Annotated in this window: 83 protein-coding genes and 1 pseudogene; 31 read left to right on the top strand and 53 right to left on the bottom strand. The window is 69.8% G+C overall.

Annotated elements, in window-relative coordinates; translation table 11 throughout:
• Nucleotides 1-94: 94 nt before the first annotated feature.
• Nucleotides 95-415 (top strand): discoidin domain-containing protein, encoded by a 321-nt coding sequence (locus JAO81_RS08975; protein ID WP_307813250.1) that lies wholly within the window; start codon nucleotides 95-97, stop codon nucleotides 413-415.
• A 217-nt stretch (nucleotides 416-632) separates the two neighbouring features.
• On the opposite strand, the gene JAO81_RS08970 is transcribed toward JAO81_RS08975, so the two are convergent.
• The 5 genes from JAO81_RS08970 to JAO81_RS08950 form a co-directional block, all read right to left on the bottom strand.
• Nucleotides 633-1,055, bottom strand: coding sequence for a hypothetical protein (locus JAO81_RS08970; protein ID WP_233415105.1), 423 nt, complete (start codon nucleotides 1,053-1,055; stop codon nucleotides 633-635).
• Nucleotides 1,052-1,678 (bottom strand): hypothetical protein, encoded by a 627-nt coding sequence (locus tag JAO81_RS08965; RefSeq protein WP_199547266.1) that lies wholly within the window; start codon nucleotides 1,676-1,678, stop codon nucleotides 1,052-1,054. The genes JAO81_RS08970 and JAO81_RS08965 overlap by 4 nt, the downstream gene beginning before the upstream one ends.
• 92 nt (nucleotides 1,679-1,770) lie before the next feature.
• Nucleotides 1,771-1,944, bottom strand: coding sequence for a CsbD family protein (locus tag JAO81_RS08960; protein WP_199547265.1), 174 nt, complete (start codon nucleotides 1,942-1,944; stop codon nucleotides 1,771-1,773).
• A 46-nt stretch (nucleotides 1,945-1,990) separates the two neighbouring features.
• Nucleotides 1,991-2,182 carry a hydrophobic protein gene (locus tag JAO81_RS08955; RefSeq protein WP_199547264.1) on the bottom strand — a complete coding sequence of 64 codons (192 nt, stop codon included), beginning with the start codon at nucleotides 2,180-2,182 and terminating at the stop codon, nucleotides 1,991-1,993.
• A gap of 141 nt (nucleotides 2,183-2,323) precedes the next feature.
• Complete coding sequence (locus JAO81_RS08950; protein ID WP_199547263.1) at nucleotides 2,324-3,739, bottom strand: lipase family protein; 1,416 nt, start codon at nucleotides 3,737-3,739, stop codon at nucleotides 2,324-2,326.
• Nucleotides 3,740-3,969: 230 nt separating this feature from the next.
• Between JAO81_RS08950 and JAO81_RS08945 the strand changes: the two genes are divergently transcribed.
• From JAO81_RS08945 to JAO81_RS08935, 3 genes are read left to right on the top strand one after another with little or no spacing between them, the layout of a single operon-like run.
• Nucleotides 3,970-4,434: a hypothetical protein gene (locus JAO81_RS08945; protein ID WP_233415104.1), complete on the top strand. Its 465-nt coding sequence runs from the start codon at nucleotides 3,970-3,972 to the stop codon at nucleotides 4,432-4,434.
• 13 nt (nucleotides 4,435-4,447) lie between these two features.
• Nucleotides 4,448-5,836, top strand: coding sequence for a hypothetical protein (locus tag JAO81_RS08940; protein WP_199547262.1), 1,389 nt, complete (start codon nucleotides 4,448-4,450; stop codon nucleotides 5,834-5,836).
• A complete protein-coding gene (locus JAO81_RS08935; RefSeq protein WP_199547261.1) occupies nucleotides 5,833-6,150 on the top strand; it encodes a hypothetical protein in 318 nt (105 codons plus the stop codon). The genes JAO81_RS08940 and JAO81_RS08935 overlap by 4 nt, the downstream gene beginning before the upstream one ends.
• A 53-nt stretch (nucleotides 6,151-6,203) precedes the next feature.
• On the opposite strand, the gene JAO81_RS08930 is transcribed toward JAO81_RS08935, so the two are convergent.
• Entirely contained in the window at nucleotides 6,204-6,710 is a 507-nt protein-coding gene (locus JAO81_RS08930) for a hemerythrin domain-containing protein (protein ID WP_307813248.1), read from the bottom strand.
• Nucleotides 6,711-6,954: 244 nt separating this feature from the next.
• On the bottom strand, nucleotides 6,955-8,421 hold the full coding sequence (locus JAO81_RS08925) for a helix-turn-helix domain-containing protein (protein ID WP_307813247.1): 1,467 nt from the start codon (nucleotides 8,419-8,421) through the stop codon (nucleotides 6,955-6,957).
• Nucleotides 8,422-8,656: 235 nt separating this feature from the next.
• On the opposite strand from JAO81_RS08925, the gene JAO81_RS08920 reads away from it, so the two are divergent.
• Nucleotides 8,657-9,280: a hypothetical protein gene (locus JAO81_RS08920; RefSeq protein WP_199547260.1), complete on the top strand. Its 624-nt coding sequence runs from the start codon at nucleotides 8,657-8,659 to the stop codon at nucleotides 9,278-9,280.
• Between the two features lie 324 nt (nucleotides 9,281-9,604).
• Here the strand turns inward: JAO81_RS08920 and JAO81_RS08915 are convergent, their stop codons facing one another.
• From JAO81_RS08915 to JAO81_RS08900, 4 genes are all read right to left on the bottom strand, one after another.
• Nucleotides 9,605-10,825, bottom strand: a complete 1,221-nt coding sequence (locus JAO81_RS08915; protein ID WP_199547259.1) for a cation:proton antiporter — start codon at nucleotides 10,823-10,825, stop codon at nucleotides 9,605-9,607.
• A gap of 272 nt (nucleotides 10,826-11,097) precedes the next feature.
• A complete protein-coding gene (locus tag JAO81_RS08910; RefSeq protein WP_199547258.1) occupies nucleotides 11,098-11,253 on the bottom strand; it encodes a hypothetical protein in 156 nt (51 codons plus the stop codon).
• Between the two features lie 290 nt (nucleotides 11,254-11,543).
• Nucleotides 11,544-12,557, bottom strand: coding sequence for a hypothetical protein (locus JAO81_RS08905; RefSeq protein WP_199547257.1), 1,014 nt, complete (start codon nucleotides 12,555-12,557; stop codon nucleotides 11,544-11,546).
• Between the two features lies 1 nt (nucleotide 12,558).
• The gene (locus JAO81_RS08900; protein ID WP_233415103.1) at nucleotides 12,559-14,829 is read right to left on the bottom strand and encodes a hypothetical protein; all 2,271 of its coding nucleotides are present in this window, start codon (nucleotides 14,827-14,829) and stop codon (nucleotides 12,559-12,561) included.
• A gap of 43 nt (nucleotides 14,830-14,872) precedes the next feature.
• On the opposite strand from JAO81_RS08900, the pseudogene JAO81_RS08895 reads away from it, so the two are divergent.
• Nucleotides 14,873-15,292 (top strand): annotated as a pseudogene (locus JAO81_RS08895) (PP2C family protein-serine/threonine phosphatase); the annotation flags it as partial.
• 335 nt (nucleotides 15,293-15,627) lie between these two features.
• On the opposite strand, the gene JAO81_RS08890 reads toward JAO81_RS08895, so the two are convergent.
• The 24 genes from JAO81_RS08890 to JAO81_RS08780 form a co-directional block, all read right to left on the bottom strand.
• Nucleotides 15,628-16,668, bottom strand: a complete 1,041-nt coding sequence (locus tag JAO81_RS08890; RefSeq protein WP_199547254.1) for a zinc-dependent alcohol dehydrogenase family protein — start codon at nucleotides 16,666-16,668, stop codon at nucleotides 15,628-15,630.
• Nucleotides 16,669-16,974: 306 nt separating this feature from the next.
• Nucleotides 16,975-17,979, bottom strand: a complete 1,005-nt coding sequence (gene gap / locus JAO81_RS08885; protein WP_199547253.1) for a type I glyceraldehyde-3-phosphate dehydrogenase — start codon at nucleotides 17,977-17,979, stop codon at nucleotides 16,975-16,977.
• Between the two features lie 35 nt (nucleotides 17,980-18,014).
• Entirely contained in the window at nucleotides 18,015-18,923 is a 909-nt protein-coding gene (locus tag JAO81_RS08880; RefSeq protein WP_199547252.1) for a universal stress protein, read from the bottom strand.
• 146 nt (nucleotides 18,924-19,069) lie between these two features.
• Complete coding sequence (locus tag JAO81_RS08875; RefSeq protein ID WP_199547251.1) at nucleotides 19,070-19,699, bottom strand: DoxX family membrane protein; 630 nt, start codon at nucleotides 19,697-19,699, stop codon at nucleotides 19,070-19,072.
• Between the two features lie 254 nt (nucleotides 19,700-19,953).
• A complete protein-coding gene (locus tag JAO81_RS08870; RefSeq protein ID WP_199547250.1) occupies nucleotides 19,954-20,823 on the bottom strand; it encodes a universal stress protein in 870 nt (289 codons plus the stop codon).
• 196 nt (nucleotides 20,824-21,019) lie between these two features.
• Nucleotides 21,020-22,744 carry a GAF domain-containing protein gene (locus JAO81_RS08865; RefSeq protein ID WP_199547249.1) on the bottom strand — a complete coding sequence of 575 codons (1,725 nt, stop codon included), beginning with the start codon at nucleotides 22,742-22,744 and terminating at the stop codon, nucleotides 21,020-21,022.
• Nucleotides 22,745-22,846: 102 nt separating this feature from the next.
• Nucleotides 22,847-23,536 (bottom strand): response regulator transcription factor, encoded by a 690-nt coding sequence (locus JAO81_RS08860; protein WP_199547248.1) that lies wholly within the window; start codon nucleotides 23,534-23,536, stop codon nucleotides 22,847-22,849.
• Nucleotides 23,537-23,668: 132 nt separating this feature from the next.
• Nucleotides 23,669-24,703 (bottom strand): hydrogenase expression/formation protein HypE, encoded by a 1,035-nt coding sequence (gene hypE / locus JAO81_RS08855; protein ID WP_199547303.1) that lies wholly within the window; start codon nucleotides 24,701-24,703, stop codon nucleotides 23,669-23,671.
• A 5-nt stretch (nucleotides 24,704-24,708) separates the two neighbouring features.
• Entirely contained in the window at nucleotides 24,709-25,845 is a 1,137-nt protein-coding gene (gene hypD / locus JAO81_RS08850; RefSeq protein ID WP_199547247.1) for a hydrogenase formation protein HypD, read from the bottom strand.
• Between the two features lie 10 nt (nucleotides 25,846-25,855).
• Nucleotides 25,856-26,515 (bottom strand): CBS domain-containing protein, encoded by a 660-nt coding sequence (locus JAO81_RS08845; protein WP_199547246.1) that lies wholly within the window; start codon nucleotides 26,513-26,515, stop codon nucleotides 25,856-25,858.
• Nucleotides 26,508-27,878, bottom strand: a complete 1,371-nt coding sequence (locus JAO81_RS08840) for a Ni/Fe hydrogenase subunit alpha (RefSeq protein WP_199547245.1) — start codon at nucleotides 27,876-27,878, stop codon at nucleotides 26,508-26,510. Before JAO81_RS08840 ends, JAO81_RS08845 begins: the two co-directional genes overlap by 8 nt.
• Complete coding sequence (locus JAO81_RS08835; RefSeq protein ID WP_199547244.1) at nucleotides 27,875-28,651, bottom strand: oxidoreductase; 777 nt, start codon at nucleotides 28,649-28,651, stop codon at nucleotides 27,875-27,877. The genes JAO81_RS08840 and JAO81_RS08835 overlap by 4 nt, the downstream gene beginning before the upstream one ends.
• Before the next feature lie 12 nt (nucleotides 28,652-28,663).
• Nucleotides 28,664-29,482 (bottom strand): FAD/NAD(P)-binding protein, encoded by an 819-nt coding sequence (locus JAO81_RS08830; protein ID WP_199547302.1) that lies wholly within the window; start codon nucleotides 29,480-29,482, stop codon nucleotides 28,664-28,666.
• A 29-nt stretch (nucleotides 29,483-29,511) separates the two neighbouring features.
• Nucleotides 29,512-29,976: a Crp/Fnr family transcriptional regulator gene (locus JAO81_RS08825; protein ID WP_199547243.1), complete on the bottom strand. Its 465-nt coding sequence runs from the start codon at nucleotides 29,974-29,976 to the stop codon at nucleotides 29,512-29,514.
• Nucleotides 29,973-30,536, bottom strand: coding sequence for a 4Fe-4S dicluster domain-containing protein (locus JAO81_RS43930; RefSeq protein WP_374194273.1), 564 nt, complete (start codon nucleotides 30,534-30,536; stop codon nucleotides 29,973-29,975). Before JAO81_RS43930 ends, JAO81_RS08825 begins: the two co-directional genes overlap by 4 nt.
• 35 nt (nucleotides 30,537-30,571) lie before the next feature.
• Nucleotides 30,572-31,132, bottom strand: coding sequence for a hypothetical protein (locus tag JAO81_RS43925; RefSeq protein ID WP_374194272.1), 561 nt, complete (start codon nucleotides 31,130-31,132; stop codon nucleotides 30,572-30,574).
• A gap of 91 nt (nucleotides 31,133-31,223) precedes the next feature.
• Complete coding sequence (locus tag JAO81_RS08815) at nucleotides 31,224-31,805, bottom strand: hypothetical protein (RefSeq protein ID WP_199547242.1); 582 nt, start codon at nucleotides 31,803-31,805, stop codon at nucleotides 31,224-31,226.
• On the bottom strand, nucleotides 31,802-32,317 hold the full coding sequence (locus JAO81_RS08810; RefSeq protein ID WP_199547241.1) for a flavodoxin domain-containing protein: 516 nt from the start codon (nucleotides 32,315-32,317) through the stop codon (nucleotides 31,802-31,804). The genes JAO81_RS08815 and JAO81_RS08810 overlap by 4 nt, the downstream gene beginning before the upstream one ends.
• Nucleotides 32,318-32,327: 10 nt before the next feature.
• Nucleotides 32,328-33,059: a CBS domain-containing protein gene (locus JAO81_RS08805; RefSeq protein ID WP_199547240.1), complete on the bottom strand. Its 732-nt coding sequence runs from the start codon at nucleotides 33,057-33,059 to the stop codon at nucleotides 32,328-32,330.
• 27 nt (nucleotides 33,060-33,086) lie between these two features.
• A complete protein-coding gene (locus JAO81_RS08800) occupies nucleotides 33,087-35,810 on the bottom strand; it encodes a bifunctional GNAT family N-acetyltransferase/acetate--CoA ligase family protein (RefSeq protein ID WP_199547239.1) in 2,724 nt (907 codons plus the stop codon).
• A 139-nt stretch (nucleotides 35,811-35,949) separates the two neighbouring features.
• Nucleotides 35,950-36,207, bottom strand: a complete 258-nt coding sequence (locus tag JAO81_RS08795) for a HypC/HybG/HupF family hydrogenase formation chaperone (protein ID WP_199547301.1) — start codon at nucleotides 36,205-36,207, stop codon at nucleotides 35,950-35,952.
• Between the two features lie 5 nt (nucleotides 36,208-36,212).
• Nucleotides 36,213-38,549 carry a carbamoyltransferase HypF gene (gene hypF / locus JAO81_RS08790; protein ID WP_199547238.1) on the bottom strand — a complete coding sequence of 779 codons (2,337 nt, stop codon included), beginning with the start codon at nucleotides 38,547-38,549 and terminating at the stop codon, nucleotides 36,213-36,215.
• Between the two features lie 4 nt (nucleotides 38,550-38,553).
• The gene (locus JAO81_RS08785) at nucleotides 38,554-39,054 is read right to left on the bottom strand and encodes a hydrogenase maturation protease (RefSeq protein WP_199547237.1); all 501 of its coding nucleotides are present in this window, start codon (nucleotides 39,052-39,054) and stop codon (nucleotides 38,554-38,556) included.
• 11 nt (nucleotides 39,055-39,065) lie between these two features.
• Nucleotides 39,066-40,160: a hypothetical protein gene (locus JAO81_RS08780; protein WP_199547236.1), complete on the bottom strand. Its 1,095-nt coding sequence runs from the start codon at nucleotides 40,158-40,160 to the stop codon at nucleotides 39,066-39,068.
• 268 nt (nucleotides 40,161-40,428) lie between these two features.
• Between JAO81_RS08780 and JAO81_RS08775 the strand changes: the two genes are divergently transcribed.
• From JAO81_RS08775 to JAO81_RS08745, 7 genes are all read left to right on the top strand, one after another.
• Nucleotides 40,429-40,890 carry an OsmC family protein gene (locus JAO81_RS08775; protein WP_199547235.1) on the top strand — a complete coding sequence of 154 codons (462 nt, stop codon included), beginning with the start codon at nucleotides 40,429-40,431 and terminating at the stop codon, nucleotides 40,888-40,890.
• Between the two features lie 28 nt (nucleotides 40,891-40,918).
• Nucleotides 40,919-41,419, top strand: coding sequence for a universal stress protein (locus tag JAO81_RS08770; protein ID WP_199547234.1), 501 nt, complete (start codon nucleotides 40,919-40,921; stop codon nucleotides 41,417-41,419).
• Between the two features lie 98 nt (nucleotides 41,420-41,517).
• On the top strand, nucleotides 41,518-42,414 hold the full coding sequence (locus tag JAO81_RS08765) for a universal stress protein (RefSeq protein ID WP_199547233.1): 897 nt from the start codon (nucleotides 41,518-41,520) through the stop codon (nucleotides 42,412-42,414).
• Between the two features lie 69 nt (nucleotides 42,415-42,483).
• On the top strand, nucleotides 42,484-43,002 hold the full coding sequence (locus tag JAO81_RS08760; RefSeq protein WP_199547232.1) for a flavodoxin domain-containing protein: 519 nt from the start codon (nucleotides 42,484-42,486) through the stop codon (nucleotides 43,000-43,002).
• A gap of 48 nt (nucleotides 43,003-43,050) precedes the next feature.
• Nucleotides 43,051-43,923, top strand: a complete 873-nt coding sequence (locus tag JAO81_RS08755) for a universal stress protein (RefSeq protein ID WP_199547231.1) — start codon at nucleotides 43,051-43,053, stop codon at nucleotides 43,921-43,923.
• A 121-nt stretch (nucleotides 43,924-44,044) separates the two neighbouring features.
• A complete protein-coding gene (locus JAO81_RS08750; RefSeq protein WP_199547230.1) occupies nucleotides 44,045-44,950 on the top strand; it encodes a universal stress protein in 906 nt (301 codons plus the stop codon).
• A 110-nt stretch (nucleotides 44,951-45,060) separates the two neighbouring features.
• Nucleotides 45,061-45,486, top strand: coding sequence for an Hsp20/alpha crystallin family protein (locus JAO81_RS08745; protein WP_199547229.1), 426 nt, complete (start codon nucleotides 45,061-45,063; stop codon nucleotides 45,484-45,486).
• A gap of 79 nt (nucleotides 45,487-45,565) precedes the next feature.
• Here JAO81_RS08745 and JAO81_RS08740 read toward each other — a convergent pair whose 3' ends face one another.
• The 4 genes from JAO81_RS08740 to JAO81_RS08725 all read right to left on the bottom strand — a co-directional run bounded on the left by JAO81_RS08740 (nucleotide 45,566) and on the right by JAO81_RS08725 (nucleotide 50,684).
• On the bottom strand, nucleotides 45,566-47,953 hold the full coding sequence (locus JAO81_RS08740) for a glycoside hydrolase family 65 protein (RefSeq protein WP_199547228.1): 2,388 nt from the start codon (nucleotides 47,951-47,953) through the stop codon (nucleotides 45,566-45,568).
• Nucleotides 47,950-48,681, bottom strand: coding sequence for an HAD family phosphatase (locus JAO81_RS08735; RefSeq protein WP_199547300.1), 732 nt, complete (start codon nucleotides 48,679-48,681; stop codon nucleotides 47,950-47,952). The genes JAO81_RS08740 and JAO81_RS08735 overlap by 4 nt, the downstream gene beginning before the upstream one ends.
• Before the next feature lie 38 nt (nucleotides 48,682-48,719).
• Nucleotides 48,720-49,718 carry a nitroreductase family protein gene (locus JAO81_RS08730; protein ID WP_199547227.1) on the bottom strand — a complete coding sequence of 333 codons (999 nt, stop codon included), beginning with the start codon at nucleotides 49,716-49,718 and terminating at the stop codon, nucleotides 48,720-48,722.
• A 732-nt stretch (nucleotides 49,719-50,450) separates the two neighbouring features.
• Complete coding sequence (locus JAO81_RS08725; RefSeq protein WP_199547226.1) at nucleotides 50,451-50,684, bottom strand: DUF2180 family protein; 234 nt, start codon at nucleotides 50,682-50,684, stop codon at nucleotides 50,451-50,453.
• Nucleotides 50,685-51,006: 322 nt separating this feature from the next.
• Between JAO81_RS08725 and JAO81_RS08720 the strand changes: the two genes are divergently transcribed.
• The 6 genes from JAO81_RS08720 to JAO81_RS08695 all read left to right on the top strand — a co-directional run bounded on the left by JAO81_RS08720 (nucleotide 51,007) and on the right by JAO81_RS08695 (nucleotide 56,951).
• Complete coding sequence (locus tag JAO81_RS08720; RefSeq protein ID WP_199547225.1) at nucleotides 51,007-51,276, top strand: SHOCT domain-containing protein; 270 nt, start codon at nucleotides 51,007-51,009, stop codon at nucleotides 51,274-51,276.
• 61 nt (nucleotides 51,277-51,337) lie between these two features.
• The gene (gene acsA / locus JAO81_RS08715) at nucleotides 51,338-53,140 is read left to right on the top strand and encodes an acetate--CoA ligase (RefSeq protein ID WP_199547224.1); all 1,803 of its coding nucleotides are present in this window, start codon (nucleotides 51,338-51,340) and stop codon (nucleotides 53,138-53,140) included.
• Nucleotides 53,137-54,195, top strand: coding sequence for a pyruvate dehydrogenase (acetyl-transferring) E1 component subunit alpha (gene pdhA, locus JAO81_RS08710; RefSeq protein WP_199547223.1), 1,059 nt, complete (start codon nucleotides 53,137-53,139; stop codon nucleotides 54,193-54,195). Before acsA ends, pdhA begins: the two co-directional genes overlap by 4 nt.
• Entirely contained in the window at nucleotides 54,192-55,226 is a 1,035-nt protein-coding gene (locus tag JAO81_RS08705) for an alpha-ketoacid dehydrogenase subunit beta (RefSeq protein ID WP_199547222.1), read from the top strand. The genes pdhA and JAO81_RS08705 overlap by 4 nt, the downstream gene beginning before the upstream one ends.
• Complete coding sequence (locus tag JAO81_RS08700) at nucleotides 55,219-56,709, top strand: dihydrolipoamide acetyltransferase family protein (protein ID WP_199547221.1); 1,491 nt, start codon at nucleotides 55,219-55,221, stop codon at nucleotides 56,707-56,709. The genes JAO81_RS08705 and JAO81_RS08700 overlap by 8 nt, the downstream gene beginning before the upstream one ends.
• Nucleotides 56,706-56,951: an acyl carrier protein gene (locus JAO81_RS08695; protein ID WP_199547220.1), complete on the top strand. Its 246-nt coding sequence runs from the start codon at nucleotides 56,706-56,708 to the stop codon at nucleotides 56,949-56,951. Before JAO81_RS08700 ends, JAO81_RS08695 begins: the two co-directional genes overlap by 4 nt.
• 68 nt (nucleotides 56,952-57,019) lie before the next feature.
• On the opposite strand, the gene JAO81_RS08690 is transcribed toward JAO81_RS08695, so the two are convergent.
• The 6 genes from JAO81_RS08690 to JAO81_RS08665 all read right to left on the bottom strand — a co-directional run bounded on the left by JAO81_RS08690 (nucleotide 57,020) and on the right by JAO81_RS08665 (nucleotide 60,933).
• Nucleotides 57,020-58,024: a GerMN domain-containing protein gene (locus tag JAO81_RS08690; protein WP_199547219.1), complete on the bottom strand. Its 1,005-nt coding sequence runs from the start codon at nucleotides 58,022-58,024 to the stop codon at nucleotides 57,020-57,022.
• Between the two features lie 156 nt (nucleotides 58,025-58,180).
• Nucleotides 58,181-58,567 carry a hypothetical protein gene (locus JAO81_RS08685; protein WP_199547218.1) on the bottom strand — a complete coding sequence of 129 codons (387 nt, stop codon included), beginning with the start codon at nucleotides 58,565-58,567 and terminating at the stop codon, nucleotides 58,181-58,183.
• Complete coding sequence (locus tag JAO81_RS08680; RefSeq protein WP_199547217.1) at nucleotides 58,564-59,262, bottom strand: DUF4389 domain-containing protein; 699 nt, start codon at nucleotides 59,260-59,262, stop codon at nucleotides 58,564-58,566. Before JAO81_RS08680 ends, JAO81_RS08685 begins: the two co-directional genes overlap by 4 nt.
• A gap of 38 nt (nucleotides 59,263-59,300) precedes the next feature.
• Nucleotides 59,301-59,447, bottom strand: a complete 147-nt coding sequence (locus JAO81_RS08675; RefSeq protein WP_199547216.1) for a hypothetical protein — start codon at nucleotides 59,445-59,447, stop codon at nucleotides 59,301-59,303.
• Between the two features lie 182 nt (nucleotides 59,448-59,629).
• The gene (locus JAO81_RS08670) at nucleotides 59,630-59,872 is read right to left on the bottom strand and encodes a hypothetical protein (protein ID WP_199547215.1); all 243 of its coding nucleotides are present in this window, start codon (nucleotides 59,870-59,872) and stop codon (nucleotides 59,630-59,632) included.
• Nucleotides 59,873-60,039: 167 nt separating this feature from the next.
• Nucleotides 60,040-60,933: a universal stress protein gene (locus JAO81_RS08665; RefSeq protein ID WP_199547214.1), complete on the bottom strand. Its 894-nt coding sequence runs from the start codon at nucleotides 60,931-60,933 to the stop codon at nucleotides 60,040-60,042.
• 219 nt (nucleotides 60,934-61,152) lie between these two features.
• Here JAO81_RS08665 and ppdK point away from each other — a divergent pair, with 219 nt between their 5' ends.
• Together ppdK and ppk2 are read left to right on the top strand one after the other, a co-directional pair.
• Nucleotides 61,153-63,819: a pyruvate, phosphate dikinase gene (ppdK, locus tag JAO81_RS08660; protein ID WP_199547213.1), complete on the top strand. Its 2,667-nt coding sequence runs from the start codon at nucleotides 61,153-61,155 to the stop codon at nucleotides 63,817-63,819.
• A 135-nt stretch (nucleotides 63,820-63,954) separates the two neighbouring features.
• Entirely contained in the window at nucleotides 63,955-64,779 is an 825-nt protein-coding gene (gene ppk2 / locus JAO81_RS08655; RefSeq protein ID WP_199547212.1) for a polyphosphate kinase 2, read from the top strand.
• A gap of 84 nt (nucleotides 64,780-64,863) precedes the next feature.
• On the opposite strand, the gene JAO81_RS08650 is transcribed toward ppk2, so the two are convergent.
• The 5 genes from JAO81_RS08650 to JAO81_RS08630 all read right to left on the bottom strand — a co-directional run bounded on the left by JAO81_RS08650 (nucleotide 64,864) and on the right by JAO81_RS08630 (nucleotide 67,890).
• Complete coding sequence (locus tag JAO81_RS08650) at nucleotides 64,864-65,448, bottom strand: hypothetical protein (RefSeq protein ID WP_199547211.1); 585 nt, start codon at nucleotides 65,446-65,448, stop codon at nucleotides 64,864-64,866.
• Nucleotides 65,449-65,705: 257 nt separating this feature from the next.
• Nucleotides 65,706-65,999 (bottom strand): hypothetical protein, encoded by a 294-nt coding sequence (locus JAO81_RS08645; RefSeq protein WP_307813253.1) that lies wholly within the window; start codon nucleotides 65,997-65,999, stop codon nucleotides 65,706-65,708.
• Between the two features lie 148 nt (nucleotides 66,000-66,147).
• Nucleotides 66,148-66,729, bottom strand: a complete 582-nt coding sequence (locus tag JAO81_RS08640) for a hypothetical protein (RefSeq protein ID WP_199547210.1) — start codon at nucleotides 66,727-66,729, stop codon at nucleotides 66,148-66,150.
• Nucleotides 66,730-66,872: 143 nt separating this feature from the next.
• On the bottom strand, nucleotides 66,873-67,604 hold the full coding sequence (locus JAO81_RS08635; protein WP_199547209.1) for a CBS domain-containing protein: 732 nt from the start codon (nucleotides 67,602-67,604) through the stop codon (nucleotides 66,873-66,875).
• A gap of 55 nt (nucleotides 67,605-67,659) precedes the next feature.
• Complete coding sequence (locus tag JAO81_RS08630) at nucleotides 67,660-67,890, bottom strand: hypothetical protein (protein WP_199547208.1); 231 nt, start codon at nucleotides 67,888-67,890, stop codon at nucleotides 67,660-67,662.
• 262 nt (nucleotides 67,891-68,152) lie between these two features.
• Between JAO81_RS08630 and JAO81_RS08625 the strand changes: the two genes are divergently transcribed.
• The 5 genes from JAO81_RS08625 (at nucleotide 68,153) to JAO81_RS08605 (ending at nucleotide 73,707) form a co-directional block, all read left to right on the top strand.
• Nucleotides 68,153-68,593, top strand: coding sequence for a pyridoxamine 5'-phosphate oxidase family protein (locus JAO81_RS08625; RefSeq protein WP_199547207.1), 441 nt, complete (start codon nucleotides 68,153-68,155; stop codon nucleotides 68,591-68,593).
• 246 nt (nucleotides 68,594-68,839) lie between these two features.
• On the top strand, nucleotides 68,840-69,670 hold the full coding sequence (locus JAO81_RS08620) for a universal stress protein (protein ID WP_199547206.1): 831 nt from the start codon (nucleotides 68,840-68,842) through the stop codon (nucleotides 69,668-69,670).
• A gap of 125 nt (nucleotides 69,671-69,795) precedes the next feature.
• On the top strand, nucleotides 69,796-72,177 hold the full coding sequence (locus JAO81_RS08615; RefSeq protein ID WP_199547205.1) for a phosphoketolase: 2,382 nt from the start codon (nucleotides 69,796-69,798) through the stop codon (nucleotides 72,175-72,177).
• Nucleotides 72,178-72,659: 482 nt separating this feature from the next.
• Nucleotides 72,660-73,007: a hypothetical protein gene (locus JAO81_RS08610; RefSeq protein ID WP_199547204.1), complete on the top strand. Its 348-nt coding sequence runs from the start codon at nucleotides 72,660-72,662 to the stop codon at nucleotides 73,005-73,007.
• A gap of 109 nt (nucleotides 73,008-73,116) precedes the next feature.
• Nucleotides 73,117-73,707, top strand: a complete 591-nt coding sequence (locus JAO81_RS08605; RefSeq protein ID WP_199547203.1) for a hypothetical protein — start codon at nucleotides 73,117-73,119, stop codon at nucleotides 73,705-73,707.
• Nucleotides 73,708-73,893: 186 nt separating this feature from the next.
• Here the strand turns inward: JAO81_RS08605 and JAO81_RS08600 are convergent, their stop codons facing one another.
• Nucleotides 73,894-74,301, bottom strand: a complete 408-nt coding sequence (locus tag JAO81_RS08600) for a CoA-binding protein (RefSeq protein ID WP_199547202.1) — start codon at nucleotides 74,299-74,301, stop codon at nucleotides 73,894-73,896.
• 135 nt (nucleotides 74,302-74,436) lie between these two features.
• Between JAO81_RS08600 and JAO81_RS43350 the strand changes: the two genes are divergently transcribed.
• Nucleotides 74,437-74,568 carry a hypothetical protein gene (locus JAO81_RS43350; protein ID WP_267912994.1) on the top strand — a complete coding sequence of 44 codons (132 nt, stop codon included), beginning with the start codon at nucleotides 74,437-74,439 and terminating at the stop codon, nucleotides 74,566-74,568.
• A gap of 301 nt (nucleotides 74,569-74,869) precedes the next feature.
• Nucleotides 74,870-76,621, top strand: coding sequence for a serine/threonine-protein kinase (locus tag JAO81_RS08595; protein ID WP_199547201.1), 1,752 nt, complete (start codon nucleotides 74,870-74,872; stop codon nucleotides 76,619-76,621).
• Between the two features lie 81 nt (nucleotides 76,622-76,702).
• On the opposite strand, the gene JAO81_RS08590 is transcribed toward JAO81_RS08595, so the two are convergent.
• On the bottom strand, nucleotides 76,703-77,629 hold the full coding sequence (locus JAO81_RS08590) for an ABC transporter substrate-binding protein (RefSeq protein ID WP_199547200.1): 927 nt from the start codon (nucleotides 77,627-77,629) through the stop codon (nucleotides 76,703-76,705).
• Between the two features lie 151 nt (nucleotides 77,630-77,780).
• Here JAO81_RS08590 and JAO81_RS08585 point away from each other — a divergent pair, with 151 nt between their 5' ends.
• A complete protein-coding gene (locus tag JAO81_RS08585) occupies nucleotides 77,781-78,407 on the top strand; it encodes a YigZ family protein (protein WP_199547199.1) in 627 nt (208 codons plus the stop codon).
• A gap of 34 nt (nucleotides 78,408-78,441) precedes the next feature.
• Here JAO81_RS08585 and JAO81_RS08580 read toward each other — a convergent pair whose 3' ends face one another.
• The gene (locus JAO81_RS08580; protein ID WP_199547198.1) at nucleotides 78,442-80,061 is read right to left on the bottom strand and encodes a serine/threonine-protein kinase; all 1,620 of its coding nucleotides are present in this window, start codon (nucleotides 80,059-80,061) and stop codon (nucleotides 78,442-78,444) included.
• Nucleotides 80,062-80,399: 338 nt separating this feature from the next.
• On the opposite strand from JAO81_RS08580, the gene JAO81_RS08575 reads away from it, so the two are divergent.
• Nucleotides 80,400-83,069: a hypothetical protein gene (locus JAO81_RS08575; RefSeq protein ID WP_199547197.1), complete on the top strand. Its 2,670-nt coding sequence runs from the start codon at nucleotides 80,400-80,402 to the stop codon at nucleotides 83,067-83,069.
• Nucleotides 83,070-83,207: 138 nt separating this feature from the next.
• Nucleotides 83,208-84,225 (top strand): AAA family ATPase (locus tag JAO81_RS08570; RefSeq protein WP_199547196.1); only part of this gene is annotated, 1,018 nt, incomplete at its 3' end.

The following is an 84,225-nucleotide window of genomic DNA, read 5'->3' as shown; positions in this document are numbered from 1 at the left end:
GGGGGGGGGGGGGGGGGGGGGGCCCCGGGCGCGGGGGGGCGCCCCGCGGCCGCCCGGCGGCCCCGGGGCGGCCCCCCCCCGCCCCGGCCATGCGGTGGACGGCGACCCGGACACGGCGTGGACGTCGCCCGAGCCGTCCAAGGGCACACTCACGCTGGACCTCGGCCGGGAGCAGGCGGTCGACCGGATCCGGCTCGCCGAGGACATCCGCCACGGCCAGCAGGTCGAATCGGCGGTCGTCGAGGCACGCACGGCCGAGGGCTGGCAGCACGTGGCGACAGTCGGCACGATCGGTGCCTCCCGGATCCTCGCCCTGCCCGCCGTGGTGACGGCCCGTCAGTGGCGGCTGCGCATCGTCGCATCCCGCCAGGCGGCCTCGATCGCCGGCTTCGAGCTCCACCGCTCGCGCGTGTGACGAGGGTGCGCGTGTGACGAGAGTGTGCGACGCGGCAGGGGCCCTGGTCACCTTTGTGACGCTCGCTCCTGCCGGCGTCGGCCGCACTGTCCTTGACGGGCGGTCGCTGTTCTGGGCGGGCGGCCACTGTCCTTGACGGCGATACATCGGAGGAATGGGCTGGGGCTCGAGCCGTAGCTCGGGCCCCAGTCGGGTCATTCGCCGGCGGAGTGTGCGTTCAGATGCGAAGCAGCCGCTCCATGCTTTCGCGGTAACCCCGCAGCGCCAGCCGCAGCTCTTCCGTCTGCGGCTCTGTGCCGTCCCGTCCCTGCCAGTGTGCCCGGAGGGTGCGGCGCCGCTCCGCGAGGGCGTCCGCGAGCTGGGTGGCAGCTGTGTCGAAGGCGTGATCGGCCTCCTCCACTGCCTGCCGAGGGCTCTCCACGAAGGTGCTGAGAGCCTGCTGGAGAAGCGTGGTCAGCTTGTCCCGGTCGCCGGGTGAGAACAGCTCCGAGCCGGGAGTGCGGTGGGCGTCGTCGCCGCTGACGGTCGGCTCGCCCGGAGCTCGGCCGGGTTCGGTGAACGCCGCTTGTGAGATGTGCTGTTCGGTGGAGTCCGGGTTCGGGTCCTGGGGGTGCTGGATGTGCTCGGGGTCGTACGTCATGATGCGCTGCCTTCGGTGGTGTGCGGGCCGCGGATTCTCGGCGGACGGCTGCCACCGTCGACACCCTGCCCGCGACTTCGGCCCGAGTCGGCCGGATGGTCCGTGACGAGTGCGTCGAAGAGGCCGCGCGCTTCGACCAAGGCTTCGCGCACCTCTTCGGTGCTGTTCTGAGCACGTGCTGCCGTGTGGACCCGGTGGTAGCCGTGGATGTGTGCGGGGTGATGGACGGAGAGCGCGGCGATCTGCTCCTCGAACTGCGCGCCGCCCGGGAACCCTCGGTCGCCGGCCAGTTGCGCCAGCAGCGAGTCGGCCTCGATGGCTGCCTTGCGCGGCGAGTCGACGAACTGGGTCTGCAGTGCGTCCCATCGGGCCTCGTACTGCCTGCGCCTCTCGTCCGTCAACGGCTGCGGCCGGAGGGAGCCGTACCGCTTCACGCGCTCGCCGAGTTCCTGTTCGGCGGCCGTGACGTCGCCGTTGTGCAGGGCGAGGGCGCGCTCGTACTCGGGGCCGAAGCGACGCTTCAGCCCTCGTCCGCCACGGTTCTTGACGACTGCGCGGCCACGCCCGGCGAAGAGGCCGGCCAGGATGAGGACGACCACGATGATGATCACGACGGTGGACATGGGTGCCTTCTTCGGCTTACTGCTTCGTTGTGCCCTGTGGTGCCTGCCGGGCGGTGTCCAGGTGTTGTGGGCACCGCCCGGGGCGCTCGTGGTCAGCGACGGAAGGCCCGCCTGGCCTTGTCGCCGGACTGCTTCAGGCCTCCGGACGTCCGGTCGACCCGGCCTTCGCGCTGCAGCCGCCTGTTCCGGGTGGACCGGCCGATGCGCTCGGTGATCCTGCCCTTGAGGACCTGCACTTTGTTCCGGTACGTGTTTCCAGCACTCATGGCTGTCCCTCGTCCCTCATCGGTCCTGGGCGCACACGGCGCCGTGTCACCTGCGACTTCGGCTGCGACCGCGGCTGTACCGACGTCCGCCACCGCCGCGACCGCCGCGACCGCGCATGGCGAAGCCGACGATCCAGACGACCAGCAGGATGAGGGCGGCCCACCACAGGGCCTGCATGGTGAAGCCGAATCCGAAGAGAACGAGGATCACCAGGAAGAGGAGAATCCAGAGCAGCATGGCGGGCCTCCGCGGTCGCAGTGATGGTTCCTGCGTTCCGCGGGGTCCTGACGAAACGGAAGGTGGAAGGCCGGGCTCGAGAGTTCAGGAGCGTATGGCCCCCACGCCTACTTGGCAGTCAACGCCTGTGGGCGCCCCCTGTCAACGCCCCTGTGTCGTTGGGTAGTTGTGGGGGATGCGCAGGGGCTGCTGAGGCGAATGGAGCACGGGCTGCTCCGGTGCCAGGGAGTTGCCCGGGGCGATCCTGCCGCAGTCGGACGGTGCCGCCTTGCCCGCGAAACGGTCGTCGAGCCAACGCAGCGCGGTGGGTGCCCAGGGCAGGGGTGTGGCGACATGGCTGAGCGCGTTGTACTGCTGGTACTTGATCGCCGCGCTGCCCGTGGCGCAGTACTGCCGGGCCAGCGCTCGTACGTCGCCGGCGACCATGACGCCGTCACCCGTTCCGATGCCCGGCGGGTTGTTGAAGGTCCCTTCCGCGACACCGCCGTTGCCCTGGGCGATATAGCCGGGGACGTCCGGGGTGGGTGCCGAGCCGAGGTTGATCCTGTTGACCGCCTCGACGAACTCGGGCACGGAGTTCGGGTCGGCGAACTCCGGCTTCGCCATCTTCTTCCAGGTCAGGCCGGGGTAGCGGCCCAATGTGTCGGCGATGGAAGCGTGTTCGACCTTGTCGTAGACGGACTTGCCGTAGTCGCTCATGTACTGCTTCAGGTCGATGTCGTAGGCCCGGGCGACTCCGATGACGGCCATCGGAATGACACCGGACCACACCAGGCTGCCGTCGACGTACTCGAGGTTGTGCGAAGGCTTCACGAGCAGTCCGCCCTCCGCATATCCGACCAGATGCCGGTTGACGTCCGGCGCGTAGTCCGGTGCGAGTGCGGCGGCCCAGTTCGTCGCGATCGCGCCGCCGGAGTAGCCGATGAGGCCGAAGCGGGCGTCGGGTCTGATGCCGGTCTGCGCGGCGGAACTCCGCGCGGCGCGGATCGAGTCGAGCGTGTTGTACCCGTATTCAGGGCCGGCCGCGAAGTTGGCGGTCTGCCCCTCGGTGTCCGGGATGATCACGTCGTAGCCCGCCAGGAGCAACGGGACGATGAAGACGGTCTCCGCGTTCGCGATCGCACCGCCGAGACTCACATCTCCCGCGATCGCACGGGACGGCCCGTGCTCGGGGTTCAGCGAGTCGTAGAACGACTGGTACGAGACGGCCTTGCTGCCGTCGCTCGTCGCGGAGCGCACCACGGTGGTGACACCGGCGGACGGGCGGTTCTGTGCGTCGGTGGTACGGAAGAGCAGTTGGACCGCCTCGACCGCGGTCGGGATGCCGAGGACGTGGTACTTCAACGTCCGCTTCTTCAGCACGTCCCCGGGCTTGAAGGAAGAGGGCGGCTGGCTCCCGACGTACGTGAAGAGCGCGGCGCCCGCGGCGGCTGCCGGGGAGGCGCCTGCCGACGACGGTGCGTCGGCCGACGGTGCCGCGACAGCGATGCCGGGCGCGGCGGTCAGGACGAGAGCGGTGACACTTGCGGTGGCGATGCGCCGGACTGATTTCTGCATGACTCCCTCGACTCGCGAAAGCGGCTGACAGGGACGGCTGCTGAACCCGCCACAGGCGTTACCGGCGGGTAAGGTCCGGCGAAACTTACCAGCGAGTAAGGAAGTTGCCCATGGGTGCGGCAGAGGTTTGTGCGCGGCCGAGTCGGTTCACTGTGCTGCCTCGGCGCCTCATCGCCGATCAAGTACCCTTGATCGCTTGAGAGTTCGACAGAGGGCAACGGGGGCTCGCTTTGGCGTGGGAAGAGTGGGAGCAGTTGAAGGCGGCCGCGGCCGAGCGGCACGCGGCCGCCGCGGCGTCCGGAATGCGGCTGAACCAGGTGGCGCCGGAGCCGGGCGGCGGCGGGTCCGGTGGCTCCGGTCCCGGCGACGGCTTCCGTGTGAAGCACCAGTCGCTCGACGGCAGTTCGCATCTGCTGATCGAGCTGGCCGGTCTGCTCTACGAGGGGCGTCCGGACGGGGAGTTGTGCACGACGGCGCGCGCACCCCGCTCGCATCCGGATGTGGCCGAGAAGGTGGATCGGTTCGCGCGCTTCGCGGACGACCAGTATCAGGATCTGACGTCACTGCTCGCCGCGCTGTCGACGCGGCTGCGGGACACCAAGAGCAACTACGTGTCGTACGACGGCGACGTGGCGGGCGGAATGATGAACGCCCTGCTGGAAACGGGTGTGTACGTGCCGCCCGAGAAGCGGTGAGAGCGGAATACCCGTGGCCTATACCTACCGTGCCGATGTGGAGTTCCTCGAAGGGTGCAATGCGGCGCTCGTCGAGCGGAACGCCGATGAATTCCGGCGGTTGCGCGATCTGTTGCTGAGCATCGAGCCGTCGGCGTCCAAGGCGGCGAAGAAGACGGACTGGGTGAGTGAGAACCGCAAGCCGTACGACGACCGGCTGCGCGAGGCGAACGAGCTTGTCACGCATCTGTCCGACGGCTACGACAAGGCGCAGAGCGCGCTGCTGCACTACGCGCGTGCACTGGAGATAGCCAAGTCGCACTACTCGGACGGGCTGCGCGCGGAGTCGACCCTGAAGGGCCTGGTCGCTCAGGTGGGGGAGGCGGTCACGGACACGGCGCAGCGCGCCGAGCCGATGCGGCAGTGGGAAGACCTGCGCGGCACCACGGGCTTCCTGGACTGGATGGCCGAAGTGACCGTCGACATCGACGACATCAAGGACGAGGCGAACCGCGCGCACGACGACGCGAGCGCCGCGTTCGGCCGGGCGAAGAGCGTCGAGAAGGAGGCCAGGGACAGCTGTACGGCTTCGCTGGACGCCGCGTACAAGGCGCTGCCCGACTTCCGTGGCGGAGGTTTCGGGGACGCCAAGGATCTGCTCTCCTCGATACCGGCGCTGCGGGCCGAGGCGGCGCAGGCCAAGGACGACCCGCTGGCGAAGCTGGCGGGCAGCGGGCCGAAGGCCGGGTTCACGCAACCGGTGGGCAAGGAAGACGAGTCGGCTGCGCTGCGGGACATCCGGATGCGGCTCACGCAGCTGCCTCAGGCCGAGGACGCGTACTGGTCGACGCCGTCCGACGGCCAGGACCGGCGCGAGTGGATCGCCGCGAACAAGGAGATCATCAAGGCGGCCGCCGAGCGTTCCGGACTTCCGGCGGACATGGTCGCGGGCATCGCGTATCAGGAAATCGGCGGACAGTGGGGGTGGATGGACGACGGCGTCGACACGATCCGGGAGATCTCGGACGGCGGCTGGCTTCCCTGGACGCCGGAGAACCTGCCGATCGACCGCCTCGCCAGCCCGCCCGACGAGACATCCTTCGGTCCGATCGCGATTCAGGTGCGCCGTGGCGCGGAGGTGCTCGGCTACGACCCCGAGAACCTGACCGATGGGCAGCGCGACACCATCGAGGCCGCCCTCCAGGACCCGGGCCAGAACATGTTCATCGCCAGCGAGTATCTGAAGATGCTCAAGGAGGAGAGCGGGTTCGCGGACGTACCGGCCGAGGAGATGACCCGCGAACAGCGCCAGGAACTGGCCGCCCGCTACAACGGCGGGCCGTATTGGCAGAATGACCAGGCCCAGGCCTATGGCCGGGGCTTCGACCGGAACCTGGACGACGCGAGGGGCGCCATCAAGTGAGCGGGGCAGGACGTGTGACCGGTGCGGCGCGCGGATCGTGGACGGCCGTACTCGTACTGGCGAATCTGCTCGGCTGCTATGTCGGCTACGGGGCCCTGTTCATCCGGCCCGAAGGTGCCTGGGATTCGGCCGCGATCGACGGGATCGCCGCGGCCGCCGTCATCCTCTGCGTCCTCGGCACGCTCACCCTTCTCCTCTCGTACGTGCCGGTACGGCGCGGCACCCTCGCCCGCTGGTGGCTGCTGGTGCCGGCGGTGTTCCTGCTGGTCGGCGTCGCGCGTCTGATCCATATCGAGTACGCGTATCCGGTCTGACCGGGGGCCGGCCTTACGGGTCGGCGGCAGGGCGCAGGACCCGCCGTGGCGGATCAGGCGTCCGGGCCGTCGGCCACGATGCGCCGTACGTTGTCGGCATCGCCGCTGCCGGCGTCCAGATGCCGCTGCCGAGCCCGGAGGAAGGACGCGCCGAGTTCGACAAGGCGTTCCTTCGGGACGTTCTCCCGGGCCCCGTTGAGGATGGTGCGCTCCTCCTCGTCGAGGTGGTGCGTGATCGCCTCGGAGAGCTTCTCCAGCTTCTCGTCCCACTCCTTCGAACCCACCACCGGCACCTCGAGCAGCGCCAGAAGCGCTTCGTTGCCCTCGGCGTGCTCCTTCACTCCGTGCTGGACTTCTTCGTTGTCGATGTCGCGGAAGCGTTTGAGCGCGGGGTAGACCTCTTCCTCCTCGGCCTCACCGTGCGCGATCAGCAGATCGGAGAATTCGCCGAGCGCCTTGCCGCGGTCCTCGTCGACGTTGCGCATGCGGCGGAGCAGCTCCTCCATCCGCCGGTGGTCGTCGAGAATCAGCTCCACGGCGCCTTGCCTGTCATTGGTCACAGGGTCTCCTCATGTTCTGTGCGTGCCGGTGCGGCATCGGGCTCCGGGTCGCTCGCTCACTCATGTATGGCCGCAACCATGCCGAGGGCGGGCTGACTGATGCCTCATTTGCCCCGATGTCGCCGGTGCACACAGAGATTCCCGCAAGGAGGGGCATCCCGTCCGAGCAATGAGGAGCTCCGCCCGTCCGGCGGAACGAGGCGCCGCTCCCGTCCGGCCGAACCCGCCGCGACGTGCGCTGTCCTCAGCTGTAGGAGCCCCACTGGCGTCCCAGGGTGTCGTACATGTACCGGGGCAGGCCGTCGATGGCGCTGGTGCGGAACGGGCGGCCGTCGTCGTCGATGCGGACGGTGCCCCTGCTGCCCTGGGAGGACCAGTCCAGCTCCAGGTACCAGCGGCAGTCGCACGAGGTGGTCCCGGCCGTGACCAGGAGTACCTCGGGGTCCTTCGCCGAGACGCGGTAGGGCATCCGTACGGCCGGGATCGGCGTGCCGGAGTCGCTCCCGGCGACCGCGCGGGCGATGGGGCGGTCCTTGTCCAGGTCCACCGCGAAGTACCGGGGAGTGAGCGCCCCGCCGCAACCCTGGTTCATGGCGTAGGCGTTGCCCTCGGCCGGCTCCGTACGGCCGACCACGCGCACGCGCAGCGCCTCCAGCACGACTGCCGTGTCGCTGCGTCCCTGGACCGACAGCTGGACGAGCGTCTCGCCGCCGTGCACCGCGCTCTGTGCCGCCGCCCAGGGCGCCGCGTCCTGCGGGGCCGGGGGCGGCGGAACCTGGCTCGGCGGCTTGGCGATGACGTAGTCGTGACCGCAACCGAGCTCCCACGCCTGGGAGTTGACGGACCAGGTGAGCGGCAGTCCGGCGGGCTGTTCGCCGCGGGGCGGGGCGGATGTCGCGCCGGGCGGGCGGGAGGTGCCCGGCTTCGCCTTCGCGGTGGGGGACCCGGAAGGCGGCTCGGTGCTGGGGGTGTCGCTCGGGCCGGGTGAGGCGCCCGGCTGCTCCGGAGCCGTGGCCCGCGCCGTATCGGCGACCCGGCCAAGGCCGTCGGCGGAGGCCCGCCGTCCGTCCGGCAGCGTGGAGAAGGACCCGAGTGTCGCCAGTACGGCGCAGACGGCGGCGAGTCCGACTGCGAGACGTCTACGGCGGTACCAGGGACGGGACGGGTGCGAGGGCGCGCCGGGCGGTCGGGGCGCGGATTCCGTTTCGGCGACCGGGCTGCTGCCGTTGGCCTGCGGCGCTGCTTCCGGTGTGGCGGCCGGGGCGTCGCCCGCCTTGAGCTGTACGGCCGGTGTGGCGATCGGGCCGTCCTCGGCCCTGAGCTGTACGGCCGGTGCGGCGTTGCCCGCCGCGGCGGTGTCCGGCCCTTCCACTCCGTCGTTTCCGGCTTGCGGCGCCCTGGCATCGGACGCGCTGTGCGCTGCCCCTGCCGAGGGAGGCCGACGGCGGGCTGCGACCGCCTGGAGCCAACGGCGGTGAAGTTCCAGGCGTTGGTCCGAGGTGGCCCCGCACAGGGACGCGAAGCGTTCCACGGGAGCGAAGTCGAGAGGCACCGTATCGCCCGCGCAATAGCGGTGCAGGGTCGAGGTGTTCATGCCCAGACGGCGGGCCAGCGAGCCGTAGCTGCGGTCCGTGCGCTCCTTCAACGCTCGCAGCAGCGCCGCGAACTCGGCCACCTCGTCGATGCCGTCGCCCTCGCCCTGTGCCGACACGGGTCCCCCTGTCCTCGTACGACCTCGCCTGGTGCCTGGGACGGCATCCCAGGCGCCCGTATACCTGCACGTCAGATGGGCTGGGATGGTTCCACCGTGCTCGATCGGCTGTCGGCTGTTGCGCCGGGGCGCTGTGAAAGCTGATGCTCTTGGTGTCGCACCGGCCAGGCCCGGGCCGACCAGCCGGCCTCGCCGCGGCACTCATGTCCACGCACTCATGCACGGGGGAACATCCATGTCCATGCGCATCCGAACCAGCGCTTCCGCAGCCCTCACCGTCGCCGCACTCGCCGCGGGCACGGTCCTCACGGCCCCGGTCGCAGGCGCCGCCTCGAAGGCGGCCGCGCCCAAGTTCCTGTCGGCCTCCCAGCTGCCGCCGCACCCGTCGTCGTCCTGGACCGCCGGTCCGGTCACCGAAGGGTTCCCGGAGGAACTCGGCTTCTGCGTGAGCACGGAGGGCGTGCTCGACTACGACTACCGCTACCGGCAGTTCCGGACCGACCTGGACGCGGGCGCCGTGCAGTTGACCGTGGTGACGGACTCCGCCGCCCATGCGAAAGCCCTGGCGAAGCACTACGACGACCTGATCCGCACGTGCGCCGCACGGATCGAGCAGTCCTCGCCCGACGTCGAGGCCGAGGGCCGCGACTACGGCAAGTTGCCGGTCGAGGAGGGCGCACGCGTCCGTGGCCTGCACACCGAGACGTCCTGGGGCGCCACCGACATCGCCCTGTTGTCGGTCGGGCGGGACGGCCGGACCGTCACCGTCGTGCAGTGGGGACAGATGGGGGGCTTCAAGGACGCACCGGTGGCGGCCTTCAAGAAGACCACGACCACGGCCGTCAACAAGCTCTACTGACCGACCGGCCACCTCAAGGGGAGGCCGCGGGGCCGTCCTGCCGCCACGGGGGAGCGGAAGGACGGCCCCATCGCGGTGCGCCGGTGCGTGTGCGGGTATGAGTGGACGCCAGGCCTATCCGGCCAGAGCGGCCTGCGCGCCGAGCTTGCGGCGGCAGACCAGCTCTTCGCGGGTCAATCGGCGGCCGGTTGCACCGGCCCGGATGAGGACGTCCTTGTAGTAGTCGAGTAGGTGCCGGGGACGTGGGCATGGCCATCTCGACTCCTTGGTCAGGTTGTTGGTCTCAGAGTCTCTGCGTACTGGCGCGCCGTGGGGGAGGGGCGGTCAGGCGATGGGCACCGCTTCGGCTTCGGCTCGGTCGGCTTGCACGGCGGGTACCTGCATCGCCGGGGCAGCGGGGCGGGTGAGACGTCGGGCCAGGGGCTCGGTGAAGCGGGCGGCGAGCGGGCCGACTACGACCAGGATGAGGACGTACGCGGTGGCCAGCGGCCCGATGCGAGGTTCGGTGCCGACGGCGAGTCCGGCGATCACGATGGAGAACTCCCCGCGGGCCACGAGCGCGCCCGCCGCCCGCCAGCGGCCCGCCTTGCCGATCCCTGCGCGGCGTGCCGCGTACCAGCCCGTGGCGATCTTCGTGCAGGCGGTGACGGCGGCAAGGAGCAGGGCCGGGAGGAGAACCGGCGGGATGGCCGCGGGGTCGGTCGACAGGCCGAAGAAGACGAAGAACACGGCGGCGAACAGGTCACGCAGCGGCGTGAGCAGGGTGCCTGCACCCTCGGCGGTCTTGCCGGACAGGGCGATGCCCACGAGGAACGCGCCCACGGCGGCGGACACTTGGAGCTGCTGGGCGAATCCGGCGACCAGCAGCGTCAGGCCGAGGACGACCAGGAGCAGCAGCTCGGGGTTGTCGGAGGAGACCGCACGGCTGAGCAGCCGGCCGTGCCGCAGGGCGACGTAGAGCACGGTGCCGACGGTGCCCAGCGAGATCAGCAGGGTCAGGCCGGCCCCGGACAGACTCGCGCCGGCGAGCAGGGCGGTGAGGATCGGCAGGTAGAGGGCCATGGCAAGGTCCTCGATGACCAGGACGCCGAGGATGACGGGGGTCTCCCGGTTGCCGAGGCGGCCCAGGTCGCCCAGCACCTTTGCGATGACCCCGGAGGAGGAGATCCAGGTGACGCCCGCCAGGGCGACCGCGGCGACGGGGCCCCAGCCCAGGATCAGTGCCGCTGCGGCTCCGGGCAGCGCGTTCAGGGTGAAGTCCACTGCGCCGGAGGGGAATTGGGTCTTGAGGTTGGAGACGAGTTCGCCGGCGGTGTACTCGAGGCCGAGCAGGAGCAGCAGCAGGATGACGCCGATCTCGGCGCCGGTGGCGACGAATTCCTCACTGGCTCCCAGCGGCAAGAGGCCGCCGTGTCCGAAGGCGAGTCCGGCCAGCAGGTAGAGCGGGATGGGGGAGAAGCCCGCCCGTCCGGCGAGGCGGCCCAGCAGGCCCAGGCCGAGAATGATGGCCCCGAGCTCGATGAGCAGGGCGGTGGTGTGGTGCACGGGCGTCTCCTCCGGGTTGATTCGGCGATGGCGTCAGTGCCCCTTCGAGCGTCGGCCTTTACGGGCCGGGCGCGACGGCGCGGATAACAGGTGGCTGGCACGCGTATGAGGCGTGCGCGATGGCGGCGGCAGGGTGTCGGAGAATGAAGGCGCAGAAGTGCCTTATCAGCCAAGGGTGTTCGCGGTGATGTCAGCAGGGTGCTGCTCGGGTCGTCGCTGGGTGGGACGGCGGAATCCGATGCGGCAGCAGAGCGGGAGCTGGTTCCCTGACGTCAGTGGCGCGAGATGATCGCGGCGATGCTGCCGGTATCAGGGACACTGTCGCGCGCCGAGTTGTCGACGCGTGCTGCCCTGAGCGTGCCCGCTGCGCGGGGGCCGTAGAAGAAGTCGGTGGTGCACAGACGGGTGGCGCGGGTGCTGCGATCCATGCCTACCCCCGTCAGTTCTGCGCTCAGCGACGTTCTACGCCCAATTGAAGACTGAGCAATACACCGCTCAACAGAGCGTTGCGCTCGATCGTTAGCTTAGCGCACGACATTTAGGGTGATCAGCGTGAACCTCCTATACCGGTCAAGCCGGTTGGCGGGACTTGCTGGGCTGTGGGCAACGTCGACCTGTTGGGGGGCGCAGTTCACGGCCGTCCTGTGGGCACATCAGGGTGGCCGTGCTCGCTTGGCGGAAGGCAGCGTAAATACCCGCAGTCGGCCGCGTCCAGGGCCTACCGCGAAGCGCAGTTGAACCGTTTGCCGACCACGTCGACGAAATTCTCGAACAGCTCCTTTACGCGCGGAGTGCCGGGCTGCCCCATCGCGTCGTGGTAGTCCTGTCCGACCTGCAGGGAGAAGTAGGTAGGCGTTCCCGAACAATCGGCGACCACGTGCTGGGGGTCGAATCCCGACACCTTGTGCCCTGCCACCTCCGGCTGTGTCTCGTACGTGGGTGAGGCTTGGATTCCCGCAACGACGTGAGGCTCCTGCGTCACGCTGAACACGGCATATCCCTCGACCTCGCACGACCACGTGTGCTTGGCGCGATCCTGGACCCGCTGAACGCTCTTCGGCTGCCCCTTCGGTCCAGGGAATTGCAGGCCTTCAAGTCCGCACACTGTGTCGCCCGTCACCTGTTGTGCTTTCGGGGCCGAAACGAGACCGTCAGGGCCGGTGAGTTCTTTCCGGCCCACGCAATTCGCCTGTTTGGCCGCCCTGTTGGCGACCTCCGTCAGTAGCCGGGCGACTTTCGCCGGATCCGAGCCTTCAGGGGCGTACGCCTCGACGACGGCGGGTCCGTCCTGCGTCGTGCAGGAATCGGGCAGTAGGACCCATCCGTGGTCCGATCCCACTGCCCCCGTGGCGCCGTCGGCAAAGTAGGACATCCGAGCCGGGCTCGGCCAGCGACCGTCCTCCGAGAATGCGAAGTCGCCGCGTTCGCGGCTCCCCGAGATTCTCACGGACTCGGTTTTTGAGCCGGGAAGGAAGGACGAACTGTCCACCGTGCAAGTGAAATCAAGCCGGTCAGCCGACGCGACATCCAAAGCCACTCCTTCGGTGACGCGGCCGGACGTGCTGAAGACAGAGTCTGCCGAGTCGGTGGGCACCAGCCCCCCGCACACACTCTCCTTGCTCATGAGATTGGTGTTCAACCAGAGGTGCGCGCCCACGGCCACGATGACGACCGCCAGGACCGCGGCAATGATCTTTGGTCCGAGACGCGGTCGGCCGCTGCTGTTCGTCATGTCATTTCCTCGTACGCAGTGCAGTGAAGGCGTCCTCGCGCCCGGTGATGAAACTTTGTTTCGCCTCGCCCATGGCGTGCTTATGAGCCTCGGTATCGCCGATGCCGTGCGTGCTGCCCCAACCCTGAAGCAGCGCATTCGTGCCGCCGATGCCGGCCGACGAGGCGGTGCTGTCCTGGGACCTGGCGGCGTCCTCGGCTGCTGCTGCTACGTCCTTGGAGTACTCGTACGTCGCCGCGTCGACCATGCGCTGGATCGGGTCGCCCACGACAGGGATCTGAGTGAACAGTCCACCCACGCCGTGGTAGGTGTAGCGCATGTCGTCATTGAGCTTGCCGATCTTGGCGTCACGGTCGTCCAGGATCATGTCGGCCCCGATGGCAGTCATCGAGCCATAGACCTCTCCGACGTGGCGAGCCTTGTTGTCCCAGTCGCCGACCACGTTGTTCTGCTGGTCGGCCGGCGCCTGTCGGGCGGTGTCCAGGTATTCGGCGGAGTAGAGCTTCTGGTTCTCGTACAGAAGGTCGTGGACGAGGACGGGATCACCCTCGGGGGTCGTGCCGTACTCCGCATCCGATACGCCACGCATGACACGAAGCAAACTGGCCTTGCTGTTGGTGATGCTCGAGTCGTCGCCGTTGTCGTTGATTCCGCTCAGCCCTTCAGGGCTGCTCTTCTCGGTGCCGCTGAGGATTGCGTGGGTGTCGACGGTGTAGTCGGCGAGTGCCCGTCCGAGCGGCACCTTCATGTTCTCCGGAACCGTGTCACCCTTCCCGTCCTGATCCAGGAGGGCGATGGTGTCCTGCATGACCCGGGCCTGCGCCTCCGTGTGATGGCCGAACTCTGCTCCAGGAGCGTTGGGTTCGCGTCCGGTGCTCGCAGCTTCGAGCGCCAGGCCCAAGCCCTTCTGGCTGTCCGTGATGGCGGTGTCCCTGGAGTCGACACCCTCGTACTCGATGTTTCCTCCAGGACCTCCCCACGTGCTGTTGTTGATGAAGTCGCTGTCGCGGTCCAGTAGATAGCGCAGGCGGTCGTTGCTCCTGTGCTCGGCGTCCTCTCCCGAAGCTCCAGGGTCGAGGTAGGCAGTGGCTGTTGCCGGGGCCTTACTCATGATGCCGAGGGCACCGTCGACGGGGTCATGCGCGAACCAGCTCGTCTCCTTGCCGCTGAAGTCGCCATACAGGTCCCAGACGTTCGGGTCCTTCTTCTCGGCGGAGATCATGTCGTCGGTGACATCGCTCAGGAACTGCGTGGAGTATCCATCGCCGTGCTCCATCATCGTCACAAGGGCTTGATATCCGCGGATTTGCTGGTCGTGGCCCTTGCGGCCGTCGTCCATGTGCTCCCCGACGGCCTTCAAGTCGTATTTCTCGAGCCCGGCCTTCTTCAGATCGGCCCGGAAGTCCTTGTAGAACTTGGAGTCGGGGTTCTTCGTCGCGGTCGCCAGCGTAGTGGCAAGGCCCTTCTGCAGGCCCAGGTAGTCGCTCTTGCGGTCCTTGTCATCGAAGTACGCCAAGTCGTTGAGCTTGTTGGTGAACTTCACCGTGCCCGAGGCGCCGAGGCTGTTGAGGAGGGTCTGGGAGAACTTGGGGTCGTCGGAGTTGTCGCGGAAGGTCCGCTTGAGCTCGGCCATCTCCGCTGCGGAGACCTTCTCACCGCCGTTGATGCGGGTGGCAATGTCCGCTGCGTGGTCGGCCTCGTACTTCTCGATGTCCGACTTGGCCTCGTGGTTGAAGCCGTTGAACGTTCCGTCGAGGGCGTCTCGGTCGACTACCACCGCTTCCAGGGCGAGCTTCACGCCCGCGTCGGCGTCGGTGATGGCCTTGACCGCTGCCGTGATGGCCTCGTTCCACTCACCCACTGCCTTGCGGACCGAGGCCTGGTAGTCGGGGTCGTGGTGGTAGGCGTTACGGGTCGCCGCATCGAGGCTCGCGGTGTCGAAGGTGACATATCCCTGCTCGGAAACCGTCATGCCGGCCTTGATGGCGTCGGCGCGTACGGACTTGAGCTTGCCGCGCAATTCGGTGAACTGGTTGTGGGCATCCCGCAGGAGCGCTGCGATGGCCTTGGCTTCCTTCTGGGCGCCCTGGTACTCACGGAGCGTGATCTTGAAGCGGTCATTGGCGGCGTTGGCGGCCAAACCCTGCCAAGTCTGGCCCATCAATATCTTCGAGACGTCCCGTTCGTAGGCGGTCTCGAGCTTCTTGAACTCGCCCGCCATGTCGTCCCACTTGTCCGCTGCAGTGGTCAGCGTGGACAGGTCGGTGGTCATCGCCTCGTGGTACGTCGGCACTTCGTCTTCCCCCGTGGAAGTCGTCAGCGGGGAGAAGTTCGTGACCGCGATCCTTGCCGAGGTCACCGACGCGCACACCATCACGCTGCTCAACTATGGTCACCCCGCACCGATGATCGTGCGCCCTGACGGGGCCACAGCTTTCCCGGAACCACCGCGCTACGCCTTGCCGTTGGGACTCGGCCTGCACGGAGTCAAAGGCCCTCTGCCGTATGAGACGGACTTCACCCCGGGCGACCAAGTGCTCCTCTACACCGACGGTGTCACCGAAACCCGCGACCGCACCGGCGCCTTCTATCCGATCGGTGACCACGCCATCCTGCTGGAGGAACGAGACCCGCAGGCAGCGTTGGACGCGCTGCGTGCCGACCTCGTCGAGCACTCGGACGGCCCGCTGCACGATGACGCGGCCATGTTGCTGCTGCGCTATCAGCGGCCCTGACGAACAAGTGCTCACGGGGAAGTCGCTACGGGGAAGGCCCCTGCTCGGGTGGCGAGCGGGGGACTCCCGATTGGTGTCAGTGAGCCACCGTAGGTTTTGTGAGCCACTCCGCCCTGCCGGCCGAACTTCACTGATCAGGACGGCCGTTCGGATGTGCGCAGACCTTCAGCCCGACAACACAGGCTGAAGGTCCATGTTTGCCCGAACACCCCCGCTGATCAGTGAAGTCCAGCGCGAGGGTGGCATGGCGCCCGAGGTCCGCCGTCGCCGGGCGGTCGCAGCGATCGTCGGCAGCAGGGCCAGGGAGTGAGCCTGGATTGTGCGCCAGGTAAGGATCAGTTGGCTGAGAGTGCGACCTTGAGTGCTCCGGTCTCCGAGGGCCGTTCGAAGACGTCGTACGCCTTCTGCATGTCCTGCAGTTCGAAGCGGTGCGTGGCAAAGCTGCTCACGTCGAGTTGGCCGGCTGCGAGCATGCGCAGCAGGGTCGGTGTGGAGTGGGTATCGACCAGGCCCGTGGTGATGGTGATGTTCTTGATCCAGAGGTCTTCGAGGTGCAGCGTGGCGGGGCTGCCGTGGACGCCGACGTTGGCGACGCGGCCGCCGGGTCGGACGATGCGCGTGCACATTTCGAAGGTGGCAGGGATGCCGACCGCCTCGATCGCGACGTCCGCGCCGAGGCCGTCGGTGAGTTCGGTGATGCGGGCCGTGATGTCCTCGCCGGGGTCCAGTGCCAGGTGGGCGCCGTGCTGCAGGGCGGCTTCGCGGCGGGCCGGTGCCGGGTCGACGGCGATGATCCGACTGGGGCTGAAGAGGCGGGCGGTGAGGATCGCGGCGAGGCCGATGGGGCCTGCGCCGATGACTGCCACGACGTCACCTGGCGTGACACGGCTGTTGAGGATCCCGACCTCGTAGGAGGTGGGCAGGATGTCGGCGAGCATCAGTGCCTGCTCGTTGGTCACCTGGTCGGGCAGGGGGTGCGTGGAGGTGTCGGCGAACGGGACGCGGACGTATTCGGCCTGGACGCCGTCGATGCGGTGGCCGAGTATCCAGCCGCCGCCTCCCAGGCACTGGCCGTAGGCAGCTTCGCGGCAGAAGCGGCAGCGTCCGCAGGCGGTGATGCAGGAGATCAGGACGCGGTCGCCGGGGCGGACGGTGGTGACGGACGGGCCGGTTTCCTGGATCGTGCCGACGGCTTCGTGGCCGAGGATGCGGCCGGGTTCGACGGTGGGCACGTCGCCTTTGAGGATGTGCAGGTCGGTGCCGCAGATCGTGACGGCGTCGACGCGGATGACCGCGTCGCCGGGGTCCTGGATCTTGGGGTCGGGGACCTCGTCCCAGGAGCGTTTGCCGGGGCCGTGGTAGACGAGCGCCTTCATGAGGGCCTCACTTAAAGCAAGTCGCGGGAGATCGGTGCGGGCTGCCTGTGCGGCCGGCTCCCCGGGCGGCCGCACAGGCGGTGTACGAGGTGGGCGCAGCGGGAGTCGCGCCCGGCATCTCGTACGTTCCAAGGTCTTGCGCCTGAGGTAAGCCCGCGAGGGGCCGATAGGGCAGTGCTGAGGGCCGAGTGGCCCTGTCGGGCGGCGTGCCCGGACAAGGGGCTGCGCTGCCGATGTGGAAGGCGGGGGCCCCTGGGCGTGTGGCGAGCTCGGCCCACGCAGAGGCATGGGAGCGCCCATACACGGCTACATCTGGGCGGCGACGTACCCGGTCAGATCCAGGAGTCGGTTTGCGTAGCCCCATTCGTTGTCGTACCAGCCGAACACCTTGGCCAGGTTCCCGTGCGCCTGCGTGAGAGCTGGGTCGAAGACGCAGGAGGACGCGTCGCCGATGACGTCGCGAGAGACGATCGGTGCCTTGGCGATGCTCAGGATGCCGTCGAGACGACCTCCGGCAGCCGCGTGGAATGCGGCGTTGATTTCCTGAGCGGTCGCTTCCCTGTTCAGGACCACGGTCAGGTCGGTCAGGGACCCGTCCTCCACCGGCACCCTCACGGCCGACCCGTCGAGCACGCCGTCGAGTTCGGGCACGACAAGGCCGACGGCGCGTGCCGCGCCGGTGCTGGTCGGGATGATGCTGACTGCTGCCGCGCGGGCCCGGCGCAGGTCCTTGTGCGGGCCGTCGAGCAGGGCCTGGTCGTTGGTGTAGCCGTGGATGGTGGTCATCAGACCGCGCTCGATGCCGAAGCGCTCGTGCAGCACCTTCACCATGGGCACCACGCAGTTGGTCGTGCAGGAAGCTGCCGAGATGACGTGGTGTCGACCGGGGTCGTACGTGTCCTCGTTGACGCCCATGACCACGGTCGCGTCCACGCCCTTGCCGGGTGAGGAGAGCAGTACCTTGCGCGCTCCGGCCTTGATGTGCAGCTCGGCGGCGTCCCGGTCGCGGAAGCGGCCCGTGGACTCGATGACCAGGTCGACTTGGTGGCCCGCCCAGTCCAGCGCCGCCGGATCGCGCTCACAGGCCACGGCGATGCGGTGTCCGTCGACGGTGAGCGAGGAGTCGTCGTGCGTCACCTCGCGCCTGAGCCGGCCGTATGTCGAGTCGTACGCGAGGAGATGCGCAAGGGTGGCCGGCGGGACCATGTCGTTGACGGCCACGACCTGAGTTCCGAGGCCGCGTTCGAGAGCTGCGCGCAGATAGACGCGGCCGATCCGGCCGAAGCCGTTGATGCCTATGCGGAGTGACATGAGCAACTCGCCTTTCTGTGAAGGGATGTGCGTGTCTATGCGTGGGCTATGACGGCGACGGGCGCGGTCGCATGGTGCAGCACGGCATGGGTGACGGGGCCGATATGGGCGCCGAGCGGGTTGCGGCGGATGCGACGGCCCACGACCACGAGGGATGCCTCCCGGGAGGCGTCGACGAGAGGGATGGCCGCCTGGCCGAATCGGGATTCCTCGACGACCTCGATGGTGGGGAACTTCTTGCGCCACGGCCTGAGGACATCCGCCATGGCGGCAGCGTGGTGGCGGGCGAGCTCGGCGTGGAACTCCAGGTCTGCGGTGAGGCCGTAGGCGTAGTAGGACGGCGGGTTCCAGCCGTGCAGGACGCGCAGCGAGGTCTGTCGGCGCAGGGCCGCGTCGAAGGCGAACCCGATGACCGAATCGTCGGGGTGCTCCGTGTCCAGGCCGAGAACGACGGGCTTGAACGGGCCGGCGGCGGACGGAATGCCCGCAGGGTCCATCTCGTGTTCATCGGTGGCCTGTTCGCCTGCGCGGACCAGGACCACGGGCAGCGTGGTGCGGGCCACGACAGCCGAACCGACGGAGCCGACCAGGTAGCCGCCGATTCCGCTCAGGCCACGGGAGCCCAGAACGAGGAGCTCGGTGTCCCGCGCCGGCAGCCCCAGCAGGATCTCGCCGGGACGGCCCGAGACCTGCTGTGTGGTCACCTCGATTCCGGGGTGGCGCAGACGCAGCCCTTCGGCTGCTTCGCGTGGGATGCGTTCGCTCCAGTGCTGCTGCGTCTCGCGGCCGAGCAGCGGGGCCTGCGCGATGGGAGCCGGCGCCGGCTGCCAGACATGCACCACCTTCAAGGGCAGTTGACGAAGTGCGGACTCTCGCGCAGCCCATTCGGCTGCGGCCTGGCTCTCGGGTGAGCCGTCGAGGCCCACGGTGATGGTGCGGGGCATGAACTCCACCTCCAGGATCGGGAGACCCGATTCCAGCTTCGATTCGACGGGTGCGAGGCGCGGGGGCCGATCGGTCCCGGCACACGGGATGTCTGCGGACGCATGGGGCGGCGGAGCCCTTCAGGGTCCCGCCACCCCTCCCGCGGTCAGCGCAGCCAGCCGTTACGGCTGACGAACGGGAGCTTGGCCCATGTCTTGCCGAGGCCCCAGGTGTTGCCGGCGGCAGCAGCGGCCAGGGCGATCAGGACGACGGCGTAGATGACGTGGTACTCGACGAGCGGGTTGGTGGACATGCTCGGGGAGCCGTCGGACAGGTGCTTGGCGGGCGGCCATTCGGCGATCCACATCAGCGTCATCATCACGGTCCCGGCCAGTGCGGCGAACCGCAGCGCCACCCCGGCGATCAGCGCGATGCCGATGCCGAGCAGGCCGAGCATGAACAGCCAGTTCGCCCAGCCGGCGCCGGCCCAGTCGTGGAAGGTGGACTCCATCGGTCCGGCGGATACGCCGCTGAGGAAGCCCAGGGTGGGCGAGCCACCGTCGATCCAGCCCTTGCCGGACGGGGTGGCGTAACCGAATCCGAAGGTCTTGTCGAGGAACGCCCACAGGAAGGTGAACCCGGTGATCAGGCGCAGGCTCGCGAAGGCGTAGGCCCGAGCGGTGTGCGTGTCGGTGTCGGCCGACACAGCGGACTCGGATGTGGTGGCGGTCCGGGTCCTGCGCAGCGAGGGCAGGTGGAAGCCCGGGCGACGGTGCGGGTGCTCGTGCACGGCCATGATGGTGATCCCTTCAGGGATGTTCCGGCGGTCTCTGACACCACTCACTCTGGTCGGCTTGCGGGAGCGGCGCCGGATGCCGATGGGGCACGCCCATGGGGCCGAACGGCCCAACTTCGAAGGAAAGTTGGGCCGAGGGCCCGTCGGGTGCCCTGGCGCCCCGGGCGGCGCCCGCCCGAGGCCCCCAACGGGGAGAGGTGCCGCCGCAGGTGGACGGCCACCCCGACCGGCCCGCCCCCCCGCGGCGACGCTGTTCAGCTGTGCGGTACGACGGCGACCGGGCAGGCCGCGTGGTGCAGTACGGCATGGTTCACCGGGCCGAGCTGCATGCCCACGTGCCCCTTGCGGCGGCGGGCACCGACCACGAGCAGGTCGGCACTCTTCGCGGCATCGAGGAGTGCGGTGCGCGGCCGACCCTCGACGACCTCGCGGTGCACTGTGAGGTCACTGTGCACCCGTAGCTGCCCCCGCAGTGCCTGGGCCAATTCGGCCTCGGCCAGGTCGCGATGCATGTCTGTGGCGTCTTCTGCGCGCGGGTAGTCGGGCAGGTCGTGCGCCGGGCAGCGCCAGGCGTGCACAGCATGGACCGCGGCGTCACGGCGCTGGGCGGCGCGGAAGGCGAACTCCAGGGCGGGCGCAGCATCTTTGGCGGTGTCGACTGCGACCGCTACGCGCCTGAAGCCGCCGGTCAGGTTCCGCTCTTCTCCCCGTACTACGATCACGGGGCACTCTGCCTGTGCGGCTACCACCAGGCTCACCGAGCCGAGGAGGAGTCCGGTCAGTTCGCTTCGTCCCCGATTGCCGACGATCACCGCACTGGCCTCGCGGCTCTCGTGGATCAGCGCGGCTGCCGGATCGGCCGGCAGGACCTGACCCACTACCTTCACTGCGGACGTGCGGTTCTGGGCCCGCTCCACCGCCTGGGCCGCGATGTGGTCCGCATACGTCCGAACCGACGTGCGGTTGATCGCGAAGGACGGCTCGTGCCCCTCGTACCACTCCCAGCTCGACCCATGCACGATGTGCAGCTCGCAGCCGCGCCGCAGTGCCTCGTCCACGGCCCAGTCCAACGCACGGAGACTGGAGTCCGACCCGTCCACTCCCACTACCAGCGCGCGCTCCATTGTCTTCAGCTCCCTTCGGGCACTGCCGGAAGTGGCCGTGCTCCGCTACGCACGCTGGCACCGCAGGTGAGCGACCGGCAGGGGCGGAGCGGGTCCGGGCCGAGGGCCGAACGGCCCTATTCGCAGAGGGAAGCCGGACCCGGGCGAGCGTCGCCGTGCAGAGTCCCGAGGGCGGCGGGTCAACGGGGGAGCGGGCCTATGGCGCGTCCGTTCCCGACAGGGGCACCCGCCACTCCAACCGGGTGCCACCCTCCGCCCCGCTGCCGACGAGGAGTTCGCCCGAGAGTCTTTCCGCTCGCTCGGCGAGGTTGCGGAGCCCGCTACGCCGGTCTGCGCCGGGCTGAGTGCCCACCCCGTCGTCCTCGACCGTCAGTACGAGCTGCCCCTTGCGTACGGCGAGAGAGACCTCGGCCCGTGAGGCGCGGGCGTGCCGGGTGATGTTGGACAGGGCCTCCACCACCACGGCCACCACATCGTCGGCCACCGTACGCGGCACGTCCGTCTCGAGCAGTCCTTCCATCCGCAGCGCCGGTGTGAACCCGAGGACAGGTGTGGCCTCCTCAACGGCCCGCACCACGCGAACCCTCAGGCCGGGGGCAGTGCCCGGAGCTTCGTGTTCGCGCAGGCCGAAGATGGTCGAACGGATGATCTTGATGGTGGTGTCCAGGTCGTCGACGGCACGCTGCACACGTTCGACCGCTTCGGGATGCCCTACGAACCGTTGTGCGCTCTGCAGTGTCATCCCCGTGGCGAACAGTCGCTGGATCGCCAGATCGTGCAGGTCACGGGCGATGCGGTCGCGGTCGGCAAGGAGGCTGACCTGTTCGGCGTCACGCCGCCGGTCGGCAAGCTCCAGCGCCAGCGCGGCCTGGCCGGCGAAACCGGTCAGCGGCGCTGTTTCGACCGGGCCGAACGGCGGGCGCCCGACCGTGCGGCCCAGCAGCAGAACACCTCGTACGGCATCTCCCGTACTCATCGGCACCGCCACGACCGGGCCTATCCCGGCCCAGCGCTCGGGCCGGAAGGTCACCCGCGGGTCCTTGACCACTTCTGTGGTGGTCACGAGCGCTCCTGTATCCAGCGCCGCACCCGCGATCGTTCCCTGTCTCGGCACCACGCCCCCATGGACCTTGGCGTCTTGGCCCAGGGCCAGCACGGGTTTCAAGTCGCCGGTCGGCTGGACGAGTTGAACGATGCCCAGTTCGGCCGAGGTCAACTGACGGGCTCGTTCCACCATCAGCTCCAGCACGCGGGACTCGGGTGCCCCGCACAACAGCTGCCTGGTGCCTCCGGCGCTGGCCCCCAGCCAGCGCTGCCGCAGCCGCGCCTCTGCATAGAGCCGCGCGTTCTCGATGGCGACCCCCGCTGCGACCGCGAGAGTCGAGAGGACTGCCTGGTCCTCGGCATCGAACTGACCCCCGCCGCGCTTCTCCGTCAGGTACAGGTTGCCGAACACTCTGTCCCGGACCCGAATCGGCACCCCCAGGAAGGAGTTCATCGGCGGATGGTGCGGTGGAAACCCGGACGATGCGGGGTGTTCGGAGAGTTGGGCCAGGCGCAGTGGTTCCGGGTTGCGGATCAGTTCGCCGAGCAGGCCGTGGCCCGTCGGCAAGTCGCCGATCTCTGCACGGAGTTCATCGCTGATCCCCACCGGCAGGAACTCGTCGAGCAGCTGGCCCCGCCCGATCACTCCGAGCGCCCCGTACTCGGCATCGACCAGCGCCACGGCGGTCTCGACGATCCGGCGCAGCACCTGTGCCAGCTCCAGCTCACGGCCCACCGAGAGCACTGCCTCCAACAGGCTGTGCAGTCGGTCGCGGGTGCCGCGCACCGCGCCGATGCGGACCTGCAGCTCTTCGAGCAGATCGTCGAGTCGTAAGCGTGTCAGCTGTTGTGGTTCCTGCGCGCGGTCCTCACCCATCAGCGTCTCCCCAGAGCGAATATGGCCCAGGCATGCGAGCCCAACGTAGTCGGGGTGGGGCGCCCAGCGGAGTGCCGTCGAGGAGGGGACAAGCCGGGTGGCTCAAGACTTGGCCGGTAAATGCTCTTCTGGTGACTTTTGTGCGGCAATAACCGCTGCCTGGATGCGGCGTTCCACGCCCAGTTTGGCAAGCAGCCGGGATATCTGATTTTTGACCGTCTTCTCGGAGAGATAGAGCTCCTTGCCGATCTGTCGATTGGTCATGCCTTGCCCGATCAGCGCCAGGATGGCGCGTTCACGCTCGGTGAGACCGGCCAGCCGGGCGTCCTCGGCCGGCTCGGGGGTGTCGGGGCCGCGCAGGCTGCGCATCAGCCGTGCCGTGGTCGCCGGGTCGAGGAGTGACTGTCCGGAGGCGACCGTGCGTACGGCGCTGATGAGGTCGGAGCCCTTGATCTGCTTGAGTACGTAGCCGGCCGCGCCCGCCATGATGGCGTCGAGCAGGGCGTCCTCGTCGTCGAACGAGGTGAGCATCAGGCATGCCAGGTCGGGCATGTGGGAGCGCAGTTCGCGGCAGACCGTGATGCCGTCCCCGTCGGGCAGCCGGACATCGAGGACTGCCACATCGGGGCGCAGCGCGGGACCGCGGACCAGGGCCTGTTCCGCGGTGGCGGCCTCGCCGACGACTTCGATGTCCTCCTCGCCGCCGAGCAAGTCGCTCAGGCCGCGGCGGACGACCTCATGGTCGTCGAGGAGGAGGACCCTGATGGGCGTCCGTGCTGTAGGTGCGGTCATGGTGACTCCTGGCAGGGTCTGGAGCGGCAGCCCGTCGGTGTTGCTCTGTGGCCTCTCGATCGTCGGTGCTTGTGACGCCTGTTGGTAAGGGGCCGAACGGCCCGTATGGCTTGGCGAGCCGATCAGTTGGTGTCAGCAGATGCGCGGGAGCTGTTCCCCCAGGGGCATGTCGACGATGCGCTTCGCGCCCACGAGGGTGCGCAGCGATACCCGTGCGGCCGGGCCCTCGCGGACGGTCCCGATGCGCAGCGCCGCAGCTCCCTCCGGCAGGCTCCGCAGGGCGGACAGTGCCTCATCCGTCCGGTCGGCGGGGACGAAGGCCACCAGGCAACCCTCGTTGGCGACGATCAGGGGGTCGAGGCCGAGCAGGTCGCAGGCCGCGGCGACCGGTTCGGGTACGGGCAGGGTTCGCTCCTCGATCTCGATCGCCACGCGGGCGTCGCGAGCGATCTCGTTGAGGGCGGCGGCGAGCCCGCCCCGAGTGGGGTCGCGCAGCGTGTGCAGGGCCGGCCCGAGGGGTGACAGAGCCGCGACGAGGTGGTGCAGGCACCGGCTGTCCGAGACGATCTCCGACGCGAAGCCCAGGTCCTCGCGCGTGGAAAGGACCGCCATTCCGTGCAGACCGATGGGGCCCGAGAGCAGGACGGCATCACCGGGAAGGGCGCGGGCGGCGGAAGGGGTGAGGCCTGTCATGCGGCGCCCGATGCCTGTGGTCGTCAGGAAGAGTCCGTCCGCGGCACCCCGGTCGACGACCTTTGTGTCCCCGGTGACCACCGGTACGGGAACATCGAGTGCGGCCTTGCCCGCCGAGGACAGCAAGGTGCGCAACTCCTCCAAGGGCAGTCCCTCTTCCGCGATCACCGCGAGCGACAGGGCCAGCGGCATGGCGCCCCGCATGGCCAGGTCGTTGACCGTCCCGTGGACGGCGAGAGAGCCGATGTCCCCACCGGGGAAGAAGCGAGGGCTGACCACGAACGAGTCGGTGGAGACGACGAGTTCGGGCAGTGACGGGAGCAGGGCCGCGTCCTCGAGCGGGCCGTCAGGGGCGCCGCCGAGTGCGGGCAGCACGAGCTGGTCGAGCAGTTCGCCCGTGAGCCGCCCGCCTGCGCCGTGGCCGAGCAGCAGGCGCTCTCCCTCGTCGTGGGGGAGCGGGCATCGAGGTGTCATGTCGGTCATGTCGGCCTCCTCGTGGGTGGGGTGGAGGTCGCGCTGCTGGCTGTCGCCGCGCTTCTGCCGGCTGAGTAGTACGCGGCGCACGTCCCCTCCGTCGACACCATGGGTGCCCCCAGCGGTGTACGTGGCGTACAGCGGACCCCGTACGCGGAGCATTCGGTGGGCAGTCGGGCGCCGGTGAGGATCGAGCCCGCGATGCAGTCGGGGTCCTCCACCGCATGCACGTCGGCGACTCCGAAGCGCCGCGAGGCATCGAACGCACGGAACTCCTCGGCGAGTTCGAGTCCGCTCGACGCCAGCGTTCCGATTCCTCGCCACGCCCGGTCGGTCACCCGGAACACACGGCGCAGGACTGCCTGTGCCTCGGTGTTGCCCGTACGGCGTACGGCGCGCACGTACTGGTTCTCCACGTCGGCCCGGTCCGCCTCCAGTTGGCGAACCGCCATGAGGATGCCTTCGAGGAGATCGAGCGGCTCGAAGCCGGTGACCACGACCGGCACGTGGTAGCGGGCGGCGATCGGCTCGTACTCCTGCCAGCCCATCACCGCGCACACGTGGCCCGCAGCGAGGAACGCCTCGACCTCGCAGTCGGGCGACTCGAGCAGGGTGACCATCGCGGGCGGTACGAGGACGTGGCTGACCAGCATCGAGAAATTGGCGAGTCCGAGGCGTGCTGCGTGCAGTACGGCCATCGCGTTGGCGGGCGCGGTGGTCTCGAAGCCGACGGCGAGGAACACCACCTGCCGGTCGGGGTGATCGACTGCCAGGCGCACGGCATCGGTGGGCGCATACACCACCCGTACATCCGCCCCGCGGGCCCGCAGTGACAGGAGATCGCCGGAGCTGCCCGGCACGCGCAGCATGTCGCCGAAGCTGGCGAACAGCACTCCCGGCTGGGCCGCGATGGACAGTGCACGGTCGAGCGTTTCCAGCGGGGTGACGCAGACCGGGCAGCCGGGGCCGTGGATCATGCGGATGCCGGCGGGCAGCAGCTCGTCGATGCCCTGGCGGACCAGGGTGTGCGTCTGGCCGCCGCACACCTCCATGATCCGCCAGGGCCGGGTCGCGGTCCGCTCGAGCTCGTCGAGGAGCCGGCGGGCGAGGGCGGGGTCGCGGTATTCGTCCAGGTACTTCATAACGGCGCCTTCATGATGATGTACCGGACTCCTGCGCGGAGTTGATGTCGATCCGGATGTCGATGACGCCCTCGACCGCCCGGACGGCCCGTGCGAGGACAGGGACCAGCGCTGTGTCGCGCAGCGGCCCGCGCAAGGTCACGACACCGCCGGTCACGTCCGAGGACAGTGCGGCGGCAACGGAGATCGGGGCCAGTACCGTACGCCGGATCTCGTCGGCGATCTCCTCGTCCGGCCGCAGGAACACCTTCAGCAGATCACTACGGCTGACGATCCCCTGCAGCAGGTCGGAGCGGTCCACGACCGGCAGGTGCTTGATGCGCCGCTGCGCCATGATCCGGGCGGCTTCCGCGACGGTTGCGTCAGGGTGCACCGTGACGGCGGGGGTGCTCATCATCTCGCCGGCGCTGACAGCTCCGGCCTTGGCGAGGTCGGACAGGCGGCGCAGCACTTCGTACCTGGTGGGGTCGTCGTCGCGGAACTCCTCCTTCGGCAGCAGATCCGCCTCGGAGACCACCCCGACAACGCGGCCCTCGCCTTCGAGTACGGGCAGGGAGCTGACCTTCCACTGCTGCATCAGTTCGACGACCTCCTTGAAGGGGGCGTCGCGGCCGATGGCGACGACGGTGTGCGTCATCACGTCGCTGACCTTGTACGGGGAATCAGGCATCGTGGCCTCCGGAGGTGCGGTCGGCGTGTGCGCCGGTACGGACGATGGTGAGGTCGAGGAAGTGGGCCGAGCAGGAGATGCAGGGGTCGTGGTTGCGGATCACGCGCTCGCACAGATCCGTCAGCTCGGCGTCGCCGATGTCCCGCCGGTGCAAGGCGGCCTGGGCGGTGCGGCGCAGGTCGTCCTCGATGGCACCCTGGTTCTGCGCGGTGGGCGGCACCAGGAGGGCATCGGTGACCGTGCCCTCGGCGTCCAGGCTGTAGCGGTGGTAGAGCAGGCCGCGGGGTGCCTCGGTCGCGCCGTGTCCGGTACCCGCGGCGGGCGGCACCTGCATGTACGGGCGTGACGGCCGCTCGTAGGTGTCGATGATGCGCAGCGCCTCGTCGATCGCGTACAGCATCTCGACGGCCCGTACCAGGACGGAGCGGAACGGATTGCGGCACACCGCGCCTTTGTACGGATCCCCGAGTCCGGCCTCGCGGGCCGCCTGTGCGGCCGTGCGCGAAAGCCACCGGCCGCTGATCGCGAACCGGGCGAGGGGGCCGGTGAGATGACGACGGCCGTCGAGCCGAGAGTGCAGCGCCGTCGAGTGCGGGACCTGCTCCTCGCGGACGCGCTGCGTGAAGTCGTCCACCGGAAAGCCGGTGAGCGAGCCGGCCGAGGTGAGCACCGCCGGGGCGCCGCTCTCGATGGCGTACGGGCCCGGGGCGGCCAGCGCGAGAAAGTCGGCGTCTGTGTGCGCTTCGGGGAAGTCGAAGCCCGCCGCCCAGAGCACAGTGGCCCAGGCGTCGTCTTGTGCGCGGCGCAACTGCTCGGCCAGCGGGCGCAGTTCGGCGCGGGTGGGGGCGCGATGGAAGCCGCCGAGACGTACGTTCACGGGGTGGATGGCCCGGCCGCCGAGGAGTTCGAGCAGGGCGTTCCCGGCCTGCTTCAGACGCAGCCCGCGTTCCACTTCGGCGCGGTGGGTGCGGGCCAGGTCGATGGCGCCGGAGCGCCCGAGGAAATCGGGGGCGTGCAGCAGGTGGATGTGCAGCGCATGGCTCTCGATCCACTCGCCGCAGTACAGGAGCCTGCGCAACTCACGTATGGAGCGGTCGACATGGACTCCGCAGGCGTCCTCGATCGCGGCGCAGGCGCTCAGCTGATAGGCGACGGGGCAGATGCCGCAGACCCGCGCTGTGATGTCGGGCGGCTCGGTGTGGGCGCGTCCCCGCAGGAACGCCTCGAAGAAGCGCGGGGGTTCGTAGATGTCGAGGGTTGCTTCGGTGACGGTGCCGTCGTGGACGCGCAGGTGCAGGGAGCCTTCGCCTTCGACCCTGGAGAGTGCGCCGACGTACAGCACGCGGGAACCCTGATGGGTCATGGCGCGCCCTCCTCGGAGCCGGCGGGGTAGGCCTTGTCGAAGGCGGCGGCGTTGAAGGTACGCAGCAAGCGGGTGGTCGCCCGCTCGTCGAGACCGTCACGCCGCAATAGCGGCACGAGTACCGGCAGGGCCGCGTCCTGTTGGGGTCCGAAGCAGCCGTAGCAGCCCCGTCCGAACGCGGGGCAGAGCGCCCCGCAGCCCGCATGGGTGACCGGACCGAGGCAGGGCGTGCCATGGGCCACGGTCACGCAGACCAGGCCGCGCCGCTTGCAGGCGAAGCACACACTCTGGTCGGGGATGTCGGGCTTGCGGCCGCTCAGGAACGCGGTGAGGACTTCGAGGAGCTGGCCCTTGTCGATGGGGCAGCCGCGCAGCTCGAAGTCGACGCTCACATGCGCCGATACGGGGGTGGAGGTCGCGAGCGTCTCGATGTAGTCGGGCCGGGCGTAGACCGTGCGCCGGTATTCCGCGACGTCGGCGAAGTTGCGCAGGGCCTGGATGCCGCCCGCGGTCGCGCAGGCTCCGACGGTCACCAGGTGCTTGGACGCGGACCGGATCTCCCGCACGCGCTCGGCATCCCGTGTCGTCGTCACCGAGCCCTCGACGAGCGCCAGGTCGTACGGTCCGGGGCGCACCGCACTGGACGCCTCCAGGAAGTGCGCGATCTCCACCTGCCCGGCGAGACCCAGGAGCTCGTCCTCACAGTCCAGGAGCGTCAGCTGACAGCCGTCGCAGGATGCCAGCTTGAACACGGCGAGCGTCGGAGCGGTCATGGTCCTTCCTCCTCACAACTCGCGGACGGACAAGAGGGGTTCCGCCTGGTCCCAGCGGACGACCGGGCCGTCCCGGCACAGCAGCAGCCCACCCAGCTGGCAGTGTCCGCAATGGCCCGTGGCGCAGCGCATGTTCCGCTCCAAGGAGACCCGCACACGCCCGGCGGGTACACCGCGTTCGACGAGGTCACGGGCGGTGGCGCGGATCATCGGCTCGGGGCCGCACACGAATGCCGTCGTACGGTCCGGCTCGAAGGACGCCCGGTCGAGGAGATGGGTCACCAGGCCCATCTCGCCGTGCCAGTCGTCGTCGCCGCGGTCGACGGTGACCCCGGTGTACGTGGTGGGCCATCGCGGAATCTCCTGCTTGGCGATCAAGTCGGCGGGAGTCCGGGTGCCGATCAGTACGCTGACGTGTCCGTACGTCTCCGGTTCGGCCACCGCGGCGCGGATCAGCGGGCTGAGCGGGGCGAGCCCGATACCGCCGGCGACGATCACCAGGTCGTGGCCGCGCGCCTTCGGCAGTTGCCAGCCGGTCCCGAACGGGCCACGCAGGCCCAGGACTTGACCTGATTCGGCCTCGCAGAGACCGTCCGAGACCGCTCCCACACTGCGGATGGTGTGGGAGAGGCGCCCGGACGTGCCGATGTCGCTCACCGACACGGGGATCTCACCTCGGCCGAATGAGTGCACCATGGCGAACTGGCCCGGCTCGAAGAGGGGCAGTGCCTTGCGTACGGGTTCAAGGTCGAGAGTGACTGTGCCGGGGGCTTCGCGCCTACGGTCGACCACGCGGTAGGGCGCGGGAAGCAGGTGGCCGTTCGGCGACATCCAAACGTCCGGCGCCTCGACGGGGGCATTCACAGAGTGCTCCCGCTGCCGTGCGGGGCGTACAGGTCGAGCAGCCGGATCCGGGCGGACTGCAACCGGTGTGCGAGCACCTTGCCGACCCAGAGCGCCACCATCCGGCCGAGCTCGGGGTCGTCCTCGCACATCAGCCGTACCGTGAGGGCGTCGAACTCGTAGGCGCGCACCGGAGATGCCGCCTCGGCACCCAGCTGCCACACATACGGCGGGAACAGCCAGGACCAGCCGACCAGCTCGCCGAAGCCGAGCCGCTCGATCACCGGGGCCTTGCGGCCGGGGACGTAGACATCCAAGGCGACGGTGCCGGACCGGACGACCCAGAAGCGGTCGGCGTGCCCGCCCTCCTTGAAGAGACGCGTTCCCGCCGGGATGTTGACCTCGCGCGCGATGTGCATCAGCCGGTCGCGGTGCTCGGCGGACAACGCCTGTGCCAGAGTCGGGGTACGGGAGATGTTCATCGCGCTGCCTCCTGATCGGTATGTGCGGTGGGTGCCGTCTGCTGCGTGGCGAACGCGGCGACTTCCTCGGTGATGTCGATGCCGGCCGGGCACCAGGCGATGCACCGTCCGCAGCCGACGCAGCCACCGCTGTCGAACTGTTCGTGCCAGGTGGAGAGTTTGTGGGTGAGCCACTGCCGGTAACGGCTCTTGGTGGAGGAGCGCACCGGGCCGCCGTGCACGTAGGAGAAGTCCCAGTCGAAGCAGGAGTCCCAGCGTTGCCACCGCTCGGTGTGGTCCCCCGTGAGGTCGGTGACCTCCTCGGTGGTCGTGCAGAAGCACGTGGGGCACACCAAGGTGCAGTTGGCGCAGCCCAGGCAGCGGGATGCGATGTCGTCCCAGTGCGTGGAGTCGACGCTTGCGCCCATCAGTGCCCGCAGGTCGACCGGTGGAATGGCCCGGCCCATCCGGTCGCGTGCCGCCTCTACGGCGCCGTGGGCCGTCTTCTCCGTGGCGGCATCGGCCGGACCGTGCGGGATGGAGGCGAGCAACCTTGCGCCCTCCTCGGTGCCGACGCGCACGAAGAAGCGGTGTCCCTCATCCGAGGCGACCTCGGTCAGCGCGAGATCGAATCCGGCGTGGGGGGGGGGCGCGCCCCCCCCGGGGGGCAACAAGCAGCGCCGGCCGGCTCGGCGCCCCCGGCGGCAACCACGCGCCCCCCCCCCCGCCGCTCGTGGTAGCGGGCGTCCTGGAACCGGCCGCCGGTCAGCACGCGGTCCTGGAGGGCGATGGCCCGCAGATCGCAGGGGCGCACACCCAAGAAGGCGTACGACGGCTGCTCGGTGCGGGACGTCTCGTAGCGAATCTCGCCGTCCGAGGTCCGGTCCGCCTGCCACACCTTCTCGCGCTCCGGGTGGAGGTACGCCTTCCAGGAGTGCGGTCCCGCCGTGTGCGTGAACGCCGCGCCGTCGGTGCGGGGCACCAGTCGATAGCGCCCGGCTTCGAGTTCGGCGCCCCAGCCGTACGGGAGTTCATCTCCGCCGGACAGTTCGGCGAGGACGACCGCGCCGTCGCGGACCGTGGGGCCGATGACGGTGCGGCCTTGCTCCGTCAGCGTCCGGATCAAGGCGTCCAGTCCGGCGCGGTCGATGATCGCGGCGGCGGGGGTACCGGTCATGTCGGGATCCTCCTGACTGTCCGTGTCGCGCTCAGCGTCCCGCGCCAACGGGCTGAGTTGCAGGGGCCGTTCGGTCCGTCATCCGGCCCGGTCAGCTCTTCTGGCTGCCCCACTCGGGGCCGACCTGCTCCCAGGCGCGCTCCCATTCGGCCAGCCGGCGGCGCAGGGAGACCCGACGGTGTGCCCACCACAGGGCGAGGGCGGATACAGCGGCTCCGAGCGCGGCCCCTGTGCCTGTGGAGACGGCGTCGAGCGTGACCGCATCGGTGGTCGGCGGTGCTTGGGCGACCTCGCCGTTGTGATCGAGCCAGACGGACACCGAGGTGCCCTGCTCCGTGCCGGCCGGTACCTTGGCGCGGTCCGTATGTCGTGTGCCGTCGGGATCCGTCCAGCGCACCGGGATCCTGTGGGTCGATGTGCTCACGTCGCTGCCGCGCACGGCCGGTGGTGCGTCGTGCAGGGTTTCGGCGGTGACTTGGTGGAGGGTGCGTGCCCGGGCTTCGGCCCGGGCACGTCCGTCGTCCCAAGAGGCCAGTCCGGCGGCGATGCCCACCGTCGGGACTCCGAGGAGCAGTACGGCCGCCAGGAGCAGAGCCGCCCATGCCTCGAGCCGGTCGGAGCCCCGGCAAAGCGGATTCTGCCGCCGGCGCCACCAGCCCAGTAGACCTTTCACGGCTGGCTGCCCAGTACCGGATCGCGGGCGATCTTCTCGGCCCATGCACTGATCACGCCGAAGTCGCGGAAGTCGCCGCCCTTGCCGGACTTGACGATCATGCGCGCCATGCGGCCGTCGGCGTTCTCGTCGAGGCGGCCGCCGAAGGTGACATGTTCGCGGGCGTCGAGCAGGCGGATGACCCGCTGGACTCCGGGGGCGACAGGTACCTCGCGCTCGGTGGCCGAGGTGTCGAGTGGACCGCTGCTGAACAGCCACAACGGCCGCACGGCCAGTGCTTTGCGGTGGCGGCGTGCGAAGCGCCGCGCCTCGCGGTGCCAGCGGCCCGCGTACAGCGCGCCACCGAGCACGACGGCGTCAAAACTGCTGACGTCCCTGACGTCCCTGACGTCACCTGCCGTCCGTACCTCCACCGAGTGGCCGTGCTTGCGCAGTACCTCGCCGACGGTCTCGGCGATCTCAGCGGTCGCCCCGTACTTCGATCCGTAGGCGACCAGAATGGATCCGGACATCGTGGGCTCCTCACAGCTTGCGCAGCCAGTTGTCGGCGACGCCGTGCATCGCCTGGTCGCCGTGCTCCAGACGGGAGTCGTCGAAGCGGAAGTCGAGCTTGTCGACGACTGCCACGACACCGTCGACCTGCTGGGTCATGTGCACGGCAACCGGCAGCTCACTACGGCGCTCCAACTGCCCGGCCAAGGTCACGACACCGTCGTGGACGGAGACATCCAGGGCGCGCGGGGACAGCCACAGGGCTCGGACCAATACCTCCTCGACGACCTCCCGGTGAATCTCCTGATCGGGGCGGAGGAAGATCTGCAGCAGGTCGCGGCGGGTGACGATGCCGACGAGCCGGGCCTCGTCGTCCACGACCGGCAGCCGCTCGACGCCGTGCACGGCCATGGTGCGGGCGGCCTGGGCGATGGTGGCGTCGGCGTGCACAGTGATCGCCGGCCGCGACATCAACTGGCCCGCGGTACGGGCCTTGGCCTTGGCCTGACGCCTGCGCGCGGAGGCCCGCACACGCGGCAGATGGAAGCGGCGCGGCGGTGCGTAGGGGTCCTCGGCCTCGGCCTGGCGGGCCAGCAGGTCCGTCTCCGAGATGACGCCGACGACCTTCTCATCGGTGTCCACCACCGGCAGTCCGCTGATGCGGTGCTGGTGGAGCAGGCCGGCGACCTTCTTGAACGGCGTCCCGTATCCGGCTCGTACGACTTCGGCGGTCATGACCGAACCGACTTTGCTGTGCTTCATGATCGTGCGCCTCCTCGGGGTGCCGGCTCAGCGGAGCCGACGCAGGTAGGGGTCGTGTGCCTTGCGTGGAAGGAGCCTGATCCGTACGTCGAGTGCGGTGATCCGGCCGGGCAGCGCAAGGGCGGGATTGAGATCGGCTTCCGCGAGTTGCGGCAGGTCGCTCGCCATCCGGGAGAGGCGCAGAAGCAGTTGCTCGAGGCCTTCCAGGTCCACAGGACCGGCGCCGCCCTGCCCGAAGAGCAGGGGCGCGCAGCGCGGGGCGGTGATCAGGTCGTGTACGTCGTGGTCGGTGAGCGGAGCCAGCCGGGCCGCGTGATCGGCCAGGACGTCCGTGGAGGTGCCGCCGAGACCGAACAGGACCAGCGGACCGAAGATCTCGTCCTGCACCACACCGGCGAACAGTTCGATGCCGCGGGCTGCGAGGGGCTGGACGACGACTCCGGTCAGCAGCCCGTCGAAGCGTGTCTCGAAGTCCCGGTAAGCAGCACGCACTTGGGTGTCTCCCCGTAGATCGAGGTGGATGGCACCCTCTTGCGTCTTGTGCATCAGGCCGGGCCAGTGGGCCTTGAGAACGGTCAGGCCGTCCGGGCCCTTGAGGCGGTCCGCGGCGAGCACGGCCTCGTCCTCGGTCCGGGCCCATGCCCACGGCAACTGCTCGATGCCGTAGCAGTCGAGGAGCTCGGCGGTGTCCTGCGGGTCGAGCCAGCCGCCCTCCGGATGGTGCTCCAGGTAGGAACGGGTGAGGGCATGTGCTCGCGATGTGTCCACGCCCTCCAGGTCCGGGACCGTGCCCACCGGTCGGGCCAGCCAGCGGGAGCGCGTCACCGCGTGGGCGAGAGCGCCGGCTGCCGTCTGCGGATCCGCGTACGCCGGGACGAAGGCGTCGCCGGCGGGGAGCAGCCGTATCGGCCGCTCCTGGTCGAGGTTGCGCGCTTCGTCCTGCCCGGGCAGGCTCGATGAGCGCGGGCGGGCCAAGGCGCGGGGCAGGTCGTCGCCGGTCGCCGAAGCGACCGCGGTGGGCACCAAGGCCACCAGGACCGCGTCCACGCTCGGGCTCTCCGCCAACCGGTCGATGCAGGCGCCCAATTGTTCCTCGGACACGGCAGCCGTGGTGTCGACCGGGTTCGTCGCTTTGGCGCCCGCGGGTAGAACGGCGAGCAGATCTTCGATCAGCTCGGGGCCGAGCTGCGGCAGAGTCAGACCGGCCTCCGCGCAGGCGTCGGCTGCAAGGACTCCGGCTCCGCCGGCGTTGGTGAGCACCGCGATCCGGCTGTCTGCGGGCAAGGGCTGACTCGTCAACAGGGCTGCTGTGGCCAGGAGTTCCGGTACGGAGCGGGTGGCGGTGATGCCGGCCTGGGTGAACAGAGCCTGCCGGGTCATCGTCGAGGTGGCTGCCGCGGCAGTGTGTGAGGCGGCCGCACGTCGACCGGTCTCGGTGCGGCCCGCGTCCACCGTCAGGATCGGCAGCCGTCGGGTGACACGACGGGCGGTGCGCGAGAAGGCGCGCGGGTTGCCGAACGACTCCAGGTGGAGGAGCGCCAGTTCGGTGCGCCCGTCGCCCTCCCACCACTGCAGCAGGTCGTTGCCGCTCACGTCGTACTTGTCGCCGAGGGAGACGAAGCTGGAGACGCCGATGTCGAGCCGGTCGAGACCGGCGAGCAGAGCGATGCCGACGCCACCGGACTGGACGGCAACTCCGGCCGTCCCGGTCCGAGGGTGGGCGGCGGCGAATGTGGCGTTCAGCCGCAGTTCCGGCTCGGTGTTTGCGAGGCCCAGGCAATTGGGGCCGACCAGGCGCATGTCGTGGGTGCGGCAGGCGGTGAGCAGCGCCTCGGCCTGCTGGGCGTCGAGCCCGGAGGAGACCACGAGCAGAGCGCGCACGCCGAATTTGCCGCACTCCTCGGCGACGGAGGGGATCTCCGCGGCGGGGACGGCAAGGACTGCCAGGTCCGGTACCACGGGCAGCGCGCCGACTGCCGGGTGGGTGGGGACTCCCATGATGGCGTCGGCGTGCGGGTTCACGGCGTACAGACGGCCGGTGAAGCGGGTGGTGCGCAGGTTGTGCAGAATCGCGCGTCCCACTGATCCGGGCTTGCGTCCGGCCCCCACGACCACCACTGATCGCGGCTGGAGCAGGGGGCGCAGGCTCATCGCATCGGCGGTCCGGCCGCGTTGCTCGACGGACGCCAGGTAGTCCTCGGTGTCGGCCAGTTGAACGGTGCAGTGCACCTCGGGGCCGTCGAAGCGGCGTGCGGTGTGCAGCCCGAGATCGGCGAATACCTTGAGCATGTCGTGGTTCTCGGACAGGGCATCGGCCGCGAACGCGGTGATCCCGTCGGCGCGAGCCGTGGAGACCAGGTGCTCGAGGAGCAGTGTGCCCACACCGCGGTGGTGCCAGAGGTCGTCGACGGCGAGCGCGATTTCGGCCGTTCCCGGCTCATCGGTGCGTTCGTACTCGGCGAGACCGACGACGCGAGTGCCGTGCTCGGCCAGCAGGGCACGGTAGCCGGGCCGCGGCCGGGCACCGGGCTGATCCGGGCCGCACATGCGGTCCACGGCCAGGCTCGCGGAGTGCCGGCTCGCCCCGAAGAACCGCAGCCTCAGGTTCTCGAGTGACATCTCCTCGTACAGGCGCAGCACTTCGGCGCGATCCTCGGGAACTACCGCACGGATGCGGACCGTCGTGCCGTCCGACAGAAGGGCGTGGACGCCGGACCGCGGCGCGCCTCGCGGTGGTGTGCTCTGGGTCATGACGGACCTTGCTCTCTCGTCGTGGATGCACGAGGCGTGCGGGGACGCTGTCAGCATCCGGCGCTCGGGACCGTTGGAGCAGAGGCCGTCCGGGGTGGAGCACGGGGCCGACCGGCCCTTGTCGCCTGTCCTGGCGGCTTCAGGGCAGCGGTTCGCCCAGCTCCCCCTCGACCGCGTCGGCCATGGCCCGCAGGACGGCCAGGGTGCGCGTCGCTTCGCCCTCGTCGACGACGCTGATGGCGAACCCGACATGGATGATCACGTACGCGCCGACGCCGGCCTCGGGTGTGTAGTTGAGGCAGGCTTCGCGTCGTACGCCGCCGAAGTCCACGGTGGCCATGCGCAGGCCTGCATCGTCGTGGATCTCCAGGACTCTGCCGGGGATGCCGAGACACATGCCGCTCACCTCTCCTTGGCGATACGAGCCGCCGCCACAGCGCTCTGGCCATAGCTGATGCCGCCATCCCCGACCGGTACTTCTGTTCCGACGAGGACCCGCAGCCCTTGGGCGCGCAGTCGGCGCCGCGTCTCGATGAGCAGGCGGCGGTTCACGAAGCAGCCCCCTGCCAGGCACACGGTGCGCGGGGCGCCGTTCTCGACAGCCCTCGCGACGAGTTCGGCCGTTGCGGCGGCCACGGTCAGGTGGAAGGCGGCCGCGAGCTGTGCCACGGGCTCGTGAGCGGAGAGCCGGTCGAGCAGAGCGAGGAGGGTGCCGGTCGTGTCGTACACCCCCAGCCCGCCCGCCCGGACCGGCCGGTGGGCGAGCGCCGCAGCATGTTGGGTGCCCGCGGCGGCCTCCAGGGCGACGCCCGCCTCGCCCTCGTAACTCACCGTCGAGCACAGGCCGAGCAACGCGGCCACAGTGTCGAAGAGGCGGCCCGCGCTGGAGGCGCGCGGGCAGTTCAGGCTCCGTGCCACCATGGCGCTCACCGTGGTGACCGTTCTCGGATCGAGCCGGCCGGTGAACTTTGCGATGAGCGCGGGCGAGGGGCGGGCGGTGCCGAGTACCTCGGCGCCGAAGAGGTGGCCGAGGGCCATCCGGTACGGGTGCCGGACGGCGGCCTCCCCACCCGGCAGCGGCGCGGTGGCGAAGCGGCCCACACGCCGGTACCCGGCCAGGTCGGCCACCATGACCTCGCCGCCCCACAGCGTGCCGTCGTCCCCGAGGCCGAGCCCGTCATAGGCGACGCCCAGGAACGAGCCTCGCAGACCGTGTTCGGCGGCGCAGGCGGCCAGGTGCGCGTGGTGGTGCTGGACCGGGATGTGCCGCAAGGGCTGGGTCAGGGCCCACTGGGTCGAGAGGTAGCCAGGGTGCAGGTCGTGCGCCACCACCTGAGGTTCGACGCCGGTGAGGATGCGTAGCCTGGCGTACGACTCCAGGAAGGCGTCATACGTCGCCGGGTCCGCCAAGTCCCCGGTGTGCGGCGCGAGATGTGCCGACCGACCGTGGGCGAGCGTAACGGTGTGCTTGAGCTGCGCGCCGGCGCCGACGAGCGGGACCGGGGCGGGGACGGGCAGGGGCAGCGGCGCCGGGGCGTGACCGCGTGCCCGGCGTACGGTCAGGCGTATACGCCCCACCGCCTGGACCACGGAATCGTCGTAGCGGGTAAGGATGGGACGGTCGTGGCCGAGGAATCCGTCGGCCACGCCTGCCAGGGAGCGTCGGGCCTCGTCATCGTCCTTCGCGATCGGCTCGTCGGCCAGGTTGCCGCTGGTGACGACGAGCGGGCGGCCGAGTTCCTGCAGAAGGAGATGGTGCAGTCCCGTGGTCGGCAGGAACAGACCGATACGGTCGGTGCCCGGATGCACGCCCGGGGCGATGCCGACCCGGCCCGTAGACCATGAAGTCCTGATGCGCCTAAGGGTCTTGAGCAGCACCACGGGACGCGCGGGGGAGGTGAGCAGTCGGGACTCGGTCGTGTTCGGGGTGGCGATCCGGCTGAGCATGGTCAGATCCCGGACCATCACGGCGAACGGCTTGGCCGGCCGGCGCTTGCGTGCGCGCAGAGCGCGGATCGCGTCCGGAACGGTCGCGTCGCAGATGAGCTGGTAGCCGCCGAGTCCCTTCAGCGCCACGATCCCGCCGCGGTCGACGCACGCGACGGCCGCCTTGAGGGCACGTTCTCCGCGCAGCCCGTTCCAGTCGAGACGTGGCCCGCAAGAGGGGCAGGCCACCGGTTCGGCATGGAAGCGACGATCGCCCGGATCGGAGTACTCGGCGGCGCAGTCCGCGCACAGCGGGAAGCGGCGCATGGTGGTGCGCACCCGGTCGTAAGGCAGCCCTTCGATGATCGTGGCCCGCGGGCCGCAGTCGGTGCAGTTGATGAACGGGTAGCGGTGGCGGCGGTCGCCGGGGTCGAACAGCTCGGTCAGGCAGGCGTCGCAGATCGCCGCGTCCGGCGGCACTTCGCGCGGCAGGGCGTCGGCCGACGCCTCGGATGTGCTCGATCGGACCGTGAAGCCACGGAACCGCACTGTGCTTCCCGTGAGGGCGGGGGAGAGTTCCACCGTCCGCACTGTTGCCAGCGGTGGTGCGTCGGAGCGCAGCCTCGTCACGAACTCCCGCACGGCGTCGGGTGGTCCGGCCACTTCGCCTTCGACGTGTCCGTTCCTGTTGGCCACCCACCCGGTGAGCCCGAGGCGGGTGGCAAGCCGGTGGGTGAAGGGCCTGAAACCGACACCTTGCACTGTGCCGTACACCAACAAGCGGTGGAGTGCAGGGCTGCGCGAGTCGTCCATGGGCTCATCCCCGCGCTGAGGTGTCGCGGTGCCGGGTGATCTCGTCCTCGATGGACCGCGTCACGGGTTCGACGGCGGCCTCGACGGCGGGAGACATGCCCGTGCCCAGGGAATGATCGGCGCCCTCGATCGCGTACACCACGATCCTGCCGGGCAGCCGGCCCAGGACCCGGGCGAGTTCGACGGCTTCTCCGAGACCCAGCCCATGAGAACTGGTCGCCGACGGCCGCTCCAGGAGGTCCGCCTCCATGGCGATGCGGTGCACGCGGCCGGGAGACCCGGGGTGGGTGTGCGCGGCGTCGACGATCACGGCGAGGTCCGTGCCCTCCCATAAGCTGATCAGCCGCACCGGGTCGCCGTCGCAGGTGGCGAGCACGGTGCCGGGCGGCAGAGGGCGGGACTCGGCCCGTTCCCGCAGCCGCGCGATCGTTGCCCAGCCCACCGCGTCGTCCCGCCGGAACTCGTTGCCGACGCCGATGGCCGCGATCCGTGTGCGCTCCTTCATGCCGACCACCTTCATGCGCCGTGGCGGCCGGTGGGCAGGGGCCGTTCGGCCTTGCTCCGGGACCGAACCTCCTGCACCCGGCCGTCGGGGGTGGCCGTATGCGAGGGGTAGGCCTGGGGGCGGGACCTCAGCACCTGCGCGATCGGCCGCCGGTACGTGGCGAGCCGCCAACGGGTGTAGCCGAGTCGCAGAATCATCTGCGGGAACTGCCGTGAGGGCACCAAGGCGCGCACTTCGGCGCGCAGGTAGGGCACTTCGAGCGGCTGGGTGTGGAAGCCGGCCATCACCTGCCGGCTTGCGGCGTACAACAGGACACGTTGCAGCGCCTGTCCGGCGCGCAGCCAGTCCTGAGGTGTGTCGCGCGGGGTGCTGAGCAGAGCGACGAGCCCGGTACGGCTCGGCCAGGACATGCCGGGCCCGGCGGTGGGACGTGCACGGGTCAGGCCGGTGAAGTCGCGTCCTGCGAAGAGTGTCGAGTCCGGGTGGAAGGGACATGAGTCGGCGGGGATGCCGTCCTCGCGGCCGCTGCCGAACGGCCGCCTCCAGTGGGAAAGTTCGGCGAGATGAGGCGGGCTGCAGCGCTGGGCGGCCTCGGCCTCCCTGATCAGTTCGGCGAGGTCCCGCTGTTCGCGGGCGTCGGGCAGGGTGATGAGCTCGGCTCCTTCGATCCGTGCCTGCTCCTGCAGTGCCGCGATGAGCTCCGGCGGCACTTGGTCCGGCTGGAACGGTCCGCGGTGGGTGTGCCGTATCCGGATGGCCCGGTGCAGTAGTTCCTCCTCGGGCGTGGAGGGCGCGTAGGGTCCCCAGCTCACTTGGGCGAGCCGCGGGTGCCGGTGAGGTTCGGGGTGCGAGCGTACGACCGGGCGGAATCCGAGATGCCGCATGGCGGCCCGCAGATTGAACAGGGCGGCGCCGCAACTGATCAGGGCCTCGCGCCCCGTGGGATCGGTGACGGGGAGAAGCCGGGTGACATCCGCGGACAGCACGACGTCGTCGGCCGCACAGGTGAACAACCAGGGCTGAGAGTTGTGCAGGGACGGGGCGGCGACCGCGGCGCGGAGCAGATGGTCCACCGCACGGCGCGGCACGGCGCTACAGGTGGTCATGGCGCCCCCGATCCTCGAGTGAATCCAGGTCCTTGCCAGCGTCCGCCCGCCCGAAGGCGCGGCCCAGAGGCCGGTCGTCCCCAGGTAAGGCCCCTTGGGCCCGGTCTCGCCCGGTGTTCCGCCAGCACGATGGAAGGCACCGACCGCAGCCGGAACTGCGCGCGGTAGAGCGTCCGGACCTCACTTGGCTGAGGGCAACGGGCCACGGCTGACCAGTGAATCGACCCCGGACGTCACGAACAACCTGAGGTTCAGGACAGGAGAGGCCATGAACCAGAAGAACGACACGCGCGCCGTGCAGCCGTCGCGCTCGGCCTTCGCACCATCGGGAGAGGTCGGAGCGATAGCCGTCACCTACGTCGCGGGCCAGTCTTATGCCGTACGAGTACGCGGCCACGAACTCACCGTCGACCAGCCCCCGGAGAGCGGTGGGGCCGATGGCGGGCCCACTCCGGTGGAGCTGTTCGTCGCCTCACTCGCCGCGTGCGTCGCCTACTACGCGGGCCGATTCCTGCAGCGCCATCACCTTCCGTACGACCAACTGCGAGTGCGTGCCCACTTCGAGATGGCCGAGGACCGGCCCGCGAGGGTCGCTGCGATACGGATGCAGGTGCAGACGCCCGGGGTGCTGGACGCGACCCGGAGGGAAGGACTGCGCGCCGTTGCGAGTCACTGCACCGTCCACAACTCGCTACGTGAACCTCCCGCCGTCAGCGTCGAGTTGAAGTGAGACCAGGCCGAAGGAGGTGAGGTATGTGATGGAGGTGCCCTCTCACGGAGCGCTGATCGTCGGCGTCGACGGGTCGGCGGCGGCCTTGGCTGCACTGCGCTGGTCCGCCGCCAAGGCGCTGCTGTTCGATGCCCCAGTGGTCGCGGTCCATGCCTGGCTGCCCAGCGGGCTGTACCGGGCGCCGTACGCGCCGGCCGGCGACGCGCCCACTGTGGAGCAGGACCGCCACTGGGCACTGCGCACGCTCGAGGAAACGGTCGCCCAGCTCCATCAACTCGACCCCGCAGCGGTGGTCGTGTCCGTTCTCGACCAGGGGCCGCCCGCTGCCGTACTGCTGCATCACGCCCGCCACGCCCTGCTGCTAGCCCTGGGGAGAAGAACTCGCCAGGACGCGACCGTGGCTCCCTCCGCGGCGGTCACCCGCGCTTGCGAGCGGAACGCGATGTGCCCGGTCATCACCGTGCCGGAGCTGCCTCAGGACGCGAAAGCGAGCGACCTGCCGTGGCTCGACCTCAGTGCCCCGGCGTGACCGAGATCCCCCCCCAACCGGTCCCGCATTCGGACCGGTTGGCCCCTGCGAATCTTCCGCTCCGCGCAGGACGCTGTGCGCAGAAGGGGGTGGGGACGATGACCAGGCCGATCACCGTGGGTCTCGACGGCTCGCCGGAAAGCATGGCCGCGGCGGACTGGGCGGCCAGGGAAGCGCTGCGCCGGGGGTTGCCATTGCGGCTCGTGCACGCCTGGGAGGGCCTGCCCGCTGATGACGAACCCGTGACGCTTCCTGAGCTCAGTGTGCCGCAGTACTGGGCGCGGAGAATCCTGCGCGGCGCGCAGGACCAGTTGGGCGAGCGGTATCCGCAGTTGTACATCAGTGCCGATCAGCTCCGGAAACCGCCCGTCCCCGCTCTGGTGGAAGCAGCCATGTCCGCCGAGTTGCTGGCATTGGGCAACCAAGGGCTCGGCGGCGTCGGCGGCATGCTCGCCGGCTCCGTCGCGTTGGCGTCCGTGGCGCAGGTGCGACGGCCGGTGGTGCTGGTGCGTGCCGGCGCCGAAGAGGCGGACGAGCACGTTCCGGATGCCGCGGGCAGCGCCTCGCGGGGCACCCCGTACCGAGAGGTGCTGGTCGCCCTCGACCTCGGGGGCACGCCCGACCCGCTGCTCGAGTTCGCCTTCGAGGCGGCCCGGGCCAGGGGGGCCTTGTTGCGCGCGCTGTACGCCTGGCACCTTCCGCCCGGGCACGGTGACGGAAGCCGCCGGCGAGTGGAGCTGCCGCAGCGCGAGGCCGTGTGGGCGCTGGACTCGGCGCTCGAACCCTGGCGGGAGAAGTACCCCACGGTGAGGGTCGCGGCCTGTGCCGATCACGCACGCCCGGGGCAGGCCGTGCTGAGCGCGGCTCGTGAGGCCGGACTGCTGGTCGTGGGCCGGCGGGTTCGCCGAAGCGCCCTCGGCACCCACACCGGACGCATCACGCACCTGGCCGTCCGTCACGTCCGGTGCCCGGTCGCGGTCATCGCCCATGACTGATCGCGATCCGGCAGCCGGACTCCACGCGGCCGTGGCAGACCCGCATCGAGGACCCCACGGAGGTGGGCCATGAATGTTCTGGTGGGATACGCCACCGCACACGGATCGACCCGGGACATCGCCGGATGCATCGCCGAGCGCCTTTGTACGGCAGGGCTGAAGGCTGAGGCCCGGCCGCTGTGCGAGGTCGACGACGTCGATGCGTATGACGCCTTCGTGCTCGGCAGCGCCGTGCACGGGCAGGCATGGCTGCCGCAGGCCGGCGACTTCCTGCGCGCTCACGCCGATCTCCTGCGCTTTTGCTCGGTGTGGCTGTTCAGCGTGGGGATGCCGGATGCCTTGCGCGGCCCCTGGAAGCCTCTCGCCCGTGCGGAGGAGCCGGTCATTCTCGCCGGCCTGCCCGAGCACATTCCGCACCGTGATCACCGCCTCCTGTCCGGAGTGATCCGGCCCGGCCATCTGCCGCTCACCGGGCGGCTGGTGTTCCGCCTGATGGGGCTGCGCTACGGCGATCTGAGGGACTGGCCGCAGATCGAGGCCTGGGCCGACGGGATCGGTCAGGAGCTCACCACGTCGGAGCCGGTCTGACGTCCCTGACGCCGATGGGTGTCCCGTACGGACGAAGGAGACTTGCCGATGGAACTTCCCATCGTGGTAGGGGTGGACGGATCGGACGCCAGTCTGCGTGCGGTCGACTGGGCCGTGTCGGAGGCCGGCCTTCGCGGTCTGCCGCTGCGGATTGTGTACGCCGATGTCCGGGCGCGGCCCGGAAAGGGAGCCGCAGGGCTCGGGAGCGCGAACCCGCCGGATCGTGATGCGGCCCGACGCATGCTGGAGCGTGCAGCCCGACGAGCGCAGGGCGCGGGGACGGAGGCGAAGATCTCCACCGAGGCAGTCGGCGGTGACGCGGTCGAGACGCTCCTGGACGAGGCACGGCACGCGGCCGCCCTGATCACCGGCTGCCGGGGCCGTGACACCTTTGTCAGGCTGGGGCGCGGCATCAACCTGTCCCTGGCCGCCCGCGCGGCATGCCCGCTGATCGTTGTACGCGGTGACGCAACGGCCTTGAGCGCTCGGCACCGTCGTGTGGTCCTCGGTCTGGGCGAGGCTCCCGTGGCCAGGCCTGTCGTCGAGTTCGCGTTCGGTGCCGCAGAGGCGAGGAACGCGGTTCTGGAAGCAGTACGCGCCTGGCGCGCACCCGCCCACGAGCTGCGGGTCCATCCGCTCATCGTCGGGGACCCGCCCGTGCACCAGCGTGATCGCGCCGTGCAGCTTCTCGAGGACGCTCTGCGCGGGCCGGCGGCGGACCACCCGAAAGTCGTCGTGCGCCGTGCTGCCGTGGAGGGCCGGGTGGACACGGTGCTGCGCACTCGCTCGACCACGGCGGACCTCTTGGTCATCGGTGCAAAACGTCACTACGGCCGCACGGAACCAAGTCTGGGCAGGCGCATACAAGCTCTGCTCCAGAACTCCGCGTGCCCCGTGGCGGTCGTCCCGCACTCGCCCTGACGCTCCGCCCAAGGGGAAGCGTCCCGGGCCAATCGGACCGGATGTGGACCACGCGGCCCCTGTCGCCTGAGGTCGCCTGTCGGAACGCTGGTCCGGACAGCGACCTCAGGAGGTGCTGACCATGGAACGAGCGATCATCGTCGGGGTGGACGGAACAACCGAGAGTCTCGCCGCAGCCGAATGGGCCGCGCGCGAAGCCGAGTTGCGGCACGTGCCACTGAGGCTGGTCCACGTACGGCAACCGAGCCGGTACGTGCCATCGTCCGAGGCCGCAAGCGCGGCCGGGCGACACACAAGCCGGACGATCCTACGGGCGGCGGAAGACCGGATGCATGCCGTATGCCCCCATCTGCCGGTGACAGATGTGGAACTGGAGGGCGCCCCTTCGGCCGAGCTCGTCAGGATGGCCGACACGTCGGAGTTCCTGGTGCTCGGTTCCCGTGGGCTGAGCGGCCTGACCGGCTTCCTCGCCGGCTCGGTGGCTCTCGCAGCCGTGGCCCATGCGGAGCGCCCGGTGGTGCTCGTACGTCCCCAACTGGATGCCGGGGACGGGCCCGCTGAAGGACCGGCCGGTGCGGCACAGGGGCAGTCCGCTCCGCGCGAAGTCGTGGTCGCGCTCGACATCGCGGCTCCGTGCGACGAGGTGATCGAGTTCGCCTTCGAGGCGGCGCGGCCACGGGCTGCCCGCCTGCGCGCGGTACATGCCTGGGACGAGGTGTCGGGGACGACTCTGGATCCCAGCGGGACCTCACGCCGCAAAGCCCCGCAGACGGAGGCCGAGTGGAGCGCTTTCCTGGCCGCGGTGCTGCGACCCTGGCGCGACAAGTACCCCGAGGTGATTGTGGTCCCGAGCGTCGGCCACGGCAGGCGGGCCGGTCTGGTACTTCAGGCGGCCGAGTCCGCCGAGCTGCTCGTCGTCGGACGCCGACTGCGCGCGCATCCGGGCATCGGGCCGCACACCGGGCCGGTCGCCCACGCGGCTGTTCACCATGCGAGGTGTCCGGTGGCCGTCGTACCCCACGTCTGACATCACGGGCGTGAGGTCATCCGGGACTTCTCTGTCCGGGGCCGACCGGAGCCACGACCGGCGAGAGCCTGGAAGAGAAGGAAGAACAACCGCATATGAGGGAGGGCGAGATGAGCGGCATGATCGAAAGGCTGCCAGGCTGGCCGCCGGTACTTCCCGATCTGTTCGGCTGGATCGAGACGGGTGTACCGGGCCTGCACGGAGTCCCCGGCTTGCACGGCATCCGCGTCGAGGAAGCCCTGACGGACAACACCTATGTGCTGCGTGCCGAGCTGCCCGGGATCGACCCGTCCAAGGACGTCGAACTCACCATCACCGAAGGCATGCTGACGCTGCGGGCCGAGCGCGCCACGGAAACCACCGCGAAGCACCACACCGAATTCCGCTACGGAACCTTCGCCCGCTCCGTGCGGCTGCCCGCCGGCGCACGCGGCGACGACGCCACCGCGGACTACAAGGACGGCGTACTGACCGTCAAGATCCCGGTTCCCGAGGTCAAGGCGGGAACCCGGACGATTCCCGTGCGGACCGGCTGAGCGCGTCGAAGCGCTCGCACCGCACACCGCCTGTGCGACCGGTGGGGAGACCGGCCGCGCAGGCGGCCTTCGCGCGTGGTCACGGCAGGTGCAGCCGGCAGGACTCTCCAGGCTTCACGGACACGCTCCGGTCAGGCAGTTGGATGTCGATCGGCAGCCGGTCGGAGGCGGGGACGGTGACTTCCAGCTCTCCCGGACGCAGCCGCACGTCCACACCCCAGTGGCCTCGATAGCGCAGACGGAAGCCGTATGACGAGAGTTCGGGCAGCGGTACGGGGTCGAACCGGAGCGCGTTGCCGCGCGCCTCGATTCCGGTGAGGCCGCGCTGGACGAGATCGAGCGTGCCGGCCATGGCGCCGAGGTGGATACCCTCGCCGGTCGTGCCGCCCTGCAGATCGGCGATGTCTCCCTCCAGGGCCTCCTGGCAGAACGTCCACGCATCCGTGCGCCGCACGCGGGCCAGTACGAGCCCGTGGACCAAGCCGCTGAGAGTGGAGCCGTGGCTGGTGCGGCGCAGGTAGTAGTCCACGGTGCGGCGCCAGGTCTCGTCGTCGAGGCGGTGGCCCAACCGCTCGAAGAGAGCGCGCAGTTCGACGGGGGAGAAGAGGTATCCGAGCATCAGGGCGTCGGCCTGTTTGGACGCCTGGTAGCGGTTGACCGTGTCGCCCTCGGCCTCCAGGATCCGGTCCAGTCGCCGGATGTTGCCGTACCGCTTGCGGTAGCCGGCCCAGTCCAGCTCCTCGAGCTCCCCATAGCCCTCGAACTGGCTGATGACACCGGAGTGGAACGGAACGTACAGAGTGCGCGAGACGTCCTCCCACAGCTCGAGCTCACCGCCGTCGAGGCCGGTCCGCTCGAACAGTTCCCGACGACGCGGTTCCGGTAAGCCGCGTACTACTTCCAGCGTGCGGGCCAGCACCCATGCGGCCGTCACGTTCGTGTAAGCGTTGTCGTCCAGGCCTGGCTCGGCGGCGCCGGGATAGGCGTCGTGGTACTCGTCGGGGCCGACCACGCCGCGGATCCGGTGCCTGCCGAGCCCTTCGTCGTACGTCGCGGAGCCCGCCCAGAACCGAGCGATCTGCAGCAGCATCTCCGCGCCCTTGGTATGCAGGAACTCCGTGTCGCCGCTGGCCTCGCAGTACTGCCACACGTTGTACGCCACCGCCGACCCGACGTGGTGCTGCAGGTGCGAGTGGTCGGGCAGCCAGCGTCCTGAGTGCGGGTTGAGATGCAACTGCTGTGTCTCCTCGCGGCCGTCGCTGCCGCTCTGCCATGGATAGCAGGCGCCGGCCCGCCCGATGTCCCGGGCCGCGAACACGGCACGTTCCAGGCGTCGGTGGCGGTAGGTGAGCAGGGCGCGGGACACCTCGGGCACATGCAGGTTCAGATACGGCAGCACGAAGAGCTCGTCCCAGAAGACATGACCGCGATACGCCTCGCCGTGCAGCCCGCGTGCCGGAACGCCCACGTCGAGCCCGGCGGTGTGCGGAGACAGGGTCTGCAGGACATGGAACAGGTGCAGGCGCAGGATCCGCCCCGCCTGCCCCGGTACGTCGAGGTCGGTCCTGCGCCACAGCTGATCCCAGGCCGTGAGGTGCGCTTCGAGGAGGTGATCGAATCCGGGCGCGCGGGCGAGGCGGTCGATCGCCGCGTGCAGAGGGTCGCTGATGGCCGGATCGCGAGAGGTGTGCAGGGCGACGGTCTTGTCGACGGTGACGGTCTCGTCGGCGTGCAGTGTGAAGGACATGCGCTGAGTGGCGCGCCGGTCGCCGTGTGCGGCGTGCAGCGGCGCGTTCGCCTCGATGCGGGAGGCCATGCCGATCCGGATGTCGGAGGTGGTGGTGCGGCAGCGCAGCCACACGGTGTCCGGAGCGCAGTCACCGGTGTGGACGTGAGTGAGGTGGTTGCCGTTGAGCTCGCGGTAGCGCGGCACGCCACAGTTGGAGACGGACCCGTCGAGCGCTGCCTCGACGTCGACGACGCAGGTGTCGCCCTCGACCTTGAATTCGGTGCGCAGGGCCGCCAGATGGGGGTCTCCCATGTGGACGAGGCGCAGCTGCCGCACGTGCAGGGTGCCCCCGGCAGGTGTGGCGTACCACAACCGGCGCTCGAGGAGGCCGGAGCTCAGCCGGAGGATCTGCCGGTAGCCGGTGAGGGCCTCGCAGTCGGGGGTGAGCCATGGGCCGGGCTCCGCGCCGTCGGACGGATCGTGTACCCGGAACCGCAGCGGCAGCCAGTTCGGCAGATTCACCAGGTCCTCGTTCTCCACCTCGCGCCCGGCGATGTGCGACGTGAGCCTGTCGTAACAGCCCGCGGCGTATGTGCCCGGGTAGTGCACAGCGTCGGCTGCGCACTCCGGGGCGGCTCCGCGCGTGGCGAAGTAGCCGTTGCCGAGCGTGCACAGAGATTCCCTGAGCCTCTCCTGCGCCGGGTCGAATCCCTCGTAGCTCCAGGTCCAGTCCGTCACACCGATGGTCCTTCCTCGAGCAGTTCGGCGAGGTCGCGTACGACGATGTGGGCTCCGTGGTCCAACAGCGCCTGCCGGGTGCCCGGTTCAGCGGAACGGTCCACGCCGATGACGAGGCGGAAGCCGCCGCGCCGGCCGGCTTCGACTCCGGCAAGGGCGTCCTCGACGACGGCCGCCTGCGCCGCCGGCACGCCGAGCCGGCCGACGGCCTCCAGGAACAGGTCGGGCGCAGGCTTGCCGTGCAGTGCGAGGCGTGCCGCCTCACTGCCGTCGACCAGAGTGTCGAACATGTGCAACACGCCGGCGCCGGTGAGGAGTTCACGGGCATGGCGGGAGGCGGAGGCCGCCGCCAGCGGAACACCCAGACGCTGCAGCGGGCGCAGCAGGCGAACCGTGCCCGGGTAGGCGTCGATTCCGTGTGTGCGCAACTGCTCGGTATAGCGCCGCTCCTTGTCCGCGGCGACCGCATCGACGAGTTCCGGGGAGGGTTCGACTCCGCGAGAGGCCAGGAACGCCGCGGCCCCGTCGGTCCGGGACCTTCCGTCGACATGGCGCAGATAGTCATCGCGCACGTCGAACGGCCGCCGCTGGGCGGGATCCTGAGGCGGGTGCTCGCGCAGGAAGAGGTCGAAGGCGGTCTTCCACGCTGCCGCATGCACCCGGGCCGAATCTGTGATCACGCCGTCGGTGTCGAAGACCACGGCGCGGATGCCGCGCAGTGCCGGCATCGACACGTCATCGGATGCGCCGGTCCTTCCGGCGGTGCTCACGCGCCCTCCGTACCGGCGGCATCACCGGTGTCCAGGAAATCCTGCGGCGCACGGCGGGGCGTGGCCGTTCCTTCGGGGCCGTAGCCGAGGCGGATCAGCATCTGGACATGGCCGGAGGGTGCGTGTGGCGTACGCAGACGGCTGCGCAGGTCCTGCCATTCCATGGCCTGGTGCAGCAGTGACGCGCGCAGCTTGTGCGCGGTGGCGACCAGGAGCACATGCTGCAACGCCTGCCCCGTCCGCAGCCAGTCGGTGCGACGGTCGTGCTCGGTCATCAGCGTGGCGAGAGTGGGAAAGCGCTCGAACGCCCGGGACGGGAGCTGTTCCACATGCCGTCGCGCGGAGAAGTCCCTGAGCGGCAGTTGTTCGAAGGCGTCCTGCGGCCCCAGTGCCGCCTGAGGTATGCCCGTGTCTCCTTCGCGATCGAGCCAACGACGGCTCTCGGTGCCGCGATCCGGATCGAGACGGTTGCGTTGCTCGGCCTCGGCGGTCACGGTCAGGAGTCGCGCGCTCTCGTGGGGCTCGGGCCAGTCGAGTACCCCACCCTCCGCATGGGCGGCTTCGGAGAGTTCGAGCCGAAGACCGGGCTCGACCGGACGGTCGCCGAACGGGAGCCGGCTGCTGTGCCTGTGCCAGATCGCGTCGTACAGATCACCGCGAATCGCCTGCTCAGCGCGCGCCCGTGGCGCAAGTCGCACAGTGGCCAGCAGGCTCGGGAGACGGGGGTCCGGTAGGGGACGTACCACGGGATCCCAGCCGAAGTGGGCGACGGCGAGGCGCAGATTGAACACGGCGGCTCCCGCGGCGACGTGCAGCGCCCGCCCCTGCGGATCCTCGAACGGCAGGCTCCGCTCCGCTGCGGCATGGATCTCCACCGTGACCGTGCCGGGGTCGAGACGGAAGCGCCAGGGCTGGGTGTTGTGCATGGAGGGTGCCGCCGTGGCGGCGGACACCAGGGCCGTCAGTGTGGCGGCGTCCAGGGCCAGGGGGTGCATGGGTCCCTCCTCTCACCTCGGCGGCCGGCGTGCGCCGCCTGGTTCGGGCAGGGCTTCAGCATGGGCGAGGAACTCCGCCACGAGGCAGGGGCCGTTGGGCCCCACTCGGGGGCCGGGTGACTGTCACTCCGTGCGAGTCGATGGCCCAAGAGGCCCTGACCGACTGCCCGTTCGGCTCGTGGAGGGAGCTGGGTGGCCCGGGGCGCCGACGGTGCATCGGGTGTTGGCTGGAGGCAGAGGATGAACCGGGCGAGTCGAGGAAGCGGGTGAGGGCCGTGAGGACAACACTGGACGCGGATTTCTGGCAGATGTTCTTCACGTCGCTCGCTGTCGCGATGGTGGTCGTGTTCGTGGCCACCGCGGCGGCCGAGTGGCTTTACGACCTGGCGCACCAGAACCGTGGCGGTGCACGTGGCGCCGGCCGCGGCCACGGGCCGCGGAGGAACCTGCACGGACGGCCCGAGGGAACGTCGCCGAGTGCGAGTCGGCACGACGGAGCCGGGGATACGCGGCGCGACCGCCGGACGGTACACGCCGGGCATCAAACCTGACGGCGAGCCCGGAGTCCCAGGCGCCGCCTCGGAGCGTTGCGGGGTCACCGTACGCAAGGGGGGGGGGGGTGGCGGGGGGGGGGGGGGGGCGCCCCCGGCCCGGTTCCCGGGTGGGGACGATTCCCACCCGGGAACCGGGCTCTTGCCGAAGCGTCCGAAGTTACCTGTCAACGACGGTGGTTCAGGCGGACCGACGCCCCGCCACCGAGGGCACGAACATCTCGCCCCGGTGGCACACGGTGCATGTGGCGTGGCGCGCCTTGTGCGGCCCGTAGGACACTCCGGTGCCGACGACGCGATGGGTCTCCTCGATGGTGACGTGGGCGTGGCCGGTGCACACCGCGCAGCCGCAGTGTCGGCACACGACGACCGCGTCCACGGCCTCGCCGGCCTGCGCGCAGTCGTAGCACTTCATGTCGCTTCCCCTCTCGCTCGCGAGACGGGTCTCCTGCTCGTCTTCGAGGACATCGTGTCGCCGCCGGCCGGGTGGTGACAGGGGCCGCCCGGGCCGTTGCCGAGGACGCACGGCCTCTGCCCACGCGCCCCTTCGAGGTACACGGTGACGTATTGAGCCCGTTCGGCTCCCTGCAAGGGAAGAGCGGCCCGGGGCTCAGCCGGATCGTGGGGTGTTCGGTGGAGATGACGACGCAGAGTGCGCCGGGCACAACCGGGAATTGGAGGCGAGCACCGTGTGGTCGACAACTTGGGGGCACGGGCCGGGAACGTACGGCCATGCAATGAATGGTTGGGGCTGGCTGCTGGCCGGCTTGAGCAGCCTGTTGCTGCTCGTTCTGGTGGCCGCTGTGGTCGTCGCCGTCCTGCGATGGACGGGGCACCCCGCAGGGGTGACGGGGCACAGCGCGGCGCTGCCGACACCGCTGGAGACCCTTGCGCAGCGGTTCGCCAGGGGCGAGATCGACGAGACCGCCTACCGCCGCGCCATCGCGGCCCTGCGCGAGCAGGACGCGGGCCCGGTCGGTCCCGGCAAGGGACCTTCGGCCCCTTAGCGGGCCTTGTTCTCCGCAGAACGGTGGGAGCACCGGCATACCGCGCGAGGAGGGCAACGCCATGGCTCGAGAGGTCATTACCAAGCCGACATGGCCGGGCGTCACTCCCCGGCTCACCGACTATTCCCTGGCACGCGCGGAGTTCACCTGGAATCGTGCGCGCGCACACATGTCGGGCCTGCCCGGCGGAGGGCTCAACATCGCGTACGAGGCCGTCGACCGGCACGTCGCCGAGGGGCGCGGCCGGCACACCGCATTGCGCTGCGTGCGCCGCGACGGCCCGGTCGAGTCGGTGTCGTACCACGAACTGGCCTTGCTGACGAACCGGTTCGCGCACGTGCTGCGCACCCTCGGGGTGGGGCGCGGTGACCGGGTCTTCACGCTGCTCGGGCGCTGCCCGGAACTGTTCACGGCCGTGCTCGGCACGCTCAAGAACACGAGCGTGCTGTGCCCGCTGTTCTCCGCCTTCGGCCCTGACCCGGTCGCCCAACGGATGGGCCTGGGCAACGCCAGAGTCCTGGTCACCACAGAGGCGCTGTACCTGCGCAAGGTCGCGCCCGTCCGTGAACGCCTGCCCGAGCTGGAGCACGTACTGATCGTCGGAGAGGGGCGCGGTGCGCTGCCGGGTACGGAGTCCTTCGACGAGCTGATGGCGGACGCGTCCGAGGAGTTCACGCCACTGCACACCGACCCCGGTGAGATGGCGTTGCTCCACTTCACGAGTGGTACGACCGACGTGCCCAAAGGGGCGGTCCATGTGCACGATGCCGTGGTCGCCCACCACATCACCGCCGCCTACGCCCTCGATCTGCACCCCGACGACGTGTACTGGTGCACGGCCGACCCCGGCTGGGTCACCGGCATGTCCTACGGGATCATCGCCCCGCTCACCCACGGCGTGACTGTTGTCGTGGACGAGGGCGACTTCGACACGAGGCGGTGGTACCGGATTCTCGCCGAGCAGCGGGTCACCGTCTGGTACACCGCCCCCACCGCCGTACGCATGCTGATGCGCGCCACGCCCCGTGAGGGGTCGTACGACCTGCCGCGCTCCTACGACCTCTCGGCCCTGCGGTTCATCGCTTCCGTCGGGGAGCCTCTCAACCCGGAGGCAGTGGACTGGGGGCAGGACGTACTCGGTCTGCCCATCCACGACAACTGGTGGCAGACCGAGACGGGCTGCATCATGATCGCAAACTTCGCGGCCTGCCCGGTGAAGCCCGGCTCCATGGGACGCCCACTGCCCGGAGTCGAGGCGGCCGTGCTGGCTCGCGGGGCAGACGGGCGCGCCGAGCGTGACCCCTTGCGCGTACTCGAAGAGCCGGACCAGGAGGGGGAGCTGGCCCTACGGCCGGGCTGGCCCTCCATGTTCCGCGGCTATCTGCACGCCAAGGACCGCTACGAGGCCGCTTTCGCCGACGGCTGGTACCTGACTGGTGATGTGGTGCGCCGCGACGCCGACGGCTACTTCTGGTTCGTCGGCCGTGCCGACGACGTGATCAAATCTGCGGGCCATCTCATCAGCCCCTTCGAGGTGGAGAGCGCCCTGCTCGAACACCCCCTGGTCGCCGAGGCCGGAGTGATCGGCCGCCCCGACGACACCGCGGGCGCCATCGTCAAGGCCTATGTCTCCCTCAGTCCCGGGACCGAACCGAGCGACGAGGTGCGCCGCACGCTGCTGGCCTTCGCCCGCCGGCGCCTGGGGCCCGCTGTGGCGCCCCGCGAGCTCGCGTTCGACCAGAACCTGCCGCACACCCGCAGTGGCAAGGTCATGCGGCGCCTGCTGCGCGCCCGCGAACTGGGCCTGCCCGAAGGGGACATCTCCACGCTGGAGACGCCTCAGGAACCGGAGAAGACGCCATGACCGCAGCCCGCAGGAAGCAGCTCGCCGACAGCACCGCAGGTCTCGCCGTGCCTGCTGCCCAGGCCCGTGGGAGTGTGGACGCCGTCGCCAAGCACCGCCGCGACCTCCTCGCCACCATGCTCCTTATCCGCCGCTTCGAGGAGCGCTGCGTCGAGCTCTACAGCTCCGCGAAGATCCGAGGGTTCGTCCACCTCTACATCGGTGAGGAGGCCGTCGCGACCGGGGTGGGGGCGGCGCTCGATCCCGAGGACGCCGTCGTCTCGACGTACCGGGAACACGGCCACGCCCTGGCGCGAGGGGTGCCCGTCGCCGCGGTGATGGCCGAGATGTACGGCAAGTCCGCCGGCTGCAGCGGTGGCCGCGGCGGCTCCATGCACCTCTCCGACGTGGCCCGCCGCTTCTACGGCGGCAATGCCATCGTCGGCGGCGGTATCCCGCTCGCCGCCGGGATCGCGCTCGCCGAGAAGATGCGCGGAGGACCGGGAGTGGTCTGCTGCTACTTCGGCGACGGGGCCTTCGCCGAGGGCGAGTTCCACGAGACCGCCAACCTCGCCGCCCTCTGGGACCTGCCGCTCCTTCTCGCGTGCGAGAACAACCTGTACGCCATGGGGACGCCGATCGCGGTGGAGCACGCCCAGACCGATCTCGCGATGCGCGCGGCGTCGTACGGGATGCCGGCCTGGGCCGTGGACGGCATGGACGTCCTGGCCGTCGAGTCGGCCGCCCGGCGTGCCGTGGACGGCATCCGTGCGGGCCACGGCCCGCACTTCCTGGAGCTGAAGACGTTCCGCTACCGCGCCCACTCCATGTACGACCCGGACCGCTACCGAGACAGGACCGAGATCGACCAGTGGCGTGCCCACGACCCGATTGAGGCGCTCACCGAACGGATGCGGGCGGACGGAGAGTTGGACGATGCCGCCTTCGAGAAACTCGACCGCGAGGCGAAAGCCGAGGTCGCCGACGCGGAGACGGCTGCCGAGGCCGCGCCCGCAGAACCCGTGGATCAGCTGCTCCGTCATGTGCACACCGACCCGGCGGAGGCACGGTCATGAGCCCCACGAAGACGAAGCCGAGGACCGAGTCCAAGGCGGGTTCCACGCAGAAGACCACCTACCGCGAGGCGATGCGCGAGGCGATGCGCGAGGCCCTGTCGGCCGACGAACGGGTCTTCCTGATGGGCGAGGACGTCGGCAAGTACGGCGGCGCCTTCGGCGTGAGTCTCGGTCTGCTCGAGGAGTTCGGGCCCGAGCGGATACGCGACACCCCGCTGTCCGAGTCCGCGTTCACCGGCATGGGCATCGGGGCGGCGATCGCCGGCCTTCGCCCGATCGTCGAGATCATGACGGTCAACTTCAGCCTGCTCGCCCTTGACCAGATCCTCAACAACGCCGCCACGCTGCGCCACATGACCGGCGGACAGCTCTCCGTGCCCGTCGTGATCCGAATGACGACAGGTGCGGGCCGGCAGCTCGCCGCCCAGCACTCGCACAGCCTGGAGGGCTGGTACGCGCACATCCCGGGCATTCGTGTCCTGGCACCGGCAACCCTTGAGGACGCTCGCGGGATGCTCGCCGCGGCCCTTGCGGATCCCGACCCCGTGGTGATCTTCGAGCACGGTTCGCTGTACAACCTCTCGGGCGACCTTGCCTCCCCTCGCGCTCCCGCGGACCTGACCACCGCGGCGATCCGGCGTTCGGGGGACGACGTCACCCTCATCACGTACGGAGGCAGCCTGCCCAAGACCCTCGCCGCCGCCGATCTGCTCGCCGAACAGGACGGCATCGGCGCCGAGGTGATCGATCTGCGCTCGCTGCGGCCCCTGGACGACGCCACCGTCATGAGCTCCGTGGCCCGCACCCACCGGGCTGTTGTCATCGATGAAGCCTGGCGCACCGGCAGCCTGGCCGCCGAGATCTCGGCCCGCATCACCGAGCAGGCCTTCTTCGAACTCGACGCGGCCGTGGGGCGGGTGTGCAGTGCCGAAGTGCCCATCCCGTACGCCCGTCAACTCGAGGAAGCGGCTCTGCCGCAGGCGGCCGGGATCGCGGCGGCGGCTCGGGAGGCGGTGGGCCGCCATGGGTGAGTTCACGATGCCCTCCCTCGGCGCCGACATGGACGAGGGAACGCTCACCGAGTGGCTGGTGGCGCCCGGCGACACGGTGGCCAAGGGCCAGGTGGTCGCCGTCATCGAGACGGCCAAGTCCGATATCGAGATCGAGTGCTTCGAATCCGGCACGGTGGTCGAGTTGTTGGCAGAACCCGGCGCGGTGTTGCCGGTCGGTGCGCCCCTCGCGATCATCGGGGCGGGTGACGCGGCGGTCGTGAAGACGGCTGCACCGGATCCTGTCCCGCCGCAGGTTCCGGCTGAGGTGATGCCCGAGATCGAGTCGCTCCACAACGCCTCGGTATCCGCGTTGCAGAGCGCTGCCGAACCGCAGATCGTGCCCGGACCGTCCGAAACCAGGGCCGCGCCGTACACCGCCGCCGAGGGCGCAGGCCCGCTGCGCATCGAGGCTGGGCCGCTCGTCCGGCACCTCGCCACCGAGCGGGGCATCGACCTTGCGGCGGTCCACGGCACAGGGCGTGGCGGCCGTGTCACCCGGGCCGACATCGAGCACGCCCGGCCGGTCGAGCAGCCGCCCCAAGACAGAGCCGTCAGGGTGCGGGCCACTCCGTACGCCCGGCGCTTGGCTGATGAACTGGACCTGGATCTCGCCGGGTTGCGGGGCAGTGGGGAGAACGGAGCGGTTCGTGCCGACGACGTCAAAGCCGCGCATGCGGCACGGGCCGCAGCTCCGGTGCCCGTGTCCGTCGTACAGGAACCGGCGCCGGACCGGGTTCGCGACCCAGGCCCGGCCAGGACCCGAGAGCCGTCCCCCGAAACGTCCGCCGACCGCCGATCCGCAGCCATGCGTCGTGCCATCGCCGACCTCATGGCCCGCTCCAAGCGCGAGATTCCGCACTACTACCTCGCCACCACCATCGACCTGGCCGCGGCCACGCAGTGGCTGCACACCCGCAACCGCGCTCTCTCCCCGAGCCGGCGTCTCGTCCCTGCGGCCCTGCTGCTCAAGGCCACGGCCCTCGCGACCCGTCGCGTCCCGGAACTCAACGGGTACTGGCAGAACGACTCCTTCGCACCCGGCGAAGGAGTGCACCTCGCAGTGGCCGTATCGCTGCGGGGCGGCGGTCTTCTCACTCCTGTGATCAAGAACGCCGACACCCTCCCGCCCGGGGAACTCATGGACAGCCTCAAGGACTTGGTGCAGCGCGCCCGCAAGGGGCGGCTCAGGGCATCGGAGGTTTCGGGGGCGACCCTCACCGTGACCAACTTGGGCGACCAGGGAACCGAGTCCGTCTACGGCGTGATCCATTCGCCGCAAGTGGCGCTGGTCGGCTTCGGCGCTGTCGTCGAACGCCCGTGGGCCGTGAACGGTTTGCTCGGCGTGCGACCTGTCGTCACGGCCACCCTCTGTGCGGACCATCGAGCCACCGACGGCGCGATCGGAGCCCGCTTCCTGACCGCCGTCGACCGACTGCTGCAGAACCCCGAGGAGTTGTCATGAACCGCACCGAAACCATGGTCCTGATCAAGGACTCCATCACCGAGATCGTGCCGGACGCCGACTTCACCGATGTCGGGCCGGACGACAAGTTCCGTGACGCTCTGGAACTCGACTCGCTGGACTTCGTCGGCCTGGTGGAACTCCTCTCGGAGCGCACCGGAGTGCGGATCGACGAGGATGACTATCCCGCGCTGACGACGCTCGCCGACGTCACGAACTTCCTGCTGGGCCGGCAGAATTGACGCTCCGTTCTCATGGACCATCCCCGGCGCGACCGCCGTGCGCCGGGGATGCGTGTCGCGAACCGGTCTCACTTCTGCACGGTCAGCGGCACGGTGTCGACGACTACCGCCCGGCCGTTCCGGGGCGAGTAGTAGTACGCGGTCAGGACGCCAGGACCCGAGCGCGTGGCCTTGAACGGGACGGTCACGTCGAACGTTCCGCGCGCACCGCTGCCCGAGGACGCGGTGACGAGCACCTCTGCGGCCCTGCGCCCCGCGGCATCCGTGACCTTCAGCCGGAACGTGGCCTCGAACGTGTTGGCACTGCCCCACACCCGGACCGGGCTTCGCACGGTGTCACCGACCATGGGCGACTCGACCAGGATCTCTGGCGTCAGATCTTCGAAGTCGGCGCGCGAGACGGGGCGGTTGAGGACGATCCCCTCACCGCCGAGCGTCGTCACCGGCTTGCCGTCGAGCTCGAAGCGGACTTTGTGGACGGCAGGGGAGCGGGTGGCGGTGAAGACGACCTGGGCGACCCGGGCGCGCATGGACAGGCTGCCGCCCCCGTCGTCGTACCGGCTGGAGAGATCCACGGTGGCGACGCGGTCCTCGACCGCGACGGAGCGCAGCACCGTGCCGGAGGGTATGGCCGTCGTACGTCCTTGCGCACGTTCCGTCCGGCTGGGCCCGGCCAGGAGGGCCCGCAGGGCTTCGGCGGCGGTCGCGGGGGCCCGCACCGTGCGCGGCACGGGCGACACCCGCTCGCCGTGGAGGAAGTACACGGCCGTACGGACCAGGCGCCGGCCCGGGGCCTGCGGCGATGCGGACGGTGGCGCGGACGAGGGCGGTGCCGAGGGAGCAGCGCTGTTGCCGGGGGTTGCCGCCCCCGGGGATGCGCTCGTACCGGGAGCGGTGCCTCCGGTGGCGCCGCCTGCGGCGGCCGTGTCCGAACCGGGAGTTCCTGGCGACGAGTTCGCGGACTCGCCGCCGGCGCAGCCTGTAAGGGCGAGCGGCAGTAACAACAGAGTGGCGAAGGCCGTTCGGTGCAGTCGGTGGAAGCGTTCGGGTGTGATGCGGGCCTCGGTGCTCATGGCATCCTCCTGGGACACCTCAAGCAAACGCCGTGGGGCGGGGCAGGCCAAGTGCCGCGTGGTGCCCACTGGGTGGCTGGACGGCACGCAGCACGGGGCCGTTCGGCGGGGCGGTGTCCTCCGGCGCCGGGGTGCCTCGGTGCAGAGCCAGGGGCCTCAGTAGAGAGAGGCGGGCCAGTAGGTGTACACCGAGATCAGTACGCCGACGTCGAGAAGCACGCCCAGGGACAACCAGGGGTGGAACCAGAGGACCTTGAGGGCCAGCCCCACCACGGCGGCGATGACCGCCGCGGTTGCCCAGGCGGTGCCGCCGGACGCCACGGCCGCCCCTGCGATGACGTACAGCATCGCGGCGGCCGAGGCCAGACCGATGGAGACCCGTCCTGCCCGCGCTTGCGGGAGCCCCGCGACGGCGAGTGCCCAGGAGTGCCGCGCGTCGAACGGGGGCCTGTTGCCGTCCTGTGCGGGCCCAGATGCCGCCCACACCGGCAGGTGGATCAGACCGTGAGCGATGAGGAAGGCCGCGAAGATGGCCGTGATCATGACGTGAACTCCTTCTCCGGGTCGGCTCGGCCGGTTTCGGATCCGCCCTGTTCGAGCCGGAACGGCGGATAGACGTCCGTGAGCAGCGCGGCGTAGGCGGCCACCCGAAGGACCCACCGGTTCAAGCCCGTCACCAGATCGAACAGCCCCTGTGGATAGCGCCCGGTGAACGCGAGCGAGATTCCGGCGAACAGGGCGAGCAGGCCGATGAGCCCGCCCGCGACCCAGGGGACGCGGACGCCGCCGAGCAGGAAGCCGAGCACCAGATAGTGCGGGACGGCGAGCAGCCACCACTTCACCAGGACGTTTCCGCGCGAAAGGCGCTCGGGATACCCCAGCTCCCAGTGAGCCGGATAGTCCGGTACGTCAGCCAGGGTGAACGGTGGATAGCGATCGGTGGCGAGGGCTCCGTAGGCGTAATAGGAGACCCGCCAACTCCAGCGCAGAACACCGACGTTGAAGTCGAACAGGACACGCGGATAGCGCCCGGTGAGGAGCACGGCGAAGAGCGCCACCACGCTCAGCGCGACGAACGCCACCCACAGGAACGCCAGGACGACGACGTGCGGCAGCGCGAGCAGCCACTTCACCAGCCACAGCCACCGGGACAGCGGGTGGTCGAGGGTGGCGGTGAGCCGGGCAGGATGCCCGGACTCGACCGGGGGCTGGGAGAGTTCGGAGGTTGCGCTGTTCATGGCGCACTCCTTCCTCGGCGGATCGGCCCAAGAGCGTCTCAGTGGTGGTGGCGCGGACGGTCGATGGACGCCATGAGGCCGAAGACTCCGGCGAGCAGCAGCGCCCAGCCCACGACGGCCGTCGTCGCTCCGAAGATGAGAACGGCGCCGAGCACCGCTACGGCGACCAGTACGAGAGCGGTCATGGTGGCTGCCTCCTTGTACGAATGCGGCGGTTGCCTCGATGCGAGCCTGCCGTGAACTCGCCGATTGCGGCCCGGTCCGTGCGGGGTGCACCGGGAGACCCTCCGGCCCTGATCCGGGACCGTTCGGCCCTCGGTGCGCGCTCGGTGGTGTGGAACTCGCGGCCCACCTCTGCCGGTCCCGTTCAGAGGCTGTGCTTGTGGTCGTGCGGCTCCCGGTCCTTGGGTGATGTCCCATGGTGTTCATGGCCGCCTTGCATGCCGTCGCTGCCGTGCGTGCCCCGCATCATGAAGAGCATCATCAGCGGGCAGACCATCACGAGAGCAAGCAAGGCAAGGGTGCTCAGGGGCAGGCCGAGCCAGAGCGCACCGACCACCGCGATGGCCGTAGCAACCGCGTACAGGCCGTAATTTCTCTTGTTGTTCATGGAGAGCCCTTCTTGGCGGGGAAGTCAGCTGCTCGGGATACCTCCACCGGGTATTGATGGTCTGATGTGATGCTGCTCCGGCGGGAGCTCTGCGGGGATGGGACGGACGGGTAACTATTGGGGCCGATGGTCCCTTCGGCCGCAGGCAGTGCCGGCCAACCTCCGCATCAAGACCAGCTTGCCTGTGCGGTGTCGGACCAGAGTGCGTGACCGCCCCGAGCGGCATCGGAAGGCACCACGGCCACCGGGCACTTGGTGTGCCGCACCAGCGCGTCCACTGCGGGGCCGAGGGTGTTGCCGCGGCGGCCCACCACGATCAGCTCCGCCCAGCGGGAGGCGCTCACCAGCGCCTGTGCCGGCGTGTGCAGGACGACATCCGGCAGGACGGGCACCGCGGGGTACTTGTCCCGCCAGGGCCGCAGCGCGTCGGCGAGCAGTTGCACCTCGTGGTTCTCCCATTCGGCCCGGTCCCTCGACGGCGGCGGGTACGGCATCCAGGGAGCGGCGGCCGACGGCAGGGCCCAGGCATGGATCGCGTGCAGCCGGACGCCGCGCTGCTGCGCCGCGTCGAAGGCGAAGTCGCAGGCCGCGTCATCCGGTTCACGGGCGTCGACACCGAGGCTGACCTTGTCGGGACGAGGCCTCTGCTGCCCGCAGGCGAGGCCGCTCGGGACCAGGACCACGGGCGTGGACGCTTGTTGTGCGACGGCCAGGGCTGTGGACCCGAGGGCGAGACCGGCGAATCCGCCGGAGCCGCGGGTGCCGACCACGAGCAGTTCGGCGGTGCCGGCGAACTCCGGCAGTGAGGGGGCCCCGGGGCCGGACAGGCGTACGCTTTCGATCTCCAATTCCGGGTGCCGGGCTGTCAGTTCTGTGACGGAGCGCTCGGGCATCGGCACGTGACGGTAGGGCCAGAAGTCCTCCGCCCTGTCCTCGGCCTGTGAAGCCGTATACACGACCCGCAGCACCACTCCTCGTCGCAGTGCCTCCCTGGCCGCCCAGTCGGCTGCCGCGTTGCCGCGGGCAGAGCCGTCCACTCCTGCGATGACCGAACGGCGCATCGGGACCACCTCTTTCCACTCGGATCCAGGGGCCGTTGTCTCCCGGTTCCATCGTCGGCACCCGGCCGCCGGGCGGACAGGGGCCGCGCGGACCCCGATGGGGCCGTCCGGCCCCCTGCCAACGGCGCGCAGCGGCACGAGGGTGGAAGCGGCCCGCGAATTGCCGCGTGCCGTGACCAACGTGACGCCACAGCCGGAAACTCCAGGAGGGGCATTGCGATGACCCAGTACGTGTACGGATTCGCCGAGGGCCGACGTGAGATGGCCGACCTCCTCGGTGGCAAGGGTGCGAACCTCGCCGAGATGACCCGACTCGGCCTGCCCGTGCCACCCGGCTTCACCGTGACCACCAAGGCCTGCCGGGTGTTTCTGGAGACCGGTACGGAACCCGACGAGCTGGGTTTCGAGGTGGCCCGTGCGCTGGCCGCTTTGGAACGCGCGGCAGGCCGCACGCTCGGCGACTCGGCCGACCCGCTCCTCGTCTCGGTCCGCTCCGGGAGTCGCTACTCCATGCCCGGAATGATGGAGACGGTTCTCGACATCGGCCTGAGCGACGCCTCCGTCCAGGGACTTGCGAAGATCTCCGGACAGGAGCGCTTCGCCTGGGACTCCTACCGGCGCCTTGTCCAGATGTTCGGGCACACGGTGCTCGGTGTGGACACCGAACTGTTCGAGCGCGCGCTCGCCGAGCGCAGGACCCTGCGCGGCGCGACCGATGACCGCGACCTGGACGCGCAGGATCTCGCCCTGCTCACCGAGGAGTTCAAGGAGATCATCCACCGCACCACCGGCGAGGAGTTCCCGCAGGACCCGGTGGAGCAGTTGCACCGCGCTCTGCGCGCGGTCTTCTCCTCGTGGAACGGCGAACGCGCCCACGTCTACCGCCGGCGTGAGCACATATCCGACGACCTGGGCACCGCCGTGAACATTCAGGCCATGGTCTTCGGTAACCTCAGCCCGGACTCCGGCACCGGGGTGGCGTTCACCCGCGACCCGACCACCGGCGCCCGCGGCGTCTACGGCGACTACCTGCCGTACGCCCAGGGGGAGGACGTGGTCGCGGGCGTAAGGAATGCTGTGCCCTTGCAGGAGCTCGAGCGTCTCGACCCGCGTTCCTACCTCGCGCTCACCGAGCACCTGCGCACGCTGGAAGCGCACTACCAGGACCTGTGCGACGTGGAGTTCACCATCGAGCGCGGTCGGCTGTGGATTCTGCAGACCCGTGTCGGCAAGCGCACCGCCGAGGCTGCTTTCCGTATCGCCTACGACCTCCTCGAGGAAGGTGTCATCGGACGCAGGGCGGCTCTCTCCCGGGTCGACGGCGATCAGCTGGCCCGGCTCATGTTCCCCCGCTTCGCCACCCGCCCCTCGGACGTCCCGGCGCCCCGGGCCCCCGCCGCCGCGCCCGGCCCCCCCGGGGGCGGGGCCGTCTCCGACTCCGCCGAAGCCGTGCGCGGGGCGGCCGCCGGTGAGCGGACCGTGCTCGTACGCCGCGAGACCACCCCGGACGATCTGCCCGGCATGATCGCCGCCGAAGCGGTGCTCACCAGCCGCGGCGGCAAGACCAGCCATGCCGCAGTCGTCGCCCGCGGTATGGGCAAGGTGTGCGTATGCGGCGCCGAACCCCTCACCGTCGACCCCACCGCGCGCCAGTTCACCACGCCGGAGGGGGTGGTGGTCCGCGAGGGTGACGTCATCTCCGTCGACGGCACCAGCGGCACCGTCCACCTCGGCGCGCTTTCGCTCACCGACTCCGCCGTACGGCAGTCCCTGGAGAGCGGCGAGCAGTCGGACCTCTTGAGCGTGGCCGTGGACCGGGCGCTGTCGCATGCCGACGCGGTACGCCGACTCGAAGTGCGGGCCAACGCGGACACCCCCGAAGACGCGGCCTGCGCTCGCCGGTTCGGCGCCCAGGGGATCGGCCTGTGCCGCACGGAGCACATGTTCCTCGGTGAACGCAAACACCTGGTCGAGGCCATGATCCTGGCGGTCGACGGCACGGCACGCGAGCAGGCGCTCGCCGCCCTGCTGCCGCTGCAGCGCGCGGACTTCACCGGGATCCTCGCCGCCATGGACGGACTGCCCGTCACCATCAGGCTCCTTGACCCGCCGCTGCACGAGTTCCTGCCGGACCGCACCCAACTGGCCGTCCGTATCGCCGCATCGGCCGATCCCGACCCCCGTGATGTCCACCTGCTCGCTGCCGTGGAGCGTCTGCACGAGCGCAACCCCATGCTGGGCCTGCGCGGGGTGCGGCTCGGCCTTTCCGTACCCGGCCTGGTCGCCATGCAGGTGCGCGCCATCGCGGAAGCCGTCGCGGACCGCATCCGGGACGGGGGCGACCCCCGTGCCGAGATCATGATCCCGCTCGTCGGCACCGTGGAAGAACTCCGCCTGGTCCGTGCAGAAGCGGAGAGCGTCCTGAGCGAGGTGTTCGCTCGGACCGGCACCGAAGTCACGTGCCCCATCGGCACGATGATCGAACTGCCGCGTGCAGCCCTGACCGCGGGGCGTATCGCCCGCGCCGCGGACTTCTTCTCGTTCGGTACCAACGACCTCACCCAGACGACCTGGGGCCTGTCCCGCGACGACGCCGAAGCCTCGTTCTTCCCTGCCTATCTGGACAAGGGCATCTTCACGATCTCGCCGTTCGAATCACTCGACGAAGAGGGTGTCGGCCGGTTGATCACCTTGGCGGTCGAGGAAGGCCGGGCGGCCAACTCGCGTCTGACGCTAGGGGTGTGCGGCGAACACGGTGGCGACCCGGACTCGATCCACTTCTTCCACCGGGCAGGCCTCGACTACGTCTCCTGCTCGCCGTTCCGGATCCCGGCGGCCCGGCTCGAAGCGGGCAGGGCGGCTCTTGGTGAGCCGCGCTCTCGGTAGGTGAAGCCCGCTGACTCGGTGTCTCGCGTCCCGTAGCGTCGACGGTGCGGGGCGCACCCGTGTTTCGAAATGGGGCTCGTAGTGCGTACTTGGACGTGGCGCTGCGAGGAGTCGCGGGCATCAGGGAGACGTGCGATGGCAGGTAAGAAGGTCCGGACGTCGGGTGTCTCGACGTTGTCCCGTGCCGTGTACGAAAGGGAGTTGCTGCGGCTGCAGATCCAACTGGTGGACCTGCAGGATTGGGTACAGGCCGAGGGAATCCGCTTGGTAGTCGTCTTCGAGGGCCGGGACGCGGCGGGCAAGGGCGGCACGATCAAGCGCGTCGCCGAGCACCTCAACCCCCGCATCGCCCGGATCGTCGCGCTGTCGAAGCCCACCGAACGCGAGCGCACGCAGTGGTACTTCCAGCGCTATGTCGAGCAGCTGCCGGCCGCCGGCGAGATCGTGCTGTTCGACCGCAGCTGGTACAACCGGGCCGGCGTCGAGCACGTCATGGGCTTCTGCACCAAGGAGGAGCACCAGCGTTTTCTGCATCAGTGTCCGATCTTCGAGCGGATGCTCATCGAGGACGGGATCCTGCTGCGCAAGTACTGGTTCTCGGTGAGCGACGCCGTACAGGAGGAACGCTTCCGGAAGCGGATGACGGACCCCACCCGGCGCTGGAAACTGTCTCCGATGGATCTGGAGTCGTACACCCGGTGGGAGGCGTACTCCCGAGCCAAGGACGAGATGCTGGTGCACACCGACATCGCCGAGGCGCCCTGGTATGTCGTAGAGAGCGACGACAAGCGCCGGGCCCGGATCAACATGATCGCCCATCTGCTGGCGAGCGTTTCGTACCAGGTGACACCGCGCCCGGCGACGGAACTGCCGCGCCGGCCGGCCGCCACGGGGTACGAGCGGTCGCCGCGTGACCTGCAGACGTATGTGCCGGATCATTCGGCCGGACTCGCCGGCTGAGCCTTCCTGAGTGGTCTGATGGCGCTGATGCCCGGCTTCTCGTCTTCGAGGTGCCGGGCATCAGTGCAGCTACGTCGGGTCCGCTCAGCCGGTCAGGGCTGCGGTGTCGGTGCCGAGGCGTCCTTCGGGCTTGAGGGTCTGGTCGGCTGGGCCGGGCGGGCAGATCTCGGGTTTCTCACCCGGCGGGCAGATCTCCGGCTTGGGCTTGCCGGGCTTGTTCGGCTTCACCTTGTGGTGGTCGCCCTTGTTGGTCTTGAGGCCAGGCTTGGACGGCTTGTCGGCCTTCATCCACCACGAGGTGACGGTGCCGTTCGGGGGCAGCTTGATCTCGACGCCGTTCTTGACGGTCAACTCGGCCATGTCCACGGCGGTGATCTTGCCCAGGAACTTCTTGCCCAGGAACAGGTCGGCCTGGTAGCCCTTCTTCGCGAGCTTGTAGACCTTCGCGGTGATGCCGCCCTTGACCTTCACGGTGTTCTTGTAGGTGCGCTTGGCGTCCTTCGCGACCTGGTTGACCTCGTTGCCGTGCTTCCCGGACACCTGGGAGACGCCGGTCTCGGGCTTGACGGGCTGCTCCTGGCCGAGGGCCATCGCGCCGGCCGCGGAGGCGCCGATGGTCGCAGCGGCGGCCGCGAGTCCGATGACAGTGGCGCGCAGGTACTTACGCATGGGAGTGCTCCTTGAATGGTTGAGGGTTCGATGCCGGTCGCACATGCGAACGATCGTTCCGTCCGTAACCCGAACATTCAAAGGTAAATGCCCTAGGTCGCTAACGTTTCAAGGTGTTGTAACGGCGTTTACGCGGCCTTTGCGCAGTCGCCCGTCAGGCAGGCTTCACGGCTGTGCCGATCATGGTGCACAGGCCCACTGGCCTGCTGCCAGGTCCCCCTGTCGGCCGATCACTCGAGCGCCCCGCGGTGTCCCGGCTAGTGAACCGATCGGCGCACAGTGATGGCGGTGAAAGCGGCCGAAGCGGCGGCAGTGGCGGCCAGAAGCAGGAATCCCCAGCTGTAGTCGTGTGCCGTGCTGTAGACCGCGCCCATGACGAGGGGAGGGAAGAAGCCGCCGAGTCCGCCGGCCGCTCCGACCAGTCCGGTGACCCCGCCCACCTGCTCGGCGGGAACGAGCCGGGCGACGAGGGCACTGCCCTGACCTCCCACGCTCTGGAATGGCCCGACCTGCGCGAAATGGTCCGCGATCCCCTGTCGACCCTGGGGCACGTCCACATGGTGCTGCGTCTGGGCTACGGCCCCCCGGCCCACGACCCAGCGGCGTCCGGTGCACGACGTACTCACCATCGACTGAGGCGGACCGGCAGCGGCCGGAGCCGCGTGTACGGGCGCGGGCGGGGAGGCATCGCGATCTGGTTCAGCTGCGGCGGATGTCCCAGGTGGGAGCGGTCCTCGCCCAGGCGTCCTCCCACTCGGCCAGGCGCCGGCGCAGAGAGACGATCCGCAGGATCCTGAGCAGGACCAGAGCGCCCAGCGCGATTCCGAGAGCGGTTCCCGCTCCTGTGCCCACCGCCCGGACGGTCACGTCCCGGGCGCTCAAGGGGGCTTCGGTGACGCGTCCTTGCGTATCGAGCCAGACCGCAACCTCGGCGCCACGGTCGGTGCCGGCGGGCACTTTGATCGTGGCCGTGCGCCTGGTGCCGTCGGGATCGTGCCACCGCACGTGCACCTTGCGGTGCGTCACGCCGTCGCCGGAGCTGGGGTCCGCCGCGGGCGCGCCTTCGATGAGGCGGGCCGTGACCGCGTGACGGTCACTTGCCTGAGTCCGCGACTCGGCCGTGCCGTCCTGCCACGCTGCTTGCGCGGTGGCTACCGCCGCCGTGGGCGCTCCTACCAGGAGCAGAGCCGCCAGCAGCAGAGTGATACACAGGTCCGCCAAATCCGATCGGCGGCGCAGTTCGTTGCGGCGCAGGCGCCAGAACCTCACACGGCCGTTCATTGCTCCTCATCCTTCGTGAGATCACAGGCCGGGACGTCGGCCCGGCCTGTGACGGTTTCGACTGCGTGGAAGTCCGGGCGGTCCTCGAGGACGGTGTGCCCGTACGCCGCGGGGACATGGCCGCGGGGCATACGGGAGTCACCTCACAGCTTGCGCAGCCAGTCGTCGGCGATACCGTGCAGCGCCTGGTCGGTGGGCGGCAGACGGGAGTCGTCGAAGCGATACGTGAGCTTGTCCACCACGTCGACCACTCCGTCGACCGCCCGGGTCAGATGGACGGCCACTGGCACTTCGCTGCGTCGTTCCAACTCGCCGGCAAGGGTGACCACGCCGGCGTCCACCCGTACGTCGAACATGTGCGGTGCGAGCCACAGATCGCGCACCAGGACTTCCTGGAGGATCTCGCTGCGGATGTCGTGGTCGGTGCGGAGAAAGATCTGCAGCAGGTCCCGTCGGGTGACGATGCCCACGAGGCGGTTCTTCTCGTCCACCACGGGCAGTCGTTCGACGCGGTGTTCGGCCATGATGCGGGCGGCTTGGGCGATGGTCGCGTCGGCGCCCACAGTGATCGCGGGTTCCGACATCAGCTGGCCGGCGGTGCGAGCGCGGGCCTTGGCTCGACGGAGGCGCGCGGACGCCGTGAGGTACAGCCGGCGGAAGCGGCGCGGTGGTGTGAACGGGTCGTCAGCCTCCGCCTGGCGGGCCATGAGATCCGTTTCGGAGAGGACACCGATGACTTTTCCCTCGGTGTCGACCACGGGCAGGCCGCTGATGCGGTGCTGGTGCAGGAGCTGGGCGACCTGCTTGAACGGGGTGCCGTATCCGGCACGTACGACATCACTGGTCATGACCGAACCGACCTTGCGGTGCTTCATCTGCCTTGCCTCCTCGAAGCCGAGTGCTCAGCTGTCTCCGTTTGTTCAGGGCAGGTCACGCGCATCGCCCGTGCGGCGATGCCACGGCGCAGTGCCTGGTCGGATCCAGCCTCGGCTGTGCGGCGAGGGTGCGGCAGTGGCCGCACGGCTGCGAGGCGGGGCCGAACGGCCCTGTGTTGGGGACCAGTTGTCGGCATGACCGGGCATGGCCGAGGAGGTTGAGGTGGTCGGCGCGGATCGCGGCGGCGAACAGGCAGTGCTCCTGCGGCGCGATGGTCTCGGACAACTCCAGGAACTCTTTTGCGTCGTGACTGCCCGTTGCCGACTTCCGGCCGGTGACGACTGCCCAGGTTCTGCAGTGTTGTTGCCGTGCCCGGACCGGCCCGGGGGTTCTACCTGGTCCACTCCACCTGTCTGAAGGCAGTGCATGACATGGGGCCGCTCTCCGATGGGCGGGGGCCTTTGGCCCCTGATGCGCGGGCATCGCGACGCTCAAGGTGAGTGTGGGGGCGGCAGTTCCCCACACCGGGCGAAGGAAAGGCCGGCCCATGTACGCCAATGATGGATTCCGCGAACTAGGGCTGCGGGAGTGCATGCGGCTGATGGCCACGGAGCCGGTTGGCCGCGTCGTCTATACGCGGTATGCCCTGCCTGCCGTGCTGCCGGTCAATTTCGGTCTGGATGCCGACGGGGCGGTCGTGCTGCGTACCTCCGCGACCTCGGACCTGGTGCGCGCGGTCAACGGAGCCGTGGTCGCCTTCGAGACCGACCGGATCGATACCGCCCGGCACGCCGGCTGGAGTGTCGTCGTCACGGGCACAGCCACGGTCGTGAGGGATCCAGGAGAGCATGAGCGGTTGGCCCGCATCATGCCGGTCTCCTGGATGCCGTGTCCGCAGGAAACCTTCATACGTGTCGAGCCCGAAGTGGTCACAGGTCGGGAGCTTGTGGGCGGCGGAACCATGTACGGCGTGGACCTCAGCGCCTGAGGGCTCACGTCGCTCTGTTCCTCCCGCTCCGTGTCGCGGGGTTTGGACCGGCTCCGAAGGTCCCGCCGAGTCAGGGCCGTTCGGCATGCGACAGGCCCCGTCGGCCCCTGCTCGTGCTGCACGCGGACGACGAGCATCCGACGTATAGCAGCCCTGCAGGCTCCGCTCAGCGGACGGACGGGTTTCCACCGAGCGCCACGCCCCCGAGAGGCGCATCCCGTGCGCAGGTATGAGAAGGGAAAAGACATGGCTCACCATCAGGTATTGATCGGAGTGGACGGCTCGCTGGTCGCCGTACGAGCCTTGGACCGGGCCGCTGAGGAAGCAGTGCGGCGAGGCGCAGAGTTACGAATCGTCTGTGCCGTCGCCGATCTCGCCGAGGCGGAACCGGTGCTGGCTATGGCCGCCTCCCGGGTTCGCGCGCGTCATCCCCGTCTGCCGATGGTGCTCAAGGGCGTGGAAGGCGGTGCCGTCAAGGTGCTGGCGCGCGAGAGCTGGACCGCGGTGCTCACCGTGGTGGGCACCCGCGGGTTCGGTGCTGTCAGCGGTTTGCTCGCCGGATCGGTGAGTTGGCGCCTGACCGCGAGCGTGCGCGGTCCTCTGCTCGTGGTCCGTGGGGCACACCCGGAAGGCCAGAGTGGATCCGTCCTGCTCGGGCTCGAGGACCAGGCGGACGCGCCCGCGGCCAGATTTGCCTTCCAGGAGGCTGCACGACGCGGTTCCCGGTTGCGCATCCTGCACGTGCCGGTGTACCGCCACACCACGCCTGAACTGCCACCGCTGCCGGCCACAACCAGTGCCGGACAGGCGCGCCAGGTGCGGACAGAGCCGGCGGAGGCCGCTGTGCCGCAGTTCGGTACGGCTCAACTGAGGGAGCAGTTCCCCGGAGTGGAGGTGGACTGTCAGACGGTCCGCACGCGCCCCGCCGACGCTTTGCTCTCAGGCAGTCGCGATGCCGATGTCGTGGTCATCGGTATGCGGCGGCGTTCCCGTCGGCTCGGTCCGCAGATCGGCTCCGTCGGACACGCCCTGCTCCAACACGCACACTGCCCCGTGGTGTTGGTGCCGACGACATGAAGGTGGCCCGACGTGGCCTGCGGATGGCCCAGTCGGCCCTGTCGGCTGCCGGATGGGTCGGGAAGTGTGGGGAGTACGTACGGACCCGCATGCACCTCGGACCGACCCGACCGAAGGGAATACTGATGTCCGTCGACACTCCGCAGCCGTCCGCACCGCTGACCGATCAAGAGCTCGGAATGCTGGACGCTCACTGGCGCGCCGCGAACTACCTGGCCGTCGGCCAGATCTACCTCATGGCGAACCCGCTGCTGTCCGAGCCGCTGCGCGCCGAACACGTCAAACCGCGGCTGCTCGGCCACTGGGGCACCTCACCCGGGCTCAACCTGGTCCACACGCACCTCAACCGGGTCATCCAGGCACGCCGCCAGGACGCCCTGTGCATCTGGGGACCAGGCCACGGTGGCCCCGCGGTCCTCGCCAACTCCTGGCTGGAGGGCACCTACAGCGAGACCTATCCCGACATCTCCCGGGACACCGCCGGCATGGAGAAGTTGTTCCGCCAGTTCTCCTTCCCCGGGGGCGTACCCAGCCACGTGGCACCCGAGACTCCCGGCTCGATCCACGAGGGCGGCGAGCTGGGCTATGCGCTGTCCCACGCCTACGGAGCCGCCTTCGACAATCCGGATCTCCTCGTCGCGTGTGTGATCGGTGACGGCGAGGCGGAGACGGGACCGCTGGCCGCCTCGTGGCACTCCACGAAGTTCCTCGACCCCGTGCACGACGGCGCGGTCCTGCCGATCCTGCACCTCAACGGCTACAAGATCGCCAACCCCACGGTCCTGTCCCGCCTGCCCGAGGCCGAACTCGACGCCCTGCTCAAGGGATACGGCCACCAACCGATCTACGTCAGCGGCGACGAGCCCTTGACGGTGCACCGGGCCATGGCCGCCGCGATGGACGAGGCACTGGATCTCATCGCCGCCCTGCAACGCGGCGCGCGGGAGGACGGAGTGGCCGAGCGGTCGCCCTGGCCGATGATCGTGCTCCGCACCCCCAAGGGCTGGACCGGACCGGCAGAGGTGGACGGACTGCCCGTGGAGGGAACCTGGCGCTCCCACCAAGTGCCCTTGTCCGGCGTGCGGGACAACCCAGAGCACCTGAGGCAGTTGGAGACATGGCTGCGCTCGTACAAACCCGAGGAACTGTTCGACGACGACGGCAAGCCCCGCGAACGTGTGCTGGCCTGCGTCCCCGACGGTGCCCGTCGCTTGGGCGCCACCCCGCACGCCAACGGCGGATTGCTGGTCCGTGAACTGCCGCTCCCTCCGCTGGAGCGCTTCGCCGTGCCCGTGGACAAGCCCGGTGCGACGTTGCACGAGCCGACCCGTGTGCTCGGCGATCTGCTGGAGCACGTCATGCACGCCACACGTGAGCGACGCGACTTCCGCCTGGTGGGACCGGACGAGACGGCCTCCAACCGGCTTCAGGCCGTCTTCGGCGCCAGCGGCAAAGCATGGCAGGCACAGACCCTCCCGGTGGACGAGCACCTGGACCGGCACGGCCGCGTCATGGAGATCCTGTCCGAACACACCTGCCAGGGCTGGCTGGAGGGCTACCTGCTGACCGGACGGCATGGGCTGTTCTCCTGCTACGAGGCGTTCGTGCACATCGTCGATTCGATGGTCAACCAGCACATCAAGTGGCTTCGCGTCACGCGCCGCCTGCCCTGGCGCGCCCCGATCGCGTCCCTCAACTACCTGCTCACCTCACATGTGTGGCGCCAGGACCACAACGGCTTCTCCCACCAGGACCCCGGGTTCATCGACCACATCATGAACAAGAGCCCGGAGGCCGTCCGGGTCTACCTGCCGCCGGACGCCAACACCTTGCTCTCGGTCGCCGATCACGCACTGCGCAGCAAGGACTACGTGAACGTGATCGTGGCCGGCAAGCAGCCCTGCTTCGACTGGCTGTCGATGGAACAGGCGAAGGTGCACTGTGCGCGTGGCGCGGGGATCTGGGAGTGGGCCGGCACGGAGAACGGCCGCGAACCGGATGTCGTACTGGCCTGCGCCGGTGACGTGCCCACCCAGGAGGTGCTCGCCGCGGCGCAGCTCCTACGCCGCCACTTGCCGGACCTGGCCGTCCGCGTGGTGAACGTGGTCGACATTGCCCGGTTGCTGCCCAGCGAGGAACATCCGCACGGCATGAGCGACTTCGAATACGACGGCCTGTTCACCGGGGACAAGCCGGTGATCTTCGCTTATCACGGCTACCCGTGGCTCATCCACCGCCTCGCCTACCGGCGCTCGGGCCACAAGAACCTCCATGTGCGCGGCTACAAGGAGATCGGGACGACGACCACGCCGTTCGACATGGTCGTCGGCAACGACCTCGACCGCTTCCGCCTGGTCATGGACGTCATCGACCGCGTCCCCGGACTGGCGGTGCGCGCGGCATCTGTACGGCAGAAAATGGAGGACGCACGACTGCGGCACCGTGAGTGGATCCGCGTCCATGGCATGGATCTCCCGGAGATCACGGACTGGTCCTGGGACGGCTGAACTGCCGCCTCAGGACCGCCCTGTCAGGACGGAAAGGGAAGCGGTGCGGCGGACGATTGGCGGCAGATGGCTAACCCGTATGGAGACGTATGTCGAAAACGGTCCGAGATTCAGGCCTCTTGAGCGAGAGAACACCCCGCTGGAGAGGAGCTCGGCATGCCACCGGCCGACCAATCCGACATGTCCGACGACATCAGCTGGCTGACGCACGCTGTGGTCGATGTCATCGACCGCTACGCCCGCCCTCGCGAGCGGGTGCTCATGCTCGCACCGATTCCCGGCGACACCGCCGCCGATCACCTCGCTGCCTTGAAGGGTGCGAGTGAGTCCGCGGCACAGCTCGGGCGGACCATGGAACTACGGATAGTGGAGCCGATCCAACGCGCTTCGCGTCCCCACTCGCAGACTGGACTCTGCCCGAGGTCGGCTCCAGGCCTTTGCAGAGTCCGCACGGCTCCGAAGGCGACCCACATCAGATCGCTGTGGTCGACACCGAGTTCCTGAGGGCAGCCCCCGAGCGCTTCAACACGGTGATCGCGTACGTGGACGAAGGCTGCCCGGAGTGGGTTGCAGGGATCCCTTGGTGCCAACTGCTGGGCGTGGCCGGGCTGGTTGTCTTCGTCACGTACTGCCACGGCGACGATGTGGACGCGCGGAGCCTTAGAACGGTCGTAACCGATGCTGCTCGGGAAGCCGGCCTGCCCCAGCTCGACAGCATTGCCTTGCTTGCCATTCCCGTACGCACGTATGCCGACTTGCTGCTCTTCCTGCGTCCCCTGGATTCAGACACGAGCAATCAGCGGGCGGCGGCGGACAGTAAGAACAGGTAGCGGGTGGTGAAGCGTGTGCACAAGCGCCAATCGAAGACCTGACCAGGAAGTTCGCTTGCAGTCAGGAGTCGGAAGCCGAGACGTCGCCGTACAGGCGGCTCAAGATCCCGTGGGCCACTTCAAAGCTGCCTACGTCGTGGACGGCCGCCCTGCCATGTCGGGAGGTTGGAACGTCACAACCCGGAATGGGCAGGTTGCCACGCTGCTCGCAGAACGCCTGAGCGGATCGGTTCAGCCGATCGACGGCGGATGGCGGGTTGACCTTGCCCGCGACGAGGTTCTGATTCTCCTCGACGCTGAGAACGGCATCAGGCTTAAGCCAGCAGCCGCGTCGCCGAATCGGTCATCGTGTCCGCCGGGCTCGCTGATCATCCAGTTCGTACTTCCTGGCATGTCTGGCATAGGGATGTTCGAACTGCGCACGGCCTCGCATGAGGCCCTCAGATCGGCCACCAACACGATGACAAAGATGAGCGCGCGGAGAACGGAGCGGTTTGTTCGCTGTCGCCTGCGTCTCGTGCGCGTTGATCACCGCGGACGTGACGCTGTTATCTCGTGCTACCGCTACCCCAGTATTGAACTCGAGGTATCCGCCGCCTCCGGGCGCGACATGGACACCCTGAACCGCGGCCCCTTGGCCAACGGTGGTCGTTGCGGAGCGCTGGCTGCCGGTCCGCACGTTCGGCGCCTGGATCGCTAGGTACTTCATGACGAATACAGGCCGATCCAGGACGAGTGCTGAACTCTGACGCCCTCGGGCCAAGGTGTTGATGGCCTACGCATGGTTGGACCGTGCCGTCCCGCGGTGCGTCCGCGCGCTGGGCGTTGAGAAGCCCGAGTTGGGCACCAAAGCGGAAGAATCTGCGCTGTGATCACTGAGGTCGCGCTAACGTAGTGCATTAATTTCAATCGCCGGGCACCGGTCCATCACCATCTCGAGCCCCGCCTCACGGGTCCGCTCGTACGCCGCCTCGTCGATCACGCCGAGCTGGAACCAGACGGCCTTCGCGCCGATCGAGGCCGCCTCGTCGGCGACCGGGCCCGCCAGGTCGCTGTTGACGAAGACGTCGACGACGTCGACGGGGAACGGGATGTCCGCGAGTGAGGCGTAGCCCTGTTCGCCGTGGACCGTTTCGGCCTTGGGGTGGACGGGGACGACGCGTTTGCCGAACTGCTGCAGGACCCGGGCGACTCCGTAGGCGGCACGGTCCTGGTTGTTGGACAGGCCCACCACGGCCCAGGTGTCGCCGGTTTCGGTGAGGATCTTGCGGACCGTCTGCGATGTCCCGTACATGTGCGGCTCCTGATCGGTGGGCGTGGCTCTCGTGGGAGTAACGAGGCAGCGGGCTGTGCGATTCCCGGCCGTGCGGCCTGCGCCTGCGCCCGCTCCGGCTCACCGTGCACACCCGGGACGCTCCACGCTGCGCAAGTGGCGCGAAGTCGTGCACGAGAGCGCGGAATCATCGCCTCGTTCGCCCACCGCGAGGACAGCGGCCGGTACGTCATCGCGACCTGGCCGGTCACCGACCTGTACAGCTGGGACTGCCCCTCCTGGCGATGAACGCCGCCCGGCCCGGCGAAACGAATTGCCGGCCAGCGGCAAGAGGGGGGTGCCGTCCCAGTATTTCCCCGCCGCCGGAGGCCCCGACCGGGGCCGGAGGGGTGCGCTGGGAGGGCCCCGCGTCCGCCCTGTGATCTGCGCCCATCCGTACGGCCCGTTCCGGGGGAGTCGGCGTGTCGGACGCCTGTGCCCCGGAATGCGCCGTCACGGGTGGCCCGCACAGTTCGTTCTGCACTGTCCGTGTGTGCATGCGCATGGCACGATTGGGGATCAAGTCCCCTACTGTGCCGAGGAGTTGCCCGTGGAGCCGTTGACCGGCGGGGATCCGCGGCAGGTCGGCCCCTATCGGATCCTGATGCGTCTCGGCGAAGGCGGGATGGGGCGCGTCTACTTGGGGCGTTCGCCCGGCGGCCGGACCGTGGCGGTGAAGCTGGTGCACGCGGGACTTGCCTCGACCCCGGGTTTCCGGGAGCGGTTCGCCCGGGAGGTACAGGCCTCGCGCGCCGTGTCCGGCGCGGGCACCGCGCCCGTCGTGGCCGCCGATCCGGAGGCCGAAGTGCCCTGGCTGGCCTCCGCGTACATACCGGGGCCCTCGCTGTCGGAGACCGTGTACCGGTACGGACCTCTGCCGGAACCCGCCCTGTGGCGCCTCCTTTCGGGGCTGGCCGAGGCCCTGGAGGTGGTGCACGCCACCGGGATCGTGCACCGGGACCTGAAGCCGTCGAACGTCCTGCTGTCCCTGGACCGGCCGGTGCTGATCGACTTCGGGATCGCGCGGGCCGCCGACGACGCGGCGCTGACCGGGACGGGACTCGTGGTGGGTTCGCCCGGATACATGTCGCCGGAGCAGGCCGAGGGGCAGGTGGTGACCGCGGCAGGAGACCTGTTCGCGCTGGGTGCGGTGCTCACGTTCGCGGCGACCGGGAACAATCCGTTCGGTGGCGGCTCAGGACCCGAACTGCTGTACAGGATCGTGCACCACGAACCGGACCTGACCGGTGCGCCGGAAGAGTTCGCCTCGGTCGTACGGGAGTGCCTGAGCAGACGGCCCGAGAGCCGGCCGAGTCCGAGCGCGCTCAAGGCCCGGGCCGGAACACGTACCGAGGCCGATGGTGACTGGCTGCCCGCTCCCGTCGCCTCGGCGATCGCACGCCGTGGCGAAGTCCTGCTCAACCTCGAGGCCGAGGAGATCGCACCGGGTTCGGTGGCGGACCGGATCCCGCCCACCGCCGTGGTCACCGAGGTGGTACCGCCCCGGCCCTCCTCTCCTTATACGGCTCCCACACGCACGGCCGGCGCTGATGCGCCGACCCCGCCACCGCACGGGTTCGGCCCGCCGCCCGCTCCGCACTCCTTTCCTCAGGCCTCGCCTCCGTACGCCCCCGCCCCCGCCCCCGGCCCCGGCGCCTTTCAGCAACCCACGAATCCGGGGCCCTCGTATCCGCACTCCTCGTATCCGCAGCACACGTATCCGCAGCACGCCAAGGATGTGGCGCGGCGCCGCGGTGGGGTGATCGCGGCTGTTGTCGCGCTCGCCGTCGCCGGAGTCGTCGGCGTGGCCCTCGCGCTCAACTCCGGTGACGGGGAGGGATCGTCAGGTGCGCAGGGCGGCGCCGCGACCTCGTCCCCGGCCGTCGAGCGCACCGACGATCCTCCTGTGGCGGATTCGCGGCAGCCGACCGAGCCGGAAGCCGAGGACCCGTCGCCCGTGACGGGTGAATGGCGCGGCACGTACACCTGCAATCAGGGGAAGACCGGCCTGACGCTGACGATGTCCGAGGACTCGGGGAGCGTCGCGGCCACCTTCGACTTCTACGCGGTGGACACCAACCCCGGCGTCCCGTCGGGGACCTTCGCCATGAAGGGCACCTTCTCCGGAACGCGCCTGGTGTTGCACGGCGACCACTGGATCCAGCAGCCCGAGGGCTACCTCATGGCGGGGCTCGCGGCCGATGTGGACGGAGCGTCGCCCCAGAAGATCACGGGCACCGTCACGGACGACGACGGGGCGCCGTCGGACAGCTGCTCCACGTTCACCGTCGAGAAGAACTGACGGCGAAGAGCCCGGGGCAGCGCACGACCCGCCGCGCTCCCTGCTCCGGGCTCGGACCAGGGAGCCACGGCCGGGTGCTGTCTAAGCGAGGGCCTGGAGCGCCGCCGTGACCGTGTCCAGGAAGCGGGTGTGCGCCTGCGGGCTCGGCGGGAGCTCCGGGTTCCAGGGTGCGGTGCGCACGGTCGAGGCGAAGTCCGCCGGCAGGGCTCCCGCATGGGCGCGGACGTCGACGAGGACGAGGTCCGGTGCGAGCGCTGCGGCCTCGGACCAGGAGACCGTCGACCAATTGGCGCCCGGACTCTCGGCGGGCTCAAGCAGCGGGACACCGAGGCCGGTCAGCTCGCTCAGATCGGGCCAGGCGTGGGGGCGGGCGAGATGTACCGAGTCCGCGTCGGCGGGGGAGAGCGCCAGGACGCGCAGCCGCGGGTCGGCGGCCGCGCGGAGCGTCAACCGCTGCTCCGCGGCGGTCAGTTCGGCCTCGGCGGCCTCGTCGGGGGTCGTGCCGAGCGAGCGGGCCAGTTGCGCGAAGCTCTCGCGGACCTGGGTGAGCGTGCGGCCCCGGCTCACATCGACGGCGACCACCGGGATGTGCTCCTCCAGGTACTTGGCCGCCTCGGGCGTGATGCCGTACGTCTGCCCGCCGCCGTAGGTCACGGCCACGATCAGGTCGGGGTCCGCGGCGAGCAGCGCGTCCACATCGAGGGCCGCGCCGGCCCCGTAATACGGGAGCCCGGCCGGCGGCAGCTCGCCCGCCTTCGCGGGGTCCGGTGCGGCCGGGTCGTCATGGCTCGACCCGAAGATGCCGGCCGGGCGCAGACCGTGGTCCCACAGCGCGGCGCCGGCCTGTATGTACGCGACTGACCGGGTCGGCCTGCGGGCCGCGACCACCAAGTGACCGCGGTCGTCCGTGAATTCCCAGGCGGTAGCCGTGGGCGCGATCGCCGTAGGGGGCGAGGTGTCAGGTGCGGGCGTAGGGGGCGAGGTGTCAGGTGCGGATTCGGATTCCATGGAGCCTCCATCCATTCCGCCGGGTACCTGCCCCCGTTCGCCCGCCCACAAGCCCCCGGGCAGAACGTCACACAGCGTTACCGATCCCGGGGTGCCCGGGCGGTCAGGTGCATGGCGCTCACCACCCGCCACGGGCGCATACGCTGGGCGGATGCAGGACGAGTACCGCACCGTGGCCCATGAGGGCGTGCACGAGACCGAGGTCAACCGCTCCCGATTCCTGTGCGCGCTCGCCCCGGCGGCCACCGAGCAGGAGGCCCAGGCCTTCCTCGCCCGGATCCGCAAGGAGCACCCGACGGCGACGCACAACTGCTGGGCGTATGTGATCGGCGCGGACGGCGGTGTGCAGAAGGCCGGCGACGACGGGGAGCCGGGCGGTACGGCGGGGTTGCCGATGCTGCAGATGCTCACGCGGCGCGAGATGCGGTACGTCGTCGCCGTCGTCACCCGCTACTACGGCGGCGTGAAGCTCGGCGCCGGCGGTCTGATCAGGGCGTACGGGGGAGCGGTCGGCGAAGCGCTCGACGCACTCGGGACGATCACCAAGCGCCGGTTCCGGCTGGTCACCGTGACCGTCGACCACCAGCGCGCGGGCAAGCTGCAGAACGATCTGCGCACGGCTGGACGCGATGTGCGCGACATGCGGTACGGGGAGGCGGTGACGCTGGAGATCGGCCTCCCGGACGCCGATGTCGAGGCTTTCCGCGGCTGGCTCGCGGACGCGACGGCGGGCACGGCCACGCTCGAGATCGGCGCGGAGGCGTACGGGGACGCGTGACGTCGGCGGCACGCACCGGTTCCGCGCGTACGCGTCAGTCCGCTCCCGGCTCCTCGGCCGTGAAACGCTCGAAGCCCGCGTGGAAGGCCGTGCCCTCGGGGTCGGTCTCGTTGTAGTGGAAGGCCGAGACGCCGCAGCCGAGGGAGGTGAAGGCGTCACCGGTGTAGGCGGCGACGGTCCTGCCGCCGAGGGCGAGCTCCACCTTGATCCGGCCCTCACCGGCCGGCGTACAGGTCAGTGCCATGTCGATCTCCTGCCGGCTCGTCACCTTCAGGCCGAGGTCCGCGAGGTTCTTCTCCACAACGCGGTCGTGCTGGAACTCTCCCTTGTGCCGGAACTCCCGCACGATCAAGGCTTCCTGGCCCGTGGTCACATAGCCCGACCACCGGGAGCCCTTCTCGTAGTCGCCGGAGCCGTTGCACCACAGACCGATCCCGCCGTCGCCCCCGTACCAGGCCGCCTGCGTGGTGATCCGCACCGCGGACGTGGACGGCTCGAAGGGCGCCTGCGGCCACACCTCCAGCTGGAGCCTGGGACTCACCAGCATGGTGCCGCCCTTGTGCGTGACCTTCCCCAGGTCCGGGTCCTTGTGCGTCCAGTTGCCCGAGTCGGTCAGATCGTCGGCGTACGACTGCGGCGGCGAGTCCGTGGACTTCCCCGGGCCCGACGCGCCGCCGCCCGCTCCCTCCCCCCTCGTGCTGAGCACGACGGCGAGCAGCACGGCCGCGACCGCGCTGCCGGCCGCGAACCCCCACAGCCGCAGCTGCTTGCCCCGGTCACCGTCGCGGTCGCCACTGACGGTTCCGGGCAGCGGGCGGGGTGCGAGCGACACGGTCGGCGTGCCGTCCACCGCCTCCGCCGCCCCCGCGAGCCGCGTGACGAGCTGAGCCGCGGTGGGACGCTGCGCGGGATCCTTGCGCAGACAGTCGGCGATCACCGAACGCACCGGCTCCGGCACCGCCGTCAGGTCGGCCTCGTCCTCGCACACGGCGACCAGGACTTCATAGGAGCCGGAACCGTCGAACGGATGCCGGCCGGTGGCGGCGAAGTACAGCGTGCTGCCGAGTGAGAACACGTCCGAGGCACTGGTGACGCGCTGCGCCCTGACCTGCTCGGGCGACATGTAGGAGGGGGAGCCGACGAGACTGCCCGGTGTGGTGAGCGCCGACTCGAGCAGACGGTCGTCGCGGGCGATGCCGAAGTCGATGATGCGCGGTCCGTCAGGCGAGAGCAGCACATTGGACGGCTTGATGTCCCGGTGGACGATGCCCACCCGGTGCACCTGTGCCAGCGCGTGCGCGACGGCCAGGGCGAGCGACTGGAGCCGGCCGGAGGTCAGCGGCCCGCTGGCGCCCACGTACTCACCGATCGTCGGCCCGGACACGAACTCGCTGACGATGTACGGGGTACGCCCGGTCAGATCGGCGTCGAGGACCCGCGCCGTGGCCAGCTCGCCGACCCGGCTGGCCGCGCCGAACTCCCGGCGGACGCGGGCGAGCGCGATCTCGTCGTACTCCTTGCCCGGGAGCAGGAACTTCACGACGACCTGCCGGCCCTCCGCGTCGCGGGCGAGCCAGACGACTCCCTGTCCGCCGCGGCCGAGCTCGCGCTCGCAGACGTATCCGGCCACCGCGCCGTGCATCCGTGGATCCATGCCCGCCCCCTCGCCACCGGACCGCCACGATCCCCGACTCCGTCCGGTTCACGGCTGTTTCGCAGCGTATCGGCTCTCCTGGCCGCGAAAGGCCTCTTGGCCGGGTCTGCCACAGAGCCGGCGCACGGTTGTGGCCGAGCCGTCGCGATTGTCAGGGCCATGTTCACGCGCCTCGCGTTGCCCCTAATCTCTGCTCAGCACAGCCGCACCACGGCCAACCGTCGGCACAGGGCCGACCGGGGCCGTCACCGTGGGGGGGAACCACCATGTGGCACTTATCGAGTGTGCTGCCCGGGCCCGGACGCAGACCCCGTGCCCGGAGAAGAGCGCGGCGGACAGTGATCACGACGCTGGCCGCCGCATCGCTCGCCGTGACCCTGTTGCAGGCGCCGGCCACGGCGCAGCCCGAGGGGGGAGACCCGGGCGGGGCCGTCACCAAGAGCGAGGCGGTGAACGCGCAGGCCGCACCGGCACCGTACGAGATGCCCACGTACGACCCGGCGCCGCGCACCCGCGCCGAAGAACCGCCGCCGAGGCCCGAACCGGAGTCGTACGAGGACTTCCGGCCGGGCCTGCGCAGACTGCTCGAGGACCTGCGCTCCGGCCGCCTCAACGAGGAAGCCTTCGTCAACCACGCCTACGCCAAGCTCGGTTACCAGGGCGGAGTCCCCAAGCACTACCGGGACGACCAGCTGCCCGCGGAGCAGCGGGTCATCCTGGGGATGACACTCGGCCGTGAACTCGCCGGTCTCGGCCACCCCGTGCGCCGGAGCATCCAGAACCGGATGGCCCAGGCCGACATCCTGCGTCCCCTGACCACCCGCCGGGCGGAGAATCCTGCCGCGCTCGCCGTCCCGCTGAGCGAATGCGGGCAGCGGGGCAAGCTGCCGGGCGTGTTCGACTGTCTGCACCAGAGCGCCAACTTCTCGGTGTTCTACAACGCCGCGGGCGACAACGCCGTCAACCCGTACGACGGGCCCGGAACCGCCGCCCAGGGCGACGTGCAGGACAACGGAGTCCCCAACTACGTGGAACGGATGACCCGTTCGCTCGAAGAGGGCCGCAAGACGTACTCCTCGCTCGGCTACGCGCCCCGCGAGGACCACGACAAGAAGGTCACCCTCTTCCTCGGCTCCACACACGTGGAACCCGGTGTGGGCTTCGTCCAGCCCTACGAGCTCGCCGACGCGAACATCATCCATATCGGTACGGACTTCGACTCCTCGGACGAGGCGGAGGAGTTCTATCTGCCGCGCCATGAGCTGTTCCACTCGATGCAGTACAAGTACGTCGGCTGGAGCCTGATCTGGAACATGCGGAGCCTCAACGCGTGGATGGAGGCGACCGCCGAGTGGGGCGCCCATCAGGCCGTGGCCGCCGACCCCGCGGTTCCCTACGGCAGCCGCTACATCTACGCCAACGACCTCGACGAGTTCCTGGCGCGGCCCGAGGAGGAGCTGACCAAGCAGGACGGGTTCGGCGGCGGGCGGCAGTACGGGGCGTTCATCTTCGCCGAGTTCCTCGACGAGCGGTTCGGCGCGGACGCGGTCCGGCATTCGTGGGAGCGGATCGAGGACGCCTGGTTCCCGGACGGCGCCACCGAGATCCGCGACATGATCACGGACGACTACGACCGTGATGTGCACGAGGAGTTCCGCGTCTTCGGTGTCGCCAACTACCAGCTCTGCGGCGGCAGTACGGCCGCCGACTACGGCTCGTACTGGCGCTATCAGGACGGCGACGCCGACGACTGGTGCGGGGCTCTGGGCACTACCGGAGCGGACGGCCCCCTCGCGGTGGCCCGCCCCGAGCACGAGACGATCACCCTGCCCGCCGACGGCAAGGCCTCCGGGCAGTGGACCGTCAAGGGCGGCGGGGTGCACTACGTGGACCTCGTCGGGCAGGCCGACCCCTCCAAGCTCTGGAACATGGCCGTCCGCACGATGCAGGACGACGACAAGCGCCTGACGTTCACCGTCGTCAACTGGGAGAAGATTCCCCGTCGTTGCTTCGCGGATGACAAGAGCGCCCGCGAACAGGACAAGACCCTCGACACGCGTATCGGCGGCAGCTGCAACGTCGTCACGCTGATGATCAGCCACGGCCGGCCCGGTGACGACGAGGAGGAGGGCCGCTGGGAGACCAAGTACACCTCCCTGTTCGGGGGTTCGGTCGGCAGCACGGACGTGCAGATCGGCGTCCAGCCGGGCGGCAACCTGATCACTCCGGGCGGCACACCCAGCACGGGCACGAAGACCACGGAGGTGGGCCTGCGGCACCGGCCCACGAACTACGAGGCCGTCTCGGCCGTGGCCTGCCACTGCGAGGGCTGGGGCATCCAGGTCACCCCGCCGGGCGGCGTCGGCCAGTGGAGCGGCTGGTCGCACGGTGTCCAGGGACTCTCGGAGAACGCCGAGATCACGGAGTTCACCACGACGCCGACCACCGCGAAGTCGACGGTCCGTCTGGTCGGCACCGACTACCCGGTGTACGTCACGCATGAGTACCGGCCGTCCGCGCGGCCCGAGTTGTACGACGTCACCGTGACGGTCACGTCCCTCGCGCCGCCCGGCGACCAGCCGCACATCAGCTATCGCCGGGTCGTGGACTGGGACGTGGAGCCGACACCGCTCAAGGAGTACGTGACCCTCAAGGCGGACCATCCGAAGGTCGAGTTCGCGAGCGACTACGGACTCGCCGGACCCGACCCCGGATCCGGCCGGCCCAAGCTGCACCACGAGGGCTCCTTCACCGACGCCGGACCGTACGACCAGGGCACTGTCCTGGACGTGAACGTCCCGGTGGAGCCGGTGCCGGGCAACCCCGATGCCGGTCTGGTGGGGGAGTTCCACCTCTATTACGGTGCGGCGGCCACCGAGGCCAAGGCACTCGAGGCCCTCAACGCGGTGAACGCGCCCGTGTATTCGCTCGCCAAGCCGAGTACGCCGGGGAACCCGGGCAGCGGGGCGCCGGCCACGTTCGTACTCGGGTACCGGCCGGTGACCTGAGCCGGGCGCGGTGAACGGGTAGGAGGCGGGCGGCCGGTCCTGACGACGGCCGCCCGCCGGCTGTCCGGGGCCTGAGCTGCCGCTGGGCAGGGCGTATCGTGCGAGGTCGGCGCGGTACGTGGGAAGGATTCATCAGCGGTGGGGGACGACGAACCGCGGGGGCGGGACGAGGAGCTTCGGGCGCTCGGCGGGCCACGCGAAGAGACGCGGGTGCCCAGTGAGCGGCGCGAAGAGACGCGAGGCGCCGGTGGGCGGCGCGAGGGCGCCCCGGTGTTCCATGGGCGGGACGACGAGGTGCGGCGGATCGATGAGCTGCTCGCGGCCGCCCACGACGGGGTGAGCGGGGCGCTGCTCGTCCACGGCGAAGCCGGGATCGGCAAGACGACGCTGCTCGACTACGCCGCTGCCCGGGCGGCCCACGGGATGCGCGTGCTGCGCATCGAGGGCGTCGAGTCGGAGACGGACCTCGCCTTCGGAGGGCTGCACCAGCTCTTCCTGCCCGTGCTCGACCTCCTCGACCGGCTGCCGGACACGCAGGCCACGGCGCTGCGGGCGATCTTCGGGCTGGCCGGCGGCGCGGTGCACGACCGCTTCGTCGTTGGCCTCGCCGCGCTGTCCACGCTCGCGGAGGCCGCGGCCGAACGCCCGGTGCTGTGCGTGATCGACGACGTGCAGTGGCTCGACCAGCCGTCCGTGGACGTTCTGGCGTTCGCTGCCCGACGGCTGTGCGCCGAGGGTGTCGTGATGCTGTTCGGGCTGAGAGACGGGGGTGGGGCCGGAGCGGGGCACACGGGCCGCGGGTCCGGATCGGGGGATACGAACGACGCGTCCGTCACGGACGACGCGCCACGGTTCAAGGGCATACCCCGCCTCCCTCTGGCGGGCCTCGACCGTCAGTCGGCCGCGGCCCTGCTGACCGGGCTGCTGCCGCCGGTCGCGGCCCGGATCGCCGAGCAGGCGCAGGGCAATCCGCTCGCCCTGCGCGTCCTTGCCGACGCGCTCACGCTGGCCCAACGGGAGGGACAGCTGGGCCCGTTGGCGCTGCCGGACGATGTCTCCCCGCTGCCCGGCCGTCTGCAGGACCTCATCGCGCAACGGATCGGACGGCTGCCCGCGGCCACCCGAGCGGTGCTCACGGTGGGCGGCGCCGTCGTCC

Source organism: Streptomyces sp. N35 (assembly GCF_016464295.1).
Classification (GTDB): domain Bacteria; phylum Actinomycetota; class Actinomycetes; order Streptomycetales; family Streptomycetaceae; genus Streptomyces.
The sequence above is the reverse complement of the archived record's forward strand: the minus strand, read 5'-3'. Positions and strand labels throughout refer to the sequence as shown.

Coding starts and splice junctions, on each gene's coding strand:
- JAO81_RS08970 (WP_233415105.1), bottom strand. CDS start 1,055: ATGACGTACGACCCCGAGCACATCCAGCACCCCCAGGACCCGAACCCG.
- JAO81_RS08965 (WP_199547266.1), bottom strand. CDS start 1,678: ATGTCCACCGTCGTGATCATCATCGTGGTCGTCCTCATCCTGGCCGGC.
- JAO81_RS08960 (WP_199547265.1), bottom strand. CDS start 1,944: ATGAGTGCTGGAAACACGTACCGGAACAAAGTGCAGGTCCTCAAGGGC.
- JAO81_RS08955 (WP_199547264.1), bottom strand. CDS start 2,182: ATGCTGCTCTGGATTCTCCTCTTCCTGGTGATCCTCGTTCTCTTCGGA.
- JAO81_RS08950 (WP_199547263.1), bottom strand. CDS start 3,739: ATGCAGAAATCAGTCCGGCGCATCGCCACCGCAAGTGTCACCGCTCTC.
- JAO81_RS08920 (WP_199547260.1), top strand. CDS start 8,657: ATGTCCATGCGCATCCGAACCAGCGCTTCCGCAGCCCTCACCGTCGCC.
- JAO81_RS08910 (WP_199547258.1), bottom strand. CDS start 11,253: ATGGATCGCAGCACCCGCGCCACCCGTCTGTGCACCACCGACTTCTTC.
- JAO81_RS08905 (WP_199547257.1), bottom strand. CDS start 12,557: ATGACGAACAGCAGCGGCCGACCGCGTCTCGGACCAAAGATCATTGCC.
- JAO81_RS08900 (WP_233415103.1), bottom strand. CDS start 14,829: ATGACCACCGACCTGTCCACGCTGACCACTGCAGCGGACAAGTGGGAC.
- JAO81_RS08890 (WP_199547254.1), bottom strand. CDS start 16,668: ATGAAGGCGCTCGTCTACCACGGCCCCGGCAAACGCTCCTGGGACGAG.
- gap (WP_199547253.1), bottom strand. CDS start 17,979: ATGTCACTCCGCATAGGCATCAACGGCTTCGGCCGGATCGGCCGCGTC.
- JAO81_RS08880 (WP_199547252.1), bottom strand. CDS start 18,923: ATGCCCCGCACCATCACCGTGGGCCTCGACGGCTCACCCGAGAGCCAG.
- JAO81_RS08875 (WP_199547251.1), bottom strand. CDS start 19,699: ATGGCCGTGCACGAGCACCCGCACCGTCGCCCGGGCTTCCACCTGCCC.
- JAO81_RS08870 (WP_199547250.1), bottom strand. CDS start 20,823: ATGGAGCGCGCGCTGGTAGTGGGAGTGGACGGGTCGGACTCCAGTCTC.
- JAO81_RS08865 (WP_199547249.1), bottom strand. CDS start 22,744: ATGGGTGAGGACCGCGCGCAGGAACCACAACAGCTGACACGCTTACGA.
- JAO81_RS08860 (WP_199547248.1), bottom strand. CDS start 23,536: ATGACCGCACCTACAGCACGGACGCCCATCAGGGTCCTCCTCCTCGAC.
- hypE (WP_199547303.1), bottom strand. CDS start 24,703: ATGACACCTCGATGCCCGCTCCCCCACGACGAGGGAGAGCGCCTGCTG.
- hypD (WP_199547247.1), bottom strand. CDS start 25,845: ATGAAGTACCTGGACGAATACCGCGACCCCGCCCTCGCCCGCCGGCTC.
- JAO81_RS08845 (WP_199547246.1), bottom strand. CDS start 26,515: ATGCCTGATTCCCCGTACAAGGTCAGCGACGTGATGACGCACACCGTC.
- JAO81_RS08840 (WP_199547245.1), bottom strand. CDS start 27,878: ATGACCCATCAGGGTTCCCGCGTGCTGTACGTCGGCGCACTCTCCAGG.
- JAO81_RS08835 (WP_199547244.1), bottom strand. CDS start 28,651: ATGACCGCTCCGACGCTCGCCGTGTTCAAGCTGGCATCCTGCGACGGC.
- JAO81_RS08830 (WP_199547302.1), bottom strand. CDS start 29,482: ATGTCGCCGAACGGCCACCTGCTTCCCGCGCCCTACCGCGTGGTCGAC.
- JAO81_RS08825 (WP_199547243.1), bottom strand. CDS start 29,976: ATGAACATCTCCCGTACCCCGACTCTGGCACAGGCGTTGTCCGCCGAG.
- JAO81_RS43925 (WP_374194272.1), bottom strand. CDS start 31,132: ATGACCGGTACCCCCGCCGCCGCGATCATCGACCGCGCCGGACTGGAC.
- JAO81_RS08810 (WP_199547241.1), bottom strand. CDS start 32,317: ATGTCCGGATCCATTCTGGTCGCCTACGGATCGAAGTACGGGGCGACC.
- JAO81_RS08805 (WP_199547240.1), bottom strand. CDS start 33,059: ATGAAGCACAGCAAAGTCGGTTCGGTCATGACCGCCGAAGTCGTACGA.
- JAO81_RS08800 (WP_199547239.1), bottom strand. CDS start 35,810: ATGACCCAGAGCACACCACCGCGAGGCGCGCCGCGGTCCGGCGTCCAC.
- JAO81_RS08795 (WP_199547301.1), bottom strand. CDS start 36,207: ATGTGTCTCGGCATCCCCGGCAGAGTCCTGGAGATCCACGACGATGCA.
- hypF (WP_199547238.1), bottom strand. CDS start 38,549: ATGGACGACTCGCGCAGCCCTGCACTCCACCGCTTGTTGGTGTACGGC.
- JAO81_RS08785 (WP_199547237.1), bottom strand. CDS start 39,054: ATGAAGGAGCGCACACGGATCGCGGCCATCGGCGTCGGCAACGAGTTC.
- JAO81_RS08780 (WP_199547236.1), bottom strand. CDS start 40,160: ATGACCACCTGTAGCGCCGTGCCGCGCCGTGCGGTGGACCATCTGCTC.
- JAO81_RS08775 (WP_199547235.1), top strand. CDS start 40,429: ATGAACCAGAAGAACGACACGCGCGCCGTGCAGCCGTCGCGCTCGGCC.
- JAO81_RS08770 (WP_199547234.1), top strand. CDS start 40,919: ATGGAGGTGCCCTCTCACGGAGCGCTGATCGTCGGCGTCGACGGGTCG.
- JAO81_RS08765 (WP_199547233.1), top strand. CDS start 41,518: ATGACCAGGCCGATCACCGTGGGTCTCGACGGCTCGCCGGAAAGCATG.
- JAO81_RS08760 (WP_199547232.1), top strand. CDS start 42,484: ATGAATGTTCTGGTGGGATACGCCACCGCACACGGATCGACCCGGGAC.
- JAO81_RS08755 (WP_199547231.1), top strand. CDS start 43,051: ATGGAACTTCCCATCGTGGTAGGGGTGGACGGATCGGACGCCAGTCTG.
- JAO81_RS08750 (WP_199547230.1), top strand. CDS start 44,045: ATGGAACGAGCGATCATCGTCGGGGTGGACGGAACAACCGAGAGTCTC.
- JAO81_RS08745 (WP_199547229.1), top strand. CDS start 45,061: ATGAGCGGCATGATCGAAAGGCTGCCAGGCTGGCCGCCGGTACTTCCC.
- JAO81_RS08735 (WP_199547300.1), bottom strand. CDS start 48,681: ATGCCGGCACTGCGCGGCATCCGCGCCGTGGTCTTCGACACCGACGGC.
- JAO81_RS08730 (WP_199547227.1), bottom strand. CDS start 49,718: ATGCACCCCCTGGCCCTGGACGCCGCCACACTGACGGCCCTGGTGTCC.
- JAO81_RS08725 (WP_199547226.1), bottom strand. CDS start 50,684: ATGAAGTGCTACGACTGCGCGCAGGCCGGCGAGGCCGTGGACGCGGTC.
- JAO81_RS08720 (WP_199547225.1), top strand. CDS start 51,007: ATGAATGGTTGGGGCTGGCTGCTGGCCGGCTTGAGCAGCCTGTTGCTG.
- acsA (WP_199547224.1), top strand. CDS start 51,338: ATGGCTCGAGAGGTCATTACCAAGCCGACATGGCCGGGCGTCACTCCC.
- pdhA (WP_199547223.1), top strand. CDS start 53,137: ATGACCGCAGCCCGCAGGAAGCAGCTCGCCGACAGCACCGCAGGTCTC.
- JAO81_RS08705 (WP_199547222.1), top strand. CDS start 54,192: ATGAGCCCCACGAAGACGAAGCCGAGGACCGAGTCCAAGGCGGGTTCC.
- JAO81_RS08700 (WP_199547221.1), top strand. CDS start 55,219: ATGGGTGAGTTCACGATGCCCTCCCTCGGCGCCGACATGGACGAGGGA.
- JAO81_RS08695 (WP_199547220.1), top strand. CDS start 56,706: ATGAACCGCACCGAAACCATGGTCCTGATCAAGGACTCCATCACCGAG.
- JAO81_RS08690 (WP_199547219.1), bottom strand. CDS start 58,024: ATGAGCACCGAGGCCCGCATCACACCCGAACGCTTCCACCGACTGCAC.
- JAO81_RS08685 (WP_199547218.1), bottom strand. CDS start 58,567: ATGATCACGGCCATCTTCGCGGCCTTCCTCATCGCTCACGGTCTGATC.
- JAO81_RS08680 (WP_199547217.1), bottom strand. CDS start 59,262: ATGAACAGCGCAACCTCCGAACTCTCCCAGCCCCCGGTCGAGTCCGGG.
- JAO81_RS08675 (WP_199547216.1), bottom strand. CDS start 59,447: ATGACCGCTCTCGTACTGGTCGCCGTAGCGGTGCTCGGCGCCGTTCTC.
- JAO81_RS08670 (WP_199547215.1), bottom strand. CDS start 59,872: ATGAACAACAAGAGAAATTACGGCCTGTACGCGGTTGCTACGGCCATC.
- JAO81_RS08665 (WP_199547214.1), bottom strand. CDS start 60,933: ATGCGCCGTTCGGTCATCGCAGGAGTGGACGGCTCTGCCCGCGGCAAC.
- ppdK (WP_199547213.1), top strand. CDS start 61,153: ATGACCCAGTACGTGTACGGATTCGCCGAGGGCCGACGTGAGATGGCC.
- ppk2 (WP_199547212.1), top strand. CDS start 63,955: ATGGCAGGTAAGAAGGTCCGGACGTCGGGTGTCTCGACGTTGTCCCGT.
- JAO81_RS08650 (WP_199547211.1), bottom strand. CDS start 65,448: ATGCGTAAGTACCTGCGCGCCACTGTCATCGGACTCGCGGCCGCCGCT.
- JAO81_RS08640 (WP_199547210.1), bottom strand. CDS start 66,729: ATGAACGGCCGTGTGAGGTTCTGGCGCCTGCGCCGCAACGAACTGCGC.
- JAO81_RS08635 (WP_199547209.1), bottom strand. CDS start 67,604: ATGAAGCACCGCAAGGTCGGTTCGGTCATGACCAGTGATGTCGTACGT.
- JAO81_RS08625 (WP_199547207.1), top strand. CDS start 68,153: ATGTACGCCAATGATGGATTCCGCGAACTAGGGCTGCGGGAGTGCATG.
- JAO81_RS08620 (WP_199547206.1), top strand. CDS start 68,840: ATGGCTCACCATCAGGTATTGATCGGAGTGGACGGCTCGCTGGTCGCC.
- JAO81_RS08615 (WP_199547205.1), top strand. CDS start 69,796: ATGTCCGTCGACACTCCGCAGCCGTCCGCACCGCTGACCGATCAAGAG.
- JAO81_RS08600 (WP_199547202.1), bottom strand. CDS start 74,301: ATGTACGGGACATCGCAGACGGTCCGCAAGATCCTCACCGAAACCGGC.
- JAO81_RS08590 (WP_199547200.1), bottom strand. CDS start 77,629: ATGGAATCCGAATCCGCACCTGACACCTCGCCCCCTACGCCCGCACCT.
- JAO81_RS08585 (WP_199547199.1), top strand. CDS start 77,781: ATGCAGGACGAGTACCGCACCGTGGCCCATGAGGGCGTGCACGAGACC.
- JAO81_RS08580 (WP_199547198.1), bottom strand. CDS start 80,061: ATGGATCCACGGATGCACGGCGCGGTGGCCGGATACGTCTGCGAGCGC.